Raw genomic sequence first — 115,343 nt, forward strand, 5'->3', positions numbered from 1 at the left:
GTTCTCGTTTTTGCTTCAGCAGCCTGAAAACAATCTTTTCCCCATGTATGGTTACGAAAAAAGACACTCGAATATCAATACTGCCCTCATCGTACTCGAAAAGGATCCGCCCGCCCTGATGCCGGCGTTTTTCAGCTATGTCGGCTCCACACATAATTTTTGTTCGACTCGTCAAAGTCGGGATGATATCGGCAGGAAAATCTTTATAATGACGCAGAACACCATCTTCACGAAAACGGACCTGCAGACGATCTGATTGAGGCTCTATATGAATATCGCTGCAGTCCTCTTTGACTGCGGTAATAATCATGGAGTTAACGATGCCGACCACCGTTTTGGCGTCGACATTAACGGTTTTACCGGCAGCCAGGTTTGTCAGCAATTTAATCGTATCGCCCAGGGATTTTTTCTCGGCGATTGCGGGGCTCACCTTGCCTCCCAAAAATTTATTTGCGACATCGATACTTTTTTTGTCAAGTGGATCGGCAAAAGCCACAAAAAACAACACCGTCCGAGGTTTTAATTGGAACAAACTGGTACTCAATAATTGTTTTAATAGGGACTTTGTTGAAAAGAGGTTTGTCTACAAGCGATACATTTACATCTATCAGTGGAAATCCAAGCTGCATGGAAAGAATCCTGTTAAATATCTTTTCATCGATAAAATTGTATTTAACCAGAATTTCACCAATTTTGAGATCCGTCTCCCTCTCTTTTTGGATATTAAAGGCGGCGGTCAGGTCGTCTTCTGCCAGATGTCCCAGCTCAACAAGCAGTTCTCCAATGCGGATGGACATTCTGGTCTCCAGCATCGCTTTTCGCACCAGTTCATCGGTAACGAATCCCAGGTCTTTGAGGATATTGACCATTGAAATCGGAGTTGCCAGTTTCTGCCGTATTCGCGCAGCGTGCTTTACCTGTGTCTCACTCACTGTTCCAGATTTCAGAAGAAGTGAGACAAATTCCCCGTATTCATTTTTCATCAATTCCCACCAGGAAATAATCTATTGACTGAAAGGCTGTCTTAAACCGCCCAAGTTAAAACAATTTCACAATGTTTGTAAGTGATTTAACAAAATTTACTATGATAATAATTGGTTTTGAGCTTGCGGACTGTTTTTTCTAAAAGAGAAGTGGCTCACGAAAACAGGAAACCACTTCTCAAATAGCGCTCAGATATGGGCCAATAGTTAGGACAGAAAATGATTCGAATATAATTTTAAACCTACAAGATTTTTATTGGTAAGCCTCTTTATGGGAGCACACCTGTAGGGGAAAGACTATTCCTGAGCAGCATCAAAAAAACGATAGTCAGGGATGGTCTTCTATTTCCTGAGGTTGGAAAAAGGTGTAATTGTGCTTACCCATAACCTTGGCTGCGTACATTGCATTATCTGTGTTATTGATCAGGGCCTCGAGGTTGTTCCCGTGGATATGGCTACCGGCATCATTGCAGTCATCCTCGTTCGTATCGTCTACCGTGAACGAACACGCTTTGATAGCTTCTTAACCCATATCTGGTAGTTTGCGAATGTTCGCTACAAGAACAAGATTTCATGATTGACAAATTTATAGCTGCATTGCTTCCTTCGATTGAGCACTTTCATCTTCTTGGTCACTCGATAAAAGAGGCTTTAGAGCACAATAGCCATATGCAGCGGCTGATTCGCCGTTATCCCAGAAGTATTCGCTCCCTCGCCAATCGTGTCAATCGCTCACAGTTCAATGGTCTCCCTCTGACAGTTCTCTGCCTGGCATTTACCTACGTGTTGGCGTTATTTGCAGGAATAGTCGAGGACATTGTCACCTCCGACTCCATCGTATCAGTTGATCATGCTGCTGCTCAATTGATCGCCTCTTTTCGCGCTCCTTCAGTCCTTCCGCTATTGGTATGGATCACCAGCTTGGGAGAGCCACTGATAGTTGGAGCATTACTTCTCGTAATGAGCCTATTGCTTTGGCTTCTCAACCGTAAGTACGCAATTGTGGGATTGTTGGTATCATGTCTTGGGGCGTCTCTCTTTACCACGTTGGGGAAGTTGGCTTTTCAGCGCCCGCGACCGATTGAAGCAGTTTTGATTGAATCTTCCTACTCCTTTCCGAGTGGGCACGCTACTGGTTCCGTCGCCTTCTACGGCTTCATGGGCTATCTTTTAATCAGATCTACCGACAGATGGAAAACTCGAGTCAACGTTTTTTTCGCTGCCGGAGGACTCGTATTACTTATCGGACTGAGCCGTATCGTCCTCGGTGTGCACTATCTAAGCGATGTCTGGGCAGGCTATCTGGTTGGAGCGCTTTGGCTTATCATCGGCATCATTGTGACTGAATGGCTCAGCGCCAACGATCGGATAGATTGGAATACAGTGATCGAGCAGCGGCAGAAAGTGGCGGTGTTCTGTCTGCTGGCTATCGCGAGCATTGGGGTCACAGGCTATGCATCAACCCGCACTTTACCTGTCATAATTTCTCGCCCGGAAACAATCATCCAAATTAAAAAACAATTTGTCGCTTTACTGCACGGCGATAAGCTATCCAGGACAGCAACCCTCCTTGGGGAGCCGGAGCAACCACTCGCATTTGCTATCGTCGCGCAGAGCACTGATGCGCTCATTACCACTCTCAACCAAGCCGGATGGGTGGCTGCGGACAAACCGAATCCGCAAAACATACTACGACTTATCAAAGATGGTTTAGATTACGAGACAGCACCGATCGCCCCGGCTTTCTGGAACGACCAGATTAATGATCTGGCTTTCGAGAAGCCTGAACGGCACACCCGAGACACGGCACTGGCTACAGTTAGAATCTGGAAAACTTTATTCCGCATAGGTCAGGACAGTATCTTTGTCGGTGTGGCACGACAATACGATGGGATTCGATGGGGAATTATCCACACGGTATCGCCTGATGTTGACGCGGCTGCCGAACAGTTTGTCAAATCTCTAGGACTTTTTGGAAAACCATCGGCTGCTTGTCAGCAATCACTCATTTCACCAACGATAGGAACATTCCTTATGGGTGACCAATTCTTCACTCGAGGTCACCTGTGGCTGCTTGATTTGCGAGATACACCGAACATCACACCGCTATGCGAATCAGAGAGTGCAAAGCAATAAAAATCTTGCTTTGGTCGTGTGATAAATCAATAAAACATTTTCGCGCATCAATTTTCACATGGGCAGGCACAGGTGCCTGCCCTTCAAAAGGTCAACACCATATCGCTTTCTATTATTAGCTGGCACAAATCTTTCTGAGTATCTCTTTTATGGTAGCCTTCCTCTCTACCGTGGAGGTCCATTAATTTGCCTCAGGCTAATAGTTGTCCTTCAGAAAGCCCCTAACGTAATCGCTGAAGTTCTTCGCAAAAATAATCTTGGATTACCTCTATCTCTCAAAAAAAAGCTGACTAAAACGATGGGCTCGCAGTACCGGGAGGACATCACGCGTTTCATTGAAACCCATTCACCCGTCGCCTCGGCTTACACCCGTTCCATAAAAATTGATTTGCCTGGTATGGTTCTGCTGGTACAATGGGCTTGCCGACAAATGAAATGGCCGCACGTATCAACTGACTTCAAACCAAGCTTTCCTCTCTTGTAGAGAGGCCGACAACGAGGTTTACCTTCTTTGTGTTGTAATGCACCTGCCGCAATTACCTATTCACACCATTATTCCTGAGTTGAGGAATGCGCTCCGCAGCGGATCAGCCGTACTGGCGGCACCGCCTGGTTCCGGCAAGACCACTGTTGTCCCCCTGATGCTTCTTCGGGAACCATGGCTCAAGGATAAAAATATACTTATCCTCGAACCAAGACGGCTGGCAACCAGGGCTGCAGCTGCGAGGATGGCGGCTCTTTTAGGAGAACCGGTCGGCCGAACCATTGGCTACCAGATCCGCTTTGACCGGCAGGTATCCCCGGCTACCCGGATTGAAGTAGTTACCGAAGGGATACTGACCAGGCGAATCCAGGCGGATAATGAGCTGCACGACACCGGGCTGGTCATTTTTGATGAGTTCCACGAACGCTCTGTCCACGCAGACCTGGCCCTTGCGCTTTGCCTGGATCTTTGCCAACTCCGGGAAGATCTGCGGATTCTGGTCATGTCAGCCACCCTGGATACCGGACCCATTGCCGAGTTATTGGGCAAGGTACCGGTGGTCACGGGAGAAGGCAGGAGCCATCCGGTCAGTATTGACTATCTGCCGCAGCCGGCCACCGGCAGACCAGCCGACATAACAACTGCAGGCATACGGCGTATATTGCGAGAACAGCCAGGCGACATCCTCGCCTTTCTGCCCGGTGCAGGTGAAATTAAAGACGTCGCCAGGCAGCTGAAAAATGACCCGGCACTCGACAACGCCGTCATTGCACCGCTCTATGGTAGCCTTTCCCAACAAGAACAGGACCAGGCTATTTCTCCTGATCCTTCCGGCCGCAGACGTATCATCCTCTCTACTTCCATCGCTGAAACCAGTCTTACCATTGAAGGTATTCGTTGCGTCGTTGACAGTGGCTGGTCACGACGGCCTCAATTCCACCCGGGCAGCGGTCTGTCCCGGCTGAATACTGTTCGCGTTGCCAAAGCTGTGGCAGAACAACGTGCCGGCAGGGCAGGGCGGCTGGGCCCTGGTCACTGCCTGCGACTCTGGACCAAAGAAGAGCACTGCTGTCTGGCACCCTTTCACCCGCCGGAGATAGTGGACACTGATCTCGCGCAACTGGCTCTTGAACTGGCTTTGTGGGGAGTCCGGGACCCAGGCGAGTTACTCTGGCTCACCCGGCCTCGGCAGGGGGGGTACCAACAGGCAAGGCAACTCCTCTGTTCGCTGGATGCTGTAACCAGCGCCGGCAGGATAACGGCAACCGGCAGACAACTGGCTGACCTTGGTGTACATCCCCGGCTTGGCCACATGCTGCTTAAGGGCAAAGAAAGAGGCCAGGCAGCACTGGCCTGTGACCTGGCAGCACTCCTCTCTGAACGGGATATCCAGACCCACGGCGCCGATGCTGCAACCGCTGATCTGCAGAACAGGCTGCACCTGCTCTTTCTGTGGCGCCAGAAAAAAACTGCTGCCGTGATGGAGAGGGGAGGTGATCCCGGAGCATGCAGCCGGGTCGACAGAAATGCCCGGATCTGGCTGCAGCGCATGCACGAACAGCGCAGACCCTGTGATCCGGACATGGCGGGCATCCTGTTGGCCTTTGCCTATCCTGACAGGGTTGCCCGCCGCCGTCAGGGCCAGCAGGCACATTACCTTATGGCATCCGGCCGTGGTGCGATGCTCCCTGAATTTGACCCACTCTCGACCAGTGAATACATTGTCGCCCCCCATCTGGACGCCGGCAGCAAGCAGGGAAGAATCTTTCTTGCCGCATCATTGTCGCTTGCAGAACTTCAAGAACAGCATAGCAGCCTGTTTACCAATACGACTACCGTGTACTGGGATGAGGATACGGCACGAGTCATTGCCGCGGATCGCCTCTGCCTGGGTGCCATTGTCGTCGCAGAACAACCGGCACAAGAGGTATCCCCGGACCAGGTCACCCAGGCCCTCTTGACCGGCATCAGCACCATGAGTATAGACTGCCTTCCCTGGGACCAGGAAACACGTCAACTCCAGGCCAGGATAAACTGTCTCCACAGGTGGCAGCCCGATGAATCGTGGCCCGATCTCAGCGACAGCCACCTGTCCGGTGATCTTTCCTGGCTTACCCCTTATCTGACTGGCATCAGCAAGGCAGAGCAGCTCAAACAGCTGAACCTGCTGGAAATATTTATGACCATGCTGGGATGGGCAAAGCAGCAGCAACTGGAACGCCTTGCCCCAACCACCCTGACTGTGGCCAGCGGTTCCAGAATACGGCTTTGCTATCAGCAGGATGAACCGCCCCTGCTTGCTGTTCGCATTCAGGAGATGTTTGGCACCCAGAACACACCGGCTATATGTGCCGGCAGGATCCCCGTCCTGCTGCACCTCCTCTCCCCCGCCCAGCGCCCCATCCAGGTGACTCATGATCTGGCCGGTTTCTGGCAGCGAACATACCCGGAAGTAAAAAAAGAACTGAAGGGAAGGTACCCCAAACATTTTTGGCCGGACGATCCCCTGACAGCCCTTGCCACCAGACAAACCAAAAAAACCATGAAACGATCGGAAAACTGATGAGAAAAATCGCCTTCGGCTACTCAACCCGCTGCAACATCCGCTGCTCCCACTGCGTTGCTGCAGGAGAGACCCCCGTTATCAGCAAAATGGAGCTTGCTCTCGCCAAAGACATTATCCGCGAGATGGCCATGGCAGAGGTAACAGGTATCAGTTTTACCGCAGGAGAGCCCTTTATCTACCTGGAAGACCTCCTGGAACTGATCGATCTCTGTTCAGAAAAAAAGATATATAGTCGGGTGGTAACCAACAGCTACTGGGCCAAAACACCCGAACAGGCCAGAGAAAAACTGCGCTTGCTCAAGCAATGCGGGCTGTGCCAGCTGCGCCTGAGCTACAGCAGGTGGCATCAGCAGCATGTGCCGAAACAGCAGGTGCTTTATGCGCTAAAAGCCTGTCAGGAAGCAGGGGTTGATTCCTTTATCTCTTTTGTGACTGATTTTTCAGAACTGGACGAACCTTATGAACAGTATCTGCGGGACAACAACGTCAAGTTTTTTCCAGAACCGGTTATCTACGCAGGACGGGCTGAGGACTTCATCCACCAACCTCTTTTCACCGATTACCAGGACAATTGCTGCCAGATGAACCCTTACCTGGCCCCGGACCTGACCATGTATGCCTGTTGTGATGCGGGCAGCCATTTCAGTTCCACCAACTTTTTCCGACTCGGCAGCCTGAACGACTGGTCGGTGGACCAGTTGCTGACCAAGAGTGAAAACAATAGTCTCTATAACTGTATCCGTACCATGGGTATCACTCCCATCGCCTCGTTTGCCGGGATGAAATCAAGGGATATTGTGACGTATCGTAAATGCAGCTTATGTAAAAAGTTATTCAACAACCCTGAAACCTTGAACACCTTACAAAAAGCTGCCGCAACCAATCTATTCCAGTGGCACAGATAAGGTGCTCCCTGGTAGTAATCAATCTCGAAGAAAAATGAGGGGTCACCTTGGTTACATGGGAAGAGGGATAGTAAAAGCAGAAGAGTGAAAAAAAACATCAACGAATCAAATTTCCATTGAACGTTTGGGCAACAAAAAATGGCGAAACAACAGGAAGCATCTCAAGCTAATGACAGGCTACATCTTAAAGAAATTTCGTCTGAAGAATCGTAACCTTCTCTTCGCCATAGATCAATTTACGGTTTTCACACTAAGGGAATATTTATAGGTGGGGTAATTCCTTCTCTTTCGCAAATCTTGTTCACTACACGGCGAACATCACCCAAACATCATTTACCCGATGGGTTTTTAGTTGCACACTCACAGGCCCCTGCCTTTTTTTCAGCCTTAATGCGCTCTTCAATGGTAGATTTTCTGTTTTTAAGAATATCTGTTTCAATGTCTGCTTCGGTGTAGTTAAAACAGTAGCAGATATGGTCTTTCGACATTCTGATGCACCTTCAAATTAATTTGATATCGTGGTAACCGGTAAGTCGTCAAATCTTAGCATATACCTGGGAAAGTTGCTATTTTACGAATCACCCCAACCCACAATTAAATCTGTTCGACAAACCATCTTTCAAAGATTACAAACCCAACTGGAAATATTTGATACTTGGTGCCAGTCGGACACCTTTCTTAAGGTTAAATACGTTGCCTCCCAACAGAAACTGCTTGCAACTCCCAACATTTACAGAATTGCCAAACCTAGAGGAAACCTGCCGGTACTGCATGTTTATGCGTATGAAAGGATAAAAAGTTGATTATCAGGAGTGAGAAACCATCAGACATTGAGGCGATTGCCGAAGTCACCAAGGCTGCTTTTGAGGGTCATCCTTTACGTCAGCAAACAGAGCCAGCTATCATTTATGATTTGCGTACTGATGCGGCACTAACCATCTCGCTTGTATGTGAAGTAGACGGTCGAGTTGTTGGCCATATTGCCTTTTCGTCAGTTACAATTTCAGATGGGACACCGAACTGGCATGGCCTTGGCCCGATATCTGTACTGCCTGAATATCAAGGAAACAGGATAGGCACAGCTCTGGTCACGAATGGGTTATCCTTACTGAAATCTATGAGTAGCAAAGGCTGTGTACTTGTTGGAACTTTGTCCTATTTCAATAGGTTTGGTTTTTGGAACCACTCTCAGCTCATCCATGAGGGAACACCACAAGAAGTTTTTTTGGCAAATTCGTTTGTTGAGAAGGTGCCAAACGGGACAGTTGCGTACCATCAGGCATTCAATCAGTTGTCAATGATTGAAAAAGATGCCATTGCCGATGTTATCATCGACTATGCTATTGCTGGTATAAAGGTAGATCTTGCTGACCCTGCGATTGAGAGTCTTCTTGAAAAGGAAATTTTGACTGAAATGCCTGATGGGAAGGTTATGATACGACCTTCTTTAATTGCTAAATATGACAGTTACTTAGCTCAGATTAGTCAGTTTAGAGCTACAGAAATGAGCCGTGTTCATAAAAATCCGATATTGGCGGCCATTAAGCATGGAAATGGATAAGTCATCGATTCAAGATTCGCCCTGGAGCATCTAATGACCACAGCCTGGCTCTTCTGAAGATGTTTCCTGCGAACCTCTGAGGCAGAAGGGGCTTGCCGGAGTATGATTTGGTGTGGGCACAGAGGTGGTTTGATTGCGGGTATCGGTGCATCAGATCTGGCCGCTCCACCGAAGTAGTTTGCCGGGCTGTTTAGGCAGAGGTTTCGTGTTTGGTCATGATCAGATTTATAACGGCAAGTGTCGAGGTGGAGACGATGAGCAGAAAGGATACGGCGTTGATAATCGGGGTGGAGCCGTCGCGCACCTGAAGATAGAGATTAACCGGCAGGGTTGTTTCGGAGCCGACCAGAAAAAGCGTGGTGTTAAAATTTTCAAAACTCATCAGAAAGGCCACCGCACCGCTGCCAATCAGAGCTGGTCTAAGAAACGGCAGGGTGATAAAGCGGATGACCTCAAACCTGGTTGCGCCGAGGTTGAGGGCGGCTTCTTCCAGAGAGTGGTCGAATTTTTTCAGCCTGGCTGAGACTACCAGCAGGACGAACGTAGCGATAAAAGAGAATTGACCGAAAACAACCAGCCAGAAACTCGGGCGGAGAAAGGGTATATCCAGGCCCAAAGTGTCCTCAAAAAAGATGCCGAGGCTATTGGCGGTCAGCAGCAGGGATATTCCCAGGATAACCCCGGGAATGACCAGTGGGGTGAGGGCCAGAAAATACAGCCCCTGCTTGCCCGGGAATTGTTCCTGCTCAAAGAGAAAGGCGGCCATCGTACCAACCACAACCGACAGGATTGATACCCACAGGGCCGTTTGAACACTGACCCAGATCGATCTCATATTGGAGCTGTCGTGCAGCAGACCGATGCGCTGAGGACCGTCGGCCAGAAACCAGTCCAGGGTGAACCCCTTCCAGGGAAGGGAGGGGAAGTTTGAGTCGTTGAAGGCCAGAATGCAGGTGATTACCAGCGGAGCAAATAAAAAGAGGTAAAACAGGATAATATAGATTCGGAAGGCGGTGGTATAGCCTCTTTGCCGGGGAAGGGTGCGGATCATGACAGGGCCTTGCCTAAGTGTTGTCTGCTTATTTTCAGACCGGACCAGATCAGTATCGAACTGAGGGCGAGCAGCAGGAAACCGAAGGCGGCACCCTGGTTCCAGTTAAAACTGGCAATGAATTCATTATAGATCTGCTCGGTAAACCAGAGTGAGTTCTTGCCCCCCATCAGTTTTGGCGTCAGGTAGTTGCCGAGTGCGAGCATAAACACGACGATTGCGCCGGAAGTTATGCCCGGTGCCGCATAAGGAATGATGATGCGCAGGAAAATTGTCGTCGGCGAAGCCCCTAAATCATGGGCTGCCTCGATCAGGCTGTCGTCCATCGACTCAAGAGAGGAGATCAATGGCACCACCATAAAGAGCATGGAGGTGTAGACCAGTCCCATCAGCATACTGATATCGTTATAGAGCATTTCCACCGGCACTTTGAGCAACCCTGTGCTGACGAGCAGATGGTTGATAACGCCGCTTTCCCGCAGCAGGATCATCCAGCCATAGACACGCACCAGCTCACTGACCCAGAACGGCATCAGCAGCAGGATAGTCAAAAAGCCGGTGAGACGGGGAGAGACCACCTTGGTAATGTAAAAGGCCACCGGAAAGGTTACCAGAAAAGTCAGAATCGTTACGATAATGGCATAGAGAGCGGTCCGGACAAAGGTATACCAGTAGATCTCTTCGGTGAAAAAATGGCGATAATTTGCCAGGGTCCAGACCATGTCCCCGGTATCGTTTTTGCCGTGCAATGACATGATCAACAGTTCGATATGCGGAACAATAATCAGCAACAGGAGCCACAGCAGCACTGGAGTGAGAAAAATAAAGAGCCCGAGGCGAAGGTGGTTCTTCATGCCTATCCCCTCGGGTAACAGCGGCAGCTGCCGGCATGGACACCGGCTTTGACGGTATCGCCTTTGCCGATATGGCTAAACTGCTGATTTTGCGGCAGGGCGACGGTGAGTTCAAAATCGCTGTGCTCCATGGTGGCCAGCAGCTTGGTGTTTGAGCCGTCAAAGAGAATAGAGCGCACCGTAAGGGAAAAGAGGTTGATATCGCCAATGGAGTCGGCAGGGTCAAGAATAATTGATTCCGGCCGGATAAAGAGGTCGAGCTGGTCGCCCTGTGGCTGGCTCACTGCGGTTCCATACAGTTCAAGACCGAAGGTCGTTTGCACCTTCAGCGGGGCACTGGAGGTGACACGCACCGGCAGGATATTCGTTTCCCCGACAAAACCGGCAACGAACCGGCTGGCCGGGTTGCTGTAAAGATTTCTTGGGGTATCGATCTGTTCGAATCGTCCGTGATTCATCACCGCGACCCTGTTCGACATAACCAGCGCTTCGGATTGATCGTGGGTAATATACATAAAAGTGGTGCCCACATCGGCCTGGAGCTTTTTCAGCTCTATTTTCATCTGTTCCCGCAGCTTGAGATCTAGGGCACCAAGCGGTTCATCAAGGAGCAGCAGGGATGGCTCAAGGACCAGAGAGCGGGCAATGGCAACCCGCTGTTTCTGCCCACCTGAAAGCTGCGCAATATCTTTATCCCCGTAGCCGGGGAGATGGACACGCTCGAGCATGCTATCGACCCGCCGGGCTATTTCCGCTGCCGCTATTTTTTGGCGCTTCAGGCCAAAGGCAATATTTTCCCGGACGTTCATCATCGGAAACAGCGCCAGATTCTGAAAGACCAGGTTAACCGGCCGGCGGTTGGGCGGCACCGCGTGCATATCCCGGCCGCGGATCAGCAGTTGTCCTTCGGTGGGGGTCTGAAATCCGGCAATCATCCTGAGCAGCGTGGTTTTGCCGCAGCCGGACGGGCCGAGGATAGAAAAAAAACAGCCATCCTCCACCTGGAAACTAAGGGTGTCGACAGCTATGAATTTGCCAAAACATTTTTTAAGATTCTGAATGTCGAGAACTGGGGCCATTGCATGAACCACGCAGGAAAAATAAGACCCGACCTGCACTGCTTCTTAAGAAGAGAAGCAGAACAGGCGGGTAGTCGAAATGACGGGTTTATTGCGCTGCCTTGACCATATCGAGGATTTTGCCTTCAAGCTGCTCGATCTCTGCCGAAACCGGCGGATACCATTTGATGTTGTCGATATCGGCTGCCGTGAATGAACGGCTGATATTATCGCGGACATCGGCATCCAGGTATTTTGCGGCATCTTTTGACGCGGTGGCGTATTTTTCCATATTGGAAAAGACGGCGGCATTTTCCGGACGCATGATGAAGTTGATCCACTTATAGGCTCCATCGACGTTCTTGGCCTTTGCCGGAATGGCAAAAGTGTCGATCCAGCCAAGCGCGCCGCTTTTGGGTGCAACAAAGTCGATATCCGGGTTTTCGGCATGCAGTTTCCAGCCGCCGTTGTCCCAGCCCATGGCCACGGTGACCTCGCCACTGCGGATCATTTCCAGCAGGGCGTCGCCGTTCGACCAGTAGTTTTTTACGTAGGGTTTGGCCGCAATCATCTTGGCGGCGACACCGTCCATCAGTTTCTTGTAGGCGGCAGGGTCGTCATATTTGGCAAAGGGGTTGTCGCCGCCGGCAAAAGCCAGAGCGATCAGGGTTGGCCGTTTCAGCCGGTAGCTGATCCGGCCGGCATAGGCTTTATCGAGAAGCGCCGAATAATCTTTGGCTTCAGGGGCCAGCTTGGTGTTGACAATCAGCCCTGAGGTACCATAACAGAAGGGAACACCATACGAGGCATCGCCCACCTTGGTGTTTTTTTGCACCGCCTCGAGCATCGAAGGAATGATCTGGGCGCTGTCGATTTTGCTGTAATCCATCGGTTGATAGATTTTGAATTCGGCCTGGACCGAGGAGATACGATCCTGGCTCGGTTGGGCCAGATCGAATCCGGCACCGCGGGTGGCCCGCAATTTGGCGATCATCTCTTCGTTGTTGGTCAGGGTCAACTCTACCTTTATCCCCGTCTCTTTCTCAAATTTATCGACCAGCTGCTGGGGGGCATACCCTTTCCAGGTGAGGATTTTCAGAGGCTCGGCAGCCTGGGCGGTTGTGACCAGCCACATCATTGTAATTGTCGCAAAGATAAGCAGTTTCTTCATGAAATTTCTCCTTTTAGTGGTGTGTTAGCAGCTTCCTGACATCGGGACAGCAATACTTTATTCGCTGGAACAGGACAGAGCAATCTCATTCGAACAAAGGAAGAGATCCTAACGTAAATTTAATGCTTGAGACTATTTCGTGATTTTCCGGAGGTCTTTGCGAAACAGCATCGATTTGCTCCGTAACCGTTCATCAGCACCCCATCTTCGTCCGATCAGGCCCCTTCTCCTAACCAATTATAGCTCAGGAGCCTGCCTCAGCGAACCTGGAGCACTGGATTAACGGTTACACATCCGGGGGTTATGCGGTCTTTTAAGGTGTTCCAGTGAACGTTTGCATTTGCTCCTGCAGGCATTTCCTTAAAAAAAATTGCTGAACTTTTGCAGCTTCCTCTGCGGCACGAAAACTACTGGTATGCCTGCTTAGTTATTACTCCGGATATATCAGTAAATCAAGGAAAACCTGGCAAATTCATGTTGCTTTAGTGCGTTCATTCCGGGTGGGCGGATTACAGGCAAAAAACGCCCTGGTCATAGAATCGAACTTGTATCTTCGCTGTTTGAACTTAGATTATTTCTTTGAGGAAGTTAGGACTTCCTAATCTGCCCGCCGCGTTGTATCGGAGTAATAATGGTGGTGGGTTTTCGCGAATATAACCACATAAATATAAGAGGTAAGACAATGAAAGGTGACTATGGCTCGATGGCCTGGGTAAATGATGAGAAAGGAAAAGAGTACGTCTGCACAGTTGATCCTCAGCACTTAAATGAAAAGAAACTGGAAAATCTCTCTGAGCAGGAAAAAAAGACATGTGAGGATGTCAACCAGATTATTGGAACAGAACGCTGGTAACCTGTTGACTTAGTCATAGTTTTCTTGTGGCTCTTCCAGGAAAACTTAGGTCGTGCAGAGATGCACCCGTCGAGTTTTTTGGGGGGGTGTACTATCTTCAGCGTTTGGCGCACGGTCCGGCCGACAGAAAAAGAGGCGGGCTTTCCGAGCGATGATTTTTTCAGGCTGTGTAATGAGTCTTTTGATCAGAGACTGCGCTGCACAGCCTTTCTTTTCGCCTGATGTCGACAGGGAACAGGATTCGATCTTGCCCCCTTTCATAATCTGTTTATTATCCATGATGGCGTCGTGAAACATCGTCATATACGAGGGAGAGGTCTTTTTCGTATTGATCCTGAACGTGGCAAATTAACGGGTGAATTTATCATTTCTCAACGGGGGTGCAAAGAGTAATGCGGTTTTTTAAGAAGAAAACACTTACCGGCTTGGCCAGGACCTGTGGCTGAGCGGCCAAAATCGGTCCGGCGGATCTGTCGGACGCACTCAAGGGCTTGGCTTTTCGGCGTGATGAAAATCTGCTGGTAGGTGTAGAGACGAGCGATGATGCTGCGGTATACCGTCTTTCCGACGACGTGGCCATGATCAACACTGTCGATTTTATCACACCTCCGGTCGATGATCCCTACTGGTTTGGGCAGATTTCGGCCGCGAACTCGATCTCCGATGTCTACTCCATGGGCGGCAAGCCCCTTACCGCCTTGAACCTGGTCATGTTTCCTACTGGTCATCTGGACATGGGGATTCTCAAGGATATCCTGCGGGGGGGCAACGACAAGGTTGTCGAGGCCGGGGCCTGTCTGGTGGGCGGTCATTCCGTTGACGATAATGAACCCAAATACGGTCTTTGTGTGAATGGAATTGTTCACCCTGACAGGATTATAACCAATGCCGGAGCAAAGCCCGGGGACGCACTGATTTTGACGAAACCACTTGGGTCAGGGGTGCTTTTTAACGCAGTCCGAGCTGGTAAATTCAGCGGCGCCGAGCTTGAGCAGTCGGTTTTGCCAATCGTCGCTTCTTTGAACGGCCCGGCTATGGAAAAGGCGCTCCAGTACGATTTGCATGCCTGTACCGATATCACCGGGTTTGGTATTCTCGGACATCTGGTGGAGCTTGCTGTTGGCAGTGGCGTCCATGCTTTTCTCGACTATAGTACGCTGCCCTTTTATTCGGGGGCCCAGGAGATGTACCGGAAAGGGCAGACAACCGGCAGCAATAAAGCCAACAGAGCTTTGGTGGCAAGATATCCCCTTGCCGTCGAATGTTCGATGCAGCCCTCGCAGGAAGAACTTCTTTACGATCCGCAAACTTCTGGTGGCTTGCTGCTTTCTCTGCCCGGGGAGCAGGCACAACGCCTCCTTTCAGACCTGCATGCTGCCGGCATGACTGTAGCTGTAAAAATCGGTGAGGTTGATGACAGCGGTGTCGGTATAACCGTTCAGTGACACAACAAGTGCTGATCAAAACACTGCGTTGCCTAACTGTTTTTCCGCCACCTCGGCTCTGTAGATCTGTGTAGCCTATTGCTGGTTTTTGAGGACGGCCAGTGATGCATCAACCGAAGGGTAAATGGTTATAAATGAGTCGAATCCGGAAATTTCAAAAACTTCCTGGACATGCTCCTGCATGGCACAGGTGCTGAAGAGGAACTGGCCCGATTTATAGGCTTTGGCGATGTTCAGGATAACCCGCAATCCAGCGCTGGAAATATAGTCGAGCTTGTTGCAGTCAAAAACCAGATGTGCACTCGGTGCGGTCATGAATTCGTGGAGTTCCTGTTCAAAGAGTGGTGCAGAATTGGAATCAAGGCGTCCATTGAGAGAAAAGATGACGGCGTTGTTCTCTTTGGTTATTGTTGTTTTCATAGTGTATGCTCCAGGTGCCGTGCGGTTACCCGCAGTCCTTGGGTAATGTTTTTTGTAAGATAAGAACGTTCTCGTTATTCGACCTGGAATAATGCCAGCAGTCGCAGAATTTCTTCGCCAGATAAATACCGAGACCACCGCACTGCCTCTGTTCAAGGGGGAGAGACGTGTCGGGCAGGGCATTGATGGTCGGGTCGAATGGCGGCCCTGCATCGACGACTTCTATTGTCAGCTCTCTGCCTGTTTTGGCAAGAGTAACCTCTATTGGATAGTTTTTTTTGTCGCCACCATGCTGGATGGCATTGGTAATCAATTCGTCAAGAATAAGATTGATTTCGGATAAGCATTTTTTAGGAAGAGACCATTTTTGCTGCAAAATCTGCAGCTGCTCAAGCAGGGTGTCCAGTTCCGCCAGGTCGTTATGTATCTGGAATGAAGTCTTCATGTCTTAGAGTGCGGTTACTCCGGTTTTTTCGAGGCAGCATTGTCCTGCCTCGTAGATGTTCTTTCTTTCCCACTCATACAGTTCTTTTAACAGGGCATTCAAAGAAAGGTTTGTCGTTTCGGGGAATTGTTCCAGGATTTTTGAAAAGTGTTTGCGGCTGATGATCAAGACAGTAGTCTTTGTTGCCGCCCGCAGAGTAAAGAGGGCGGGCATTGCTCCGAGAAGGGAGAGGAATCCGATGAAATCGCCTTTGGCATAGTGCTGGATGGTGATATTTTTTTTATCATGGTGTTTCAGCAGGGTCAGCTGCCCTTCGAGGATAAGGTAGGCCCGTCCGTAGTCGTCACCTTCCTCAAAAAGGATGTCGTTGGGAGAAATCAGGGCTCTTTCTGCAAGAAAAGCCAGGAGTTTCTGTGCCTTGGCGGGGAAATTAGCAAAGAAAGGAACTTCCTGCAGAAGTTCCAGATTCTGCTGCATCTCAGGGACTTGGTTGTTTTCGGCCGTAAATGAGCTCATGGAGTATTCCTTTCTGGTCAATGAGTTCGTTGTAGGTCCCGAACTCAACAAGTTTTCCCGCCTTCATCACTGCAACTTTGTCATAAGAGTCTATCGTGTCCAGTCGATGAACCGCGGCGATGACGGTCCGCTTGCGTTTCCATAGACTGGTCATCAGGCGCTGAATTCTGGCCTGGGATTTGTTGTCAAGAGCCGAAGTTGCTTCATCCATGAGAATGATCTTTGGCTGTTTTAAGAGGACTCTGGCGATAGCGAGTTTTTGTCTCTGTCCCCCCGAAAGTCGGTCGCCCATCGTTCCCACCTGAAATTGCAGGCCAAAGGCGGCAATTTTTTCGAGAAAATCTTCTTCCACCAGCAGGTGCATGATCGACTGGTTGATAATATCCTGGGCCTGGGACAGCCCCGGCCTGGTCCTGCCGAAAAATATATTGTTCAGAATTGACTCCCCGGGAATATAGCATGTCTCGCAGTATGAGGTAAAGAGGTCCGGGGCAATCGCCTGGTACCACTCCGGGAAGACCTTGCGGGCCGAGAGAATAGTCTCTTTGAGCGTATGCGGCAGGCGGCTCATGGTATGAATGGACGGAGTAAAGTTCAGGGCCAGAGACAGGATAAAGGTTTGATTTTGCGGTGACAGCGAAGAGAACGGATTCTTTTTTAAACGGGCCAGAATAGTTTCACATTCCTCAAGTCGGTCGGCAGGGACGGGACTTTTTTGAAAAAACAGATCAACGGCGCCGACACCGGCCAGGATATCGACTGCCTGTCCGGCGAGTTCAATGCCAAGAGAAAATAGTGGTTCGAGGAGGTCCACCTGCTGAAGAAAAGAGCGGAAACGGGGGTTTTCTGGCAACAGATTATAGTCAGCTGTTTTATTGGTAATGCTGCCGAAGATTATGTTTTCCGCAACGCTCGAGTTCATATGGTAGTTGTCCTGGTTGTAGAATTCGACATAATCGGCAAGTTTTTCGCCGAATTTTTCACGAAATCTCTGGCGGATAGCGATCAGCTTCTCGGCAATTTCTTCGTCGTCGGGGGCAATCAGACTGTCGAGTCCGAAGCGAATGACATCGACGAAAAGTCCGACCTGCTGGAGGACAAGAATCATCCGGTCGAGGTCAATTTTTATTTCATCGGCAGGAGGTGCCGCCACGGCCTCCATCGCCGCGATATAGGCATAGAGCAGGTTCTCTTCAATTGATCCGGTAAAGATGAATGGGGACTGGGAGATGTACCCGATGCTTCGAGTTATTTCTTTCTTGGGCAGGGTGGACAGTTCATGCCCGTCAATCTGGATATTGCCGGAGGTATAGTTAAACATCTTGCCGATGGCCTGGATGAGCGTGCTTTTCCCCCCCCCGGAATAACCGACGACAGCCAGGTGTTCCCCGGCAGCAAGAGCAAAGGAAATGCCATTTAACAGTCGATGCCCGTCCGGTGTGTCGTAGATGAGATTGTTTACCTCCAGGCGCCCAATCAGGGGTTCGCTTGCCGTTTCGACCGGTTCCAGCGAGAATTCCGGGAGCGCATCAAAATAACTCATGGTACGGGTGTAACCCACCGAAGCGTCTTGATAGGTTTGGTAGAAATCGATCAACTCCTTCCAGGGATCAAATAGCTTTTCCTGGGCGGATAAGAAGGCAACCATAGCTCCGAGGGCAAGTTGACCATGCATTACCAGATATCCACCGAAGATAAAAATTACAAAAGGACCAAGGCCGACAAAATAATTGTTTGTCGTTTTGATGCCAAAGCGGAAAAGCGACCAGCGGATTCTGATTTTCTGTAACTGTTCAGCGAGAAAATTAAATTTTCGCCCTTCCTGATTGTATGCCCCGTGTATTTGGATTTCGTTAATTGCCGATATGGATTCTGCGATCTGGTTGGAGGTTGTGCGAGAAAGATCGACCCTTTTTTTATTGGCTTCATTGGTTTTTTTCTGCAGGATGGGAATAACGAAAACGGCTATCGGGTAGATAATCAGGGTGGCTCCTGCGAGTTTGGGGTTCAACCAGAGCAGATATCCGGCAAAGGCCAGCAGGGTCAGGATATTGGTGACCGGCACAGCAAAGGCCATGCCGGCGAAGGTTCCGGCCGTACTCAGTTCGGTCATGAGCGAGGCGACCACCATACCCGGCTGCGTTGTGCGGAAAAAGCCAAGCGGCAGGGTGAGAATGTGCTGATACAGCTCCTTGCGCATGGTGGTGATGGCTCTTTCACCGATTACAGCCTGGAGATAGTTGATAGCCAGTTTCAGCCCGCTCGCCAGAGTGATGGCGATTATATAGATAGCACAATAGAGAAAAAGGCCTTTGATATTTTGTAATGCTATAGAATCATTTATGATTCTTTTCTGCATTTCGAGGGGAATAACTCGGGCAAAAACGACCACAATGATAATAACCAATAAAATTATCTGAAGCTTAAGGTTGTCCTTGAATACCCAGTAGAACAGGGATTTCTCGGTAATAGGGGAAGCTGCCTGGTCCTGCTTCATTGGTATTCCTTCGTGGCTGGGCGGTTAATGTGTGACATTTCAATATGGCTAAGATTGTAAAGCATTCCGGTCCCATGTCCAGTACAGAGTAACTTTTTCACTTGGGCAGCATCTCCCTTCATCCGGCCTGTCTTTATAGCGGTTGTTGCTTCTGCCATTAGCTGGTTTGACAATTTTTTCTATCATTTTCTCCTGGATCTTTTTTGCTATAAAGAATATGCTTAAATGCTTATAGACATATGCGAAAAATGGACATATGTAGTACCTGTAGGCCATTGAGGGCTTTTTGTGAGTCTTGTGTTTGTCAGGAAAGTCTTTTTTTGTTGTATTTTGTCGCTGTTTATTCCATTAATTGGTCGTTTTATAAGAATGGCGATTTGGTGGTGACAAACCCGGTTGCATTACCTGATGTAATTGTCGAGCAAAAATGATCGAGAGTTTATTGAGGTATATGGAAAAACAACCCTGGCTGTATATCGAGCATTGAGATTTGTTGAAATTTAAGAGGCTCCAGTTATGAAAATTGATGATTTAGAACAGATGGAAAGTGAAGATCTCAGTACCCTTTCTTCGGCTGAGCGCAGGAGGTTTCTGAAGATTGGTCTGGCCGTCACCGGCATGTATCTCGGAGGAAGTATCTTATCCCTGATCTCTGTTAAAAATGCTCATGCTGCAGGTGTTGTTCCAGAGGCTGGCACGTACCCGTACAATCCACATTACAGCATGGTCCTGAGAGAACACCTCTGTATCGACTGCGAGCGTTGCAAAGAGGCCTGTGTCAAGACTAATCATGTTCCGTCATACGGCTTCAGGACGACCATTCTTGAAAAACGCCGCTCTCTTGGCGAGGATAAGTCCGAGACGATTTTTGTACCAGTTCTCTGCAACCACTGTAATCGACCGCCGTGCGTACGGGTCTGTCCGACAACGGCAACGTGGAAAGATGAAAAAACCGGCATTGTTGTTATGGATCCGAGTCGTTGTATCGGCTGCAAAACCTGTATGGCTGCCTGTCCTTATAATGCCCGATATTTCAAGGAAGAAACAAGAGCTGTCGATAAATGTGATTTTTGTCTGCAGTCGCGATTATCGAAAGGGGAGACGAATCCAGCCTGTGTCGAAGCATGCCCGGCTGATGTACGAGTCTTCGGCAATTTAGCCGATCCGAAGAGCAGAGTTTTTCAGCTGGTGCATGCGCCGGATACCATGGTTTGGGTGCTTCGTCCGGAAACAGGCGCCGTTCCGAATGTATTTTATATAAATTCCTGAGCCGGAGTATATTCTCCGCTTTCCCGGTCCAGAGGACAGGGGAAGTGAAGATGCGATGGAGGAGAAAAAATGAAGAAAGTTTTTGTATTTGTCGTTGTTGGCGTAGTTCTGTTTTCCGGTGCCTTGCTCTTTGCTGCTGATAAAGCGGTGCCGGAGGATTATGACGAAGACACCTATGGCCCTAAAGACCCGATTGTGTGGGAGAAGCCTGTCAAAGCGGTCGTTTTTGATCATAAAGTGCATACCATGGAGGGTGGACTTGAATGCGACTCCTGCCATGATGAGCTGTTTCAGATGGAGGCGGGGGCAGCGCAGGAGAACGATGATTTCACCATGGCCACACTTTATGACGGCGGTTACTGCGGTGCCTGTCATGATGGTTCCACCGCCTTTGCTTCCAATACGCGTTGCACGGCCTGTCATATCGGCGTACGTGGATCTGACCGCCTGCAGGGTGATGCTGCAGCTGGCAAAAAAGCACACTGACCCGACCCACCCCGATAGGTTTGCACGATTCGGGATTCTTTATGGAACGACCTTTTACGTTGAAGGAGAAGAGCAATGAAAGGAAATAGTGCTGCCACAACATCTGCGCCATCAAACATGGCTGCGGCGAACAAACTGATGTGGTTGAGTCTTTTTTTTATTCTGATCGGTGTGTCGGGGGCGGTATATGCACAGATGGTCGGTCATCACCACGCCTTTGCCAATACCCGCGAGATGCCCTGGGGCATGCTTATCGGTGTCTATGCTTATTTTGCGATAATTTCGACGGGGCTGTGTGTGCTGGCCGCGTTTAGTCATGCCTTCGGGGGCAATCAGATGGCACCTCTGGCCAACAGGATGGTGTGGCTGTCCATCATCAGTCTGCTCGGTGCTTTCATGGTTATCGGCCTGGAAATCGAAAATCCATGGCGGATGCCGCTCGGGGTGATTTTATATCCTAATGTTACGTCCAATATCTGGTGGATGGGAACATTATACGGCATGGCCGTAGGCGTTATGTTCCTTGAACTTCTGCTGATACTTACCAAACGTTATAAACTGGCAATTTTTCTGGGGGTTATCGCGGCGATCACCGAAGCGCTGGCCAACAGTAATCTTGGGGCGGTTTTTGCATCTTTGCAGGCCAGGCCGTTCTGGTACGGGTCGCAACTGCCGGTATTTTTCCTGGCCTGTGCCGTCCTGTCCGGGGCTGCAGCCATCGTGATTTTTACGTATTTCAGTCATATCCTGCAAAAACGGCCCATGGATGAGCATACCTTTCGCGGCTTACAGACAGCCGGCAAGATAATGGTGCTCATGACTTTTCTCGTCACCCTGGCAACGCTGTGGAAATTCATCAATGCCTCAGTCAGTAACCAGGAGTTGGCCCTGGCCGCCGATTCGTTGCTGAAAGGCCCTCTGGCCATCAATTTCTGGGTTTTTGAAATTGGCATTGGCCTCATTCTGCCTGGTCTGCTTCTGGTTATAACTCGTCTAAAATCAATACATGTCCTCTCGGCTGCCGCTCTGATGATTCTTGTGGGACAATTCTTTTCCCGCTTTAACATGGTGGTCTCCGGTGAGATTGTCCCCTTTGACTATGAATACGTCGGCGTTCCGCAATATCTGTCCTACACCCCATCGATTGCCGAATATCTTCTCGTGATTGCCGGGCTCGGGGTTGTCGGCTTTGGCTTTGTTATTGGGGAACGTTTTTTTGATGAGACCTTTCACGCCGGATCGCATTGAGGATTCATCCCGGCGAAAGTCTTGCGGTATGGAGCAATAAAAAAACGGCCTCCCCCTTCTTTTCAGGGCAGGCCGTTTTTTATTGCCGACTCTTGTCGCTCTTGTGATTCATTCTTCCACGGGCACTTCGCTGATTATTTTTCGGTTGAACATAACCCGGGCCACATAGAGAAAGGGGGTGTCAACGACGGCGACAATGAGTTTAAGGACGTAGGTAGTGACGAGGATCTGGAGAAATTCGCTTTCAGGCAGCAGGCCCCAGAAGGCGATCGAGGTAAAAATAACCGAATCAAGCAACTGGCTGATTATGGTGCTGGCATTATTGCGCAGCCAGAGAAACCTGATTCCCGGAAAAAGCCTTTTCCATAAGTCATAGGCCCAGACGTCATGGAACTGGGAAATGGCGTAGGCGATCAGAGATGCCAGGGCAATCCTCGGCAGAATGGCAAAAATATTTTTCAGACTTTCCTGGATGAAATCGAACTCGTTAGGCTGAAACATCAGGGCAATCTGCATGATGAGTACGGTGGCTGCAAGGGAGAAAAATCCGATAAATACCGCCTTTTTTGCCGACTGTTTACCATAGTTCTCGGACAGAATATCGGTTACCAGAAAAGACGATGCATAGGTGATATTGCCAAGAGTTACGCCAATCGAGAGCAGATCGACCATTTTCAGGACCTGGATGTTGGCCAGAATGGTGGCAATGGGGATCCAGATGTACAGGCCCAGCTGACCGAAAAATCGGTAGGCAAGAAGAATTGCCGAGAAATTCGCCAGCAGCAGCAGGAGCCAGAGAGATTCGTTGGAAAGCGAATTCAAGAATAGAGAAAGCGTCGTCATACAAGAGCCTCAACCTCAATGTTTTTAACAGGACATACGGGAAATGCACAGATCGATGTGCACAATGCGGAGGCTAACTTGATGGGAACCAGACATGCTGCGTAAACATCGGTTTTGATAAGGCGGGTAGCCGAGACCGCCGTCGTATGCAGTCAGGAAAAATAGCAGATGCGGGAAAAGGGTGCAAGTTTGAAAAATGATGGCGTGGCACAATCTGCTCGGGGAAGATCGGATCAGGTCGTCGTCTCTACCATTTACACTGCTTTGATGACGACTAAGGTGATGTCGTCCTCCTGGGCCAGATCGCCTCTGAAAGTCGCCACTGCCGACACTATGGCATCACGAAGAGTTTGTGCAGAATCTTGTGCGTGGGCCAGGATAATTTTCTTGAGCCGCTGATGACCAAAAAGTTTTTCCTCCTTGTTGCGGGTCTCGTTAATGCCATCGGTGCCAATGAGAATGATATCACCTGCCTGGCATGGCGATGCCGTTTGACATGCAAAAACATAGTTCTCGTCCACGCCTAAAACAAGTCCCGGTCCATCAAGATGGGTAAACGTTTTCGATTGTGCCTGAAACACCATTGCCGGTTCATGTCCGGCACGGACCCATCGGAGTTCTTTTGTCCGGGGGGCGATCTCGAGAAAAAACATGGTCGTGAATCGGCCGGATTTTTCACAATCTCGCGCTATGTACCTATTCACTTCAAAAAGTAACTGCGCCGGATTCTGATAGTTTTTAACTGCCGAGGTAAGAAAGGCCCGAACCGAAACCATGAGCATCGCCGCCCCGACACCGTGACCGCAGGCATCGGCGACAGCAATGCCCAGCTTTTCATCCGGAAGCTGAAAATAATCATAGTAATCGCCTCCTGTCTGATCGCAGTAGATGGAGCTGCCGCTGATATCAAAACCGTTTAGATCGGGGCTGTGGCTGGGGAGGAGGTTCTGCTGCACCTCCTCGGCCAGTTTGAGCGAGTTGACCAGTTCGAAGCGGTGTCTCAGCCCGTCGATCATATGGTTGGTATGGCCGGCAATGATGCCGAATTCATCCTGGGTTGCAACGGGTACCTTGGTGGAAAGATCTCCCTGGCTGACTTGTTCCAGGACCCTGGTCTGATTGTTGAAAAGAAGTTTCAGGTTGCGGGAGTAGGCGAAGATGAGGTTGACAATCAAAACCATGAGCACCGCCATGATGAACAGCACCTCGGAGGTGACCGAGAGTTGTGCTGCACGGATCGATTCTTCGTCCTGCGCCGTTTGGGTCAGCCAATCGATATCTTGCGTAAAAACCAGGATGAGGACGAGCGAGACAAAGATAGATGCGGTAATTGCAACGAAGGTGAATCTGCGGGTAATGGGAAAAAGCCGTTTCGGCAGGGGGGAAATAGCCTCTTCCTGCGGTGTTTTGAGGATTATTTTCTGCTCCTGGGCCAGGGCGGAGTCGAGACCGATAAAAAAGCCGGCAATACTGCAGCCGATGAACATGGAAGCGACACTGGAAAGGGGGACTCTGTAGATAAAAAAGTCATAAATGTTTATGAGAATTCCAGCCGCAAAGCAGAGTGACAATTCGAGAATGAATATTCGCCTGGGTTGATCCATCTCCCCGGCGGCGGTGATGTAACGCCTGTGCAGTAAAGGCCTGAAGAAAAGTACGGCCAGAAAGCTCGACAGGATTATGATCCCCAATTGCCCGGGGGATAACGTCGCGAGAAACGGTCAGACTTGTCCACCGTAATAGGTCAGCGCGAGAATTGCAAACGTGTACTGGACAAGGATTCGCATATTTTCTTAGCCCGGAAAAAGTAACTCTGGGAGCTCCTCCTGCCGGGCAGGAGGAGCTGTTGTCCAGGTTTCCTGATTTTGTGGTGCAAGGATACCCTGTTCTGCGCGAGTGTCAACTCTTGTTAGGGTTGAAGTATTTGAATTTCTGCTCGTTGAGGATATTGTCGACAGAAAGCATATTGCCTTTCATGTAGAAGATATTCGGTTTGGTGTCATCCTCGGGACGAATGACCCAGACCTGTTCTTCAATCTGGTGCACCAGTTTATAGACTATATTTTCCGGATCGGTGAGGTTGCCAAATGTTCTCGCGCCGGTAGGACATGCGGATGAGCAGGCGGTCTCTTTTTCACCTTTCGACAGTCGCGTTTCCCAGCAGAAATCGCATTTGTCAACCGCCCGCCTTTCAACACTGAAATATCTCGCATCGTAGGGACAGGCGAGCATACAGGTTTTGCAGCCGATACATTTCTTGCTTTCCATACGGACAATGCCGGTAACCGGATCTTTATACGTAGCCCTTGTCGGGCAGGCGCGTACGCACGGGGCGTTGTTGCACTGGTTGCAGAGCACCGGAATAAACTCGACCTGTTTGTCGAGCGTGTCGGTGTATCTTTTAGAGAGTATCCGGGTTCGGTAGTTCTCCTCCGGGACATGGTTGGTCGTATTACAGGCCTCGACACAGAGCTCACAGTCGATACACAGTGACTGGCGAATAACCATGCTGTAGTGCGGATTATATGGGTATTTCTTAATAGAACCGACTCCATTGGCTGCGTGTGCCGTGCCGATCACCGAAGTAAGCGACAGTATTTTCCCTCCGGCGTATACCCCGACGACAGCGAGACCAAGCTTCAGGAATTTTCTTCTTTCCTTGACGGTGACCGAATCGGTACCTTCATTTTTTAAATTATCAAAGCCTATTTTGGGAAACTTCATGATATGTATCCTTTTTCCTGTTGGTTCAATGTGGTGTGTTCAATGATCTGTCCTGAGCCTTCTTTCTCTTCCCGGCTCACTTCTGCTTCGCCGGGAAGGGGGATAGTGTGACACGAGATAGGCTCAGTTCAGTTACCAGATTCTATGGTGACGTTTCATCGCATCTTCTTCGGTTTCGCCGGCTTCCATAAAGTGGATGGCGCCACAACCCGGGCAGATGTACCCGCCATCAGGAACAATCTCATGTTTTTCGAGCTGATGGCCGTTGAGCACTTTTTCTCCGGCAAAGTAGGCAAGCGCGATAAAGCCGATGCCAAAGAGTGATGCCATGATCTCGTGCAACGTCGGGGTGTAGGTAAGAAGATTCGCCGCCTCGACTACCCCGAGGGAGTGATAGACCGACTCCATCTGGCCCGGAATAACAATATCATAACGCATATAAAAGATGCCGATCAGCATCAAACCTGTTGCCCACAGAATCAGGTTGAAATTATTGCCCCTGGAACGAATCAGGAGATACAACGGCAGAAACATCCCCAGAAAAACTTCAAAGACCCAGAAATTGACGGCAAAATCACCGGTCAGCATGGACATGAGCACCAGCTGTTTTCCTTCCGAGACCATGCCCGTCAGTATTTTCCAGATGGTGAAGAAAATTATTACGGAAATCATGAAAATGGTCAGCTGCGTCACGGCTTTTACTGCCCGCTCCATCCGCTGATTCATTATTTCAGGATTAATTTTCCAGCCAAGCGCGGTGAAAAAAAGAATTGCGCAGCCGCCTGACATTGCCGCGGAAAAAATAAAATATATGGGCAGGTACGGGCCATACCAGAAGGGGCGGCCGTGCAGCATGCCAAAGACCGCACCAAGGTTACTATGGGCGGCCACACCGACCACCAGACCGAAAAAACCCATTAATCTCGACATGGAGTGATTCTGGTCAAGCAGGAAATAATACTCAATCATCATGAAGACCAGGTAGGCACCATACAGCGTACCCATCCACCACATGTTGGAAACGAGGTTTGGTGAAAAAACATTCCAGATCGCCATTCTGAAGGGGTTCTCAATATCAAAGAAGATGATGCAGAACCCGCCGAACATAAAGACAATCGACATAAAAACCGCCCTTTTGGCAATAGGCATAAATGCCTCGCCGCCAAAGACATGGCCGACAGATGAGACGATACAGAGCCCTGTAGACGTAACGACACAGAAGATATATGCGGCAATCAGCAGTCCCCAGGAAATCTCTCTGGTAACCCCGTAAACGTGGTGATATCCCACGTACAGTGCGTGCAATCCAAAGGCGAGTCCTGCCAGGGTCATCAGTAGAAAAAAGCCCATTATCATTTTATATCCGGGACTGGCTTCCTTCAGGGCAGTGATCCCATGGAATCCCCATTTTTTTGAAATATTAACAATTCTGCCGGTCATTTTTTCCTCTCTAAATTTTTGTTTATTGCCCGATACTATGCTTCGTTCCCTTGTTGTCTATGAGAACGAGCCTGTTCGCAGTTAACGGTTCTCAGGAATTCTTTTTTGCGTGTGTCTCTTTTTCGGCTGTGCCGTTCGCTTTTTGCTCTAAACCTTTTACCCCAATATGACAGACGGTGCACCGCGTCAGATAGCCAAAAGCCTGTGAGGAGTCATGGCATGTGCCGCAGTATTTTTTGTGAAGATCCACCAGATATTGCCTTTTTTCCGCTGGGTTCTCCGATTTAAAGGGCTGCACCGCTTCAATACCACCCTGTTTCATGGTAAAAACTTTTTTATGGCAGGACTCACAGGCAAGTTTAGCCTTGCCGGTATGAATCGAGTGATCGAAGACCACCGTTTTTACCGGTTGGGTGAAAACGATCTTCTCTGTTGGCGGGAAGTGGCAGGAGGCACACTGGGTTGAAGAGTCAAACGCGTCGTTGCCGTTATGACAGGCGCCGCAGAATTTACCTTGAGCCATCTCCTCCATGGTAAACGTTTCCCGTTTCGATTCTTCTTTTGATTCCATGGCGAACAGATCGTCATGGCATGCGGCACAGTCAAGGCCTGCATCCATGGTATGTATCTTATGGTCAAAAGTGGCTCTGGCGGGCTTTTCCCACACAATAGGCGCTTCAGGACCATAGGTGTCAGGATCGTAGGTCTCGTCAGCCAGCGCATTGCCGGTGATCAGGAGAAAGGCTGAAAGGAGGAACAAACATTTCTTCAGTAAAGGGGTGTGGGTCATTGCGGTGCTCCGGTAGAAATTAATCTGCAAGGTTTTCATAGTTTTTGGTCAGACCTCAATTAAATAAAAATGCACCGGGCTTAGCAAAATAAGCGGGGCATCTCATTAAATTTTTTTATTAAGTTGCGCTACACGCTCAGCGGCGTCAATGATATTTTGGAGAATTTTTGTTTCTTCCCTGCCTATTCCGACTTCCCGATAAGAATCGGCCAACAATTGAGCATAGTTAATGATTCCATTTGATAAGTTTGTACTTTCATTAAGAATAATTGCCAGCTCCTCGTTTCGAACCTGCTGTGTATCGACAACCGGTGGCTGGTTTGCGCCGGTTTTAAGGTGCGTATTGACCGCGTCTACAACCTGACCGATTTCGGCACAGGCGTCCTGAGAATAGGTGAATCCGTTATCAAGCACATGGGGGTCGTCAGTCTGTGCCGCAAGATGGAATAAGGGCACCATGGTCTTTTTATAGAGAAAGAGCAGGGAAAAGCTCAAAAGACAGATCACTGCCCCGAGAGCACCTATCATTACGGTTTGGAACTGCATAAGCTTGGCCCGCATCTGGCTGACAATGATCCGGTCGAAATGCATCAGGTATTCCGCCAGGATACGCATTTTATTCTGCAGGCTGAGGCTGTAGGCCGTCTTGTCACTGCTCGATGCAATTTCCTTGGAAGCTATGGCAAGGCCGGAAAGATCAAGCTCTTTTGCCATATCCAGCCGGTATTCGCCCGGGATAAGGCTGTTTTCCTGAATTCTTGCCAGGGCAGAATTGAGGTTTTTGAGCTGGTCGGCCGCACTGACAGTCTTCGCCCAGTCTTTTTCGATAAGAGAAGCCGTTATCTGTTCGCGGACAGTAGCGAACTGAAAGATCATTTCTTCACTCTGGATGATGATTGCGTTGTAACTTTCCGTTAGCTGATATTGCCGTATGCCGAGAATTATAACGAAAATCAGCAGGACAATCACCCCGGTAAAAGCTATATAGCCCGTTTTTTTTAAGGATTGCATGCACTAATCCTTTTTGCGCTTGGAGTGGAGACAGCTATCGGCTGCGGGACAGGTTTTGCATTGATGGGTTTCCTTAATTCCGGCCTGGATTTTATCGGTAAAATGACACGACATGATGATTTCAAAATCCTCCTCATCAAGCGTTTCAACGTCCAGAAGGATAGCCGCGAGCTGCTTTAACAGATAATATTTTTCCTTGAGGATGGTAACTGCATCTTCACTGCAGGTTTCAAGCAGATCGTTGATCTCCTGATCAACAGCCTCCGCAGTTTTATTGCTCATTTCCATTCGTCTTGCGGCACCGCCGAGAAAACCGCCATCATCGAGGATCAATGCCTGCGGTCCGATAACCTGGCTCATCCCCCATTTGCAAATCATATTGGTCGCAAGCTCCGTTGCCTGAACAATATCGCCCTGGGCTCCTGTTGTCCTCTGCTGAAAGGCGATCTCTTCGGCGGCTCTTCCGCCCATGAGGATGGTGATTCTGCTTCTCAGGTAATCGTAGGAATAACTGCTTCGATCGCTCACCGAGAGTTGCTGGGTCTGGCCGAGGGCACGGCCTCGCGGGATTATGGTTATTTTATGGATTGGGTCTGAGTTGGGCAGCAGCTTGGCAATAATAGCGTGGCCGGCCTCGTGGTAGGCCAGCGACATGCGGTCCTCTTCGGAGATGATTAATCCTTTGCGCTCAACCCCCATTAAGATACGATCCAGGGCATGTTCAAAATCAACATATTCGACGATATTCTTGCCATCTCTGGCGGCCATGAGAGCGGCCTCGTTAACTAAATTAGCGAGCTCCGCGCCGGTAAAACCGGGGACCATCCGGGCAATTCTGCCCATGTCAAAATCCGGAGCGAGAGCGACCTTGGCACCATGAACTTCAAGAATCTGTTTTCTTCCTTTGGTGTCTGGCGGTAAGATATTAACCTGTCGGTCGAACCGACCGGGGCGGCGTAAAGCCGGATCAAGAATATCGGGCCTGTTCGTTGCAGCAAGAACAACGATGGTATCGGAGGTGCTGAAGCCATCCATTTCAACAAGCAGAGCATTGAGCGTCTGGCTTCGTTCATCCTGACCACTGGCTGTTTCCCCGCCGGCGCGTCTGCCGCCGACGGCATCTATTTCATCGATAAAAATTATACAGGGTGACTTGGTTTTGGCTTCCCTGAAGATATCTCTGACCCGGGAGGCGCCGACGCCGACAAACATCTCAACGAAATCTGAGCCGCTGAAACTGTAGAATGGCACTTGGGCCTCTCCGGCTATTGCCCTGGCCAGCAGCGTCTTGCCGGTTCCAGGCGGACCCTGCAGCAGAATACCTTTGGGACTGACTGCACCTATCTGGCTGTACTGATTTGGATTTTTTAAAAAACTGACAATTTCCTGCAGGTCTTCCAGGGCTTCAGGCAACCCTGCGACATCATCGAAAGTTATCGGTTTGCGATCGCCATCAGGCAGGATGAGCTTGTCTGACGCGAATTTTTGAACATCCTCCTCACTCTTTTTTTTCCTGTTTAAGGAAATTATAACCGTGAGAGCGAGCAGGATGATATAGGCCAGGGCTACACCCTGAAAGATCTGGTCGGATCTGTCTTTTTCAAAACTAATCTGAATATTTTTTCCCTGCAGTTCGGAAATGAGTTTTTCGGCATTGGGTACTATGGTTTCATAGCGGTCTCCATCAACATGCTGCACGATAACCCTGTTGCCGATAAAGGTAATTTGGGAAATATCATGGTTGGCCAGACAATATCGAAACTCACTGTAGGTAACCGTTCGCAATTTATGTTCAATATTCCAGATGCCGTAGCTGAGAGCGAGCAGTACGGTAAACATAAAAAACAGTATGAGATTGCGAACTAAAATGGCCATCTGATTATTTGCGACTCCAGACTGTCTGCATATGTTCAGCTGATTGAAAAGCGACCCGGGTGTGTTTGGTGAGAAACGTAAAAAAACTCACGACAATAGTGAAATCGCCGTGAGTTGTTAGAATACTCTATAAAACCTAAAATTCACATACTTCCAGAGAGCGCACCGAACATACTTTTAATAAGGGCAATGGGACCACCGGTCGAAATCACCGCACTGGAGAGACAGATAATCCCCCAGATTCCAATTATTACTGCAAAAGCGCCGGTTATACCCATGCCTAATTTATACAGTTCGCTGCTGGTTTGTTGAATTTCATGCACAGTTGGGATTGCCGCTGTTTTTTCTCTGGCGATTGCTTTTGGTTCCATGTAAGACACCTTTTAGTATGCTATTTATTTCTCAGATGACCTGAGGGAGACGGAAAATTAATTGCTCAATGCTGTAAAGAGATTGCTTAAGAGTTGAAATGGCCCACCGCTGTTCATGATGCCGGCGATGAGACAGACAACCGCCCAGCAGCCAATGATGCCTGCAGCAGCAGCAATGGTATATATGCCTATCTTGGATATTTCTGTGGAAACATCAACTTTCTGATGGACACTGCTTTGGGTTTTTTCTGCAGAGAGTATCGATTTCATTGGGGGCCTCCGGGCTATTGTGAAATAAAATTTACCCGCTGATAGCGGTAATTAAATTTGACACGAGTCCGACCGGACCGCCGCTGCTGATAACACCTGAGACGAGACAGACAACCGCCCAGCAGCCAATCAGCAGGGAAGCCGTCCCGATTGCACCAACCGCCAGCTTGTCATTGCCAATGTTGGCAGTAGTCTGGGCAGCACTTTTTTCTTTGGTTAATGTAGTTGCTTTATTCATGGCTTCCTCCTGTTTAGGTGACTGGAATGCACGCTGTGTAGGGCTTCATTCTTTGTCTACCTATTCGCATGTTTCGTGCCACTTTTGTGGCAATTATGGTCTGAAGTCTAGGAGTTCGCTAAGGTGTTGATATTAAGTGAATATTTAGCTTAGTGCAGGCGAAGGGATTGGTTGGGCGCTAACAAGTGCGGGGCGGGGTGTTGTGTCGCAATAGTGTTGCGTTTGAAATACATGTGTTGCATATGTGTTTCGTGCAGCACATATGCAACACATGTATTTGTCGTTAATTGCTGTGTGGTGTGGCGGTGGGAGCGGCAGTTTCGTCAACAATTCCGAGTCGCCGTATTTTGCGATAAAGGGTGGAACGGTCAATGCCCAGCATACGGGACGCCTTTGCTTTATTACCATGGGCACGTTTGATTGCCTCGATAATTTCATCCTTTTCACTGACAAACGGCAACAGGGCAGCCCTTGGTTGCGTTGGCAACTGAAGGGTTGCCGGGTCATCGTCATAAGGCACTGGACGTTGAATTTCTTCGGGGAAATGGTCAAGAGAAATAGTTGTACCCGCGCATAAGACACAGGCTCTTTCAATAACATGTCGAAGTTCACGGACATTGCCCGGCCAGGAATATCGAACCAGTCCTGCCATTGCCTGATCAGAGATGCCGTAAATATTACGTTTAAGCTTATCGCGAAAGAGCGAGAGAAAGTGATGGGCCAGAATAGGAATGGAATCCTTGATAGTGCGCAGTGGTGGTAATTGTACCTCCACAACTTTCAGCCGATAATAGAGATCTTCGCGAAAACTGCCTTCTTTTATTTTCTGCCGTAGATCGACATTGGTTGCCGCGATGATCCGTACGTCAACTTCGACAGGAGTGTCCTGACCTACTGGAGTAAAAGTTTTTTCCTGCAGGAAGCGAAGCAGGCGTAATTGCATACGTGGCGAAATATCGCCGATTTCATCGAGGAAAAGAGTTCCTTTGTCGGCGAGTATAAGCCTTCCCTGACGATCGGAACTCGCCCCGGTGAAGGAACCTTTCTTATGGCCGAAAAGTTCACTTTCCAGTAATTCCTCGGAAATTGCAGCGCAATCCACTTTGATAAGCGGTCTGTCCCGCCGCATACTTTCGGCATGCAACGCTTCTGCCGCCAGTTCCTTGCCTGTGCCCGATTCTCCGGTGACGAGAACCGCGGTATCCACTTTACCGACATTTTCAATTAAGGTGTAGATGCCATGCAGGCTGGCACTGGAGCCGACATAGCCGTGGAAATAATTTCTGGAACCAGTATCAATGACGGGTGTCGGGAGAGTAATATCCCTGGCAACGATAACGACTCCGTCGAATTCGTCTGAACCGTCTTTCAATGGCGCCGCATTGAGACTGATAATTCGCAGATTGCCGTCGCGCTTTCGCGACTCAATCTGGTGTTCCCGAACAGCCTGGCCGCTGGCCAGGACCTGTTGTGCGTCCTGGAGACAGGCCCTGCCCATTTCGCTTTGATAGGATTGCAGATCTTTCTGCCGAAGAGAAGAAGAGTAGCGCAGCCATTGCTTGGCCGTTTCGTTGAGTTGGACTATCTGCAGGTCATTATCTATAGTAATAATGGCATCCCGCACCGAACTGAAAATCGTTTCGAGATAGCGTTTGAATTTATCGTTTTCCTGCTGCAGCTTTTTCTTTTCATTTTCAAGTTCCCAGTGCTTCAGGGCCTGCCGGACAAATTTAAGCAGCGTCTCCTTGTTCACCGGTTTGGAGATATAGTCAAATGCCCCGTATCGAACTGCCGCCGCCGCACTGTCAAGATTGGGAAAGCCGGTGATCATGACAACGGGACACTCGATACCGGATTCCCTGATGGCATGGAGCAGGTCGGTTCCTTTCTTTTCTTCGAGTACTATGTCGCTGATTATAAGATCGAACTTCTGCTTTTTGATGGCCGCAAGCGCTTCATCGAAGGTGGAGGCGGTCGTGATCGGGCCATAGCCGTCACGGGCAAGAAACATCTCAAAAGTAAGCCGGATACTCTGTTCATCGTCGACTATCAGGATGCGGCTGTCCTTTTCCTGGGGACTCTGGTCGTCCATGTCAGATCCCCGTTAGCGGAAGTTCAATCAGCATCCTGGTATACTGGTGCATAATTGAATCAACCTTGATTATGCCTCCGTGGTCCTGGACGATGCCATAACTAATGCTCAATCCCAGGCCGGTCCCTTTGCCTGACGGTTTGGTGGTAAAAAACGGATCAAACAGCCTTTTGAGGATTCCCTGGGGTATACCGGTACCGGTATCTTTAATGCAGATCTGAATAATCGGCTGGTTGTTTTCATCAACCATTGTCTGGCAGCTGATATCAATTTGCTTGTCGGGTGAGGTGTCGGGGTACCTCTCATTGAGGGCAAACCGGGCATTGCTGATGATATTCAGGATCACCTGCTGTAATTGGGTGAAATTGCCCAACACCTGACATGGGCCTTTCGGATACTGTTCCTTTATTTTGATGCCGTCTTTTTTACACTGATGCTGGACGAGAGAGATACTGTCTTTGATGACCTGAATGATGTCTATCGGTTCATTGCTGTTGCCGCTGTCCCGGGCAAAGGAGAGGAGGTTTTTGGTGATCAGGGCAATTCTTTCACCTTCATTGACTATCCTCTGTAAAAGTTCGGCCTGAAGCGAATTCTTTTCACTGTCATCAAGGAGCAGCTGGGCAAAATTAATGATGCCGGTGATGGGATTATTGACCTCGTGGGCGACTCCGGCGGCAAGTTCACCAATCGCGGCCATCTGGGCTGTTCTGAGTGAGTCGGCCTTGCGCATTTCATCGCCGGTGAGTTCCCGCGCGATCAGCAGGATTTTCTGAACGGTGCCATCCTTGTCCTTGACGGGGGATATTGTCAGAAGATACTCGCCACCAAAGCCGGGAAGCGTCGTTTCCTCAACCCGTGATGAACAGGTCGTGAGAAAATCCTCAAGTGGGCATTTAAGATGCGGCGAGCTCCCGCCATGAATAATTTTGCAGATCCCCTGGCCAAGAATTTCATAGGATTTTTTTTTGGCCGCATGCAGGGCAGCCTTGTTTGCATCAATAATAATGCCGTCAGGTGTGACAACCAGAACGGGGTCCTGGATAGCCTGAAAAAGCTCGTTCTCTACACCGGTGAGGCAAAGCATAGGCGGTGGCATATGATTCTGGGTAGAAATGGATGGTTATACTATGTCTTCTTTAAACACCCCTGTCACTGTAATGGGATCTGCATGGATTTGCAACCTTGATGGCGTCGGACAAAGCAATCAGAGGAGTCAGCCGGGGGTACTTCATTGGGTGGCGGCTGCTGTGCCTAAATATGCTTTCTGATCAAATCAAAAGAGATAGTAGCGGTGGTGACCGTGCTGCGACCGAAGATGATGAAGAAGACCATCCACAGCAGCTGCAGGCCGAGGATAATCGACGGTTGCCATAACCCGCGTAAACCGTCAAGAATTTCCGGGTTGGCATGTGGCGCAGCCTGGAGGAATGAGAGGACGCCGAGGATATACAGGACACCGAGCAGACCCATTTTCTGGTAGGCGGAAACATTGCCGAAGCCGCGGAAATCGGCCCGAAGCGTTTCGGAGAGAATTCGCCAGAGCTGGGTCAGGACAATGGTAAAAATGAGAGCCGGAGTAAACAGCCCGACCAAAAAGAGATAACCGCCGATAAGTGCCCCGAGGGTATACAACACACAGGTAACTGCCTGAATCGGTACCAGTTTCTCGCCGGCCAGCTGGCCTTCGTAGACTACTTTCTTGGTCGATCCGTAAAATATAAAATTGAGCCGGGCAAAGAGCCATTGCAGTACTTTATGGCAATCCTTGACCGGTTTGCCGTAACAGCAGCCATAGCTGATACATCCGAGTCTGCCGAGGCCTTCGCCCAGGGTATAGGCGATGGACATTGCGGCCAGGACCGGGATGAGCGGCAGCGGAGAGTTGTGCGCGGCAAGAAGCATGTTGCTCAGCTGAATGGCCCAGGGGGCGAGGACGATACCGACAAAAGAAGCCCCGCCGATAGTGAAAGTGTGCCTTTTTTTCTCGACCAGGATGGCAATCAGTCTGGCCGAAGGCACACAGCATGCCAGAACCAAGCTGATTGCCAGGATGGTCCCGCCAATCGACAGACCCATCGCCCCGAGCAGGACAAGCAGCAAAATCAGGGCGAGCAGTTGACTGGTTGCGATAAAAAAACCGTAGTAGGTTAAATTTGATCCCTGCCATTGCTCATCCTCTGCCTTTCTCATCGGCACTACCGCCAGCATCTGCCACCGCTCCCCGGGCAGGTGTTTGAATCCCCAACCGAGCAGATGCGCCAGAACAAAACCTAGACCGCATAGAAAAAGCAGATCATTCATACATATTCTCCTTTTTTAAAAATGTGGGTTGCCGCGGAATGGCTCCGCGATTGGTGAGCGGACAGCGATATCGGTTTCAACCAGCGGCCTGTTGTACCTGTTGGTAAACCTGCTGAGGACATCGTTTCGTCGTGAATTTTTGATCAGATCGTCGGCAAAATGTATCTTTCCCGGTTCGAAAATAAGGACGTCGGTCGAGCTCCCCGGTCGGAAAAGAGATTTAGGACAACCCCGTTTAATGAATTGTCCGGGACGGATATTCTGGGGATTCTTATAATGTTCTTCGCTGTAGCATTGAACGATATCGCCGATCATCAAGGCGACAATTTCGACCATCGCCACCAGCCCGATGGCCGTTCCTCCGGGGACATCCGTATCGATTATGGTCACTATTCTTCTGTTTTTTGAATAGAGGGAAGCTGTCGCGATAAGCGCCGATGGGTTGCAGGAATGATAGCGGCCATCGACATGATAAATGGCCACCACCCGGCCGTTTACCGGTACATGGTTGTAGTGGTATTTATCCGGGGTGAGCCGGAAAACGGCAAAATCGCCGCCTCGGAAACGTTGGTGCCAGCAACTGTCCGGGGCGAGCAATTCCCCGAGATCAAAAAATTTATCCTTGATAAAAAGCGACGACGACTCGGTAAAACTGCCGATCAGCACCCTCGCGTCGGCAGGGGAGACAATGGTTGCCGGGGCACGGTTCATTGGCCGCGTCTCCCAGTACCTGATCTGCCGCTCGAAGAATTTGCGATGCGAGTCATAGAATGAAAGTGGATTGACACATTCCTGCCAGTCTGCGCCAAATCGGTTGAACACGTCCCGGCCATCCTGTCGTTTTTTGTCGGGCATGTCATAATGGAGAAAGCCTAGCAAACTGGACATTCTGCCGGAGGTAAGGGCTTTGAACATGGTGGGCGCGCTTTCCCTCAGGGTGTTGTAAAGGAACTGGATGCTACGATCGCCGATTGGTTTTTCGGTAATAACCTCCAGCGAGTCTCTATCAATATACTGATGGGGAACGGTTGATAAATTCATGGCTTTTTATTTCAGTTGCTGTTTCGTTCATGATTGATAATAGCCAGACCGATCCGGAGCATGTGCAGCAGGGTTTCCGGCCCGGCGGTTTCGGCAATGATGGAATCTTGCTGGCCGCTTACAAAATCGGCGCCGGAGAGATTCGGCGCAATGCTCGACACGATCTGTCGGTAATGCGGGTCTCCCAGCTTCTCCAGGCGTTTGCAGTCGTCAATGCATACCTGTATGGATTCGGTGAGATGTGCCTGCTTGAGCCCGGTGCGGTAGTAACGTTCTGTGGCTGTATTGAAGTCCTCGGCGCTGCAATGCATCGGGCTTCGTTTTTTCGGCAGTTCATCCTGTACGGCCCGGATAATTTTACCGTAGGTCGAGGCGGTCGCATCGGTCAATCGTGTACGCAGCGATTGTATGCGCTGCCCAAGGCCCAGCTGTTCGACGAGATCACCACCGTCGCTTTCCAGGATCTGCAGGAGGGCCAGCTTGTAATCGTCGAGTTTTACCCTGACATAGCCGCTATAGCGCCGACTGTTGCGTTGGGATTGTACATGGCTGAGAATCTTGCGAAGCAGTCTGTTGCCGGTGTCGGTACGGACATAAAAGGTAGGGAGACCGACGGCGCCGGCAAAAAAGATCTGCCGACGTTCGCTTTCAGTCGACGGTTGATCCGGAATATCATGATGCTGAATTTTTCCTGCCTGAATGTATCGCCAGGCCAGCGCGGTCACCAGATTCTGCATGTCCACTGCTTCGGCCATATCTTCGTGGAAACTATGGAACAGGGAGTAGCTCCTGCCCTCAAATCCCGAGTAGCCGGACGTGCCGAAAAGACGCTGCCGATAGAGCAGGTACATGGACATTCGGGGGTCGAACACGCCCATCTCCGACAGTGCCTCTTTTAATCGTTCATGATTGCCGGGGACCCCGTTCAGGCCGGGACAGGTTTCGGTAGACAGCAGGGTGACCAGATAGTCTATAAGACGAAAGTCAGGGACCAGATCGCCACGGAGACGGAGCACATCGGCCAGCGTCCGGTCCAGCCATCGAGGACCGAAAGGCGTTATGGTTCTGCCTAAAAAACTGATGTCGGCTTTTTTCTTCCATCTCCGCCAGATCATACGCAGGTGGGTGTAATCAAGTTCGTGGGGGAGGAAACCGAGTACTTTCTCCGGATGGAAGTCGGCAAAATCGATCCGATACGGGGAGGCACTGTAGGTGTTGACGAATAACGGCAGAAAGTGTTCGACAACCTTGATGACCAGATCGCCAAAATATTTTTCCACTCCGGGAGTAAATGTCGAGTCACGATCGGCGGCCAGGGAGGTGAGGTATTTGCTGCCAAGCGATACATGGGTGCCGTTATTGGCCAGGCAGGTGTTCGACGTGTTCGGCAGGACGATGAGATTGTTGGTGATTATGCCGGCATCTTTGAGTTTGGCAATGGTGTTCAACTGGCTGCGCGACAGGGTTTTGTGGCAGATCTCCATGTAACGGTGTTTTTCTTCCCCTTTATTCCATCCGGACAGGCACGGACTCATGAAAAGATGCCGGTAAAAACCATCCGGTACCACATCGTTCAATTTTTTTTGTCTTGATGGGGCATGGGGGGCACAGTAGAGCAGGCATTTCTGGCCTGATTCCTCCAGACCGAAGGTTTTGTTGGCATACTGGATGAGCAGTTGACTGAAGAGCAGGGTTCTGGCTGTTTCCTTTGCCGCGAGATCGCCAATTCTGCCCCTGGCCGCGGTTGGTATGTTGAAACTGAGGATTTCCGGGGAAGTGTTGTCGCTCAGAAAATTGTCCAGGAGATTTTTGCCGGTTGCAAACAGGACCGGGGAAAGGGTGTCGTCGATACTGATGGCATTAGCCAGAGACAGCTTGAGCAGGTAGCTGATCGGCAGTCGGAGGTGGGCAATTCCCTTGTGAATGCAGCGAAATCTCTGTACATCGCTGCGCTGTTTGGACCGCAGAATGCTCTTGTCGGCGAGAAAATCCCGGGCGAGTATCTTTCTGGTCCATTGGGTCAGCCGGGATTCCGGAAAGCTGACCCAACTGTTTTCCCAGACATCGGACTCATTTTGGTACAGGAACTCTTTGAGCGAATTGAGGCATTTGTGCGGTAAATCGCCCCGAGCCGTACGTTTGACGATGTTTTTGAAATAGCCGGAGCTGCGAATCGAGGCCGCAAGGTCGACATCGCGATGGCTGCCCTCTACCGCCACCTGCAGTTCATATTCCATGCCGACGCTGGTATCCTCTCCGGCGAAAGGCAGGAATGCATTGTTAGTCATCGAACTCTGCAAGAGGCGGAAGTTCGTTGCCGCATCGGAACTATTGGTACTGGGATATTTTTTTATATTCATGTTGAGCATGATATCCCGGGTATATTAGCTCAATGCTAAAATAACATGAGCAATCGGTTAAACACGTATCTGCTTTTTTCCTCGCCCAACACAATAGATTAAAAGGTGGATTGTTTTTGACCACCTCATGAGAAGTACCGAGAGCTAATCTGTTTCTAATATACTCTTGACACGGCAGTCAGGCTGGTTTAGTTGTTCCACAGAATGGGCTGCTTGCGGTAGATGTTCAATTCGAAAATTGTTCAGAGTATATAATGACTTACAGTTACGCATGGAAAGAGGTGTTCAGTCCTGGTGATGCGAAAGACTTTTTCCAGGCTGCCGATCTGCACGCATTTGCGATAGATACGCCAGAGTTCAGCCGGGCGAATGCCTGGTGGCTGTCTGAGATTTCCCGACTGATGTATGTAAAGGGTGACAATGCGGGTGAGCTCGAACACCAGACTGATATCAGAAACGGTTTCCTGCATAAAATAGGTCTGCAGGAACAGTGGTTCTATAACGGGGAGCATGTCCAATGTGCCATTATCAGCACCTTGCCCTGTTACGAAAATAGTTTTTCAGTCTTGGTTTTTAGAGGGACGCAGGGAAAAGTGGCCAACTGGGTCTTCAATTTGGCCTCGGTGCTTTCGCCCTGGCCTTCGGGTGGCAGCGTGCATAGAGGGTTCAAGATGCTGCTGATGGAAGCGTGGGGTGCTATAGAACAACAGCTCAGAAACCTGTCCGGACCACTCTTCTATACTGGCCATAGTCTGGGGGGAGCACTGGCCGTCCTTGCGGCATCACTGAAAAAACCTGCCGCCGTCTACACCTTCGGCTCGCCGAGAATGGGCAATAGGGAATTCGTCAGTGCAGTACAACATATAGCGATATACCGGGTGGTTAACCCGAGGGACATTGTTGCCTGTGTTCCCCCGATTCCCGGCGTCATACATGCGGGTGAACCGCACTGTCTGGCCAGCACAAAGAGTGCGGATATGCAGCGCTGCTGGTTTGAAGCTCCCGGATTTCTGGCCGATCACTCCCCGTCGAACTATACTGTTCAGCTGTAAGTTGTGGTTACAATGGGCGGGGAGCAACCCCTACCCCCGGATGATTATTTGCTGCATTATCAGCCAAATCGGCCGGTGATATAATCCTCCGTCAACCGGTGCTTTGGATTGGTGAAAATCTTATCCGTGGCACCTACTTCGATGAGATCGCCCAGGTGGAAATAGGCGGTGCGCTGGGACACCCTGGCCGCCTGCTGCATTGCGTGGGTAACGATGACAATGGAAAACTGGGTGCGCAGTTCGGCAATCAGTTCCTCCACTCTTGCCGTAGCAATCGGGTCTAAAGCGGAACACGGTTCGTCCATGAGAATCACCTCGGGAGAAACAGCGATGGCCCTGGCAATGCACAGGCGCTGTTGCTGTCCGCCGGACAGGCCGGTCCCCGGTTCCAGCAACCGGTCTTTGACTTCCTCCCATAACCCGGCTTTGATGAGCGATGTTTCGACGATTTCGTCAAGCTCAACCTTGTTTTTCGTCAAGCCGTGAATCCGCGGGCCATAGGCGACGTTGTCGTAGATGGATTTAGGGAATGGGTTTGGCTTCTGAAAGACCATGCCGACCTGGGCCCGCAGCGGCACAACATCGACCGACGGGTGATAAATATCCGTTTCATCAAGACAGATGCTCCCGACAACCCGACAGGAGGGGACGGTATCGTTCATCCGGTTCAGGCAGCGCAGAAAAGTCGATTTGCCGCAGCCGGATGGTCCAATCATCGCCAGCACTTCGTTGCACCCGACATCGATACTGATTTTATTAATGGCACATTTCTCGCCATAATAAACCTCCACATCCCTGCAGGTCATGCGCGGCTTATCGACGAAAGGAGTGCCAACGGTCTTTCTGCCGGTTGTATAGGCCTGGCTGCGGGTCTGTTCGGATTCCTGATGTACAGCACCGCTCAACAAGGTCGGAAAGGCCGGGTGTGTCTGATTTGAGGTGAGTTCCATTATGTATTCCATGTTCTGTTGCAGTAGCTGCCGATAACGGCAACAGGGCTGATCCTCAGATCAATAGGGGCAGCCCTGCCTGTTTCTTCTGTGCTACTGTGGGATTACTTCATTTCCATAGTCTTGAGGGAGGAGATTACTTCGCCGTACTTCTTCCTCTCGTCCTGCGGCATAGGGATCATGCCCTTGTCGGCCAGGTATCCGTCCTGGCCCCAGGCTTTTTCACTGGCGAATTCGGCAAGATATCCTTTCATGCCCGGGATAACGTCAACGTGTGCTTTCTTGACGTAGAAAAAGAGCGGGCGGGAAACGGGATAGGTGCCTTTGGCGATTTCCTCAAAGGTAGGCTTTTCGCCTTCGATGATAGACCCCTGGATGACATCGGTGTTCTGGTCCAGAAAGGAAAAACCAAAAATACCGACAGCGTCGGGATTGGCCTGGAGTTTCTGGACAATCAGATTGTCATTTTCTCCGGCTTCGACGTATCCACCGTCCTCTCTGACGGTCTGGCAGACCGCCTTGAAGGCCTTTTCATCACTCTTTTTCATCGCCTTGATAGAAGGAAAAGTTTCGCAGCCGGCATCCATGACCAGTTCAACAAAGGCATCACGGGTTCCGGAAGTAGGGGGTGGACCGAGAACTTCAATTTTTGTCGCTGGTAAGGAGCTGTTCACCTCTTTCCAGGTCTTGTAGGGATTGGCGATTATCTTCTCGGGATTGGCCGGATCGGGAACATCTTTGGCAAGTGCCAGGAAGATGTCTTTACGGGTAAGCTGCAGTGGGGCGGCCGACTTGGCATTAGCCAGCACGATGCCGTCATAACCGATTTTTACTTCGATGATATCCTTGACGCCGTTTTCGGCACAGGTCTTCATCTCAGATGGTTTTATTGCTCTCGAGGCATTGGTGATATCCGGAAAGTTGACGCCAACACCGCCACAAAAAAGCTTAAACCCGCCACCCGATCCGGTTGACTCAATCTTAGGGGTTTTGGAACCGGTCGTTTTACCAAACTGTTCGGCAACGACAGTGGCAAAAGGATACACGGTGGATGAGCCGACTATGGAAATATAGTCACGGGCGGCCATTGCCGGGGCGGTTATTGCGAGGGTTAGTGCACCGGCTGCCAGAATACTTGTCACTTTCATTCTTTTCTCTCCTAGTTAAGTTATGTGTTGCAATTGAGTATCAGTGGAACGGATACCAAAGTACCCATTGAATATTAGGGTTGTGTTACCATTTGGTTTCAAATTTCTTACGCAGGTAGACAGCCAGGCTGTTCATGAAGACAAGAAATGTGAGCAGGATCATAATTGCCGCCGATGTTTTCTCGGTAAAGGCACGCTCCGGGCTGTCGGCCCAGAGGTAGATCTGCACCGGCAGTACTGCCGCGGGATCGGTGATGCTGCCGGGAATGTCGACAATAAAAGCAACCATGCCGATCATCAGCAGTGGTGCTGTTTCTCCCAGAGCCTGGGCCATGCCGATTATGGTCCCCGTCAACATTCCCGGCATGGCCAGCGGCAAAACATGATGGATGACCGTCTGCATTTTCGAGGCCCCTACGCCGAGGGCTGCTTCTCTTATGGAAGGCGGCACCGATTTAAGAGAGGCCCGCCCGGCAATAATGATGGTTGGCAGGGTCATCAGGCTGAGCACCAGACCGCCGACAATGGGAGTTGAGCGGGGCAGGCCCCAGAAATTGATAAAAATCGCCAGCCCCAGCAGTCCGAAGATAATCGAGGGCACCGCGGCGAGATTGTTGATATTGATTTCGATGAGATCCGTCCACTTGTTTTCCGGGGCAAATTCCTCGAGGTAGACGGCCGAAGCAACGCCAATTGGAAAGGAGAGTGTCAGGGTAATGAGCAGGGTAAGAAATGATCCCTTGACTGCTCCCCAGATTCCGGCCAGTTCCGGCTCCCGTGAATCACCGGCGGTGAAAAAGTTCCAGTTGAATTTCTGCTCCAGTTTTTTATCGCTGATAAGTCGGTCTATCCAGGCCAGCTGATTGTCTTTGAGCCTCCTGTTGCTCTGCTTCTCTTTTCGGTCAATTTTGCCTTTCAGCAGCATGTCGACGTCATCACCTGCCAACACCCATACCTTTTGGGTCGTGCCAATGATTTTCGGGTCTTCTTCGACCATATCCTGCAGTTTATATGCCGCAGAAGGGCTGACCAGGCTTTCGAGCTCCTTCTTGCCCCGCCTGGAGTCGACCTCAGGGAACATGCTGTGCATTGCTTTTTTTACCAGGCCGGGAAAATTTGCATGGGCAAGTTTTGCCTGGGTAAATTCTTCAGCGGCAAAATTGACATCCAACGCGATATAACTCTGTTTAAAAGCGGTGTATCCATCCGAGAAGATGCTGAAAAATAAAAATGCAATGAAGGCCAGGGACAGAACAATGGCCAAGAGTCCGAGGCGCTTAAACCATCTTTCCGCGCGGTATCGTTGTCTGAGTCTTTTGCTGGGGTGGAGCAGATTAGTGGTCGTTGCAGGAGTTTCCATGGTTGTATGCATATAAATGTATGGTTATAGGCGAATATACGTCTTGGTTTATGCTATTCGTATTGCTCGCGATATTTTCTGACGACCCTTAGCGCGATGAAATTGAGGAAAAGAGTGAAGACAAAGAGTAAAAGGCCGAGGGCAAAGGCGGCCAGGGTTTTCGGGCTGTCAAATTCCTGATCGCCGACCAGCAGGGTAACGATCTGCACCGTGACCGTCGTCACCGCCTTCAACGGATTAAAGGTGAGGTCGGCTGACAAACCTGCGGCCATGACGACGATCATGGTCTCGCCAATGGCCCTGGATACGGCCAGCAGGATGCTGCCGACGATGCCGGGCAGGGCGGCCGGGATGATGACCAGCCTGATAGTTTCAAAGCGGGTGGCTCCGAGGGCAAAAGATCCGTCCCGCATAGCCTGGGGGACGGCATGGATCACGTCATCGGACAGCGAGGAGACAAAAGGGATGATCATGATACCCATAACCAGCCCTGCCGCCAGGGCGCTTTCTGAAGCAACCTGCAGGCCTATGGCCTGACCGATGTCCCTGATCAGCGGGGCCACCGTCAAGGCCGCAAAAAATCCGTAGACGACGGTTGGTATGCCGGCAAGAATCTCAAGCATTGGTTTGGCCCAGGTGCGCATTCGGGAACCGGCGTATTCTGAGAGATAAATCGCGGCAAGCAGGCCAACCGGAATCGCCACGAGCATGGCGATTAAGGCAATGAGGATGGTTCCGGCAAATACCGGCACCGCCCCGAACGCGCCGGATGAACCAGCCTGGTCGACCCGCATTGCGGTTTGTGGACTCCATTGCAGGCCAAAGAGAAAGTCAAAAAAAGGAATGGCATGAAAAAAGCGCAGCGATTCGAACAGTACCGAAAAGACGATTCCGAGAGTGGTGAAAATGGCGACTGCGGAACAGCCGATGAGAATGACTTTGCCAATTCCCTCGACCAGGTTGCGGGCGCGAAGTTCTTTTCTGATGCTTCGGTAGGCAATGGCGCCGGGGATAAGACCGCCGAGCAGGGTGCTGACGGCAACTGCATTTTTAAGCCAGTTCATGGTTGAGAGATAGAGATCGGCGGCGGCCTGGATCGCTGGATCGGCGTTGTGGGAAGCAAAGCCGCTGAATACAATATTTCTAACCTCGTTTAACACGAGACTCAACCGGTTGGGTGACAGCTGCTGGAGTTCAATCGGTAGGCTTTTGGTGACCAGGGAGGTGACGATCGTGCCCTCAAAAATCCGCCACAATGCGAAGACCAGCAGTGCTGGGATTGCATAACTCAATGCGGTCAACATGCCATAATGACTGGGCAGGGAGTGGAGTGTCCGCATGCCTCCCGATGCCTCGGCGATAGTCTTGGCGCGGGCTTTTCCCCCAAAATAGGCACCCGTTGTAATGAGCAGAATGCAGAGGAGGAGATACGTATACATAATCAGTTTACACCGGGTTGAAGGGGCAGTTTATAAGGGGGAAGAATCATTTCTTGTTTAATTAAAACGGGTGATGGTGCCTTCAACGAAGTAGATGACCTCTTCGGCAATATTGACGGCACGATCACCGATTCGTTCGAGGTGGCGGGCCAGGAGATAGGTGTTGATATGGTAGCCCGGGTGATCCGGGTCTTTTCGTATTCTTTCCTTGATATCCTCATAACAGCGGTTTCGGCAGGCATCGACCACATCGTCATCGAGGAAAATCGATTTGGCGAGGGTGGCATCGCCGTTGACAAAGGAATCGATGCTTTTTTTCAGCATCGAGATAACTTTGTCGCTCATTTTTGAAAAATCGTACGAGACTGCCGCCTGGTGCTTGAATTTGGCGATATTGTCAACGCGTTTGGCGATGTTCACTGCAATGTCGGCGATCCTTTCCATCTCATTATTTATTTTGATGACGGCAATAATAAATCTGAGATCGCGGGCAACCGGCTGGTGCAGAGCAAGAATTTTCAAGCAATCCTCTTCGATATCGATCTCCATCTCATCCACTTCGTAATCTGAGACGATTATCGCCTGGATGGCGTCCATGTCTTTGGATTCAATCACTTCTGTTGCCCGGCGGACACGTTCCTCAACCGTAGCGCTTAACTTGAGGAGTTTTTTGTTGAGTTTGGTAAGTTCGTGATGAAAGGTGTAGTGGTGGTCCATCTTTATTATTTCCTCAAGTGAAGTATGGGGGGCGAAATCCTGCCGCAAGCCAGTTCCCGGCAAGATTGACAGCAATAATAGAGGGTGATTGTTTTCTCTTCATTAGGGGAATGTTAAGATATCATTAGAACTGGAGTCAGGGCTTGCGAAGGAGTTTAAAATGGTACAGGATAAGGACATGATCAGGGAAGGCTCTTGACGGGGTGCGGTCTGGCTGGACGCAATTCGCCGGATAGCGTATCTTATTTGTTTGAATATTAAAAATAACATATCATGGCTAAAGTAAATGTTCTCGTCGTTGAAGATGAAGCGGATATTCAGCAGCTGGTCAGCTACAATCTCATCAGGGCGGGCTTTCATGTTACCTGCGCTGATACAGGGGAAGAGGCGCTGGAGCGATTGCGGATGGAGCAGGTTGATTGTGTGTTGCTTGATCTGAATTTGCCGGGAATAAGCGGGCTGGAGGTTTGTGCAGCGATGCGAAAGGTGGGTCAGAGTATAGAACATTCCATGCCGATCATCATGTTGACCGCAAAAGGCGAAGAGGAAGATGTGGTGGCCGGTCTCGAGTGCGGTGCCGATGATTATATTACCAAGCCTTTTAGTCCGAAAGTATTGATTGCCAGAATAAAAGCGGTGATAAAAAGATCACTTGCCGATAAAAGCCAAACAGATGACACACGGAAATCCGTCATCGCAGTCGACGGACTCGAAATAGACAAGGGCCGGCATGAGGTGCGATTGAATGGGGTTGAGATTTTACTGACAACAACCGAATTCAGTATTTTGTCACTGCTTGCAGCCAAACCGGGCTGGGTGTTTACCCGGCAGCAGATTATCGATTTTGCCCGCGGCTATGATTTTCTGATTACGCCGCGGGCAATCGATGTGCAGATCTTTGGTTTGCGTAAAAAACTCAGTGAGTATGGCAAGATGATCGAGACAGTCAGGGGTATTGGCTATCGTTACAGATCCACGCCAGAGGATGGGGAGTAGGTCGATGATGCAACCCAAAAAAATAGTCTGGCAGATTTTTCCGGCCAGCGTCTTGACCATTCTGATTGCTGTTATTGCGGTAAGCTGGTACGGCACCACCGCTTTGCGGGAGTTTTATCTGCAGGATACGGAAGCCGACCTGGAAGCCCGGGCCAATCTCATCAGTTCCAGGGTTATTGATTTTTTGCAGAATGGACAGATTGCAGCGCTTCGGGGATACTGCGTTTTCGCCGGTCGAGAGTCGCGGACCAGGATTACCGTGGTCGGATTTGATGGCAGCGTGATTGCCGACTCAAATGAAGATCCCAGGGTGATGGACAATCATCGGCATCGGCAGGAAATTGAAAAGGCTTTTGCCGGTGCAGTCGGCACCTCCAGGAGATACAGCAAAACACTTGATGAAAACCTGATCTATGTGGCCGTTCCTTTGCACTTTGGCGGAATGGAGCCTTTGGATGACAATGCTTCCCCGGCTGTCGGTGCAGTGCTCAGGACTTCCGTCTCGGTGGCTTCGCTGGATAAAACCCTGGCAGGCATAAAGACCAGAATAGGCATCGGTGCAGTGGCGGTAATGCTCCTCGCCGGGGGCATTACCCTGTTGATTTCCCGTAACATAAGCAAACCACTGGAGCAGATGACCAAAAGTGCGGTACAGTTTTCCCATGGGGATTTCAGCGAGAGGATGCTGCCGCTGGCCAAAAAAACTGCTTCTCTTGAGGTGATAACTCTGGCGGAATCAATGGATCGAATGGCGGAACAGCTCGATGAAAAAATCCAGGCCATCGTCACCCATAGGAATCAGCTGGAAACGGTTTTCTCAAGCATGATTGAAGCGGTGATTGCCATTGACACCGATGAAAAAATCATCAGTATCAATGAAGCCGCCGCGCAGCTCTTCGATGTTGATAGAGAGGTTGCCAAGGGCAGGATTGTGCAGCAGGTAGTGCGCAATGTCAAGCTGCAGCAGCAGATTGGTCAAACCCTGTCCAGCCGTGAGAGTATTGAGGATGAAATAGTCCTGCACGACGTGAACGGGGACAGGTTCCTGCAGACGCATGTGGTCACTTTAAGTAACGGTGTTGGCGAAAATGTCGGCGTGCTGGTGGTCATGAACGATGTGACCAGACTGCGGCGGCTGGAAAATGTACGAAGGGATTTTGTTGCCAATGTCTCCCATGAGCTGCGCACTCCGATCACCTCGATACGTGGCTATGTCGAAACCCTGCTGGACGGTGCCCTCGACATTCGGGAGGATGCGGAGCGTTTCCTGCAGATTGTCCTGCGCCAGTCAGAGCGGCTTACCACTATTATTGACGATCTGCTGGTTTTGTCCAGAATTGAAGAGGAGGCAAAACAGGACCAGATCAAGCTGGAAAAGGGGCAGTTGCGGCCGGTGATCGAAGCTGCTTTGCAGACCTGTCAGCTAAAGGCCGATGAGGCTGGCATACAAATGGCCGTTGAATGCCCGGATGATATTGTTGTCAAAATGAATGCCGCTCTTCTGGAACAGGCACTGGTAAATCTGCTGATCAATGCGATAACCTACAGTAAAAAAGGGGATTGGGTAACGGTGCGGGGGGTTGTTGTTGACAACGAGCTGGCAAAAGAGGTGCGGGTCATCGTTCGCGATACCGGCTGCGGCATTGCCAGAAAACACCTGCCCCGGCTGTTTGAGCGTTTCTATCGAAGTGATAAGGCCAGAAGCCGTAAACAGGGCGGCACCGGGCTTGGCTTGGCAATTGTCAAGCATATAGCCCAGGCCCATAACGGCCGAATAGAGGTGGCGAGCGTGGAGGGGGAGGGATCGGAATTTACCCTGACGCTGGGTGGATACATACAGGGCTGAGGATGCCGCTTACTCTTCGTAACGATTGGATGAAAGAATGCGATGATCGGCATGGAGAAATGCGAAAATGCTTTGACAAAACCGTAACCTGCTTCTATATTAGCGACTAAAATAAGGCACACCAAGCGGGATTAACTCAGTGGTAGAGTGTTAGCTTCCCAAGCTGAAAGTCGCGCGTTCGAATCGCGTATCCCGCTCCAATGCATTAAGTATCCTGCAATTTGTTTTCTCGTTTTTTACAAGAAAACAAATAGTCCCCAGGGTACTTACCCGGATTTTCTCCCCTGTCTGCAGGGTTGTATTTACCACAGGCACTTATTGTTCTTCAGTAAGTGCCTTTTTTGGTTTTGGTACCGGTTGCCTGATTTCTCCGCTCCAGGCACAAGAATCCGAACACAAGTCCATGGCCTATCGTCCTGATTTACCGGCAATTGAAAGATCGTACCAGGAAGTACTCCGCCACTGGACGGCTATCGACAATCAACTCGATCAATTAAAGATTGGCAGAAAAGATACGCCTTTTGACCAGACTTTAATTACAAATATGTTGTCTGCCTGGGAGTATATCGATTATTTTATCAGCAAGAAGAAATATAGCCTGCTCTCCAAAGAAGGTGGCCCGGATATGCTGGAAATCAATCACCGGGTCCACTATGGCGTGGACTACGAGCAAAGAGAAGAATATCGCAAGGCTCTTGATGCAACCACGGAGAAATTCACCAGGCAGATAGTTCCCATAAGAAAATATTACAAGAGAGAGTGTGCTCTGAGGACTTCGATAAATAAAGTTGCCGCAGAAGTCTATATTGCCATCCTAGGCCAACCGCAACTCTTTATCGAAGGAAATCACCGAAGCGGTTCTGTTATTGCCAGCTGGATAAATCTGGCCTACAATAAACCTCCTTTTGTTTTAACCGTTGACAACGCGGTGCATTTTTTTCAACCTGCCCAGCAGATCAAGAAATTCAACAAACGATCTATGTGGCGGAGCCTGACCAAGCTGCCAAAATATAAAAAGGATTTTAAAATGTTCTGGGTAAAACACTGTTCAATGCAATTTGTTGCCAGATAAGCTGTGTTTACTAAAAACATTATCGCCTCGGAGTGCAGGTGTTCTTTTGCTGCATCAATTATTGCGGGCGGCAGCCGATAATGGCTGTCGGCAAAACAAAATACTTGCCAGAGGGAAAGACACCGGGTATTGCTTTCTATTAAAGTATGTGCTGTAATACTTATGGATATGATCCTGTGAAGAAAATGCAGGGCGAGTTTGATAATGAATCGTTCTTTGGGGATGCGATATATTTAAGGAATGCTGTGGAGAAGAGGGTAAGCTCGCTATTGCGCCGTCCCTTGTAGAACCTATCAGTTGAAGGAAGAGATACCGCCATGTCAATTATTACCATATCACGAGGCTCCTACAGCAGAGGCAAGGAAGTGGCCGAAAAGCTGGCCCGGGCCCTTAATTATCAGTGTCTCTCCCGGGAGATAATTCTCGAGGCTTCAGAACAGTTTAACATACCCGAACTCAAACTGATTCGCGCCATTCATGATGCACCAACTATTCTCGATCGGTTTACCTCGGGGAAAGAGCGCTTTATCGCTTTTTTTCGGGCGAGCCTCCTTACCCATCTGAAACAGGATAATGTCGTTTTTCATGGGTTGGGCAGCCATTTTTTTCTACAGCAGTTTCCCCATGTCCTCAAGATCAGAATCAGCGCCAATCTTGAGGATCGGGTCCGCGAAGAAATGATTCGTGAGAAGATTCCGGCTGATGAGGCCCGCATGATTCTGGTCAATGATGATGCGGAACGGAGACGGTGGGGACTGCAGATTTTTGGCCAGGATTCGTGGAATCCCCAACTCTATGATATGATCCTGCATATCGGCAATATGAACGTTGATCAGGCGGTCTCCATTATTCTGCACGCCTTGGCTCAACCCTGCTTTAAAAGTACTCCGGAAAGCTGCCGTATGCTTGCCGATGAGGCCCTGGCAGCCCAGGTTGAGGCCGCGCTGGTGAAGGCTTATCCCAAGGTGGTCGTTGATTCGGCGAACGGAGAGGTGTTTGTCAATGTTCGCGGTTCACGGGCCGATGAACATAACATCTGCAATAAGGTGCGACAGCTGGTGGCAAAGGTTGACGGGGTGGAAAAAATAGAGGTGAACGTCGTCCCCTTTGTGGTCGAAGACTGATTTCGTCTCCCGACGTATGATAAAATTGAAATGGCAAAGAGTGGCATATGACAAACAGGTATAAATTGAAGCCGCAGTACACCGGTTCCAGATCCTGGTGGCGCAGGTTGTTGCCGTTTCTGCGCTGGTGGAATTTTATCGGCTGGGATACCTTGAAAGCCGATTTGTTGGCCGGATTGACCGGGGCGGTCATTGTCCTTCCTCAGGGTGTGGCTTTTGCCATGATTGCCGGGCTGCCGCCACAATATGGCCTCTATACTGCTATCGTCACCCCTGTTGTCGCAGCCCTTTTCGGGTCATCTCTGCATCTGATCTCCGGGCCGACCACGGCTATCTCCATCGTGGTGTTCAGCTCAATCAGCTCTCTTGCCGAACCCGGTTCCGCCGAGTATATCCGGCTTGTTTTGACCTTGACTTTTATGGCCGGGATCTATCAGCTGGCGTTTGGTCTGGCCAGGCTGGGGACCCTGGTAAACTTTGTCTCGCATTCCGTGGTGATTGGTTTTACTTCAGGCGCTGCTATCCTCATTGCTACGAGTCAGTTGAAACATGTTCTCGGCCTCAAACTGCCGGGAAGCCATGACTTCATCGAAGTCTGGGGGCATATTTTGGGCATGCTCAATGCGGTCAATCTCTATGTCTTTGCGGTGGCCATGGTCACTCTTGTCAGTGCGGTTTTTTTCCGAGCCAAAATTCCGCGCTGGCCGGGCATGCTCTTTGCCATGATTATCGGCAGTGTCCTCTGTCTGCTTATCGACGGCAGGCAGCACGGTATTACCCTCGTCGGTCAGATGCCCGCCACTTTGCCTCCGCTGTCAATGCCCGATTTCTCGTTTGAGACTATCCGGGAACTGGCTCCCAAAGCTCTGGCCGTGGCACTTCTTGGCCTCATTGAGGCTTTGTCTATCGGCAGAGCAATCGCTGCCAAATCACATCAGCCCATTGACGGCAACCAGGAATTTATCGGCCAGGGGCTGTCCAACGTTGTCGGCAGTTTTTTTTCCAGCTATGCCGGTTCCGGATCCTTTACCCGTTCCGGGATCAATTATCAGGCAGGCGCTCTTACCCCGCTTTCTGCTGTTTTTTCGGCGATACTGCTGGCGCTGCTCCTGTTGCTGATTGCCCCGCTTACTGCCTATCTGCCTATCGCAGCCATGGGCGGGATCATTTTGATGGTGGCTTTCCATCTTATCGACTTTCATCATATCCATACCATAATCAAAACGAGCAGGGAGGAAACGGCAGTGCTGCTGGTTACCTTCCTGGCTACCCTGTTTCTTGATCTGGAGTTTGCCATTTATGCCGGCGTATTGTTGTCGCTGCTGCTCTATCTGAATCGTACCGCCCACCCGCGCATTGCCAATCTAATTCCAAATACCGACGTCATTGGCCCGCCACTCATCGAAACCGAATCAGAGTGCCCGTATCTGAAGGTTATTCGCATTGACGGCCCGCTGTTTTTCGGGGCGGTCAATCATGTCAGTGAATATCTGTACAACATCGACAAGAATCTGATGCGCAAACGTAACGTGCTGATTCTAGGCTGCGGCATTAATTTTATCGACGTAGCTGGTGCCGAACTGTTAGCGCAGGAAGCACGCCGCCGTCGCGGCCAGAGGGGAGGGCTGTATCTCTGTGAATTACAGCGCCAGTCTTATACCATTCTGGAGCGGGGCGGGTACCTGGATATTATCGGTAAAGAGCATATTTTTGCCACCCAGAAAGAAGCGATTGCCAAGATAATTCCTGAAGTCGATGAGATGATTTGCCGAAACTGTAAGAATCATGTCTTTAAAGAGTGTCCGACTCTTCCCGTGCCGTAATAGTAAGACCGGGAAGTTCGTGCCCCTCACTTTTTGCAGGACATGAATACCTTCGGTGCAAACTGTCAGGCCGCAGAAGGTATTCATGTGGACTTGCGCAGTATTTACGCAGCAGGGGCATCACAACTGTATCTTCCTGATTGTCAATGTCCCGGGAGCAGCAGTCACGCGACCCGCACTTTTAGCAGCCCTCGAGTGTTGCTTTCTTCTTGGTCGTTTTTACAGCGTCTTTACCCATTTCAACAGCCTTGTCCTTCGCTGCTGTGGCCGCTTCTTTCGTAGCGGTGGCGGCCTCACCGGTCATCTTTGCTGCTTTGTCTGCGGTTTCTGTGGCCGCTTCTTTTGTGGCAGTGGCGGCCTTACCAGCCATTGTCGTGGCTTTGTCTGCAGTTTCTGTGGCGGCTTGCTTGGTCGCAGTGGCAGCTTCCTTGGTGGCGGTGACAGCTGCATCTTTCGCCTCAATCACCACTTCCTTGGTTTTTTCTTCAGCCTTTTTGGCATCATCACTGCTGCAACCAAAGGTGACCAGTAACAGCAACCCAACAATTGCACATAAAATATTCTTCATCAATCGTCCTCCCTCTGTGTCATGAATGTGTATGTACATTGAGCCTATAGTCACCTCAGGTCTCTGTTATTCGCTGCTGAGAGAAAAAGAATGACAAATAGGCTGACCTAAAAAGATCCACGCATAAATTGACATTGCTTGAAACTTGTAACCATCTTGGATTTAAAGAGATAGTTTTAATTTCATTCAAACAATGAAAATTATTGTTTTCGATGCACCCGCCAGGACGAAACATATTCTTTTTGACATATGGAGATTCTGAGTATATGTTCTAAACCATAGTCTTAAATGCCTCCTGCGCAGCGGAGTTGAAATCAGACCCAGGTGCAGAGCCAGGGTCCATGCCCCAGAGCAGGAGTTGCAGAAGCTGAAAATGCAGGGGAAAGTAGATGGAGTCTGTAAGCTGGTCCCTTAACCTACAGGAGGAAACAAACATGGCGGAAGAAGCAGCTGTTGGATGTGCCAGGCCGACGGGAGGTCCGGTAGGAGAAGAAGTGTCGGAAAGCAAGGAGTCGTCTGAAATAATAAAGGAGGAGCGAACAATGATCATGGTTGGACAAAAAGCCCCTGATTTTACAGCACCGGGCTATCAACAGGGTAAATTTATCAATGTTAAGCTTTCCGATTACCTGGGGAAATGGGTTGTTCTGTGTTTTTACCCGGGGGATTTCACCTTTGTTTGAGCTACCGAAATTTCAGCGGTCGCTGAAAAATATCCTGAGTTCCAGAAATTAGGTGTCGAAGTGCTTTCGATGTCGATTGACTCAATGTTTGTCCATAAAATGTGGAATGACGATGAGCTGGCCAAGATGGTCGAGGGTGGGATACCGTATCCTATGCTGTCGGATGCAGGCGGCAAGGTGGGTAAAATCTATGGAGTTTTTGATGAGACCGCCGGGGTCGAGGCGCGCGGTCGGTTCCTGATAGATCCTGACGGGGTAATTCAGGGCTTTGAGGTTCTCACTCCTCCCGTCGGCAGAAATGTCAATGAAACTATCCGACAAATACAGGCATTTCAACTGATCCGCAAGACAGGAGGTGCCGAGGCAACTCCTTCAGGATGGCGGCCCGGCAAGAAAACCTTGAAGCCGGGTATTGATCTCGTCGGCAAGGTATGGCAGGAATGGAAAACCAGTATGGCCTTTGACTGATAGTTTTTCACCTGTACCGGCTGGGTAACATTCTCAGTCGGTACAGCTTTACTGGTCCTGTCAGCCAGTCTTCCCTGTTATAATTTCAAATCGTTTTTCGAATTCGTTCAAAATCTCCGCTTATCACTCTTCTTTGCGGCTCAACGACGAACAATGCGGGCAGCCTTCAGGGTTATGCAGGCTCATGTCCTTTTTGAGAAATGCAATAGCGTCATTGAATCGGCCCAATGTACCACCGAATCCTTTCTGGAAGCGCAGTGCCATTTCCTCATCATCAAAGGTCAGGATTGAAGGTTTGCAACAGTACGCAACGACGCCTTCCATGACATAGTAAGAATGCTGCGCCGAATGGAGCCTTCCGGAAAGGAAGTCGGCGGTCAGGGCTGTGACGACCTGGTCTCCCAGCATGAGATGAGCTGAAATACCGCAATGCGGACAGCAGGCAACTTTCTGCTCTCCATTTCTTAAGGTAATGGTATATAAAAGTTGCTGGCTTGGCGGGCGATTGCATATCAGGCATTTTAACAGTGAGAGCCTGTCGAAAGAATTGTCCGGTAGTTGACCGGATGGTCGTTCGATACAGGCGGCTCCGCCATGTATCCGCTTTAACGCCTTGTTTTGCACCAGCCAGTCTAGGTCGCGATGGATGGTCATTTTAGATACGCCAAAATAATCAACCATTTCACTGAGACTAAGAGTACCGACTTTCTCCAGCCAACTGACCAGTTTTTCTCTCCGCTCTGTCGATTTCATCCCGCCTTCCTTGTTGTCTACATAACATTGTTGAGATTTATTTATATTTCAGGTTTTTATTTAATTGCCAATGTGGTAGTTAATACTACAGTTAATGGCATGTGTCTCGGTTGGTCGATTATGACTGTATTGTTATTAAAGTAACATGCGGGTTGTGGTCGTCCTGGATATTTCCGATAAAAAACAGCTTTTTCGGCAGCTGCTCATGAATCGATTCCAGTTCCTTTCATTTCAAAAGCAACGTCTGGTGACTGTTCCGGACTGGCTGGGCAGTGTGTTGATTCACTTGTTAATCGCGGTGGTGGTTGTAGCGATTGGCTATCTTCCCTCGAGAAAAAAAGAAATTGTCTGGGTCAATCTCAGTGAAATCGCCCTGGAAATGCCGGATCCAGCTGTTGTCTCCGAGCCAAAAACCATTGCCCCGGAGCACGTGGTACCGCAAAATCAGCCAAAAACCATGGTCCCGGAGCAAATAGTGCCGCAAACGTCAATTCCAGTCGCCCCGATAGCAAATGAGGATCGAGCTGAACTGCAAGACAATCCCCCCATCCCTGAAGAACAATCCATTGCGCAAAACATTACCATAGAACCGAAGGCATCGCAGCCTAATCGACCAGCCCCTCGGAAAATCAGCAAAGCCGGCAAAGTAAAACAAAAGATGTCGAGATCGGCTGCCAGTCCGAAAATCACCTTGCCGTCCAGCCGGCCGGAAGTGCCGACGGCCGGGACTGCGCCGCCTGCTCCGGCCAGAACCGAGGCCGCACCAGTTGTGTCAGGAGAAACCTCGGCAGCCGCAGAAACCTCGGTCGCCGCAGAAACACGGTATCTGCAGGCAAATTTCACCGGGATTCGCCGCAAAGTCAGCAGTAAACTGCGCTATCCTTCCATGGCCCGGCGACAGGGATGGCAAGGGCAGGTTCAGGTACGATTCAGCATCCTTCTCTCAGGGGAGATCGACGACCTGCGGGTTCTGTCCAGTTCAGGATACTCGTTGCTCGATCGTCAGGCGCTCCAGGCCGTTCAGCTTGCCGCACCTTTTCCAGCACCATCGGTTGTGGCGAGCATCACTCTACCCGTAACATTTACGCTCAAATAGCATTGTGATTACCACTAAAGTTCAGCTATATGGGGATATGAGATGCCCTTTGCACGGGACGCCATAAACCCATCCCTGGGGGCTTGACCGCAGCCATCCAGGCTGCGGAACACCCGTACAAAGGGCACCTCATATCCCTCTGGATCTTCTAAGCTGAGGTTTAGTGGTAATCACAAATAGCATTGAAGAGGAATAATGCACTGTTAATTTTACCAGAGGAGAAAGTATATGCCATACGACCGTTTTTCACGATTTTCCCTGTTCGGTTTAATATTCCTGGCCCAGGCCGACCCGTCCTTAGGCGAATCGTTGATTCTTGATGAAATAACCGTGCGTGGTGAGCAACAGCAGACAATTGAGGAAAATCTTACCATTCGCGAAGTTCGTGAAAGCCCATCCCGTGATATCGGCGAAGCGCTGCAAAATCTTCCGGGACTCAGCAGTGTACGCAAAGGCGCAATTGCCAACGATGTGGTGTTGCGAGGTTTTCAACGGGATAACCTGAACATGTTTCTTGATGGGGTAAGGTTGCATGGCGGCTGTCCGTCGCGCATGGACCCGCCTTCGTTTCATTTTGATTTTGCCGAGGTCGAGTCAATCCAGGTCATCAAGGGACCTTATGATCTCACCAATCCGGGCGGTATTGGGGGAATGGTCAACGCAGTTTCCAAAACTCCCAAGCCTGGGCCTGCAGCAAACCTGAATTTGAGCTATGGCAGCTATAATTATCTGGATGGATCGGCAACGCTGTCCTACGGGGCGGACAGGCTTGATGGACTGCTCGGCTACGCTCATAAATCTTCTGATGTACCGGAATCGGGTGACGGCAAATTATTGACCGATATCTATCCAGTGACCAGTCCCAACCGGTATCGAGCAGGTAGTATCGATTCCAGCGCCTACGATACCGATACGTTCTGGATAAAAGGAGGGACGAAAATTGGCGAGGGCCGATCTGAACTGAGCTATAGTTATCAGGATGCCGATCATGTTCTCTATCCGGCCCTGCTGATGGACGCCGACTACGACCGGACGCATCGCCTTAACTGGATGACAACGCTTGAAAATCCAACCTCGGCAATCTCGAAATTGTTTTTTCAGGCCTGGTATAACCAGGTGGACCACCTCATGGATGATACCGAGCGGATGTCTTCCATGCCGAGTATGATGGTCAACCGCGATTATATGATGCAGACTGATGCCGAGACATTTACTTTCGGCAGCAAACTCAATGGTGAAATTCCCCTGGGGCCGGGGAGTCTGAAGACTGGTGTTGATTTTTATCAACGGAACTGGGATGCGACCAATGAATCGGCCATGTGGATGAGATATACCGCGCAACCGATGATCCCCGATGTCGATATGAATAATTTCGGCGCCTTTGCCGAGTATAACTGGCCGTTGGCACTTTCCGTGAGTTTAAAGGGAGGGGCACGATTTGATTATACCAAAGTGGTCGCCAATGATCTGTCTGATGCACGTCTGGCCAGCCTGTATCAACCCTATTTTAGTGCCGCGCTTGACAGTGAAACAGATTTCAAGGAACCGAGTGCCAACCTCCAGCTGAACTGGAAGGCAACCGATAGCCTGGAGGTTTTTACCGGTATCGCCTCGGCCAGCCGTCCACCAGATCAGCAGGAGCTGTTTATCGGTCTGCAACGGACAGGTATGGCGAAAAACTGGCTGGGTAATCCTTCTCTTGATGCCCCCCGCAACAACCAGGTGGATGTTGGTGCCAAATGGACCGGAAGTAAGATCTTTGCCAGTGCCGGCATTTTCTACAGTTCAGTAAATGATTATATCAACATCGCCGAAGCGGGGGATCCTGATGGCGGAGGAGAATTGATAATGGCGCGCACCTATGAAAACATCGATGCGGAAATCTGGGGTGCAGAGTTTGGCAGTCAAATTGCCCTGCCTTATGACCTGTTTGCCAAAGGCACACTGTCGTATGTGCATGGAGAAAACCGTGATACCGATCAGCCGCTGAGTGAAATTCCACCTCTTTCGGGCAGCTTGGCTTTACGGTATGATAATGGCGGCTACTTTATGGAGGTAACGGAACGTTTTGCTTCAAAACAGGATCGGGTCGACACCAGCCTCAGTGAAGAAGAAACAGCCGGTTGGGCTGTAACTGATCTTAAGGCCGGAGTCAACTGGCAGCGTTGGGATCTTGTCGGTGGAATCAATAATCTGTTTGACAAATATTATCTCACCCACCTGTCCTATCAGCGCGACCCTTTTCAGTCAGGGGTTAAGGTGCCGGAAATGGGAATCTTTTTTTATGTCAATCTGAGTTATCATTTCTAAGTGTAAGGGGCAGCAAATAATAACTGCTCGTCGTGGCAGAAAAACCTCATTTGGCGGGTAAGAATGGGGTTTTTCCCTTCTAAGAGACCACTCATCCAGGATCACAATGCGATGTTAAGCACTGGCGAGGCAGAATGCCCGGCTACATGACAATACCGTCAGTCCTTGATTTTCTTCAGCAGCCAGGCCATGTTTTCACCCAGTCGGCGCATGGTTTCCATACCTTCCGTGTCATCGACCACCTCACCCATTTCCGGTCCAATACCTATATTCCAATAGTTCGAACCGACAATAATCATCTGCCCGATCAGGAAAAAATGGTTCATGGTATCAAAGGCATGCATTGCGCCGGCCCTGCGTACTGCCACGACAGACGCGCCGATTTTGCGGCGCAAGAGATCTCCATTGGCTTTGCTGACCATGCCGCAGCGATCGATGAGGGCCTTCATCTCGCTTGATACATCGGCAAAATAGGTCGGCGACCCGAGAAGTATGGCATCGGCCGTAACCATTTTGGCAATGCAGTCGTTGACCATGTCTTTTTTGAGGACGCAGGTACCGTTTTTCTCCAGATAGCAGACATAGCAGGCCATGCACCCTCTGATTTCACTTCCCGCAAGTTCAACCAGTTCCGTCTCGGCTCCCGCCTCCGCCAGCGGCGCAAGCACTGCTTTCAGAAGCAGTGCTGTGTTGCCTTGCTTCCGTGCGCTTCCGCAAAATGCTACTACTTTCATCGATTTCTCCTGTAGTCTGATGTATCATTAAAGCAGTTCCGTTGCTCAAACCATCAATGGGAACCAGCGGACAATTCTAACAGAGGATAATCTTATGGGCAAAATAGCACTGCTTCCCTGCGATAGCCACAGCAGGGCAAGATATCTCGATAACAGGGAGCTCCCTTATAATTATATGGCCGACTTTACCCTGATGGGCTTTGTGGTTGGTCAATACCAACTCGCCGTCTCACTCCTTATTTCGGCTGGCTATCGTTTGGATGCGCAGGACGGCGGTACGGAGATTTACATCGATACTCCCGGTAATCTGCGGGAGATCAAAGCTCTGTTGACAGCAAACAACATCAGCTGCGACATCTCTGATATTGCCGACACTCTGTATCAGGCCTGATGATTCACATGCCGCCCGGGGGGCGGCTATTTTTCCATTGCGGCCACTCCGGTTCGGGCAATTTCGATTATATATTGCCGGCCGACTTCCTCGAGAAAACTGTCGATCTGGCGGGTTGCTCCGGCCAGCTGGATTATGAGGATATCCTCTTCTTTCTGGTCGAGCACCTCAAAATTATATCGACCGCGAAAGGACTCTAGATGGGCGGCGTCAACTTCCAGCTTGACGATGGCCACCTCCCGCCAGTAACTGTGGTCGGTATCGAGTTCTTTGGCGGAAATTACTTCGGTGAACTTTTCCAGCTGCCTGATTATCTGGTCCACTTTGGCCTGGTCATCCTCTCGCAAGGTAATGGTCATCCGGCTGATTCCTTCGACCCGCGAACTACACACGGTCAGGGTATCGACATTGTACATCTTTTTGCGAATCAACACCGACACCTTATTGAGTACTCCCGGACGATCAAGCATAAAAGCCAGGATGGCACGTCGTTTCATGATTTTCCTCCCTTGCTTTTTCTGGTGGCCGTTTTTTCCTGCCCAGGTCGGGAAACGATCATCTCGCCAAAGCCGCCGTCAGACGGGATCATCGGCAGGATGATCTCACTTGCATCGCAGACGAATTCAAGCAATATCGGACCATGGTGGTCAATTGCCTGCTGCAGGGCTGGAGTAACCTCGTCGAGTTTTTCAATTTTACGATACGGAATATCGTAGGCCTCGGCGATAAGACCGAACTTGGGACTTTGCATGGGTGTTCCGGCATACCGGCCATCAAAGAAAAGCGTCTGCCACTGGCGCACCATGCCCAGGTGGCCATTATTGAGAATAACGATCTTGATGTCGATCTGCTGTTCCATAATCGTGCCGAGTTCCTGAATGTTCATTTGAAAGCCGCCGTCGCCGCTGATCGACCAGACCCTCTCATCGGGTCGAGCCAGTTTGATGCCGATGGCCATTGGCAGCGATGCTCCCATAGTCCCGGCACCGCCGGAGGCGAACCAGCTGTTTTCCGTTTGGTAGTTGTAAAAGCGGGCGGCCATCATCTGGTGCATGCCGACATCGGGCACGATCAGATCTTTCCCTTCAGTCAACACCGACAGCTGATGGACTATCGATTTCATCAGCAGCCTGCCATCGTCACCAACGCCGCACTCGATTTCCCGGCGCAAATCGTCGGCCATCACCTGACGAAAGCTGTCTATTTTCTCAAACCAGCGCTTTCGAGGCTTGTACGTCAGCATCGGATCGCCTAGCATCACATGCAGAGTGCGATAGACGTCGGCATTGATTGCCACCGAGCAGGCCACATTCTTATCGATTTCCGAAGGGTCAATTTCCACATGGATTACATCGGCATTTCTGGCGTATTCGCTGAGCCTGCCGGTGACCCGGTCATCAAAGCGCATGCCGAAAGAGATCAATAAATCCGCCGCCATGATCGCCCGGTTGGCCTCGACGGTGCCGTGCATACCCATCATGCCCAGACTGAGAGGGTGATCGACGGGCAGGGCTGACAGTCCATGCAGGGTGAAGGCAATGGGGATGTTGACCTTTTCGGCAAACTGCTGCAGCAGTTTGCCGGCATTGCTGGTTATGACTCCGTGGCCGCAAAACAGAACCGGCCGCACACTGCGATTTATCAGTTCAATGGCCCGGCGCAGCGGTTCGCGTTCGGGGGTTGGGTGGTAGAAGAATCCGGGCAGGCTTGGCCGGAAGGTTTTCGCGTCAAAGCGGTAGGTTTCGGAAACGCTCTGGTTTTGTACGTCTTTGGGGATATCGATGACGATCGGGCCGCCCCGGCCGGTGGTGGCCACGTAAAAGGCTTCATGAACGGTGACTTCGACATCTTCTGCGGCAAGGAGCATATAGGTCTGCTTACAGATCGGCATCATTACGCCGATCACATCGCTTTCCTGAAAAGCATCAGTGGCGATGACTCCGGTGGTAACCTGTCCGGTTATCGCTATAATCGGTATCGAATCCATATGGGCATCGGCAATGCCTGTTGTCAGGTTCATTGCTCCGGGCCCGGATGTGGCCATGCAGACGCCGATCTGTGGCTTGTCGGTTGACAGGGAGCCCCGGGAAACACCCTGGGCCATGAATGCTGCGCCCTGTTCATGGCGCGACATAATGAAATGGAAATCACCCAGCTTGTCCATTTCGTCAAAGATCGGCATGATGGCCCCACCGGTATAGCCAAAAATATACCTGACTCCCTTTTCTTTCAGGGCTCGGAGCATCAGGTTTTTCCCGGTTATGATTTGTTTTTCTGTCATGATTACCTCTTTCTTCGACTTTTTTTGCAGGTGAAAAGATGTTCTTTTCCTGACAATCCTGACATACACGGAGGTCTTCGTCAAGGTTGCTTGTCGCCTACGTCCGCCGGATGCATATCTTCAGGCGTGGGTCCGTTTGGGGATCACGTTCGGCAGCATGGCAATGTTCTTGCCATTGTAGAGTACTCTATGGTATGCATACATGTCTATGCACATTCAATCGGACAGTCAATTCACCGAAGGTCTTTATGATGAGCGAAACAACCCTCCAACCTGCATCTTTGATCAGTTCGCTGATGCAGCCGGACGTATACGATCCGCCTGTTGAAAAATGTACCCTGATTGAAACGCACATCTCCTGGGTGATTCTGGCCGGCCCATATGCCTATAAAATTAAAAAATCGCTGAATCTCGGGTTTCTTGATTTTTCGACTCTTGAAAAACGTCTTTTTTACTGCCAGGAGGAACTGCGCCTGAATAAAAGACTGGCACCGGCGATTTACTTGTCAGTCGTTCCCATTATCGGCACCATTACTCAACCAAGGTGGGCAGTTGGCGGGGTGGAAGAGAGTGCAGCAATCGAGTATGCCATCAAGATGGTGGCTTTTCCGCAGCAGGCTCAGCTTGATCGTTTACTGGCCCACGGCGCCTTGCAACCCTGTCATATTGACATTCTGGCCGGCTACATCGCTGCTTTTCATCAGCATGCCGACAGTGCCGGTGCGGACAGCATCTATGGAAATCCGGAAATTATTTATCAGCCTATTGATGAAAATTTCAAACAGATACGCGAGCATGTAAAAAAAACTGAGGCGCTAAGCTCGCTTGCCGAGTTGGAAAGCTGGGGGATGGCAACCTTCAGTGCGCTGTACGGAATATTGAAGCAACGTAAATCGGCTGGTTTTATCCGAGAATGCCATGGCGACATGCACCTGCGTAATATTGCCTGGGTCGATGACGCGCCGCTGGTGTTCGATTGTATCGAATTTAGTCCCAGCCTGCGCTGGATCGACGTTATGAGCGATATTGCGTTTCTGGTCATGGATTTACAGGACAGAAAACAACCTGCGTTGGCTCAGCGCTTTCTTAACATGTATCTACAGCACACCGGGGATTACGCCGGAGTCCGTGTGCTGCGGTTCTACCAGGTGTACCGGGCGATGGTTCGCGCCAAAATCGATGCCATTCGTGCCCATCAGGCCGGTATAGATAAAAAAGAACAGACTGAAGCCGAGAATGATTTTTTCACGTATCTCAATCTGGCCCTAAGCTATGTCCAACCTGCCGAACCGTTACTCATCATTACCCGTGGCGTGTCGGCATCGGGCAAAAGTACCCTGAGCCAGTCATTACTGGAGCAGCTTGGCGCAATTCGTATTCGTTCGGATGTTGAACGCAAGCGTTTATTTGGCCTGACGCCGGAAGAGGAGGGGCGGGCAGCAATAGGCAAGGGTATCTATTGTCCGGAGGCCACCCGAAAAACCTACCGTAAGCTCACCGAGCTGGCGGCCCATATTCTCGATGCCGGATATTCAGTTATTGTCGATGCGGCATTCCTCCGCTATGAAGAACGACTGCCGTTCAGAAAACTGGCCGATAGCAAAAAAGTGCCTTTTATAATTATAGAATGCAGAGCAGATGTTGCAACACTGCGCAGACGTATAGTGCAGCGAAAAAACGATGTGTCGGATGCTGATCTCCACGTTCTGGAGATGCAGTTGTCGACCTGGCAGTCGCTGCGTGCAGAGGAGCAGCGCTGTGCTGTTCGTGTGGATACCGGGGCAGAGGTTGATATCAAGTCGCTTGTAACACAGATGAGAGAGAAATTTTTTCTCCTGACCGGTGAGATATCTTGACGGCATTGATCGAGCTGAGTATTCTCATTAATTTTTTTAGCAATCTCATTATTATTTTTTACCATGCAGACACAGAACGCGAATTGTAAACCTCCTCGGAAGACCGGTTTTCCGAGAATCCTGGCAGCCTTCTCCTATTCACTGGATGGATTACGTTCGACCTTTGCCACGGAAGCGGCCTTTCGGCAAGAAGGATGCCTGGTTGCTATCTGTCTGCTTGCCCTGATTTTTCTGCCTCTCTCCCATGAATGGAAAGGTCTGCTTTTTTTCGCAACCGCAACTGTTCTCGTCGTCGAGTTACTGAATTCGGCAATTGAATCAGTTGTCGATCTCTCTTCTCCTGATTACCATCTTCTCGCCAAACGGGCAAAAGACATCGGCAGCGCAGCGGTATTGGTCAGCATCGCACTTACGGTATTTTTATGGATTGCCGCACTTGCCTCCATTGTATTGAGTAAATCGTAGTGTTGAAGGGGGAGCATGTGAAAGGGCAGCCAACGGCGAAAGTCTCTCTGTTGAAACATTTACTGCTGCATCGTTTGTCCCTGACCAAACGCGGCGGCACATTATTCAGAGTTGTGGCTGAGACAGTTGCATCTTCCGTAGTCCTGGGACTGATCCTCTGGGCTATTTCCTGGTCTTTTGGTCTGGTCGGGGGGATCCGGGAATTCAGCAGTGCCATTCGTTTTGAATTGCCCTACCTGCTCGTAGCCTATGCCGCGTTGCTGCACCTGATGCGCCCGACCCCCTGGCGTGTTGTCATCGCAGCGCTGCCCATCATTGTTCTGTATCTGGCAATTGATCTGCACTATGTTCTCATGCATAGTGTTTTCAAGCTGGATGAACTCCTGCTTCTGCCGGAAGGACTTAACGTCTCACCTGCCTGGCTTCGGGTCGGGGCCTATGTTGCCTCAGCCGTCTGGTTGATCTTTTTCATGAAGAATTTTAAGCGCCGCCCTCGAGATCTGGCTTTGCCCCTGCTCCTTCTTGCTCTTGCCTCGGTGCCTCCTGTCACCGCGTATACCCTGCCGAAAGAGTTCCTGAAAGCGGCGGATGCGTCAGGGTTTGAAATCGTTCCATGGTCCGATCGTTTTACCTCTGCTGTCATAGGCAGGACAACGGCCCTTTTTCTTTTTGCCGCCACCAAGAATATGGCTCTGGAGGATCTTGCCCGGCATCCAGTCGTAGACGATCCCGATCGAAATCCGGGTCTTTTAAAAAACAGCCTGAAGAAGAGTCGTAATATCCATATCCTGATTCTTGAATCTTTTCTAGATCCAGAGCGATTCAAAGCCCTTAAGTTCCAGACCCCGCCTGCTCCATCTCGATTTGATGCTCTTAGAAAAAACATGCATCTATCCAGGTCGCCGGTTTTTGGCGGCGGCACTGCCCAGGTTGAATTTGAAGTCCTCTGCGGTGTTCCCGCTCTAGAGCTGTATAGTCCTGCGGAATTTAACATGTTTAAAGGCATGCCGACGCCATGTCTGCCCAATCTTCTCAGTGCCGCCGGCTATCGGACTGTCGCCACGCAATCGTATAAGCCGGAATTTTTTAATTCGGAACAGGCGTATCATTCCATGGGATTCCAGGAAACCAATTTTCCCTCAGTATATGCTGAAAAACGTAAAACCTACCTGCGATATAATGTTGCCAACAGCTATATATTTGACGGAGATCTGCTGTCGCAGAATCTTCTCTATGTTGAGAAACTGCTCGCCGAGGGCAAGCCATTTCTCAATTATGTGCTGGGGACCTATGGCCATCTGCCCCATATTACCGATACCGAGCGTTTTCCACCCAGGGTCGATGTTGTCGGAGTCAAGCCTGGTTCGCAGGCCTACCTGGCGATTCAGCAATTTTATTACCGAGCCGGCGCGGTTGCCGATTATGTGCAGCGCCTGCGCAGGATGGATCCGGAAAGCCTGATTGTCGTGACCAGTGATCACCTGCCCCCGCTTGACGCCGGGCCATTAACTTACGAAACCTTAGGTTACTCGCTGAAAGATGGTGGCGAATTCAGACAGAATATCTGGTTCTATTATGGGCCGAAACATAACAGTATCGCCTGGCCGGATCACGATTATGAATTTATGGACTTTGTTCTCGATGTCCTCACCGAAGAACGCATCTGCCAGAAGATGCTGTGCAAAAACCGTGAGGTGTGGACTCCGGAAAAGCTGACTGCCAGCTATAATCACATTATATCGCTGGGAGCCGGCATTGCCGGGGATTCTTCTCGCCGGTAGACGTTTTGCTGGAACCCCGAGCTCTTGTTGGTGGCGATGAGCTGAACACTTGACTTTCAAATGGCTGGTTTGTATTAGTGGTTGTTGAGACTGAGGCTGTATAAAATAACCAGTTTAAGGAGTAAGAAAACAATGCGCATCAGACGAATCATAGTACCGTCGGTAACTGTCTGCTTTTTGCTGACGAGTTTTTTTCTCTCGTTGGGCACCGTGATTTTTTCGGCAACTGCGGTTCTTGCTGACAGTCGTTACGTCATCCCCAGTGCGGAGGTTGTTTTAAAATCCGGTGCGGGACGGGAATATAGAGTGATCGGCGTGGTCAAGGATGGCGATTCAGTAGAATTTCTTGAAGAAGATGGTTCTTATGCAATGGTACGTCTGGCTAACGGCAAAGAAGGCTGGATGTTGAAAAGATACCTGAGCGTTCAGCCGCCACCTTCCACCATCGTTGCGTCTCTTCGTGCGGAAAATGAAAAACTGAAGCAGAAAGAACTCGAACTGAGCCAGCAATTCAGTGAGGTATCGGCCAATCTCGACAAAGCCAAAAATGACCTCAATTCTGTCCTGAGCGAAAAAAAGCAGGTTGCCACGGATTATCAGAATCTGCAGCAGGATACCGCAGATGTTATTAAAATCAAAGAAGATATGCTGAAAGCTACCCAGCAAAATGAAGTACTCACCCAGGAGATAACTGCACTAAAAGAAGAAAACGACAAATTGAATAAAGATAAAGCTATCAACTGGTTCATGGCTGGTGGCGGTGTGTTGCTGCTTGGCATGGTGCTCGGCAATTTGTCCAGTAAGTCGCGAAAAAGAAAATCTTCTCTCTTGTGAGATTACCCGAAAATTTCCGGAAAAAATCTCAGTTCTTTGACCGTAGTATGACTTTCTGTCCTTATGGCTGCATGATTTCGTATAGTGCTCCGGTCGCTGCATCGCCCGATTCGGGTGATCAATTCCGGTTATTGCGCCATTTTTCCAAAACCTGAAAAACAATATCCCTCTTAATCGGTTTGGCAATATAATCATTCATGCCTGCCTCAAGGCAGAGCTCCCGATCACCTTTCATGGCATTGGCTGTCATGGCAATGATGGGAATGGCCGCAAAGCCTTTTTGCCGGATATTGCGGCTTGCTTCGTAGCCGTCCATGTCCGGCATCTGGATATCCATGAGAATAATATCAAAGTCATCGGGGGTGCTGGTGAAGGTTTCCAGTGCCTGCCGACCATTCGATGCGACCGTCACCTGGTAGCCTGCTTTTCTGAGAATAGTGGATGCCAGTTTCTGGTTCACCGGATTGTCTTCGGCAAGAAGAATTCGCGTCGACTGTTTCAACTCCTCGCGTATCGAATATTGGGTGACGAGATTCTTCTTTGCCGGTTTATGCCCACTTTTTTTGCTGAAGAGAATCTCAGCCAGGGTGCTCAGGAGGATCGTGCGTCGGGCCGGCTTGGTAAGAAAGGCGGTGAATCCGGCTTGCTTGCATTTTTGCGCTACTCGTTCCGTTGATGAGGTGTACGCTAGAAGCGGTATGTCTCGACTCGTAAGACTGGCGCATCGAATCCGGCGTGCCAGCTCATTTCCTGAAATCAGGGGCATTTGCAGGTCGAGAATTGCGGCCTGGAAGGGCTTTCGTTCTTTCTCGGCGACCATGAGCGTTTCGATGGCCATAGTTTCGTCAAGAAGGGTGACAACTTCCATTCCCGCCTTGCCCAGGATATCTTGGAGAATTTCGTTGTTGGCCTTATTGTCATCCACAACCAGAATTTTGACGTCTTTCAGGTTCTTTTCAAAGCTTCTTGGACGGAGGGGATGGCTTGTGGTTGTTTTTTTCATTACCGCCAGAAAATAGAAAGTGGTGCCTTCTACCTTGCTGGATTTCGCCCAGACATTTCCCCCCATCAGGCCGGCAATCTTCCTGCATATAGACAGGCCGAGTCCCGTGCCGCCGTATTTCCGGGTGGTGGTACCGTCTGCCTGTTTAAAGGCTTCAAATATTGTTTCACATTTATCCTGTGGGATGCCAATTCCTGTATCTCTTATTTTGCTGAGAAGAGTAATGGTTTGTTCTGACTCTTCTTCTATCTCGAGACTGAGTTCCAACTCCCCCCGTTCGGTAAATTTGGCGGCGTTGCCGAGAAGATTAATGAGTACCTGCCGAAATTTGCCCGGATCACCCTGAATGAAGGTCGGCAGGTTGTCATCGATGCGACAGAGAACCTCAACAGGTTTTCCGGCCACCCGTGGTCGGATAAGATCGCAGACATCATGGGCGGTGATTTCAGGATCGAAATCGATACATTCAAGGGTCATCTTCCCGGCTTCGACCTTGGAGAAATCGAGGATATCATTGATCAGACCAAGGAGGGCTTCGGCGCTCCGTTTGATGGTCAAGGCACTGTCTCGCTGTTCCTCGTCCAGCTGCGTTGTCAGGAGGATGTCGGCGAAGCCGATAACTCCATTCATCGGCGTGCGAATTTCATGGCTCATGGAGGCGAGGAATTCGCTTTTAGCGCTGTTTGCCCTTTCGGCAGCCTGTATGGCTTTGCGAAGCTCCAGGGTTTGGGCCATGATTTCTGTTTGCAGGGTTTTGGAGTAGTTCTCCTGTTGCTCCTGAATAGTGCGATAACTCCGTTCCGTTTCTTCCAGCAGCTTTTGATGCTGGAGATCCATTACCTGAAATTTTCGGCCGAACTGGTTTTTGTGGATGGTTATTTTCTTTTCAAGCTGTTCGATTTTTTTGTGCGCAAAATGTTCTCGCATCCCTAGTTCGACAAGGCTGGCAATATCTTCCTGCCTGGAGTCTTCATGAACCGAGCGGAAGATCAGGGTCGCTTCGAGCGCGGGAAGGTACCGTGCCGAATATCCCGGGGGTAGAGCGGCAGGTAACAACGGGTCCGTCGCCTTCCGGGTTGCGGCAGCAATCATTTCCTGGACAATGATTTCGGGGAATGCAACGTTGCTGTTTGTTTGGAGTCGCTTTCCCTTCTCGGTGATGGCGATTACCGATACAGACGAAATCTTCTGCTCAAAAAAAAGCAGCAGATCTTTCAGCTGTTCTTCGGAAGAGTTTATTGTATTAAATAAATTGATCATGCAGGTTTTGTCTCGTTGCTCCGGCTTGCGTTAATGTTGCGAGGCTTAAGAGTAAATAGACTGGGCCTTGTCTAACTCATCAGGAAGGTCCTCCATCAGGACGGTGTATTCATCAAGGTTATCCCGAAGGTGAATGATCAGCGGCGGAGAGAGTTCCATTTCCAGATCCGGCAGCGTTGCCAGTTTCATTTGGCCGGTAATATATTCGGCAAGCTGAATTATTCCGGTCAGGCTCGATGGATCGATGTCAGCCGAGAGCAGATGATGGTCCCGGATGGCGTTTTGGATCTTTAATGGCATATTCCAGTCAAGTGTCAAGTGGTGCCCTATTTTACAGTGGTCTGTGGCAAATGTTCGTTGTTCCATGTCAAGCAGAGCACTGGTCGAGGTACAAGAGGAACAGATCTTATGAAAATCCTCCCGTCGGACCTGTTCCTCAACGAGCAGGCCAAAGTCGTGTAGAATCCCGCATAAAAAGGCATCGTCGCCGTTAACACCGAAAATTCTTTCAGCAATCATCTTGCTCAAAATGGAAACAGCCGCACAATGTTCCCATAATTTTTTTTTGGAAAAGACGGAATCGATTTCAGGTCTGATGAAGATGTTCTTCAGGGCGTCCGTTACCAAGAGATTGTGCAGGTTTTTCATACCCAGAAAGGCTACTGCACGGCTAATGGAATCAACCGTCTGCACCAGGCGGTAGTAAGGACTGTTGACAAGACGAAGAAGGCGGCTGACCAGGATGGGATCCATTTTGATAGCCTCTTCGAAATCCTTCATGGTCGATTCAGAGTCGTTGATGAGGCGGGTAACTGTGGTTACCACATGGGGCAGGGGATGTATATCGGTAAATTGTTCAATAAATTTCTGGGCAGTGGACATGCAATATCTCCAATTTCAGGATGGCAACTAGAGACTCAAATGAGCATTGTCTCGCAATGCACTCATCCTTTGCGATCGACGCGCAGATGAGTGCCTGGCTTTTAAAAACTACGGAGGGGTGATGGTTTTTCTATACTTTGACAGGTGTCATGAAGTTGTCAGTGAGAAAAGAGCTCTTTCTTGGTGACAGCCTCGGCCTTGATGCGATCGAGGAGTTCGGCCAGAACTGGTTTGATGTTTTCTCTGATATCACCTGCCACGATGATGTAGAGGAGGTCGTCGCCCGGTTGAAAAGTACCGGAATACGCCTCGACAATAATTTCAAAAATACCCGGTCGCTGGAGATATTCCTGTCTGAGAGCCTCTATTTTTACCGGATCCGGTGTGACCTGCAGGGCGGTTACCGCTGTTCTGTCTTTTCTTGACCAATTACGGACGACGCCGTTATGGATAAGGATCATTCCCACATTATCGGTAAATTCCGGCCTTTTCTTCAGTTCTTTGATTGTCTTGCTAATATCCATTGCAAACCTTTTTGTTGATAACACTCACATTACGGCTAGCCTTGTTCGGCGTTATCATCATTTAAATTTGTTGAATTATCGGAATGATAAGTTCTTGTTCCTGGTCCAGGCTAGCCAGGTTTATATTGTTGTTGTATCGCTTCAGGAGCCAGAGCGGCACGTCGAACTTATTGTAACAGATGTCCCACAATGTGTCACCGGAAATAACCTGATATATCTTCTGGCCGATTATCGTAAAGGCCGATAAAAAGGTCTTTTCTTTTTCCTGTAAGAAGGCGAGACGTTTTTTCTCAAAGAGCGCAGGCGTCAATCGGTCGAAGACCAGAAGGAGCTGCTGGCCCGGGGTGACAGCAGCCCCTGGTGCCAGTCCGTTGAGGGCCAGGAGGGATGCCTTGGTTTTTCCAAGCCAGTTTCCGTAGAGCTCAAACGATTCCTCGGGCTGTACAATTATATGGCCATGCGTTGTCCCATTTTTTTGATGAATGTTGGCAACACGGTAAAGGCTTGCATCCCTTTTCGGCAGAAAGTCATGACCACTGTCTTCAGCTAGTCGTTTTTTGTTCGCTTTAAGAACGGGTATGGCGGTGCTTTTCTGCAATGAAACCTTTTTGACTTCGGCTCGCGGAGATAATTTTATGACCTCGTTTTCCGTTTGAACAATTTTTCTGGCAGCTTTTGGGATAGTCAGTTTCTGTTGGAGTTTGACTGTCGCATATTTATCCAGATTATTCGCCTTTATGAGACTCTTGACAGAAATACCATGGAGTCGCGCGATACTCACGGCAGTGTCGCCTTTGCGGACGCGGTGAAAAACGCTTGGTTTTTGTTGTTTCTGGTAAAGAGTTGATGGTATTGAGGCGACGGCCCGGTTGGTTCCTTTGGTCGCGGGAAGTCTCAGCACATATCCCTTGGGGATGCGTTTCTCGCCATTGATCACGGATGACTGCAGGGCGGGATTAAGAGATTGTATGGTTCCCGCGGAAACGCCAAAATGTCTGCCCGCTTCCGATATGTGCACATACCCGGGAAGATTGAGATATCGAGTCGGCTGGGCACGGTCGATTTGTATACGTGGGTTTTGTTCAAGCTGTCTGGCCACTTTCAGTGCTGCCAGAAACTCCGAATAAAAATTCTTTGAAGCAAATTTGAAATAACCCTTGTTGTAATATTTGAATACATTCTCATAGTTACCCTGCTCATTTACAGCTCGCAGCATGCCTGATAACCCATAATTATACGAGGTGAGGGCAAGAGGCCAGTTGTTGAGAGCTTCATAGCTGTTTTTTAAATATTTTGCAGCGGCATGAGCGGCCAGAATCGGGTCGAGGCGTTCATCGACGACATGGTCTATTGTCAAGTATCCCTTGCCGGTTTCCCGCGTGAACTGCCAGATTCCGGCTGCGCCATATTTGGAATACGCATTAAAATTAAAAGAAGATTCCACATGAGGGAGGTAGGCCAGTTCTTCCGGAAGGTTGTAGGATCGAAAAAGCCGTTTAATTTCTTTAATATACCTGCCGGAATGGATTACTCCGGCAAGAAAGCGCTCTTTCTGACCCCTCTGGCTGCGTACATTTTCTGCTGCCTGGGCTAAATCCCGGGTTCGGTTTTTCCCGGAAAAGAGTGCGGCCACTCTGATCTCGCTGCGGGTTGTCGGTTTCTGGACGGCAATTTTTTTCAGTATTGCGCGGTATTTCTCTTTGGCGTGCTGCTGGAAAATATCGTTATATTTAGCCGCTCCCGGCACATCCTCTCCAAGCAGGGGAATAACTTCGTATATCTTGGCTAAATCCTCCGAGTCATGTATAACTGCCTCGGTAAGGGAGTAGTGCGAATATATTTTCTCCCAGAAGGCAACGTTTTTACCGATAGCTTTGTAGTGCGGAAATTTACGGTTGTCGGGGGCTGAAGCCTGACAGTAAAAAGATGTAAAGAGCAGCAGCAGAAAGACGCTGAGGCATGTGAACACGCTTCCTGCTGGATATGTTTGCACGGGTGCTGAGGCTTTCATAGTGGGACAGTCTGGTCTCTTGTGGGAAAATTATCGAAGTAAATTTACGGAAGTAAGTATAATAGTATCACAAGAAAAGGAGCAGCGGAATATGTATCTTCAATTAACTGCAAAAAAACCGGGGCTGCGATGTACACACCGATAGTTGCCACCCTGGGGTATATTATGTCTCCTGATCGCAAGCAGACATTGCTGGTGCATCGAAACAAGAGACTGGAAGACCAGCATCTGGGTAAATATAACGGTCTGGGCGGGAAGATGTTGCCGGAGGAAGATATCTATCAGTGCCTGGTCCGGGAAATACGGGAAGAAGCCAATATATCCTGTGATCAAGCGGTCTTGCGGGGAACGATTAACTGGACGGGGTTCGGGCCGCAGGGTGAAAACTGGTTTGGTTTTATCTTCCGAATTGATCGTTTCAGCGGTACGCCAATGATGTCAAATGACGAAGGTGATCTGGTCTGGGTTGATGTGGAAAAAATTCTTGAGCTCCCTATGTGGGAAGGGGACAGATTTTTTTTGCCAATGGTATTTGATAGTGATCCCAGAGTATTCCATGGCTTTATGCCATATAACAATGCCAGACCGATCGATTGGAGCTATTGCCGAATCTGATAGAGGTTGCAGTGTGCTGGGTGCATGGTATATTCCGATTGCAAGAGAAAAAACACATATTAATGGGCATTGCCAAAAATCACGAAGTCACAGTCAATCAAACATTCAATAAATGAAGATTCCTTGAGAAAACAAAGAGGAGAGGGGGATAAAATATGGATCGGGAAAGTGAGCTCCAGCGGCTGGAAAAATTTGTTGAGAAAATATTGACGCGATTTACGGCCTTAAAGGCGGAAAAATCACAACTGGAGCAGGATGTGTATGAGCGAGATCTGCTTATAGAAGAATTGAGGGAGACTATCGCGTCTAAGGTCACCGAGCGAAATGAGATAAGCGAAAGGGTCAATAAAATAGTTGATCAGATTGAAGATTGGGAGCTCAATCTCGAAGAAGGTGAGGTGGTAATTGTCGATGAATCTTTAGAGACTTCAGAAATGAGTGAACAAGACTTTCATGCAATAGAAGAGGAGTCTGCCGCTGGATTGGATGAAGAAGAAAGACGAATACAACATGACCTCTTTTCAATGACCGGCTCGAAAAAATAGCGAGAGGGACAAGCGTACAGATCAAGGCGCGTTGTACAGGAGAACCCCGGCAAACTGGAAATAAGCGGGACTCAGTATAGTACCCCTTGAGGGGTGTAAGTACTTTGAGACAGATTGTTTTCTGGCAAAAAAAGTTAGAGAATAATCCGGTAGGTACTACAATACAGGTGGATCTGGATTGATATGTCTGAAACGGAAAGGTTGGTAAGATTCGAACTCCTCGGTCAGGAGTATAAATTTTATACTGCTTCCTCAGAGGAAGAACTGAGAACCATTTTCTCCATGGTTCGCCAACTCGTTGAGACGAATTCACCACAAACCTCTGGAACCCTGCCTGTTGGCAAGGTGGCGATATTGGCGTGTCTGAACATCGCTTCCCGCCATGTGAAACTTATGCATGAGTTCGAAGGGTACAAAAGGGATTCTGAGGAAAGAATTATTCGACTAAACGAAGAGATCAGATCGAAATTGCTCTCGGAGTGATGCCTTGAAGGATAAATTGTTTTCGTTTGCCGGAAAGTCTGTTATAATTTCTTTAACAGTGAAATTGCTTGTATATGGAACATAAGATACTAATTTTTGTATAACTGAATACTATATAAACAAATTAAACAAATAAAATTTTCCCTGCACTGTTGGTGATCTTCAGTGTGTGTTGAGCCAACTCCCAAAAAAAGGGTAACTCCACTGTTACAAGAAGGAAAATCGCTTCGCGAATTTCCCGAAAGTATTATGAGGCTGCCCACCTATTATATAGGTTTAACTTTCCTGGAGACACGGCAGTGTGGGGAAGATGCCCATTCATGATGAATGGAATCAGGTATTTGCTATTTTTTCTATCCGGCCTGATATTTTCTGAAAAACTGTTTTTGGGAAAAGATGAAGCCGGTTAAACATATAAAAGAAGATTGACTTGAGCAGAAAAGTGCTGCTGGAACAAAATATTAAACAAGGGAAGCAGAAATGCTTTTTTAGATATTTCTCCGGGCTATTCGCTGAAACTGCGTTGTCCGGATTGACTTATTCTCGCATAACAATGTGAAATAACCCCTGAAAATGGGGCGGCGCACGGAGTTGAGTGTGCTGGTATTGCAATTATCTGAACGTAAAACGGATTGTTCAGTTTCAACCTGACAATGGTGATTGTGTTATGGCACGGCTTGTGTTGTTGTCAGGGAAAGAAAAAATGGTCAATGACCTTGGAACTATCTGCAGATTTGAGGAGAGGTCATCAACTGGTTGAATGTGTTTATTTGAAACGTTGTTGATTTCAGTTAAGTAACAGCAAGCGGCCGAGCAGTTAATGTGCTGTTATTTATACCACTTGTTCTGGTCTGATCGAAGTGGACCAGTTGCGAGCTGTCTCAAAACTCCCTCCAATTATTTTGTTTTCCTCTGCTTTTTTTCTTATATCCTGTCAGTCATCACCAGATAGGAATGATCAATGGATCCATTAAGTCATCCATATTTACTCGTATTCATCGGTCTCTTTGTCGGTACATTCCTGGGTATTTATTTCAGGAAACTGGTTATTGAGGGACACGAAAAAAACATAAAAATTCAAAGCAATCAGATTATTGAAAATGCCATAGTTGAGGCTGAGCAACTTAAAAAAGAAGCGCTCCTGCAGAGTAAAGAGGCTGCGTATCAAATTAAACAGGCTCTGGAGGCGGAGCTTAAGACCGAACGATCTGAATTTAAAGAGGAGCAGCAGCAACTTAAACGCAAAAGAGACAGCCTGAAGCGAGAGTGGGACAGTTTCGATCGGAAGCAGACGGAACTCTACAATAGCGAACGGCTGATAAAACAGCAGGAAGTTGAATGGCAGGAGAAGCATAAGGAAATAGATACCCTGATTAGTAAAAAGCGTTATGAACTGGCTCAGCTCGCTGGAATTAGTCAGGAAGAAGCCAAGAAAATGCTCGTCGATTCGATGGAAAGCGAAGCGAGAATGGAGGCCGCCAAAAAGCTCGTCAGGATAGAGAACGAGATGAAGATGGAGGCTGATCGTAAAGGCAAGAACATTCTGGCCTTGGCCATCTCCCGGTACGCAGGTGATTATGTGGCCGACAGAACCGTATCCATGGTTCCATTGCCAAGCGACGAAATGAAAGGACGAATCATCGGTCGGGAAGGGCGGAATATAAGGGCTATTGAGGCTGCTACCGGAATAGATATCATTATTGACGATACACCGGAGGCGGTGATCCTGTCTGGATTCAATCCGGTACGGCGTGAAGTTGCCCGATTATCGTTGCTGCAGCTTATCAGCGATGGCAGGATTCATCCCGGCCGCATAGAGGAAGTTGTCGAAAAAATGACTAAGGAACTGGAAGTCACCATGCGTGAGGCCGGCGAACAGGCCACTTTTGATGTCGGGGCGCATGGTGTGCACGTTGAACTGATAAATCTGCTTGGCCGGTTAAAATACCGGACCAGTTATGGGCAAAATGTCCTGCAGCATTCACTCGAAGTGGCCTTTCTTTGCGGTATCATGGCCTCCGAACTTGGAGTTGATGTGAAAATGGCCAAACGTGCCGGACTGCTGCATGATATAGGCAAAGCAGTTGACCATGAAGTAGAGGGATCCCATGCGATTATCGGTCGTGACCTTGCCAAAAAATACGGGGAACCTGAGCAGGTTGTGTACGCTATTGGTGCGCATCACGAGGAACAGCCGCCGACCAGTGTCATCGACATTCTGGTGCAGTCGGCCGATGCGCTTTCCGGGGCTCGTCCGGGGGCAAGGAAGGAGATGCTGCAGAGCTATGTGAAGCGCCTTGAGGACCTTGAGGCCATTGCCAACGGATTCAACGGGGTTGAAAAATCTTATGCGATCCAGGCTGGACGGGATTTGCGGATAATTGTTGATTCCGGCAAGGTAAAAGACGAAGACGCGGCCCTCCTAAGCCAGGATATTGCCCGGTCGATTGAGAGCAAATTAACCTATCCCGGGCAGATACGGGTGACAGTTATTCGTGAGACCAGGGCTGTTGAATACGCTAAATAATTTATCTGTAATGACCAAACACAAAGAAAAGGTTCGGGAAGAGATGGCATCGATTGAAGAGCAGCTGGAGTTGATAGAACGGGGGGTAGTAGACTGTATCTCCCGCGAGGAGCTTATCAAAAAGCTGAAGAAATCTGCGGAGACATGCATCCCTCTTAAGATAAAAGCCGGTTTTGATCCTACTGCCCCAGATCTCCATCTCGGTCATACCGTTCTACTGCAGAAACTTAAACATTTCCAGGATCTTGGGCATGACATTTATTTTCTGATCGGGGATTTTACCGGCATGATCGGTGATCCCACCGGAAAATCTGAGACCAGGAAAGCGCTGACGGTGGAGCAGGTGGCTGAAAATGCCGAATCGTATAAAGAACAGGTGTTCAAAATTCTCGATCCGGAAAAAACCCGGGTGGTTTTTAACAGTACCTGGCTTGGCAAGCTCACGTCCATTGATATGATAAAACTGGCATCTCAGTTGACTGTTGCCCGTATGCTTGAGCGGGATGATTTCCATAACAGATTTGAGTCGGGCAAACCCATTTCAATACACGAATTTCTGTATCCCCTTATTCAGGGGTACGATTCTGTAGCTATGCAGGCGGACGTTGAACTTGGCGGGACAGACCAGCTGTTCAACCTGCTGATGGGCAGGGATTTACAAAGAGCCCATGAGCAGGAACCGCAGGTTGTTATAACCATGCCGCTTCTTGAAGGATTGGATGGCGTCAATAAGATGAGTAAATCCCTGGGGAATTATATCGGTATTACTGAATCGGCTGATAATATTTATGGCAAAGTACTTTCCGTATCCGATGATTTAATGTTCAGGTATTTTGCCCTGCTCAGCGATTTAAGTAATCAACAAATTGAAGAGTTAAAGACTAAGGTCGAGGCAAATGTACTCCATCCGAAAGAAGTAAAAAAACAATTGGCTCGAGAGCTCACGGCACGTTTTCACGATACCGAGGCCGCCCAGACGGCAGAGAAAAATTTTGAAAATATATTCAAAAAAGGCGGCGTTCCGGATGATGTGCCTGAAGTGAAGCATAGTGCCAGGGTGCCGGTATCTTTGCCACAGCTCCTGGTTGATGCTGGTCTGGTTACATCAACCTCCGATGGAAGACGTATGATTAAACAGAGTGCCGTGTCTATTGATGGGGAAAAGATGACCGATGTTGATATGGCGGTTGAGCCGAGAGGGGAGATCCTTATCAAGGTAGGCAAACGCCGGTTCAGCAAGGTTGTTTTTACCTGAGCAGCGGTTCCTCTGCGGATGGCTAAAAAAAAGCGGGGCAACAGTGTAACTCACTGTTGCCCCGCTTTTTTTTGTACATGTGCGCACATTATGTAACCGGAGCCATTCCGGCGGCAAACTGTTAATTGATGTCAGTCTCCTGGTTTTTTCCCATGCAATCTGAGCATATCCCGCTGAATTCGATGTGATGCCCGAGTATCTTGTAGTTGCTTGCTTTTTCGGCCACCTGGTTTATCTGCTCCTGAACCGCAATATCAATATCATCAACCTTGCCGCAGGAAGAGCAGCGAACATGATAATGAGGCTCCACCGTTGCGTCGAAACGCTTCTGGGTGCCACCCACTTCGAGCTTAAGAATCACGCCGACGTCGGCCATAAGTTCAAGATTTCTATATACGGTTCCAAGGCCGATACGAGGCAGGCGCCTGCGAACCATGTCATATACTTCGTTGGCGGTTGGATGGGAGGTAACCTTGCTCAATTCTTCCAAGATGATCTGGCGTTGAGTGGTTAACCGCATATTTGGCAACTGTTCCATAATGTATTCCTTAAGGTAGGTATTGATAAACGTTATTAAACAGCATTATATCCCATCATAAAAAGAAAACCAAGGGGAAATAGCCATAACATTTCCTTTCTGTGGTTGGAGAAAGGCAGGTGCAGGTGCAAAACAGACTGGAATACAATCAATTGGAGTCGGAATCGGTGCTTTATGGAGTGTGCGTCTCGGCGTGAACCTGCGGATTGAAATAGCCAAAACGGAGTGTCGGAAACTCCTTCTGCAAGCTGTCAAGCCATTGGCGAATGCCCAAGGCTTCGGTGTTTTCAGGCAGAGCGAGGCTTTTTATATACCATTCAGGGTCCATGTTCAGATTGCGAAGCTGGATAAAATCGGGATGATGGTGGCGGATAAGTGAGCACAGTGCATCGTATTCCTGGACGGAATCGGTGAAACCAGGAAGGATGAAATAATTAAGCGACACAAAACGACCACTATCCTTCATGATATCAATTGATTGAGTGACGTCGGAAAAGCGGTAGTTTTTCGGCCGGTAATATCGATTGTAGTATATCTCCTGCGTCGAATTCAGGCTTACCCGCAGGCTGTCCAGTCCGGCCTGGGCGAGTCGTTTAACAGCCGCAGGAAGGCTGGAGTTTGAGTTGAGGTTGATGGTGCCCCTGGAGGTTTTGCTGCGAATACGCCTGATCGCCTCTTCAATGACAACCGCCTGCAGCAGTGGTTCTCCTTCGCAGCCCTGACCAAAACTGACAATCGGGTTTTCAGCGAACTGGAGGTGTGGGATGGCAATTTGACTAATTTCTCCTGCACTTGGCACAAAAGTAATGCGGTCCTGCGTGGAGGGGCAACACCCTGAGGCCTGCAGTGAAATGCACCCGAGGCAGCGGGCGTTGCAGTCAGGTGAGGTCGGCAGGGGAGCTTCCCAGCGATCAAGGAAATAATTTCGGGCGGCAGGGCAGCCATAGGTCAGACAACATTTGCCAAGGTGTTGTATCAGCCTGTTATCTCTATGTAAGCGAAGTTTTTTTTTGGTGTGCCGTTTGACATCCGCCTGCCGGTATTGGTCTGCATCCTGCCGTTTGTCCGGGTCACTGCGAAATCCGGTTACCCAGAATCTGCCCTCATGCCACCCGACAGCGGTATAGGCAAAAAGTGGCAGTGTCGGGGCCCCATCCTGCGTTTGATAACTGCTGGATAAGATAGCTGTGTGAGCAGGTGCCATGAACGCGGCAACAGCCTGGGCCGGTGTACCTTCGGCAAAGGGGTTTTCGGCGAGTAATGCAGGTTCTTCCGATCTGGGGTCCCAGCCAACGGGGAAGCGACCCGGCAGGGTGAAAATATCACTTCCTTCTGGCAAAGGTATCAAATCCTCGAGAGCCGGGCGGATGAAATGACCATTACTCATCCCGACCATATCCAGCTCGGTGAATTCTCTTATATTATCCTCCCCATCAGCAAAAAGAAGAGCGGGGAAGTCCGACGGGTGCTCCATCTACTGTCTGAGAACCCTGAAGACGGAATCCACCGCGCGATATATATCAAGATCATCGCCAAATATATCCTGAATAGCCGGATGTTCTATGAGGTCTTCAACTATATACTGGGTGAAATACAGGCTGACAACATTCGGATCCTGTGCGATGGTTCGAACAGGGGCAATTTTCATCTGCAGTTCGAACTCTTCGATATAGCCAAGCTTGTTGAGCTGATTTTCAAAGGCTTCCCGTAACGCCGAGACCGATGTTGTTTCAATAATTTCTCTGTCGATCAAACGTTGAACAAGTTTTGCAGCGAATTCCGGAGCGTGATCTTTTGCTTTCATAAACATTTTCCGGCGCTCTTGCTCCCGTTTTCGATCAATGGTCCGGATAGTTTTGTCTGTTGTTCTGTTTGGGCTGATATTTACTTTGGCCATTCAATTCTCCATATAGTTGTCATCTCCGCCAGGAAGATGGGACCGTAGATTTTTCGCTATGGTTACCATGGACGAACTTTCCAGCTGCAAGAGGCACTGGAAAGAGCATATCTCAGCATGTATTGTGAGATTGCCATATATCAAGGTAAGCACAGTTGCTTTATAATCCGAATATATAATAATCACTAGCGTAAATTTGCCTTCGGGACGCTAAAGTTACCAGGTGACAGCTGATCAGGTGAGAATGCCGTTGCTTAATGCCCGCCCGGTTTTATGCATTCTTCCGAGACAGTCGAATCTGCGGCTGGTTATTTTTTGTTAGATCCCCTCCTGGAATACAAAAAATCAGTTGATTTTCTTGTATATGTTTGTATGCTTGATCGCTTATTCAATGGAAGTGAGAGGGATCTCTCACGGCAATTGGTGTTGATGTTAACTGGAGTAGGGTTGTAAATTTAATTAAGGATCTTTTGGAGGTTCTTGCCATGGTAGGTAAAGTAAAAGTAATGTTGCCCGTGTTGTTGTGTGTTTCTGTTATGACCCTGTCCGGTTGCGGTTCGAAAAAACAGACCGATCAGGCGTTGCAGACAGAAAAAAAAGGTGATGCAATGGGTACCGAAGAATCGCTTGATTCAAAGTCTCTCGGAATTGGTGAGGGCCGCACGACTGAAGGAATGCTTCCGGTCTATTTTGATTTTGATTCTTCTGATATCCGTAAGGACCAGGTCGCCCGTATCCAGGTGAACGCTGAATTTATCAATACGAATCAGAAGGGCTACGAAGTTAGAATTGAAGGAAACACCGATCCTCGTGGTACCAATGAATACAATATGGCTCTTGGCGAACGACGTGCATTGAGCGCCAAAAAATACCTGATGAATTTAGGTGTGGATGAAGCCAAACTTACCACCGTAAGCTATGGTGAGGAGAGATTGTTGCTGCAAGGCAATGATGAAATGTCCTGGGCTCAGGACCGTCGTGATGATTTTGTTGTAGTTCAGTAGTTCTTTGACGTTTTTATTCAATATTTCGGAGACAATAATGGCATCTCAAAGAAACCTGTTGGCAGGTTTGATTTTTGTATTTGCTTTTTTTACTGCAAACAGTTGTTTTTCTGCCGATCTGAAGATAGGTATCATGAACGTTCAGAAAATCATTATTGAGTGTGATGCGGGAAAAGCTGCAAAGGGTCGCTTTGATACCAAAATGAAGCAGCTGCAATCCTCCTTCAAGGGTGAGGAAGAAGCGCTCAAAGCGCTACAGGCCGAGATAAAGAAAAAAAGCTCCGCCTGGAGTGAAGAGAAAAAAGCTGAAAAGGTTCGTGAGTTTCAGAAAAATGGCCGGGAACTTCAGGCCAAAACTGAAGATGCTCGTTTTGAAATGAAAAAATTGCAGGACAAGGAGCTTGAACCGATTCTTAAAGCTCTTGAGGAAGTCGTGAATAAGTTTGGTAAGGATAACGGCTACACTGCAATAATGGATGGAAAAAACGGTGTTGTTTATTTCGATCCTTCAGTTGATGTCAGTGATATTATTGTTAAAAAGTTGAATGCAGCGTTAGCAAAAAAATAGCTTCCTTGCTTATTTTATTGCGGTGATCGTTTACAAAACGATGTAGAGGGAATCCTTCTACATCGTTTTGTTGTTTATAGAGTCTGCATAAAGGGTAGAAAGAATGACGATAAAGAGTATGACCGGTTTTGGCCGGGGGGAGCTGGAAAAAAATGGCAGGGTCTGGACTGCCGAAATCCGGTGTGTCAATAACAGGTATCTTGATCTGAAAATGAAACTGCCCCGAGGCTACACCCCGCTGGAAGAAAAAATACGTAAAATGGTTGCGGAGACTCACCTGCGCGGCAGGGTCGACCTGATGCTGTCGGTGAGCGGTGATTTTTCGGATCTGCAGGAAGTTAAAGTAAATATGGCCCTGGCCGGTGGATATCGGGATGCATTGCAGGCCCTGTCGGCGGAATTTGGTCTGGTGAGTGAAATCACTCCGCAGATATTAGCCGCCTACCCTGAAGTATTGATACGAGAGCAACAGGACGAAGATTTAGCGATAGTCTGGGAGATGGTGGAAAAAGTTGTTGCAACGGCTTTGCAGAATTGCGATACGATGAGGTGCCAGGAAGGGAAGACACTGGCGGAAGATCTCACTGGGCGGTTGCAGTTTTTTGAAAAAACGATTGGGAGTATCGAAAAAAGCATCCCGGAATTACTGGAACAAAGACAGAAGAATCTCCAGGAGAGACTTGATAAATTGTTAGCGAATGTTCAACTCGATCCAGCTCGTCTTGCTCAGGAAGTAGCCGTTATGGCCGATAAAACAGATGTCACCGAAGAAATTGTGCGATTGCGCTGCCATATCAGTCAGTTTACTCTTTTTCTCACCGAGGAAAGCGGTATCGGCAGAAAGCTTGATTTTCTGATTCAGGAATTTCTGCGGGAGGTCAATACCCTCGCCTCGAAGATCAACGACGCGGCTGTGGCTCATCTCACCGTTGATTTAAAGAGTGAATTGGAAAAAATGCGCGAGCAGGTACAAAATATCGAATGAGCCGGAGACTGGTTTGGCGGTAAAAGAGTGGTTACAGATTGAGAGAGTACAATTCGAAAATCCAATAAAAACTCAAAACAGGTCAACCATTATCGCCAGGTAATAATAAATTGACTTTATGGTGCGTGATGCATTTACTCAACGTAGGGTTTGGTAATACAGTCATAGTGGAAAAGATTATCGCCGTTATTAATACCGGCTCTTCTCCCGCCCGTAAACTGAAAGAGGCTGCGAAAATGGATGGCAGGCTTATTGATGTGACTGAAGGGAGAAGGACGAGATCGATTCTGGTCATGGAATCAAACCATATTATTCTTTCTTCGGTCCAACCTGATACCATCAGCCAGAGAATGCTGGCCCTGCAGACGGGCCAGAATCTGGCCGAATATTTTGGACAGCACAAAACCTCAGCAGCAGTGGAGCAGATATGACCGTCGGAAGGCTGTTTGTAGTTTCCGCACCATCCGGTGCGGGGAAGACTACTTTACTCAAACGGGTAATGGCCGAAATTCCCGGCCTGGTATTTTCCATCTCTCACACTACCCGAAGCCCGAGACCCGGGGAGCAGGACGGCGTCGATTATCACTTTGTATCACGGGGAGAATTCCTCAGTATGATCGATCAGGGACTGTTTCTTGAATATGCTGATGTGCATGATAATCTCTATGGTACGAGCATTGGCGCCATCGGTGCACAGCTCGAAGAAGGGCTGGACGTTATCCTTGATATCGATGTGCAGGGAGCGGCAATCCTCCGCTGGAAAAAACAACTCGAGGCGACGCATATTTTTATCTCGCCGCCCAATCTCACCGAACTTGAAAGAAGACTGCGCGGTCGGGGGACAGAGAGCGAGGAGAAAATCCAGCTGCGCCTGAGAAATGGTGCAGTCGAGATGCGTGCTGCTTCGGAATACGAATATCTTATCATCAACGAAAATATTGACGAGGCCGCACATCTTCTGGCGTCAATTATCTTGGCAGAAAGGGCCAGAGCGCACCGGCTGCCATCCGGTAAACCCATCAGCAAGAGAGTATTCACATGAAAAGACAAGGCGGTGGGCAAAAGCAGGGTGCAGAGAAAAGTATTCGATTAAGTGAGGATCTCCTCTGGGGAGTTCATCCTGTTTTTGAAGGATTGGCCAAAGAACCGGACCGTTTCACGGAAATCATCCTGCAAAAAGACAAACGGGGCACAAAAATTGAAGAGATAATCGACCTTGCCCGGCAGCGGAATGTGAAGATCACCTTTGTTGAATCTTTACGTTTGACGGGTGAGGAGAGCGCCCAGGTTCGTCATCAGGGGATAGTTGCCCGAATGAGTCAGACCCCGCTCGTTGCTTTAGATGAGCTGGTGGTGAAGTTGAAAGGCCGTATCGATGCTGGCGAAAACCTGCGTCTGATGGTCTGTGATTCTCTCCAGGATCCGCATAATCTCGGGGCAATCATCCGTTCCGCCCTGGCCGCTGGAGCTGCCGGAGTTATCGTAACCCGGGAGCGTTCCGCCCCGCTTGGGGGGACCGCGGCAAAGTCGTCTGCCGGGGCCATGTCGCATATCGATATCTGTCAGGTAACCAACCTGGTGAATGCATTAAAGGTGCTGAAAAAGGCTGGTTTCTGGATATTTGGGGCAGTGAAGGATGCGGAAGCCCAATCTCTTTATCAAACGGACCTGTCCATGCCCGCCTGTCTGGTAGTAGGCAGTGAAGGCAAAGGTATCCGGCCACTGGTCAAAAAAGAGTGCGATGTACTCCTCTCAATTCCGATGGCGGGCACTCTTGACTCGCTCAACAGTTCTGCTGCCGCTGCCATCATTCTTTTTGAGGCCAGGCGACAGGATCTGTCGTCTGCTGCCGGGTAAGAGTACCACCCGATAGGATCGATCGGAAATCATCAATTGACGGTGTCTGGCCAGCTCGACGCCTGCATCATGATTCTGGCCCGGACAATCGGGCCTGTATTGCCCTTTTCAGGCAAGCCTATATGCTGTCCATGTGTTGTTCCCTGTACTCCCTGACTGTTTCCTGATTGACAAAGTTTCTTATCTGGCTGAGACAGTCTTCGTCCCTGCAGACTTTGGGCATTATTTCCGTCAGAACCTCTGTAATCAATCGTTTCTGTTCGGTCTCTCCGAGATTCAGTACCGCACTTTTCACTTGTTCAAAGGTCATCATTGTTTTTCTCCTTGGCACTTTGTGCCGGCTACTTTCCTGTTGTTACGCAAAGATAATTTTTTATGGTACTTGACCCATTTTGCTGGAGGCATGCAAAGAACGCCCGTAAAAATGGTAGAGGAGGTCTCCCGGCGCTTCACTCCTTGCCGTTGCGTACATCATGCCGGGATGTCATTGGCTAAACTATACGTATTGTGCTTGACCAGATCAATAGCACGGGGTAAAACGCTGATAATACGTTATTTTGTTTAGCTATTGGCGGTCGAGGGGGGGGCTTTGTCAACTCACATAAATATCTTGCTGGAAGAGAATGGCGAAGTTAGTATGTCAGGCAGAGGTGTCGGGTCGTCGGGGAAATAGAGAATGGTACGGGAACCTTTCAAGGAGGTGTATGGTGAAAAATCAGAGAGGAATACACTATGCAGGTTTTGCACTGGTCATACTGGGGACAGTGTTGCTGTCCGTCTCGGTGATGGCCGGTGACAAGAAGAAAGATGTCCATCCGGAACTGTCTGGACAGGAGATGCTGATCGCCTGTGCCGATTGCCATCGGGAGGCAACCCCTGAGATTGAAAAAGAATGGTATGGATCGGTGCATGGTATTGCAATGGTCAAATGTTATCAGTGTCACGGTACCTATGGCGATTTTATGATAACACCGGACCGGCAGACCTGTGCTACCTGTCATCTCGACATGCTGGAAAAATGCCCCAAGGACAAACCATGCTGGGAGTGTCATATTCCCCATTCATTTAAGGTGAAAAAGAAGGCAACCAGTTGAACCTACCGAGAAGGAGGAGATTGCAATGACACAAACAAGGCGTGATTTTATAAAAAAGGCGGCTGCGCTTTCGGCTGCGTCCTATGTGAGCATGAATCTGCCGATCGACAAAATCAATCTTGCCCGGGCCGACGAGGGGGTTGTCTGGCATCGCGGCAGTTGTCGTCTGTGCGGCGTTGGCTGCCGGGTTGAACTGGGCGTTAAAGACGGCGTACCGATGGGATTGCGCGGGGTGGCCGAGTCACGGACCAATTTCGGCTATGTCTGTATGAAAGGCACGTATTTCTGGAAATGCATGCGGCATCCGGACCGTTTGACCAAGCCGCTGTACCGCGCGAAAAAAAGTGATGCCTTCAAAGAAATATCCTGGGATAAGGCGCTGGATATAGCGGCCGACCAATTTGCCAGGGCGCATAAGGCTGGTGGGGGAGATGCCGTGGCCTATTATGGCTCCGGGCAGTCGTTGACTGAAGAGACCTATCTCTTCCAGAAGATTATGCGCGGCGGGTTACAGTCAAACAATGTTGAAGGTAACCCAAGACTTTGCATGGCCAGTGCCGCTGCGGGATATCTCAGCTCTTTTGGTGCCGATGAGCCTATCGGCGGCTATGCCGATTTTGAAAAAGCCCATTGTTTCTTTATAATCGGCTCCAATACCGCTGAGGCCCATCCGGTTCTCTTTCGGCGAATTATGCGCCGAAAACTCGATAATCCGAATACCGTCAAGGTCATAAACATCGATCCGAGAATTTCCCAGACATCGAGAATTGCCGATATGCATCTGCAGTTCATGCCGGGAACCGACCTTGCGCTGCTCAATGCCATGGCCAATGTCATCATGGAAGAAAAGCTCTACGATGCAGAGTTCGTCAAGAACTATGCGACGTTTCGCAAGGGAGAAGCTGAACAGACAACCCTGGAGGATTTCAAGGCGCAGGTCGCAAAATACACCCCGGAGATGGCCGCAAAGGTATGCGGCGGAACCTTCAAAGCCGATGATATCAGGACGATAGCCCGCTGGTTTGCCAAGTCCAAAGGAACCGTCAGTCTCTGGACAATGGGGCTTAATCAGCGCAAGCGTGGGGTCTGGGCCAATAATCTGGTGCATAACCTGCATATTATTACCGGGCAGTTGGTAAAAGACGGGGCCGACAGCCTGTCCCTCACCGGCCAACCCAATGCCTGCGGCGGTGTTCGCGAGGGAGGCGGGCTCTGTCATATTCTCCCCGGCCATCGGCCGGTGGAAAATGAGAAGCTGCGCCGGCAGGTTGAGGCGGCCTGGGGCGTTCCCGAAGGCCGTATCCCGGCCGCACCGGGGCTGCATACCATGGCCATGTTCAGCGCAATAAACGAAGGAAAGATCAAGGCCATCTGGATTAACTGTACCAGTCCTGCGCAGAGTCTGCCAAACTGTACTCTCTACAATAAAGGTATGGACAGAGACGATGTCTTTATTGTCTGCACCGATATTTTTCCAACCCTCACCACCCAGAAGGCCAACCTGGTGTTACCGGCCTCGTTTCATTTCGAGAAAACCGGGGTCTATGGCTGTACTGAACGGCGTTCTCAATTGACCAGAAAGGCCATCGACTCGCCGGGGGAAGCGAGAGCGGAAGTCTGGATCGTTCGGGAATGGGCACGCAGGCTGGCAGAGAAAATGAACGATCCGGTCATTGCCCAGTGTATTAAGCCGTTTGAAGGATTGACAGAAGGGTATGAACTTCCCAAAGCGATCTGGGATGAATACACCCAGAAATTGACGGCCGGCAGAGACAACGATCTGCGTGGAGCGACCTATGCCGTGCTTGAAAAAATGGCCGATGGTGTGCAATGGCCCGCGCCGACCGAGGAATTTGCCCTGACCGGCGGGACGGTGAAAAAATTCGTCAAAGGTCGGGATCCGATGGCCACCACCGAATCCAGGAATGATCTTCCCTATCAGTTTTATGGCGCAGCCCATCCTGATCGTACCCTGTGGATATGGTTGCGCGAGCAGGCTGATCCGGAAGAAATGCCGGATGCGGAATATCCTTTCTACCTTTCTACCGGTCGAATTATTGACCACTGGCACACCATGTCGATGACCGGCCGTATTCCTGAACTGCTTCGCGCCAACCCGTATGCCTATGTCGAGGTGAATCCGAAAGATGCCGATCGGCTGGGCATCAAGCCAGGGGATATGGTGGAGATAAAGTCACGACGCGGCGTCAATCTGCTGCCGGCCAAGGTCTATGCCGGTCCGGTTGAAGGCATGGTTTTTGTTTACTGGCATGACCAGCATCCTGATCGGATGATCAACAAGGTTACCAAGGATGGTATTGATCCGGGTTCGAAAGAGCCGGAGTTCAAAATATGTGCGGTTCAAGTGAAACGGGCCTCGGATCCGAAACCATTGGAGCCGTATATCGTCTGAGTAAGCCAGGTGCAGCAGGTGAAATATCGCCTGCTGTACCCCTGATGAATCCCCTGCCGAGGAGTAGTCATGCCGATTAGTGGAGTTGTCATCGCCAGCCTGCCAAGCGAAACAAACGACGTCTTACGATTTCTCGCCACCCTCAGCCAGGTTGAAGTTCACGGCGCGGACGAAAAAGGCAATATTGTCGCCGTACTGGAAACTGAATCCTCCGATGAGATGGAAAAAATTATCGATCGAATCAGCAGGGACCAAAACGTCCTCCATGTCGGACTGACCTATCTCAATGCCGAAGACGAGGCGGAACGCATTATCCAAGGCGAAGAACCAGCAAGACCGTTCGGATTTCGCAAGCCGTCAGGAACCACATAGTGCAGCGCCGCACGTTTCTCAAGCTGCTCGGGACTGGCCTCACCGGCCTGTCATTTTTACCGGGACCGGCTGGAGCAAAATTATTGCAGTCGCCGGTTGCAACCAACAGGCTGCGGCCACCGGGCGCTGTACCCGAAGAAATCTTTGCCGCCAGATGTATCCGCTGCGGGCGTTGTGTGGAGGTCTGTCCGTATCGGTCCATTATCATGCTTGATATCCGGGCCGGAATACATGCCGGAACTCCCCTCGTTGAAGTGGAAAAAATTCCCTGTTATCTCTGTATGAAGTGTGTTGAGGTCTGTCCGACCGGGAGTCTTGAGCGCATTCAGCAGCAGGATACCCGGATGGGCCTTGCGGTCATCAATCGATTCCATTGTGTTGCCTGGCTTGGTACGATACTCTGCCGCACCTGTTACGATAAGTGCCCTTATGCGGAAAAAGCTATTCGGCTTGATCAATTGCGGCCGGTAATCGATGCTTCCGCCTGCACAGGTTGTGGCATCTGCACCAGTGCCTGTCCTGTCGCCGCGGGAGATGATCGAAAGGCGATTAACATTGAACCGCTTTATGCCCGGCAAAAGGTGAGCGGATGAACACGTCGGCGGGGGGAAAGGATTTGATTGGCGAAGACCTCGGTAAAGGTCGAAAAATGGCCTATGGACGATGGCGGTTCCTCATGCTCAGCATTGCGTTCCTGCTTATTTTGCTTAATCCTTTCTTGAATTACTTTTGGCATGTTCATTTTATTCAGGGCTGGTACCAGTCTTTCGGGTTTGGCAGCCTGTGGTTTGTTTCCCCACTGGAAGGATTGGAGAGCCTGCTGCTTACCAAGTCACTGTATCTGCCGTCGCTGATCGGCATGGCGATCCCGGTTTTGATAGCACTTTTTCTCGGCAGGGTCTTTTGTTCCTGGATCTGTCCGGTGTCTTTTCTTCTTGAGCTTTTTGACCGGGTGAGGAGACTTATCGGACGAAAGAAATTTCTAAAAAACCGCCTTCTGGTCGCAAAGAGAGTCCTCTGGTTTACGTTACTTGCTGAGATTATTCTCAGCATGATACTCGGCGTGCCACTCTTTGTTTTCCTTTCTCCACCGGGGCTGATCGGTCGAGAAATAATGGTGGTGGTGTTTTTCCGAACGCTGGCCTTGGAGGGAGGCATACTTCTGCTGATTGTCTTACTGGATCTGCTGACCCGCCGTTTTTTCTGCCGCACCTTCTGTCCCCTCGGCGGGTTGCTCGCCTTCCTGGGCAGGAAAAGGAGCCTTCGGGTGCATGTCGATCAGGCGAATTGTACCCAGTGCGGTCTGTGTGCAAAGAGCTGTCCTATGGGACTTCTGCCAAATAGCGGTGAAGGAGCCTCCGCTTATTGCTGGAATTGTGGTGAGTGTCTGGATTCCTGCCGTCACGATGCGCTGCACTTTCAGTGGCAGCAGAACGGCTACACTGTCTCCGTAACCGACCAGCGCAGCTGACGTCCGGCCCCGAAAGGCTTGACTGTGCCGCAGAGCTCAGGGACGGTCCATGATTTTTTCTCCAGGGTCACGGTTTTTTGCGGTGGTTGTATACCGTAGCGTCTGCAGGCAATGTCGCTGGTGAAATGCTGGAGCAGATCCAGTCGGCCCGCCTCTTCGAAGAGTTCTGCCAGCATCGGCAGGGCGACGGGTGCTGAAAAGATTCCTGCCGCACAGCCGCAACATTCCTTTTTGTGCCGGGGATGGGGAGCGGAATCCGAGCCGAACATTATTCGCCCATGACCGGAGAAAACCGCTTCACGCAGGCGCAGGCGATCTTCGGGCCTTTTGGCAATCGGCTTGCAGAAGAGGTCGGGGTCCAGTAGGCCGCCGATCACATCGTCTAAGGTGATCAGCAGGTGGTGCAGGGTAACCGTGGCCGAGACGTTGGGGTACCGGTCAATAAAATCGACAGCTGCGGCGGTGGTAATATGTTCCATGACAATATGCAGCTTGGGAAAGGCTTCTGCCAATCGCTGATACATGCTGAGGAATTCCGTTTCCCGATCGAGCACAAATCCATTTGATTCGCCATGCACGAGAAGCGGAATCTCCATTTCTTCCATCAGGCTGAGGGTTTCGTCAATCTCGTCGAAGTTGGAAACGCCACTCTCGCTCCGGGTGGTAATGCCCGCCGGGTAAAGTTTTATGCCGATGATTTCTTTTTTTGCCTGAGCGAGCTCCTCTCTCGTGTATTTTCGGAAAAAGAGTGTCATATAGGCGGCAAAGGTGTCTGACTTTCCCGCTTTCATGATCTCGTCCTTGTAGCGTCGAAGCTTTTCCAGCGAATCGACGGGGGAGACGAGATTGGGCATGATCACTGCTCCGGCAAATGTGCGGCAGGTGTAGGGCGCAACAGTCTGCAGCATTGTGTTTTCCCGCAGATGCAGATGCATATCAAGAGGGGATTGCAAAACAATTTTCATGTAAGGTAACCTTCATTAGTTGAAAGACAGCAGGTGAATGACTCAGAATTATAGTCTGTGCCAAGTGGTGTGTCTATTCAAATATAATTTCCTCGCCGCCAACCAGCGCAAGCCCCTTATCTACTGAAAAACGTACCGCAAATCTTGCTTCATTGGCGCTGTATTCTTTTCCTGCCAGAAGTCTCTTGGAGAGCGAGGCAATTAACTCAGGATCTGTCGATTCGTCTATCATTGTTAAGCCCAGCCGCACTCCTTTATAACCTGCTCCCGATTCAATGAACAGATAATTGGCCGAACCGTTTTTTAATAGATTTTGTCTGGAAAGCCTGTCCCGCATGATAAAGGCGACGGTTTTGTTGTCAAAGACGTGAGGCCGCGCGTAGATAGCCGTGTTTACTTTGCCGTCATCGGCTGCTGTCGCCAGAACTCCGGTTCCTGTATGCTCCTGGAAATATTTGCTGAGATCCATTATGTGATTCCTCCCGGGATAAAATCGTTTTTGTAAAAACTCAATGGTCCTGTATGGCATTCATTATTCATGACAATACGTATATCTTTAGTCCTTTTCACTTCACAGAGTAGTTACTATTGGTATTGACACAAGAGGGGATAATCAATACTACAGTAATAGTAAAAACTACCAGAGAAAAGGAGGCAGGGAATGGTGGACAATAATCTGTATAAAGTGGTTATCGACTCGATGTCAGCCCATGTAGCGATATTGGATGAACAGGGGAAGATCATCGAAACCAACCGGGCCTGGCAGGAATACGGTCGACAAAACGGGATGCGCGAGTCCTTTGAAAGTATCGGAATCAACTATCTGGCAATCTGTGAAACGGCTACCGAGCATCCCGAAGACGATGCCGATCGGGTTGCCCGAGGTATCCGCAATGTTATGGCCGGGGAACTGGATGAATTTCTGACCCAGTATCCATGTCATTCCCGGGATCAGAAGCGGTGGTATGCGGTGCGCGTGGTTCCTTATCGCGACCATAATGTGCACCGGGTTATTGTCACCCACGAAAACATTACCCCCATTATGGAGGTGCAGGAGGCCTTGCAGGCAAAAGAGGCTGAACTGATACGGCAAAGTGAGCGTCTGGAGGAAACCAATATTGCCCTGCGGGTTCTGCTGCGTCAGCGGGAAGAAGATAAAACCCGGATTGAAGAGACGATTTATGCCAATGTCGATCGCCTGGTTCTCCCGTATCTGGAGAAGTTGCTCCAGGGGCATTTGACGGAAAAACAGCGGACGCTGCTTGAGGTGGTCGATACCAATTTGCGGGACATTGTCTCCCCATTTCTACACAGTCTGGCCGCGTTGAATATGTCGCTTACGCCGCAGGAGATAGAGGTGGCCAATATGGTTCGCAGTGGTAAATCAAGCAAGGAGATAGCCGATGTGTTGAATTTGTCGGTGAGCGGGGTCGACTTCCATCGCAAGCGTCTGCGCAGCAAGCTCGATCTGACCCATACCTCGAAAAACCTCCGGTCTTATCTGCTCTCTCTGGCATAAGTCGAGTACTGCTTCAAGCCATTACTCTGTAACGGTAATAAAGGCTTCCCGGTAGAGTTTTTGGTACCCCGTTATACTGCTCGGATCAAGCCATCGCTCATAGGCGGCGCGATAGCTTTCGGTTGGACGCTGCTCACGGAGGACGGCATTGATATCGTTTATCGTTTTTTTACCCCATTCGTTCTTAGAACAGGCCACGTAGGTGAGTGATGCATCGTTATTCACCTGGTTCTCGGTGATGTTCAGCGTCATGATCCGGTCTCGGATGCCCATTGTTTCGGCCAGATACATAGCCTCCTCCGGCAGTCCCGACAGGGCGTCGATCCGTCCGGCCAACAGCATTTTAAAGAGATTCAGGGTAAGTTCCGGACCTTCGTAGACAAAAATATTCCTGCTGTCGCCGTATGTATTTAGGGTCGTATCGAATTCGATGCCATATGACCGGTTTTTGGATCGGCCAACAATATATTTATGGCTTTTAAGAATATCGGTGAGACTTACGGTTTTGCTCCCCCCGAAAATGTTGAATTTCTCTTTATTGATGATCAGGACGGTAGGCAGAGTGATGACGCTCGGTATGGAGAAATAGGCAAATTCCATCCGTTCCGGCGTTTTGTACATTGCCAGGGCACAGGCCTTTTCTCCTTGTTTCCATTGCTGGTAATGTCTGGAGATATTTGCGATCACATGGGTATGCTCATATGCCGGCAAATTTTTTATCAGGATGTCGGTTATCAGATCTTCGTAGCCCTGGCCTTTAAATTTTCCCTCGTGAATAAAGAAGGGCGGGGCCACCGCTTCCATCCAGCTGATAGAGTCTTTTGTCCATGCCCCCGTCGGAACGAGTGCAGTAAGCAGGAGGATCAGGATACATGAAAGACGCGTTTTTTTTAGTGCCATGGAAACCTCAAGGTGCAAAAGGATATGAATTAAGACATGATAAAATTAACAATAAAGAATCTGATTCCCCCTAATGTTCAGCTCCTGAGCCAGGGGGTGAGCTGTTCGTTTCCCGGGACGCCGTAAACCCATCCCTGGGGGCTTCGCTGCAGCCGTCCATGGCTGCAGAGACCCGAAAAACGAACAGCTCACACCCTTTCATTCCGGCAGGCTGAGTTTGCGGGGCAATCAGAATAAAGAATGTGGTGGATAATCGAGCCAATCTGGTCCAGGGTATAAGGCTTCTGGACAAATGCTTTTGCACCCATTGCCAGAGTGGCTTTTACATCATCGTCGTCGGCAAAACCGCTGGCGATAATTGCTTTCTGCTGAGGGTGTATTTTCAGGATCTGTTCGAAGGTCATCCGCCCGTTTTGTCCGGGTGGCATGAGCATATCGAGGACCAGCAGGTCGGGAGCATGATGTCTGGCATATTCGATTGCCTCTTCGCCTGATGCGACAGTCTGTACCGTATAATTTAAAGATTTCAGCAGCTGCCCGGCAATCTCGCGTTGACGTGGTTCGTCGTCCACGACCAGGATAGTTTCTTCACGGCCCTGATAGTTTTTCCAGTTTTTTCTGTCCGGCTGTGGCGCAAGATCGGCCTCTATGCTCGGAAACAGGAGTTCGAATGTCGTCCCTTGTTCATCGCTGACGACGTTGACGGTGCCGCCATGGTCATGCATAGTGTTCCAGACAACGGCCAGGCCGAGTCCGGTGCCGCTTCTGCCCATAACCTTTTTGGTGTAGAAGGGTTCGAAAATACGCCCAATGTCCTCAGGAGCGATTCCCGATCCGGTATCATGGATGCGTATTCTGGAGAAATGTTCTGTTGATACCTTGTGGCGGTTTTTTGCCAATGGAAACGGAATGGTATAATTGTCGGTGGTAATCGAGACGGTTCCTGACCCGTGTATGGCTTCCGCACCGTTGGTGATGAGATTCATCAGGCATTTTCGGACATGAATAGGCGAGCAGGAGATATTGCGCAAATCGGAAGACAGCGAGGTGTTTACGGCGATATACGGATATCTGCGCTGGAGTTGCCGGAAATCAGCGGAATTGAGATAGGCTTGAATCAGTATATTGGGAGCGATGATTTCTTTGTTGGCGGCGATGCCTCTGGCGACGGTGAGCAAATCGGAAACAACGTATGAAGCATCAAGTCCGGACTGACGGATTGCCTCAAGAGGCTGTCGCAGACTGCTCTGCTGGCCCAGATCAAGGAGCAGCAGTTCTGGATAGGTGATGATACCGGAAAGAATATTGTTCAGATCATGGGCGACCCCGCCGGCCATGAGGCCGATGGCTTTCATCTTCTGATCCCGGTGCAGCTGTTCTTCCATCTGGCGCCGTTCAGTAATATCGATAACGATCATCCGGACACCGGAAACCTTGACCCCGTTGTCGATTGGTGTCGAACGAATGAGGATGGGAAATGTTCTGTTATTTCCATCAACTGCCGTGAGCTCAGTTAGTCTGGATGGTTCGCCCTGAAGGGTCTTCTGGAAATTCTGCCGGGCAGCTTCTCGTTCGTTTTGCTGGATAAACTGGAAAAAGTTTGCACAACTGCTTCGTTTGCTTGTAAGTTGTAACTGCTTTTGGGCCACCTCGTTGGCGTAGGTAATATCTCCGGCCAGATTTGTTTCGACAACTATTTCCGGGAGCAGATTGACAAGATCATGGAAGCGCCGTTCGCTTTCCCGCAGATGTCTCGTCCGTTCCCTGATCTCCTGCTCGAGGAATTTTCTATTGGCAAAGAGATGGCTGATGAAAGCTGCCGTCAGGAGCAGCAGCAGAAGGAAAATAAGGATATTAATAAGGGGAAAAATAACCCGTACGTACTTCTCCCCCTTGAGAATGCCGATAACCTGGTCGCCGTGTATGATCTCTGCTGAGAGCTTTTTTACCCCGATCAGCCTTATCTTATAGAGAAAGAGTGAGAGACCTGATAATGGAGGGCAGGTAGCCGAAATGAAAGTTTCGGTGCCGGGGATGGATACGGAGAGGGATTTGTAATAATCGGCCTTGACGGCAAGCTGCAGGTAGGCGTCGGCGCCATTTTGGTTGAGTGCCCATATGTCGTTGGCCAGAATAGCGGCATGAGTCTTGAAGAATTTATGGTCGAGGGCATCTTCTCTTTGAATATAGAAATAAGCGATGGCCGCAAAGACCATCAGAAAGACAACGGCTGCATAGATAAAACGACTTCTTCTTTTGTAGAGAGAAATCATTATAATGACTTATTTATATTCATTTCTGCCGTCTGCCTCATCAAAAAATAGAACCAAGCAAATGTATGGGGCCAATTCCAATTTTGTAATATTGCTGAGTGCAGGATGGATGTCAAGTTCCTTTGTTTAATTGTGCACATTTAAAAATTAAATGGAAGACATAAAAGGGAGAGAGAGATGGATGACAAGATACGACTTGGAGTGAGTTCCTGCCTGCTTGGCAATAATGTCAGATATGACGGCGGCCATCAGCATGACCGATTCCTGACTGACACTCTGGGGCGATATGTGGAATATATACCTGTCTGTCCTGAGGTTGAATGCGGTCTCACCGTTCCCCGGGAGGCCATGCGACTTGTCGGCAATCCTGCAGACCCAAGATTGGTAACTCGAAAAAGTAACATAGATTATACCGATCAGATGAAGAAATGGGCTTCTGTCCGGCTGGATGAGCTTGCCCGGGAAAAACTTGACGGTTTTGTTTTCAAACGCATGTCACCAAGCAGCGGCATGGCAAGGGTGAAGGTATATTCCGAATCGGGGATGGCCAATACTAACGGTATTGGCATCTTTGCCAGGTTGTTTATGGAATATTTCCCCCATCTGCCGGTTGAAGAGGACGGGCGGCTTAACGACCCGGTTCTGCGCGAAAATTTTATCCAGCGTATTTTCGTACACAGAAGATGGCGGGAACTTGTCGCTACGGCCAAAAAGAGAGGTGGGTTGGTCGATTTTCATACGACCCATAAACTGCTGCTTCTCTCCCATAGTGAAAAAGAATATCGAGAAATGGGCCGTCTGGTGGCAAAAGCCAAAGATCTCTCTATCGAGGAGTTATTTAGCCGGTATGAAGCACTGTTGATGAGCGCTCTCGCCAAAAAGAGCACCAACAGGAAGCATACCAATGTGTTGACGCATGTTTTCGGTTATTTTAAAAACGACCTGTCTCCTCTGGAAAAGCAGGAGGTGCTTGACGTAATAGATCAATACCATCAGGGAATGATCCCATTGATAGTTCCCCTGACACTTATGAAGTTTTTCACCAAAAAATTCAAGCAGGAGTACCTGGCCAACCAGCATTATCTCGATCCGCACCCATTAGAGCTAAAGCTCCTTAATCATGCATGAAGCTTTTTACTTTACCATTGCCAAATTTAGGTTTTTGGAGATGAAGAAAACCGTGGTATGCGATTGACAGGCGCCAAACGAAATGACGAGCTGGCGCCTGTCATAAAAAGATTATTTCTTTTTCTCGGCCATTTTTGCTTTGAGCAGGGCGCCTAAGCTGCCCATTTCGGCTGCAGGTCTGGCCTTTTTTTCCTTGGTCTTAAAGGATTTGTATTCGTCTCGCTCCTTGTCCTGTTCCGCCTCAGGTGAGACATAGTCAGCCGGTACCAGGCTGATTCTTTTTTCCGCGAGGTCTATTCCGTCAATTGTCACATCGATATTCTGTCCTTCTTCCAGCACTTCACGGGGGTGATTGATTCGTCGGCCGCCGCCAAGCTTCGAGATATGAATCAGGCCGTCGATGCCTGGGGCGAGCGTCACAAAGGCCCCGAATTGAGCAAGCCTGGCGACCGTTCCCATATGGGTTGTGCCTTCCGGAAAAAGAGTCGTCACTTCGTTCCATGGATCGGCCTGGGTCTCCTTGTAGCTGAGAGAAATTCTCTCCTTGTCCCAGTCGAGTTTTTTGATCACGGTCTGGACTTTCTGGCCGACGGTAAAATATTCCTCGACCTTATCGACTCGGCTCCAGCCGATTTCCGAGATGGGAATAAGGCCATCTACGCCGCCGATATCGACAAAGGCTCCGAACTCTCGGATAGAGCTGACCACCCCTTCGACTGTCTGCCCTTCCTGCAGCGTCTGCTGTAATTTTTCACGCAGTTCTGCCCGTTCCGCTTCCTGAATCGCCCGCGCTGAGAGGACGATATTGCGGCCATTTTCCTCAAACCGGGTAATCTGGAATTTCATATGGGTCTCCAGATATTCTTTGGCCGCATCTTCAACCCGCCGCAGACCCATCTGGGAAAAGGGACAGAAACCTCGCACATTGCCCCCGAGGGTGATTTCGAAGCCGCCTTTGATCTCCGCTTTCACGAATCCTTCTACGGGGATACCGCTGCGAAAGGCTTCCTCAAGGTGGGCAGCGGAGGAACCGGAACCGATGGAGGTGGTGAAAAGCTGCTCGGACGATTTCGTCTGCAGAAAATACACATCCAGTTTGTCACCGAGCTGATACTTGAAATTACCTTCGTTGTCTCTGAGCTCGGAGCTGTTGAGCACGCCTTCGCTCTTGCCGCCGACATCGAGAAAGGTCGTCTCGTCGTTTATGCCGACGATGGTCGCCTGGATTTTTTGTCCCGGCGTTAAGTGTCTTATTTTGGTGGTTTTTTCGGCCTTGAAGAGTTCTTCAAAACTTTCATTGTCTGTTTCTGTCATGTCTACCCATTATAGAAAAAGAAAAAATACGGTTTACGGTTTTGGTCAGTTACATAACTGATGCCTGAGAGTTGATACATTCCTGGAAATTCCAATTTCAGATGGCACGCCAGCGTAGAATCGGAACAGATTATAGCATAGCTGGACAGCTTGACAAGTCCTCGTCGCTGTTCCGGAGCAGGCATCATGGCGAATTTTATCTCCGGCCGTCGCCGGTATTTCGCACTGCCAGTGACAGAGCGTGGCCGTTTTCTTGAAACATAAGACGTTTATCGCACATTTCATCAATAAAATTTCGTAGGATCCGCTCATGGATTTGGGGGAATTCCGCCAGAATCCTAGTTATTTCAATCGGTTGTTCGCAACAGAGATAAATCCTTCTTGATGTCCCTCGCAGGCGGTGCAACAGCGGGGTGTCTGACAGCCGTTCCTGACGGATAATGAGAAATGTCCCGCCATCACGGTAACTGAGAGGGTGCGGCCGGCTTTTCGATCTGCGCTTATGAAAATTCTGCCAGGCCTGGATCTTCTGTTTTACCGGCTGCCACTGTCTGTGCTGGAGTTTTTTGTCGCCTCGATAGCTGTTGATCAGCATGGTCATTGAGCGGAGATATGCTTCAGGGAAGAGGCTGCGGTTTTTCGCATGCGGGATGATTTTTTGGATGGAGAATGCATTGGCGGAACTGCAGCTGCGGTGCATGGGCGAGCCATAGCCGAGAAAAAAGGAGGCTGTCTGCAGGGGAGGAAAAGGCATGACAAATTCGAGATTATGGAGCGTTTCGGCAATTTCCTCTTCCGTTGTGCCGGGAAAGTCGGTGATCAGGTTGCCCTCCAGCCGGATTGCCGATGTACTGCACATTTTCATGATGGAAATGTTGTCGAGGGTCGTCGTTCCCTTGGCCATTTTTGCCAGCAGAGATGTCGATAAGGCTTCGATTCCCACCTGGACGGTTTTAAGACCGGTCTGACTGTACAGGTTCAGTTTTTTTGGTTCGGAAATTGGGCGAATCTCGGCAAAAAAGTCAAAATCCAGTTTTTTTGGCGCGAGTTTTCGGAAAAAAAGATCTGCTTGCCTTGGCGGCAGGGCATTGTCGGTGAAAGTGAAATGCAGGCATGCATGGGTTTCGGCGAGGTGCAGTGTTTCCGCCAGCATCCTGTCGCTTGTTTTGTTGCGATATTTCTGCCACTGGAGATTGAGGTTGCAAAAAGTACATTTGTTCCACCAGCAGCCCCGTGAAAATTCTATCGGTAACAGGGGGATAAATGGCTGGTCGGAAAAATGTTGGTGCATCTCCTTAAAGTAATGGCTGTAATCCGGAAAAGGAAGATCGTCCATTTCCATAGGTTGCACAGGATTGTCTTTTTCAGTTGTAGAATCAGGGCGCCGGCGGCGGATTTTTCCGGGCAGGCTGTCACTGTGTCCGCTGACGAAATGACAGAGGTCGAGGAGTTGCCGTTCTCCTTCCCCATCGACCAGGTAGTCTATTTGCGGGAAATGGTCGACCAGGGACTTGCCGATATCACCGGAACAGGATGAACCACCGAAAACAATGGGTACTTCCGGCCATTTCTCTTTCATTTTTTCAGCCATGTAGAGCGAGGCAAACAGTTGACTGAAACAGAGGGAAAAACCGATAAGATCATATTGGTGCCAGGGGATGGTTGTCAGCAGTCTGGTGCAGCTCTCTTCAACAGCTGTTACCAGCTCGTCAAAATCGGGCAGGGGTTTAATTTTTCCGGTCAGGCACCGGCGGAACAGTTTTCGGGCATCAGGTCTTTTTTCGAGAAACAGCAGTGGGGCAAAAAGGGCTTCTCCGGCCCAGCCGGAGAGGGCGATCTGGCTATAGATGTCCGGGGAGATAGTTTGCGCGAGATCCAGATAAGGGTGATAATTGTCCAGTCGATACGACGATTCGCGCTCCAGGTAAGCCTTCAGGGCGCCAAGTTGAATGGACGGTCGGTTGAATATCGACCACGGCATGGCAATAAGTGCGAGCCTGAATGGAGAAGAGGTGTCTGGTCCCACTTTATTGCCTGATAATTTCTGTTCCTTCAGGGGGAGTGAAGGAAAAAAATGACAGCAGTTCTTTTGGAGGCTTGCCAACCAGGCTGTCAACAGTGATATCAGTAAAGTTCAAAACAGTTACGGTGCCGAACTGATCGCGGATATTTATCCGGCGGATCAGTGAGTCGGGTGTCACCCACAGATGGATGTCCTGAACCTGGGACTGGGGTGTTTTCGGGATGAGTTTAATCACCTTGATTACCGCACTGTTTTCCGACTGGAATTCTTCCTCGGCCGGGCGAATATAAAAGTCCCTCTTCAGGACGCCTTTCCCGGTAAAAAAAGAATAGGTGAGATCTGCATCGAGGGTATTGGCCGGGGAGACGATCATCTGGTGCAGCTTGGCAAAGTACATGGAGAACGTTTCGCCGTCATTGGTCAACACCTGTTTATCCGGACTGGTATAATCCCAGCGCATATAACTTTTACCACCCAGTTTGACAAACGCGGCCTTGCCCGAACCCCGGCGCGGTCGGCCGGTCATCTCGCCGCTGGTGTTCTGAATGAAATTGAAAGAGAGGCTGGCAATCTTGTCGTACCGCGCCTGTAAACGCTCGGCGATATCTTCCGGATATTCGGTGCCGCATGCGCCCCTGTGTGCGTTTATAACCGGCAGCAGCAGGCAGGAGGCGATCAGGAGTATTTTAGATAGATTTTTCATCAATCGTATGAATAATTGAATTAAATGGGAAGGAGTTGAATCGTCCGGCCAAATATTTTACTTGCAATCTGCGCTGCGGTTTCCGTCAAATCGGTGACGAAAAACCTGTTTTGGCTGGGATCATGGTTTCCTGGAGTTTCGAACGCTTTGTCGCGATCTATATAGCTTTTAAGAAAAAGGGCGGTTGCTGCCGAGGAATCGATGAGCGTGACCTTCTTGCCGATTCGGGCCTGTATCAGGTCTTTAAGAAGCGGATAATGGGTACAGCCGAGTATCAAGGTATCGATCTGTTGATTTTTCAAGTCATGCAGATACCGGCGGAGAATCATTTTGGTCTCCCGCTTACCTGTCCAGCCCTCCTCAACCAAGGGGACGAGCAGCGGGCAGGCCTTGGAAAAAACCTTATAACCTGGATGTTGCTGGCGGATTTTGTCCTCATACACGCCGCTTCGGATAGTGGCCCGTGTGCCGATAATGCCGATCCTGCCGGTCCGACTTGTAGACAGTGCCTGCTCAATGGCAGGGGTAATGACCTCAATGATAGGAATGTTGAACTCCCGGCGAAGTCGATCGGTTGCCACACTGGATGCTGAGTTGCAGGCTATGACAATAACCTTTGCCCCTTGTTGTATAAGAAATCGGGTGTTCTCAACTGAGTAGTCAATAATTGTTCGTGCACTTTTGGTGCCGTAGGGCGTGCGGGCAATATCCCCCAGATAGAGCAGGGGGGAGTCGGGCAGGAGCTGTTCAACCGCCTGGGCAACAGTCATTCCGCCGACGCCTGAATCAAAAATACCAATCATAAAAAGTGAATGTATATCGAAAAAACCAAAATTGGTCGGACATCAACTTATCCCGGAAAATAGCTGATATGCCGGGATTTTTTTAGTGCCATTTTGAGGCGGGAAATATTTCACCACAGATTTTTCCCAGCAAAAAACAGGAAAACAATCTGTAAGATACTAACACGACATGTATACCAGAAAACAGGGGGAACAACAAGCAGACATCGGTGCAGATTGGATTGTCGATTTTTCTGAACTCGAGCCATGGAACATGTTGACAGAAAGTGGACTGGGAATTATTTTTGCCCTGACTCAAAAAACAGTTCGATAAAGAAACCGAGTTGTATCATTGTTTCTTTCTATAATTAAGAGCAGGGAATTTACCTGCAATGTTTTGCAATGTAATAGGTGGAAAAGAAATGCCAGTTTACGAGTATGAATGCAAGGAGTGCGACAACGTCTTTGAAGTACAACAGAAAATTGCTGATGATCCGCTGAGTGAATGCCCCACATGTCACGGACCGGTGAAAAAACTCATGTCGATGAGTTCTTTCCAGTTAAAAGGCGGCGGTTGGTATGCCGACGGCTATGCGAGTACCGCCAATGGTTCGAAAAAAACTGATTCTGCCGTCAAACCGGCGGAAACCACGGCACCCTGCAAAACCGGTGGCAGCTGCGCTGCATGCCCGGCTGCCACGTCTGCTTAGGTAGTTCTGGCTGTCAAAGGCTATATTGCCGATGGTTTGGTAATAACAGCCATTGCGTCCCCGTAGGAAAAGAAACGATACTGCTCCTTGACTGCTATGCCATAGCAGTCAAGGAGGGTTTTTCTGCCGCAGAGGGCGGAAACCAGAAACATCAGGGAAGAATCCGGCAGGTGAAAGTTGGTGATTAAATTATCGATCACCTTGAACTGAAAGCCTGGATAGATGTAGAGGTCGCACCAGTCTTCGATTGCTTGAAGACGGCCCGTTCTTATTGCACCAAATTCCAGGGCCCGGACGGTAGTGGTGCCAACGGCCCATATCCTGCCGCCTCGCTTTTTTGTTGCCGTGATTGTATCGACTGTCTCCTGCGGGATGGTAAGGTATTCCCGATGGATCTGATGGCGGGTGATGTCAGTTTCCCGTACCGGCGCAAAAGTGCCATAGCCTACATGCAGGGTGATCTGGCCAATCGAAGTGCCTTGTTTGCTGATCTTCGCAAGCAATGAGTCGGTGAAATGCAGGCCGGCAGTCGGGGCGGCAACCGCTCCCGGCCGGCTGGCGTATACCGTCTGGTAGCGAGTGACATCTTCTGCGGTGCAGCCGTTTTTCCTGGAAATATATGGCGGCAGGGGCACCTGGCCGCTGCGTTGTAAGGTCTCTGCCAGGCCGAGAGACGGGTCGAAGTGTAGTCTCAGTCTCAGCTTACCACCCTCAAGGTCCTCTTCTACCGTGCAGGACAGCCTCTCGTTCATTGTGATCATCGACCCTTTTTTCGGTCGTTTGGAAGATTTTATCAGGCCGTTGGCCAACGCAGTGGTGTGGTTTTGGGGATCTATGGTCGGAAATTCGAGCAGGAAAACCTCGGCCTTGCCGCCGGTCTCTTTGGCGCCAAGGAGTCTTGCCGGGAAAACCCTGGTATTATTGACCACCAGCATATCCTCTTTGCCGATAAACCTGGCAATATCGCTGAAACGACAATGTTCTGGCTCCCTAGGTGCGGCATTGACGACCATCAGGCGGGAGTCGTCCCGTTTTTCTGCGGGATGCTGGGCTATGAGATGTTCGGGAAGGTGATAGTTGTAGGCGTGTAAGCTAAGATCGTCTTGCATGATACTCTGCGGTATGGAAAAAAAGATGTCGATTGTCTGTGTATTGCGGACAATGCATTAAGTTATGTTATACGGTAAGGTTAAATACGAATTTTTTTACTGAGCCATCGCGGAATCGGACTTCTTACAAGTTTTAATGTTTGCTTTTACTTTAGCGTCGAGGAGCTGTCGTAGATACCATGATTTTAGCAGTTGCTGCAACTGAAATTGAAATGGTCCCGTTTCTGGCTGCATTGCCGCCTGGATCGGCTGCTGTCTGCCGGACGCTGGTGAGCGGGGTCGGCCCCGTTGAAACAGCCCTTCGATTGACCAGATTCCTTTGCCAAAGTGCAGAACAGTTTGGTGCTGTCCTGCATTTTGGTGTGGGAGGAGCGTATCTTCAGCCGGATGAGAGCAGTCAGCGACAGCCCGATCTCCTCGATATCTGCCTTGCCGAAAAGGAAATTGCCGGTGATTTTGGCATCTGTCTGGGCGAGGCAATGGAATATCTGAAAAACTCACTCACCGGAAAAATCGCGTATGACATGGACGCGCCGCTCCGGCAGCGTTGTGAGACTGTTTTTGCGAGGCTAGGCATCAAGTATACTGCCGGGGTCTTTATCACGGTAAACGGTATAACCGGCACCAGCGCTCGTGGCAAAATGCTGCAGTCCCGGTGGAACGGACTCTGTGAGAACATGGAAGGTGCGGCCGTTGCCAGGGTCTGCCGGGAATTTAATCTGCCCTGTGCTGAGCTGCGCTGTATCTCAAATTATGTCGTGGATCGCAATCCAGCGACCTGGCGTTTGCAGGACGCCTGCCTGAAAGCGGCTCATACGGCGGCACGGCTTATGAAGGAATTGACCATATGACGAACGAACTTTCTCTCGGCTTTTCCCCCTGTCCCAATGATACTTTCATCTTCTATGGACTGGTTCATGGCATGATCGAGATGCCGGATGCAGCATTTGCCCCACCGGTTTTAGCCGATGTGGAGCAGCTGAATATGTGGGCGCTGGACGGAAAGCTTGATGTCACCAAGCTTTCTTTTCATGCTCTGGGACATGTGCTTGATGAATATTGTCTGCTCTCTGCGGGGAGTGCGCTCGGCAGGGGCTGCGGGCCGCTTCTGATTGCCGCCGCCAGGACACCGCTTGAAGATGTCGCGGCAATGACCATCGCTATCCCCGGGAAACTGACCACTGCCGCCCTGTTGCTGCAGATGTTTCTGCCGGACTGCCACCGCCTGGTGGAGATGCGTTTTGACCATATCATGGGAGCGGTAAAAAGCGGTGCAGTCGATGCAGGGGTGATAATCCACGAATCCCGTTTTACCTACGGCGAACAGGGGCTGTTCTGTCTGCAGGACCTTGGCCTGTGGTGGGAAGAAAGCACCGGACTGCCGATTCCGCTTGGCTGTATCGCCGCCAGAAGAAGTCTCGGCAGCGAGAGGATCATGGCTATCGATCAGGCCATCAGGGCCAGCGTTGACTATAGTTTCGCCCATCCCGATGCCTCCTTGCCATATATCAGGAGCAACAGCCAGGAGCTTGCGCCGGATATCGTCCGCAGTCATATTGAGCTGTATGTAAACGACTTTTCAAAAAATCTGGGCCAGGAAGGGGAGGCTGCCGTCCAGGCTTTTCTGCAGCGGGGACGCCGGGCCGGTGTTCTTCCGGACAGCATGGACAGTAATCCACCATTAACGATATGATCATACAGCTCTCTTTCCCGGCCACAGGCTTTGCTGATATTCCCGTATTGTCCGTTGCTGCAGATTCCGGGGAAGCACGAAGGAGAGGTCTCCAATACATCAGGCGTGCGCTGGAGTTGCGCTCCCTGTCCAGTATCTGTATCAAGCAAAAAGAAATGCGGCCGCAGAATCGATACGGTGTGCATTTGTTGGTACAACAGTACGATCTGGTAATAATGGAGGCAGACAGCGATGCTGTGGCACCTCCGCGTAAGCCCGGCGCCCCCGCCGAATCATTGCCGGGTGTCCAGCTATTGCCCGGAAACGATGACGGGGCAATGGAGCAATTCGTCGAGCGACTGGTAATGCGGATGAACGCACTCGTGCAGCAGACACCTGTGTGGGGGTGTATCCTGATCGGTGGTAAAAGTTCCCGGATGGGGCAACCAAAGCATCTCATAGAGGATGGGCAGAAAATCACCTGGCTGGAACGAACGACTGAAATTCTTGCTCCTCTGGTTGACGGAATTGTCGTCTCGGGAAACGGCAGGCTGCCGGAAAGGCTTGCCGACACCATTCGTCTGGCGGATGTCCCGGGCGTGGCCGGTCCTCTGACGGGAATAGTCGCTGCCTGTCGGTGGCAACCGATGGTCTCATGGCTGCTCGTCGCCTGCGATATGCCGCATATAACGACAGAGGCCATCCAGTGGCTGCTCTCCGACCGTCATGCCGGCTGCTGGGGACGGGTGCCTAAACTTGCAGCGGACAAGAGAGCGGAACCGCTTTTGGCCTGGTATGATTTTCGGGCCGGCCAAATTTTTGAAGAGCTGGTGTCTGCAGGGAATTTACGCATCGGTGATGCTGCCGTTCATCCCAAAATTGATACCCCCCTCATTCCGGAAGCCCTGCGCCACAGCTGGCAAAATATCAATAGCCCGGACCAATTGCCGGCATCGCCTGCTTGAACAGGGGCGTCTGTGGAAAGTAAATAGCTTGGCTGAGATGGAGGGCGCGGCATGATTTCACCTGAATTCCGTTGATGCATCCCCATTTGCCAGCAGATGTCTGCCCTGCCTGAAATCTTGCTGCCACACAGAATCGGGGACCATGCTCCCGCCTGTTGCCCAAATCAGGTGTGTGGCCTGCTGTTGCCGGGCTGGAGTGAGATGCAGCTCTTCCCATGCTTTGGTAAGTCTGGCAAAACCGGCAAAACCAATGACCCCAGATGGTTCGAGGCGGATATCTTCACTGTCGGCCAACAGCGCCAGCAGGCGATACATTTCTCTATCTTCAGCGGTAAAGATTCCCGAAAGCATATGGCGCATTACCCGGCAGACCAATTGAGAAGGCCGGCTGACCGCCAGGCCGTCGGCGATGGTTTTATTTTTAATGCCCAGTTGCAGAGCGGAGATTTCATGGTCGAGTCCGGTGGCAAGTCCTACCAGCATGGCAGGAGACTGGGTCGGCTCGCCAAAAAAACAGTGGACATTGTCGCCAAAGGCCAGCTTCAGGCCAAAGCTTACCCCGCCGGGCCCTCCGCCAACGCCACAGGGAAGATAGACGAGGAGTGGATGGTCCGCATCGACCTGAATCGAGTGTTCGTCGAACTGTGCCTGTAATCTTTTTGCCGCAACCGCGTAGCCTAAAAAGAGATCTCGCGAATTTTCATCATCGACAAAATAACTGAAAGGATCAGCCTTTGCCTGCTCACGGCCTTTAGCAACGGCGATGCTGTAATCGGCGTCATGTTCAACAATGCTGACCCCCCTTGCGCGCAGCATTTCTTTTTTCCAATGTTTGGCATCGGCCGACATATGAACAATGACGCGAAAACCTAATTCTGCCCCAATTATACCGATGCTCAGACCCAGATTTCCCGTTGAACCGACGATAATCGAATAGCGATGGAAAAGGTCATGACATCGCGCCGAGGCCAGCAAGGCATAATTATCGGTTATTTTCAGCAGCCCGCTGGCAATTGCCGTTGCTTCGGCAAATTTGGCAATCGCATAGATACCGCCACGGGCCTTTATGGAGCCGGAGATGGGCAGGTGGCTGTCCAGCTTCACCAGCATCCTGCCCGGGATTTCAATACCGTAATAATCTTCAATTGCCGCATGCATCGCCGGGATGTGCCGCAAAGGGGATTCGATCAGTCCACCGGCGGGTGCCGTTTCCGGAAATGTCCGGGCAAAATAAGGGCGAAAACGATCCAGTCGATCTGCAGCATCCTGCTGGTCCGTATGATCGAAATCAATAAAAGCTTGAGCCTCAGAGCAGGATTTCCTCTCCGGATTCAACCAAAATACAGGTCGTGTGGCGATGATATCGGCTAAAACAGGACATTGGTCGAGCCAGTCCCGCATCGGTTTGCCATGAAAAAGTTTTTCCACTTATTTCCCCTTGTCATTACAGAGGGTTCTTTTTAATTGCCGGAGGCAATCCAGGACATGTTATACTTTCCTATGGGTTCTTTCCCTTAAGATATGTATTTTATAACAAGAAACTATCCAATATTCCTGTTGAATATCATTTGCAAATAAGAGAGCGCAAGGCAATGGCTGGAAAACCAAGCTACGAAGAACTGAGACAACGAATATATATTCTGGAACAAGAAGCAGCTGTGCGAGAACGTACTGAAAAACTCAACGGCGCCCTGTTAAAAATATCCAATGCTGTGCATGTATCGACGACCCTTGACGAATTTTTCAAAACTGTTCATTTCGCCTTGATGCCTGTCATTAACACGACCAATTTTTTTATTGCTTTGTATGATGCGGCAAGCGACAGCATAACATTTCCATACTTTGTCGACGCTGTCGATACCTGGTTCCCTCCGGTTCTTGAAATCAGTAAAACAGCATCATTAACGGCAGAAGTCATTCGTACCGGACGCCCTCTTTTGATAACGAAAGAAAAAGCTCTGGATCGAATGGCCAGTAGTCTCCTGACAATCCCACCCTGTACGCCGGCAGAAATCTGGCTGGGTGTACCCTTGCAGATTAAAGGGAAAATGATCGGGGTGATGACGGTGCAGAGTTATTCTGATGCTGCCTGTTATGATCAGATCGACCTGAATCTTATGGTCTCCGTTGCTGAGCTGGTCGCTCTTGCGATCGACAATATGACTGCGGAGGAATCGTTGCAGGCAAGTGAAGGACGGTTTCGGGCCATTGTCGATCTTGCCGTGGGTGGCGTCGTTCTTGGCTCGCAGGCGGGCGACATTATTGAGGTGAACGAGTACTTCTGTTCTTTGACGGGCAGAACAAGAGAGGAGCTTCTTGGCAAGCATATCAGCTGCCTGAATTTTAGCCAGGAGAGTATGGAAAATTTCCCCTTTCGCTTTGACCTCCTACGAAAAGGAGAAAAGGTGGCGACTGAACGGGTACTGCTTCGTCCGGACGGTTCGGAAATTTCTATTGAAATGCGGACCAAAATGATGCCTGACGGCACTTTTCAGTCCATTTTCTTTGACGTCACTGAACGTAAACTCCGCGAGAAAGCCCTTGATGAGGCAAAAGAACGTTTTCGACTGGCTTTTCTGACCAGCCCGGATGCTATCAATATCAATAAAATGGACGGAACCTATGTGGATATTAACCTTGGTTTCACTGAAATTACCGGCTATAGCCCCGAGGACGTGATCGGCCGGTCTTCTCTTGATATCGCCATTTGGGATGATGCCGGGGATCGTCATCGTTTCATACAGATATTGCAGCGGGACGGCTATGTCAGAAATCTGGAGTTCTGTTTTAGAATGAGAGATGGCTCGAAAAAGACAGGACTGATGTCTGCCAATGTTATTGAGGTAGATGGAGAACAGCACATCCTGTCAATCACCAAAGATATATCGCTGCTTAAAAAAACCGAAAAAGAGAAATACGAACTTGAAGTCAAGTATATGCAGTCGCAGAAGATGGAGGCAATCGGCATCATGGCCGGCGGCATAGCGCATGATTTTAACAATATGCTGGCAATCATCATTGGCAATGCGGAGATGGCCAGGCTCACTCTGCCAAAAGAGAGCCCGGAAAGCTATTGTGTAAACCAGATCATTGTAGCGTCGCAACGGGTAAAAGAACTGGTCAAACAGATTCTCACCTTCAGTCGTCAGACCGATCAGGAATTGATTCCCCTGGATCTGTGCCAGGTCGTCCGGGAATCGTTGCAGTTCCTTCGCTCGACTATTCCGACGACAGTCGAGATCGTGCAGGATTTTGGGGAAAACTGTGGCCTGATACTTGCCGATGCGACCCAGATTCATCAGCTGCTGATGAATCTGTGCGCCAATGCGGTGCATGCCATGGATGAGAAAGGAACGCTGAAAGTGTCCGGTATGCTGGTGGAACTGACAGGAGATGATGTTGTCCACCAGCCTGATCTGTATCCCGGACGCTATCTCAAGTTCAGTGTAACCGATACCGGTATCGGCATTGCCAGAGAAATCCAGGGCAAGATATTTGATCCTTTTTTTACAACCAAGGGAGTTCATGAAGGAACCGGGATGGGCTTGTCAATAGTGCTTGGAATTGTCAAAAGCCATGATGGGGTGCTGCGGGTGAACAGTGCGCCAGGTGAAGGGGCAACCTTCACCATCTATTTTCCGGTACTGCAAAAGGAACCGTTGGCTGAAAAAGAGCAAATCCCGGTCCAGCTCAAACGGGGTAAGGAAAGGATTTTGTTTGTCGATGATGAAGAATTACTGGCGACAATGGGGGGGCGTATACTTGAAAACCTCGGTTACACGGTTACTGTTGTAGTGAGGAGCCATGATGCGCTGGATACGTTTCGGGCCAATCCTCAAGCATTCGACGTGGTCATAACCGATCAGAGCATGCCGGAGATGTCCGGGGTGGAGTTGTCGATGCAGCTCTTAAGAATCAGACCAGATCTTCCCATTATTTTATGCACTGGCTACAGCAAAAAGATTACCGAGGAAGAAGCGATACGGATGGGAATTAAAAAATACTTGACAAAACCCTTTAATATGAAGACTTTAGCGCAATGCGTCAGAGACGTTCTGTCATGATATATTGCAGCTGAACACCTGGGCTTCGGCTCTTTTTACTCTCTGCATTCGGGGCATGGTTATGCTTGAAAAAAAATTTACAGAGCTGTCCCACAAGACATCCCGCCGCATTGCCCTGCCTGCGTTTTTCACCCTCGTCCTCTTTGTGACCGCTATTTTTTTCGTTCTCATGCCGCAGCTTGAGGAAAGCTTTCTGGCCAGGAAAAAAGAAATGATCCGGGAGTTGACCGAGACCACCTGGAGTCTGCTCGGTACCTATTATGAGCGGGAGCAGAACGGCGAATTAACCCGGGCCGAGGCCCAGAAACGTGCGGTCCTGCGTATTCATAATCTGCGTTACGGCCCGGAGAAGAAAGATTACTTCTGGATCAACGATATGGTTCCGCGGGTGATCATGCACCCCTACCGACCGGATCTGGACGGCAAGGATGTCACCAATTTTACGGATGCGAACGGCAAGCACCTTTTTGTCGACTTTGTCAAGATAGTCCAACAACAAGGGGCCGGGTATGTGGACTATCTGTGGCAGTGGAAGGATGAGCCTGCCAGAATATCGCCGAAAATGTCCTATGTGAAAGGTTTTAAGCCTTGGGGGTGGATCATCGGCACCGGCATGTATACCAATGATGTCTATGCGGAGATTGCTGAAATCCGCAATAAACTGACGGTCATCTCCCTGGGGATCCTGCTGGTCGTCTCGCTGCTTTCGGTGTACTCCATCCGCCAGACCATTCTGGCCGATCGGGAGCGATTGGGCATCTTTAAGGAGCGCGAAACTCTGATGAAATCCCTGGAGCAGAGCAAGGAACGCTACCGCAACCTGATTGAGACCACCAGCGACTGGATCTGGGAATCCGACAGTTCCGGGCGATATACGTATTCAAGCCCCAGGGTGCGGGATCTGCTCGGTTATCTGCCGGAAGAGATACTCAATAAAACGCTGCTGGATATCGTCTCTCCCCAGCAGGCAAGAACATTTATCAGCACCTTTAATGACTTGATTCTTGCCCAGAAAGCTATTAACGGTCTGGAGAATATCTGTCTTGGCAAAAGTGGTCAGATCGTGGTGCTGGAAAACAATGCGGTACCGATTTTTGACGACCAGGGTGCCTTTCTCGGTTATCGGGGGATTGCCCGGGATATAACCGAACGAAAGGTAGCCATGGAAGAGCTGAAGAAAAGTCGCGATGAACTGCATGCAAGCCTCGAAGAAACAGTCTCTTCACTCTCTTCCACCGCCGAAAAAAGGGATCCCTATACTGCCGGTCACCAACTGCGTGTTGATCTTTTAGCCTGCGCTATCGGTAAGGAACTTGGTCTCTCGGCCCACCAGCTCGAGGGGCTGCATATTGCCGCCCTGCTGCACGATATCGGCAAAATAACGCTGCCTTCCGATTATCTGGCCAAACCATCCAGATTAAGCAAAGAAGAGAAAGCCATCGTCCGATGCCACTCGGAGGTGGGGTATGAAATTTTGAAAAATATCCATTTCCCATGGCCAGTGGCGGAAATTGTCTATCAGCACCACGAGCATCTGGATGGCTCGGGTTACCCTCGGGGGCTCACCGCCAAGGAAATGCTCCTGGAAGCAAAGATTATTGTCGTGGCCGATGTGGTGGAAGCCATGTCCTCCCATCGCCCATATCGCGCATCGCTTGGCATAGACAATGCACTTGATGCAATCCGATCAGGCCGGGGAACCCTCTATCACGCTGAGAGCGTCGATGCCTGTGTGCGCCTGATAAAAGAGGGGAAGGTCGATATTTGCTCCAAAGATGTGTGTCCGGTTTTTCTCTAATTGAGCCATTATATATCAATATGCACTGGTGTGAAAGGATAGGATCTCTATGAAAGACAACGGTAACCTGGTGTGGATCGATCTGGAAATGACCGGGCTGAACACCTTTACAGACAAGGTTCTGGAGTTGGCAACGATCGTCACCAACTCGCACTTGGATATCCTCGCCGAGGGCCCGGATATAGCTATTCATCATCCGGAAGAGGTGCTGGCGGCAATGGATGCCTGGAATACCCAGCATCATGGAGAATCCGGCTTGATTGAGCGATCCAGCAAGAGCACGTATACCTGCCGGCAGGCAGAATTGGAGACCCTGGACTTTATTCGTCAGTGGGTTGACCACGGGGTTTCGCCGATGTGCGGCAACTCGGTCTGGCATGATCGTCGTTTTCTGGCCCGGTTTATGCCTGAACTGGAGCAATACTTTCATTATCGCAATATCGATGTCAGCACGATCAAGGAGCTGGCTAAGCGCTGGGCCCCGGATCTGGCACATTTCAAAAAAGAGAGCAGGCATCGCGCCTACGACGATATCAGGGAATCAATTGCTGAGCTGAAATATTACGGGGACTGCTTTCTCAGGAAAAGCTGATCAGGGCAACGTTCTCCGGGGATAATTCCCGGGGGCAGATTGAGCTGACATTGACTGCCGCTTGTTTGGGGGAGAGCTTGCCGTTATCTGATAATTCTTTGCATTACCGAGCATTTTCTGCAGCTTTCCATCTTTTTCTGCCAGGTCGCATGGGGCGTATTGTTGCAGAGAGTTCCACCGATGAACCAGCATAAATTGCCGGCGCTGAACTCCCAGGCCGGGCACTGCTTTATTTTTTCTTCTGGACAATGCCGAATATCCCAGCAGTTCGCGGTTTCTTCCGAGGGTGTAACTTTTTGGCTCAGCAGAAAAATCAGCTGACGTTCCACATGGCCTGGTATCGTGCGCCAGCCCTGTTCATAGCTGCAGACTGCTTTGAGGGAGATCCCCATTATACCGGCAAGCTGCTTCTGGGTTTTGTCCAGTTTTTTCCTGATGTTGACAAATTCCTGGCTGTCCATAGTGTTTTTTCACCGGCGGTGAGATTGATATTTTCGATCGATGCCATTATCCTGTCAGGTAATGAGTTGCTTAGAAATAATTTTCTCATGCTTTTCATGATAAAATTATTTCGTGACGCAACTTATCCCCGCACAGCACGGGGATTGAACTGAGCACCAGCCAAGGGCATTGAAAATCTTTCCATCATGCACGCAGGGAGCGACAAGGGGTTCACGCAGCCAAACTGTTCATGATTTTATCTCTTCGTGATTGTGTCACACAGTAACATACAACCTGTTCCTTATGCAAACACGGAAATGAAACCGGAAGCTCGGCTATGCATTTAAAAACAGATACAGCGAGGTCTTTTCTTTATTTTTTCCTGCTGGTCCTCCTGCTGCTCGGATGTGACCAGGAGGAAAAAAACAAACCGCTGCAACTCGGCGACACGGCCCCCGATTTTGCAGTCAAGGATTTAAGGGGCAATGTCATTGTTTTATCCACTCTGCAGGGCCGTCCGGTTATCCTGCGTTTTTTCGAAACCAACTGCCGGTTTTGCAGGGCTGATACGCCTGCGTTTACTCAGTTTTATGCTGCCCATAAAGACAAGGGGCTGCAGATTATATATATCGGCAGTTTTTATGAAAAAGAGCACGATCTGCAGGCTTTTGCCAAGGAACTCGGCCTGGTGTTTCCGGTTGTTCAGGATCAGCAGGCGCAACTTGCCGATCTGTATGGTATCCGTGCTTATCCGCAGACCGTCTTTATAGGTCCGGACCGCAGGATACTGGCCGCTCTTCTTGGCGGCGTCGGTGCGGCGGAACTGCGGGAAATTTTTGGGTATTGATCGAGTTAAAATACCGCATCTCATCCGACCACTTTACCAATGAGGTATATAATGAAAAATTCACTTATATTAATAACCGTTCTGTTCTTCGTTGCTACCGCAGGAGTCAGTAATAGTGCAGGTCTTCAGGCAGGCGAATCGGTAAATAAAGAGAGCCGGTGTCCGGTCTGCGGCATGTTTGTGGCGAAGTATCCGCAGTGGCTGACACAAATCACTATGTCCGATGGCAGTACCGAGATCTTTGATGGAGTAAAGGACCTGATGGCCTATTACTTTGCCCCACAACAGTTTGGCGCTGCTGCGGGGAACACGGTAGACGAAGTTTTTGTGAAAGACTATTACAGCCAGAAATGGATTGACGGAAAAAAAGCAATTTTTGTACAGGGCAGCGATGTGTACGGTCCCATGGGGCATGAGCTCATTCCTTTTGACAGTCAGGCCGGCGCTGAGAGTTTCTTCAAGGATCATCACGGCAAGAAGATCTACAGCTTTGCCGAGATAACCCCGGATGTCATAGAATCACTACGAAAAGGTCATACGATGAAAGGTCATAAAATGAAAGAACATTCAATGTCCGGGCATACGATGCAGGACACTCCCATGCCGAAAACAAATTGAATATGCGTCCTTCCACCGGTTTGCTGATGACATTGATGATATTGTCAATGCTGGGTGGTGCGGTTGCCCACACGGTGCTCATCAAAAGGGGTGAGCAGGCGGAGAATCTTCAAATCCTCCAGGGGGTGGTCGCAAGCCTTGGTCTGTCCGATTTAGCCCTGTCCACCGAGGCGCGCTATACCCGTCACCCGGCAGTCAGCGATCCGGTAGTGGTGTCGATGGATCATCCCGGTGCAATCGACCATTTTCCCTCGACTTTTTTCTGGGCCCCGGTCGCTCGCCCATGACTGGAAATAGGTTGGGCCGACTGCTGAATATTCTTGATTACGCCCTCTCTTCTCTCGGGCGAAAATCCCTCAAGAATGGAGGCGTCTTTATCATCTTTACCCTGGTTGTTTTTCTTTTTGCCTCTTTTCAGCTGGTGAGCAGGGCCTTGACCGAAGCGGCGCAGACGGTCCTTGCGACGGCTCCGGACATTACCGTGCAACAGATGTCGGCAGGCAGGCAGGTGTCCATTGCCTCTTCGGCGAAGATTCCGCTGGCACCAATCTTTGGTATCAAG

The 115,343-nt window shown here is 49.8% G+C and carries 109 protein-coding genes, 1 tRNA gene, 1 other RNA gene and 1 pseudogene (1 of these 112 running past the window's edge); 55 read left to right on the plus strand and 57 right to left on the minus strand.

Annotation, left to right across the window (positions count from 1 at the left end):
- On the minus strand, positions 1-430 hold a 430-nt coding region (locus FCL47_RS19325; RefSeq protein ID WP_167496576.1), incomplete at its 3' end, for an ATPase, T2SS/T4P/T4SS family.
- 43 nt (positions 431-473) lie between these two features.
- Positions 474-983 (minus strand): hypothetical protein, encoded by a 510-nt coding sequence (locus tag FCL47_RS19330; RefSeq protein WP_136815362.1) that lies wholly within the window; start codon positions 981-983, stop codon positions 474-476.
- A 373-nt stretch (positions 984-1,356) separates the two neighbouring features.
- On the opposite strand from FCL47_RS19330, the gene FCL47_RS24465 reads away from it, so the two are divergent.
- The 4 genes from FCL47_RS24465 to FCL47_RS19345 all read left to right on the plus strand — a co-directional run bounded on the left by FCL47_RS24465 (position 1,357) and on the right by FCL47_RS19345 (position 7,074).
- Positions 1,357-1,524 (plus strand): hypothetical protein, encoded by a 168-nt coding sequence (locus FCL47_RS24465; RefSeq protein WP_153306383.1) that lies wholly within the window; start codon positions 1,357-1,359, stop codon positions 1,522-1,524.
- A gap of 32 nt (positions 1,525-1,556) precedes the next feature.
- On the plus strand, positions 1,557-3,119 hold the full coding sequence (locus FCL47_RS19335) for an LssY C-terminal domain-containing protein (RefSeq protein ID WP_136815363.1): 1,563 nt from the start codon (positions 1,557-1,559) through the stop codon (positions 3,117-3,119).
- 521 nt (positions 3,120-3,640) lie between these two features.
- Positions 3,641-6,166, plus strand: coding sequence for an ATP-dependent helicase HrpB (hrpB, locus tag FCL47_RS19340; RefSeq protein ID WP_205747377.1), 2,526 nt, complete (start codon positions 3,641-3,643; stop codon positions 6,164-6,166).
- Positions 6,166-7,074: a radical SAM protein gene (locus FCL47_RS19345; protein ID WP_136815364.1), complete on the plus strand. Its 909-nt coding sequence runs from the start codon at positions 6,166-6,168 to the stop codon at positions 7,072-7,074. Before hrpB ends, FCL47_RS19345 begins: the two co-directional genes overlap by 1 nt.
- Before the next feature lie 329 nt (positions 7,075-7,403).
- Here FCL47_RS19345 and FCL47_RS19350 read toward each other — a convergent pair whose 3' ends face one another.
- The gene (locus tag FCL47_RS19350; protein WP_136815365.1) at positions 7,404-7,562 is read right to left on the minus strand and encodes a BFD-like (2Fe-2S) protein; all 159 of its coding nucleotides are present in this window, start codon (positions 7,560-7,562) and stop codon (positions 7,404-7,406) included.
- Between the two features lie 311 nt (positions 7,563-7,873).
- Here FCL47_RS19350 and FCL47_RS19355 point away from each other — a divergent pair, with 311 nt between their 5' ends.
- A complete protein-coding gene (locus FCL47_RS19355; RefSeq protein ID WP_136815366.1) occupies positions 7,874-8,635 on the plus strand; it encodes a GNAT family N-acetyltransferase in 762 nt (253 codons plus the stop codon).
- Positions 8,636-8,825: 190 nt separating this feature from the next.
- Here FCL47_RS19355 and FCL47_RS19360 read toward each other — a convergent pair whose 3' ends face one another.
- The 4 genes from FCL47_RS19360 to FCL47_RS19375 all read right to left on the minus strand — a co-directional run bounded on the left by FCL47_RS19360 (position 8,826) and on the right by FCL47_RS19375 (position 12,769).
- On the minus strand, positions 8,826-9,686 hold the full coding sequence (locus tag FCL47_RS19360; protein ID WP_136815367.1) for an ABC transporter permease: 861 nt from the start codon (positions 9,684-9,686) through the stop codon (positions 8,826-8,828).
- Positions 9,683-10,540 carry an ABC transporter permease gene (locus FCL47_RS19365; protein ID WP_136815368.1) on the minus strand — a complete coding sequence of 286 codons (858 nt, stop codon included), beginning with the start codon at positions 10,538-10,540 and terminating at the stop codon, positions 9,683-9,685. The genes FCL47_RS19360 and FCL47_RS19365 overlap by 4 nt, the downstream gene beginning before the upstream one ends.
- Before the next feature lie 2 nt (positions 10,541-10,542).
- On the minus strand, positions 10,543-11,619 hold the full coding sequence (locus FCL47_RS19370) for an ABC transporter ATP-binding protein (protein WP_136815369.1): 1,077 nt from the start codon (positions 11,617-11,619) through the stop codon (positions 10,543-10,545).
- A gap of 88 nt (positions 11,620-11,707) precedes the next feature.
- Entirely contained in the window at positions 11,708-12,769 is a 1,062-nt protein-coding gene (locus FCL47_RS19375) for an extracellular solute-binding protein (RefSeq protein ID WP_136815370.1), read from the minus strand.
- 682 nt (positions 12,770-13,451) lie between these two features.
- Between FCL47_RS19375 and FCL47_RS24615 the strand changes: the two genes are divergently transcribed.
- Positions 13,452-13,622: a hypothetical protein gene (locus FCL47_RS24615; protein ID WP_167496577.1), complete on the plus strand. Its 171-nt coding sequence runs from the start codon at positions 13,452-13,454 to the stop codon at positions 13,620-13,622.
- A 45-nt stretch (positions 13,623-13,667) separates the two neighbouring features.
- Here the strand turns inward: FCL47_RS24615 and FCL47_RS19380 are convergent, their stop codons facing one another.
- Positions 13,668-13,901, minus strand: a complete 234-nt coding sequence (locus FCL47_RS19380; protein WP_136815371.1) for a hypothetical protein — start codon at positions 13,899-13,901, stop codon at positions 13,668-13,670.
- Between the two features lie 113 nt (positions 13,902-14,014).
- Here FCL47_RS19380 and selD point away from each other — a divergent pair, with 113 nt between their 5' ends.
- Complete coding sequence (selD, locus tag FCL47_RS19385) at positions 14,015-15,067, plus strand: selenide, water dikinase SelD (RefSeq protein ID WP_255580780.1); 1,053 nt, start codon at positions 14,015-14,017, stop codon at positions 15,065-15,067.
- Between the two features lie 75 nt (positions 15,068-15,142).
- On the opposite strand, the gene FCL47_RS19390 is transcribed toward selD, so the two are convergent.
- The 4 genes from FCL47_RS19390 to FCL47_RS19405 are packed head-to-tail and all read right to left on the minus strand — an operon-like array spanning position 15,143 to position 18,945.
- On the minus strand, positions 15,143-15,487 hold the full coding sequence (locus FCL47_RS19390; RefSeq protein ID WP_136815373.1) for an STAS domain-containing protein: 345 nt from the start codon (positions 15,485-15,487) through the stop codon (positions 15,143-15,145).
- Positions 15,488-15,512: 25 nt separating this feature from the next.
- A complete protein-coding gene (locus FCL47_RS19395) occupies positions 15,513-15,932 on the minus strand; it encodes an ATP-binding protein (protein ID WP_136815374.1) in 420 nt (139 codons plus the stop codon).
- Positions 15,933-15,935: 3 nt separating this feature from the next.
- Entirely contained in the window at positions 15,936-16,448 is a 513-nt protein-coding gene (locus FCL47_RS19400) for a cyclic nucleotide-binding domain-containing protein (protein ID WP_136815375.1), read from the minus strand.
- Positions 16,411-18,945, minus strand: a complete 2,535-nt coding sequence (locus FCL47_RS19405) for an ABC transporter ATP-binding protein/permease (RefSeq protein WP_136815376.1) — start codon at positions 18,943-18,945, stop codon at positions 16,411-16,413. Before FCL47_RS19405 ends, FCL47_RS19400 begins: the two co-directional genes overlap by 38 nt.
- A 516-nt stretch (positions 18,946-19,461) precedes the next feature.
- Here FCL47_RS19405 and FCL47_RS19410 point away from each other — a divergent pair.
- The 3 genes from FCL47_RS19410 to nrfD (FCL47_RS19420) all read left to right on the plus strand — a co-directional run bounded on the left by FCL47_RS19410 (position 19,462) and on the right by nrfD (FCL47_RS19420) (position 21,948).
- Positions 19,462-20,214, plus strand: coding sequence for a 4Fe-4S dicluster domain-containing protein (locus tag FCL47_RS19410; RefSeq protein WP_136815377.1), 753 nt, complete (start codon positions 19,462-19,464; stop codon positions 20,212-20,214).
- A gap of 69 nt (positions 20,215-20,283) precedes the next feature.
- Positions 20,284-20,700 carry a cytochrome c3 family protein gene (locus tag FCL47_RS19415; RefSeq protein WP_136815378.1) on the plus strand — a complete coding sequence of 139 codons (417 nt, stop codon included), beginning with the start codon at positions 20,284-20,286 and terminating at the stop codon, positions 20,698-20,700.
- Between the two features lie 75 nt (positions 20,701-20,775).
- A complete protein-coding gene (nrfD, locus tag FCL47_RS19420; RefSeq protein ID WP_136815379.1) occupies positions 20,776-21,948 on the plus strand; it encodes an NrfD/PsrC family molybdoenzyme membrane anchor subunit in 1,173 nt (390 codons plus the stop codon).
- Between the two features lie 108 nt (positions 21,949-22,056).
- Here the strand turns inward: nrfD (FCL47_RS19420) and FCL47_RS19425 are convergent, their stop codons facing one another.
- The 16 genes and pseudogenes from FCL47_RS19425 to FCL47_RS19495 form a co-directional block, all read right to left on the minus strand.
- Positions 22,057-22,791, minus strand: a complete 735-nt coding sequence (locus tag FCL47_RS19425) for a queuosine precursor transporter (RefSeq protein WP_136815380.1) — start codon at positions 22,789-22,791, stop codon at positions 22,057-22,059.
- A gap of 254 nt (positions 22,792-23,045) precedes the next feature.
- Complete coding sequence (locus FCL47_RS19430) at positions 23,046-23,984, minus strand: PP2C family protein-serine/threonine phosphatase (protein ID WP_370459583.1); 939 nt, start codon at positions 23,982-23,984, stop codon at positions 23,046-23,048.
- 15 nt (positions 23,985-23,999) lie between these two features.
- Positions 24,000-24,500, minus strand: a pseudogene (locus FCL47_RS25735) (hypothetical protein); the annotation flags it as partial.
- 190 nt (positions 24,501-24,690) lie between these two features.
- Entirely contained in the window at positions 24,691-25,515 is an 825-nt protein-coding gene (locus FCL47_RS19435; protein ID WP_136815382.1) for a 4Fe-4S dicluster domain-containing protein, read from the minus strand.
- Between the two features lie 132 nt (positions 25,516-25,647).
- Positions 25,648-26,955, minus strand: a complete 1,308-nt coding sequence (nrfD, locus tag FCL47_RS19440; protein ID WP_136815383.1) for an NrfD/PsrC family molybdoenzyme membrane anchor subunit — start codon at positions 26,953-26,955, stop codon at positions 25,648-25,650.
- A gap of 91 nt (positions 26,956-27,046) precedes the next feature.
- The gene (locus FCL47_RS19445; RefSeq protein WP_167496578.1) at positions 27,047-27,745 is read right to left on the minus strand and encodes a c(7)-type cytochrome triheme domain-containing protein; all 699 of its coding nucleotides are present in this window, start codon (positions 27,743-27,745) and stop codon (positions 27,047-27,049) included.
- Between the two features lie 105 nt (positions 27,746-27,850).
- The gene (locus FCL47_RS19450; RefSeq protein ID WP_136815385.1) at positions 27,851-28,756 is read right to left on the minus strand and encodes a hypothetical protein; all 906 of its coding nucleotides are present in this window, start codon (positions 28,754-28,756) and stop codon (positions 27,851-27,853) included.
- A 3-nt stretch (positions 28,757-28,759) separates the two neighbouring features.
- The gene (ftsH, locus tag FCL47_RS19455) at positions 28,760-30,631 is read right to left on the minus strand and encodes an ATP-dependent zinc metalloprotease FtsH (protein ID WP_136815386.1); all 1,872 of its coding nucleotides are present in this window, start codon (positions 30,629-30,631) and stop codon (positions 28,760-28,762) included.
- Positions 30,632-30,774: 143 nt separating this feature from the next.
- Complete coding sequence (locus FCL47_RS19460; RefSeq protein ID WP_136815387.1) at positions 30,775-31,002, minus strand: hypothetical protein; 228 nt, start codon at positions 31,000-31,002, stop codon at positions 30,775-30,777.
- Between the two features lie 57 nt (positions 31,003-31,059).
- A complete protein-coding gene (locus FCL47_RS19465; protein ID WP_136815388.1) occupies positions 31,060-31,272 on the minus strand; it encodes a hypothetical protein in 213 nt (70 codons plus the stop codon).
- A gap of 31 nt (positions 31,273-31,303) precedes the next feature.
- Positions 31,304-31,510 carry a hypothetical protein gene (locus tag FCL47_RS19470; protein WP_136815389.1) on the minus strand — a complete coding sequence of 69 codons (207 nt, stop codon included), beginning with the start codon at positions 31,508-31,510 and terminating at the stop codon, positions 31,304-31,306.
- A gap of 283 nt (positions 31,511-31,793) precedes the next feature.
- Complete coding sequence (locus FCL47_RS19475; RefSeq protein ID WP_136815390.1) at positions 31,794-33,602, minus strand: sigma 54-interacting transcriptional regulator; 1,809 nt, start codon at positions 33,600-33,602, stop codon at positions 31,794-31,796.
- A gap of 1 nt (position 33,603) precedes the next feature.
- Positions 33,604-34,701, minus strand: coding sequence for a PAS domain-containing sensor histidine kinase (locus tag FCL47_RS19480; protein WP_136815391.1), 1,098 nt, complete (start codon positions 34,699-34,701; stop codon positions 33,604-33,606).
- 155 nt (positions 34,702-34,856) lie between these two features.
- A complete protein-coding gene (locus FCL47_RS19485) occupies positions 34,857-35,906 on the minus strand; it encodes a prolipoprotein diacylglyceryl transferase family protein (protein WP_136815392.1) in 1,050 nt (349 codons plus the stop codon).
- A 15-nt stretch (positions 35,907-35,921) separates the two neighbouring features.
- On the minus strand, positions 35,922-36,947 hold the full coding sequence (locus FCL47_RS19490; RefSeq protein ID WP_136815393.1) for a phosphatidylserine decarboxylase: 1,026 nt from the start codon (positions 36,945-36,947) through the stop codon (positions 35,922-35,924).
- A gap of 11 nt (positions 36,948-36,958) precedes the next feature.
- Positions 36,959-39,235 carry a hypothetical protein gene (locus FCL47_RS19495; protein ID WP_136815394.1) on the minus strand — a complete coding sequence of 759 codons (2,277 nt, stop codon included), beginning with the start codon at positions 39,233-39,235 and terminating at the stop codon, positions 36,959-36,961.
- 326 nt (positions 39,236-39,561) lie between these two features.
- Between FCL47_RS19495 and FCL47_RS19500 the strand changes: the two genes are divergently transcribed.
- Entirely contained in the window at positions 39,562-40,359 is a 798-nt protein-coding gene (locus tag FCL47_RS19500) for a lipase family protein (protein ID WP_136815395.1), read from the plus strand.
- Positions 40,360-40,418: 59 nt separating this feature from the next.
- On the opposite strand, the gene pstB is transcribed toward FCL47_RS19500, so the two are convergent.
- From pstB to phoU, 5 genes are all read right to left on the minus strand, one after another.
- The gene (gene pstB, locus FCL47_RS19505; RefSeq protein WP_136815396.1) at positions 40,419-41,309 is read right to left on the minus strand and encodes a phosphate ABC transporter ATP-binding protein PstB; all 891 of its coding nucleotides are present in this window, start codon (positions 41,307-41,309) and stop codon (positions 40,419-40,421) included.
- 104 nt (positions 41,310-41,413) lie between these two features.
- A complete protein-coding gene (locus FCL47_RS19510) occupies positions 41,414-42,457 on the minus strand; it encodes a substrate-binding domain-containing protein (RefSeq protein ID WP_136815397.1) in 1,044 nt (347 codons plus the stop codon).
- Between the two features lie 85 nt (positions 42,458-42,542).
- Entirely contained in the window at positions 42,543-43,817 is a 1,275-nt protein-coding gene (gene pstA / locus FCL47_RS19515; RefSeq protein WP_136815398.1) for a phosphate ABC transporter permease PstA, read from the minus strand.
- Positions 43,818-43,870: 53 nt separating this feature from the next.
- Entirely contained in the window at positions 43,871-45,256 is a 1,386-nt protein-coding gene (gene pstC / locus FCL47_RS19520; RefSeq protein WP_136815399.1) for a phosphate ABC transporter permease subunit PstC, read from the minus strand.
- Between the two features lie 57 nt (positions 45,257-45,313).
- Positions 45,314-45,973 carry a phosphate signaling complex protein PhoU gene (gene phoU, locus FCL47_RS19525; protein ID WP_136815400.1) on the minus strand — a complete coding sequence of 220 codons (660 nt, stop codon included), beginning with the start codon at positions 45,971-45,973 and terminating at the stop codon, positions 45,314-45,316.
- Between the two features lie 273 nt (positions 45,974-46,246).
- On the opposite strand from phoU, the gene FCL47_RS19530 reads away from it, so the two are divergent.
- From FCL47_RS19530 to FCL47_RS19555, 6 genes are all read left to right on the plus strand, one after another.
- On the plus strand, positions 46,247-46,969 hold the full coding sequence (locus FCL47_RS19530) for a response regulator transcription factor (RefSeq protein WP_136815401.1): 723 nt from the start codon (positions 46,247-46,249) through the stop codon (positions 46,967-46,969).
- 4 nt (positions 46,970-46,973) lie between these two features.
- Positions 46,974-48,815, plus strand: a complete 1,842-nt coding sequence (locus FCL47_RS19535) for an ATP-binding protein (protein WP_167496579.1) — start codon at positions 46,974-46,976, stop codon at positions 48,813-48,815.
- A 125-nt stretch (positions 48,816-48,940) separates the two neighbouring features.
- A tRNA-Gly gene (locus FCL47_RS19540) sits at positions 48,941-49,015 on the plus strand.
- A 203-nt stretch (positions 49,016-49,218) separates the two neighbouring features.
- The gene (locus tag FCL47_RS19545) at positions 49,219-49,887 is read left to right on the plus strand and encodes a hypothetical protein (protein WP_136815403.1); all 669 of its coding nucleotides are present in this window, start codon (positions 49,219-49,221) and stop codon (positions 49,885-49,887) included.
- A 317-nt stretch (positions 49,888-50,204) separates the two neighbouring features.
- Positions 50,205-51,011: an AAA family ATPase gene (locus FCL47_RS19550; RefSeq protein ID WP_136815404.1), complete on the plus strand. Its 807-nt coding sequence runs from the start codon at positions 50,205-50,207 to the stop codon at positions 51,009-51,011.
- Positions 51,012-51,058: 47 nt separating this feature from the next.
- The gene (locus FCL47_RS19555) at positions 51,059-52,834 is read left to right on the plus strand and encodes a SulP family inorganic anion transporter (RefSeq protein ID WP_136815405.1); all 1,776 of its coding nucleotides are present in this window, start codon (positions 51,059-51,061) and stop codon (positions 52,832-52,834) included.
- 181 nt (positions 52,835-53,015) lie between these two features.
- Here the strand turns inward: FCL47_RS19555 and FCL47_RS19560 are convergent, their stop codons facing one another.
- Positions 53,016-53,402: a hypothetical protein gene (locus FCL47_RS19560; RefSeq protein ID WP_136815406.1), complete on the minus strand. Its 387-nt coding sequence runs from the start codon at positions 53,400-53,402 to the stop codon at positions 53,016-53,018.
- A 434-nt stretch (positions 53,403-53,836) separates the two neighbouring features.
- On the opposite strand from FCL47_RS19560, the gene prxU reads away from it, so the two are divergent.
- Positions 53,837-54,553 (plus strand): thioredoxin-dependent peroxiredoxin, encoded by a 717-nt coding sequence (gene prxU, locus FCL47_RS25195; protein ID WP_240744311.1) that lies wholly within the window; start codon positions 53,837-53,839, stop codon positions 54,551-54,553.
- Positions 54,554-54,676: 123 nt separating this feature from the next.
- Here the strand turns inward: prxU and FCL47_RS19575 are convergent, their stop codons facing one another.
- The gene (locus FCL47_RS19575) at positions 54,677-55,306 is read right to left on the minus strand and encodes a DeoR family transcriptional regulator (protein WP_136815409.1); all 630 of its coding nucleotides are present in this window, start codon (positions 55,304-55,306) and stop codon (positions 54,677-54,679) included.
- Between the two features lie 145 nt (positions 55,307-55,451).
- On the opposite strand from FCL47_RS19575, the gene FCL47_RS19580 reads away from it, so the two are divergent.
- Together FCL47_RS19580 and FCL47_RS19585 are read left to right on the plus strand one after the other, a co-directional pair.
- Positions 55,452-56,402: an energy transducer TonB gene (locus FCL47_RS19580; RefSeq protein WP_136815410.1), complete on the plus strand. Its 951-nt coding sequence runs from the start codon at positions 55,452-55,454 to the stop codon at positions 56,400-56,402.
- A 228-nt stretch (positions 56,403-56,630) separates the two neighbouring features.
- The gene (locus tag FCL47_RS19585) at positions 56,631-58,712 is read left to right on the plus strand and encodes a TonB-dependent receptor (protein ID WP_136815411.1); all 2,082 of its coding nucleotides are present in this window, start codon (positions 56,631-56,633) and stop codon (positions 58,710-58,712) included.
- Positions 58,713-58,870: 158 nt separating this feature from the next.
- On the opposite strand, the gene FCL47_RS19590 is transcribed toward FCL47_RS19585, so the two are convergent.
- On the minus strand, positions 58,871-59,446 hold the full coding sequence (locus FCL47_RS19590) for a flavodoxin family protein (RefSeq protein WP_136815412.1): 576 nt from the start codon (positions 59,444-59,446) through the stop codon (positions 58,871-58,873).
- A 94-nt stretch (positions 59,447-59,540) separates the two neighbouring features.
- On the opposite strand from FCL47_RS19590, the gene FCL47_RS19595 reads away from it, so the two are divergent.
- Positions 59,541-59,837 (plus strand): hypothetical protein, encoded by a 297-nt coding sequence (locus FCL47_RS19595; RefSeq protein WP_136815413.1) that lies wholly within the window; start codon positions 59,541-59,543, stop codon positions 59,835-59,837.
- Positions 59,838-59,863: 26 nt separating this feature from the next.
- Here the strand turns inward: FCL47_RS19595 and ilvN are convergent, their stop codons facing one another.
- Together ilvN and ilvB are read right to left on the minus strand one after the other, a co-directional pair.
- Positions 59,864-60,334, minus strand: a complete 471-nt coding sequence (ilvN, locus tag FCL47_RS19600; RefSeq protein WP_136815414.1) for an acetolactate synthase small subunit — start codon at positions 60,332-60,334, stop codon at positions 59,864-59,866.
- On the minus strand, positions 60,331-62,118 hold the full coding sequence (ilvB, locus tag FCL47_RS19605; RefSeq protein ID WP_136815415.1) for a biosynthetic-type acetolactate synthase large subunit: 1,788 nt from the start codon (positions 62,116-62,118) through the stop codon (positions 60,331-60,333). The genes ilvN and ilvB overlap by 4 nt, the downstream gene beginning before the upstream one ends.
- A gap of 248 nt (positions 62,119-62,366) precedes the next feature.
- On the opposite strand from ilvB, the gene FCL47_RS19610 reads away from it, so the two are divergent.
- From FCL47_RS19610 to FCL47_RS19625, 4 genes are all read left to right on the plus strand, one after another.
- Positions 62,367-63,974, plus strand: coding sequence for a bifunctional aminoglycoside phosphotransferase/ATP-binding protein (locus FCL47_RS19610; RefSeq protein WP_205747378.1), 1,608 nt, complete (start codon positions 62,367-62,369; stop codon positions 63,972-63,974).
- 63 nt (positions 63,975-64,037) lie between these two features.
- Positions 64,038-64,439, plus strand: coding sequence for a diacylglycerol kinase (locus FCL47_RS19615; RefSeq protein ID WP_136815416.1), 402 nt, complete (start codon positions 64,038-64,040; stop codon positions 64,437-64,439).
- Between the two features lie 17 nt (positions 64,440-64,456).
- Positions 64,457-66,220 carry a sulfatase-like hydrolase/transferase gene (locus tag FCL47_RS19620; RefSeq protein ID WP_136815417.1) on the plus strand — a complete coding sequence of 588 codons (1,764 nt, stop codon included), beginning with the start codon at positions 64,457-64,459 and terminating at the stop codon, positions 66,218-66,220.
- Between the two features lie 132 nt (positions 66,221-66,352).
- Entirely contained in the window at positions 66,353-67,054 is a 702-nt protein-coding gene (locus FCL47_RS19625) for a TIGR04211 family SH3 domain-containing protein (protein WP_136815418.1), read from the plus strand.
- Positions 67,055-67,172: 118 nt separating this feature from the next.
- Here FCL47_RS19625 and FCL47_RS19630 read toward each other — a convergent pair whose 3' ends face one another.
- The 4 genes from FCL47_RS19630 to FCL47_RS19645 all read right to left on the minus strand — a co-directional run bounded on the left by FCL47_RS19630 (position 67,173) and on the right by FCL47_RS19645 (position 72,692).
- Positions 67,173-69,317 carry a response regulator gene (locus FCL47_RS19630; RefSeq protein WP_136815419.1) on the minus strand — a complete coding sequence of 715 codons (2,145 nt, stop codon included), beginning with the start codon at positions 69,315-69,317 and terminating at the stop codon, positions 67,173-67,175.
- A 45-nt stretch (positions 69,318-69,362) separates the two neighbouring features.
- Positions 69,363-70,199: an HDOD domain-containing protein gene (locus tag FCL47_RS19635; RefSeq protein WP_136815420.1), complete on the minus strand. Its 837-nt coding sequence runs from the start codon at positions 70,197-70,199 to the stop codon at positions 69,363-69,365.
- Between the two features lie 158 nt (positions 70,200-70,357).
- The gene (locus tag FCL47_RS19640) at positions 70,358-70,723 is read right to left on the minus strand and encodes a molybdenum cofactor biosynthesis protein MoaE (RefSeq protein ID WP_136815421.1); all 366 of its coding nucleotides are present in this window, start codon (positions 70,721-70,723) and stop codon (positions 70,358-70,360) included.
- 61 nt (positions 70,724-70,784) lie between these two features.
- Entirely contained in the window at positions 70,785-72,692 is a 1,908-nt protein-coding gene (locus FCL47_RS19645; protein WP_167496580.1) for a LysM peptidoglycan-binding domain-containing protein, read from the minus strand.
- Between the two features lie 171 nt (positions 72,693-72,863).
- On the opposite strand from FCL47_RS19645, the gene FCL47_RS19650 reads away from it, so the two are divergent.
- The 6 genes from FCL47_RS19650 to tyrS all read left to right on the plus strand — a co-directional run bounded on the left by FCL47_RS19650 (position 72,864) and on the right by tyrS (position 78,159).
- Positions 72,864-73,349 (plus strand): 8-oxo-dGTP diphosphatase, encoded by a 486-nt coding sequence (locus FCL47_RS19650; RefSeq protein ID WP_136815423.1) that lies wholly within the window; start codon positions 72,864-72,866, stop codon positions 73,347-73,349.
- A gap of 155 nt (positions 73,350-73,504) precedes the next feature.
- Positions 73,505-73,894 (plus strand): hypothetical protein, encoded by a 390-nt coding sequence (locus FCL47_RS19655; RefSeq protein ID WP_136815424.1) that lies wholly within the window; start codon positions 73,505-73,507, stop codon positions 73,892-73,894.
- A 183-nt stretch (positions 73,895-74,077) separates the two neighbouring features.
- Positions 74,078-74,377: a cell division protein ZapA gene (locus tag FCL47_RS19660; protein WP_136815425.1), complete on the plus strand. Its 300-nt coding sequence runs from the start codon at positions 74,078-74,080 to the stop codon at positions 74,375-74,377.
- 138 nt (positions 74,378-74,515) lie between these two features.
- A non-coding RNA gene (gene ssrS, locus FCL47_RS19665) (6S RNA) lies at positions 74,516-74,689 on the plus strand.
- A 649-nt stretch (positions 74,690-75,338) separates the two neighbouring features.
- On the plus strand, positions 75,339-76,904 hold the full coding sequence (rny, locus tag FCL47_RS19670; protein WP_136815426.1) for a ribonuclease Y: 1,566 nt from the start codon (positions 75,339-75,341) through the stop codon (positions 76,902-76,904).
- A gap of 43 nt (positions 76,905-76,947) precedes the next feature.
- Positions 76,948-78,159 (plus strand): tyrosine--tRNA ligase, encoded by a 1,212-nt coding sequence (gene tyrS, locus FCL47_RS19675; protein WP_136815480.1) that lies wholly within the window; start codon positions 76,948-76,950, stop codon positions 78,157-78,159.
- Positions 78,160-78,280: 121 nt separating this feature from the next.
- On the opposite strand, the gene FCL47_RS19680 is transcribed toward tyrS, so the two are convergent.
- The 3 genes from FCL47_RS19680 to FCL47_RS19690 all read right to left on the minus strand — a co-directional run bounded on the left by FCL47_RS19680 (position 78,281) and on the right by FCL47_RS19690 (position 80,594).
- The gene (locus FCL47_RS19680; protein WP_136815427.1) at positions 78,281-78,697 is read right to left on the minus strand and encodes a Fur family transcriptional regulator; all 417 of its coding nucleotides are present in this window, start codon (positions 78,695-78,697) and stop codon (positions 78,281-78,283) included.
- 172 nt (positions 78,698-78,869) lie between these two features.
- The gene (locus FCL47_RS19685) at positions 78,870-80,171 is read right to left on the minus strand and encodes a radical SAM protein (RefSeq protein WP_136815428.1); all 1,302 of its coding nucleotides are present in this window, start codon (positions 80,169-80,171) and stop codon (positions 78,870-78,872) included.
- Positions 80,172-80,594, minus strand: coding sequence for a hypothetical protein (locus tag FCL47_RS19690; protein WP_136815429.1), 423 nt, complete (start codon positions 80,592-80,594; stop codon positions 80,172-80,174).
- Positions 80,595-81,079: 485 nt separating this feature from the next.
- Here FCL47_RS19690 and FCL47_RS19695 point away from each other — a divergent pair, with 485 nt between their 5' ends.
- The 6 genes from FCL47_RS19695 (at position 81,080) to rlmB (ending at position 85,008) form a co-directional block, all read left to right on the plus strand.
- Complete coding sequence (locus FCL47_RS19695) at positions 81,080-81,598, plus strand: OmpA family protein (RefSeq protein WP_136815430.1); 519 nt, start codon at positions 81,080-81,082, stop codon at positions 81,596-81,598.
- Between the two features lie 37 nt (positions 81,599-81,635).
- On the plus strand, positions 81,636-82,166 hold the full coding sequence (locus FCL47_RS19700) for an OmpH family outer membrane protein (RefSeq protein WP_136815431.1): 531 nt from the start codon (positions 81,636-81,638) through the stop codon (positions 82,164-82,166).
- 103 nt (positions 82,167-82,269) lie between these two features.
- A complete protein-coding gene (locus tag FCL47_RS19705; RefSeq protein ID WP_136815432.1) occupies positions 82,270-83,151 on the plus strand; it encodes a YicC/YloC family endoribonuclease in 882 nt (293 codons plus the stop codon).
- Between the two features lie 128 nt (positions 83,152-83,279).
- Positions 83,280-83,582, plus strand: coding sequence for an extracellular matrix/biofilm biosynthesis regulator RemA family protein (locus FCL47_RS19710; RefSeq protein ID WP_136815433.1), 303 nt, complete (start codon positions 83,280-83,282; stop codon positions 83,580-83,582).
- A complete protein-coding gene (gmk, locus tag FCL47_RS19715) occupies positions 83,579-84,193 on the plus strand; it encodes a guanylate kinase (protein ID WP_136815434.1) in 615 nt (204 codons plus the stop codon). The genes FCL47_RS19710 and gmk overlap by 4 nt, the downstream gene beginning before the upstream one ends.
- Complete coding sequence (gene rlmB, locus FCL47_RS19720; protein WP_136815435.1) at positions 84,190-85,008, plus strand: 23S rRNA (guanosine(2251)-2'-O)-methyltransferase RlmB; 819 nt, start codon at positions 84,190-84,192, stop codon at positions 85,006-85,008. The genes gmk and rlmB overlap by 4 nt, the downstream gene beginning before the upstream one ends.
- Positions 85,009-85,126: 118 nt before the next feature.
- On the opposite strand, the gene FCL47_RS19725 is transcribed toward rlmB, so the two are convergent.
- On the minus strand, positions 85,127-85,321 hold the full coding sequence (locus FCL47_RS19725; RefSeq protein WP_136815436.1) for a hypothetical protein: 195 nt from the start codon (positions 85,319-85,321) through the stop codon (positions 85,127-85,129).
- 391 nt (positions 85,322-85,712) lie between these two features.
- Here FCL47_RS19725 and FCL47_RS19730 point away from each other — a divergent pair, with 391 nt between their 5' ends.
- From FCL47_RS19730 to FCL47_RS19750, 5 genes are all read left to right on the plus strand, one after another.
- Positions 85,713-86,102, plus strand: a complete 390-nt coding sequence (locus FCL47_RS19730; RefSeq protein ID WP_240744313.1) for a cytochrome c3 family protein — start codon at positions 85,713-85,715, stop codon at positions 86,100-86,102.
- A gap of 25 nt (positions 86,103-86,127) precedes the next feature.
- A complete protein-coding gene (locus FCL47_RS19735; RefSeq protein WP_136815437.1) occupies positions 86,128-88,515 on the plus strand; it encodes a molybdopterin oxidoreductase family protein in 2,388 nt (795 codons plus the stop codon).
- Positions 88,516-88,584: 69 nt separating this feature from the next.
- A complete protein-coding gene (locus FCL47_RS19740) occupies positions 88,585-88,887 on the plus strand; it encodes a chaperone NapD (protein WP_136815438.1) in 303 nt (100 codons plus the stop codon).
- Positions 88,887-89,480: a 4Fe-4S dicluster domain-containing protein gene (locus FCL47_RS19745; RefSeq protein ID WP_136815439.1), complete on the plus strand. Its 594-nt coding sequence runs from the start codon at positions 88,887-88,889 to the stop codon at positions 89,478-89,480. The genes FCL47_RS19740 and FCL47_RS19745 overlap by 1 nt, the downstream gene beginning before the upstream one ends.
- Positions 89,477-90,358 carry a 4Fe-4S binding protein gene (locus tag FCL47_RS19750; RefSeq protein WP_240744314.1) on the plus strand — a complete coding sequence of 294 codons (882 nt, stop codon included), beginning with the start codon at positions 89,477-89,479 and terminating at the stop codon, positions 90,356-90,358. The genes FCL47_RS19745 and FCL47_RS19750 overlap by 4 nt, the downstream gene beginning before the upstream one ends.
- Here the strand turns inward: FCL47_RS19750 and pyrC are convergent.
- Entirely contained in the window at positions 90,325-91,323 is a 999-nt protein-coding gene (gene pyrC, locus FCL47_RS19755) for a dihydroorotase (protein WP_136815440.1), read from the minus strand. The genes FCL47_RS19750 and pyrC overlap by 34 nt on opposite strands.
- 73 nt (positions 91,324-91,396) lie before the next feature.
- Positions 91,397-91,792 (minus strand): pyridoxamine 5'-phosphate oxidase family protein, encoded by a 396-nt coding sequence (locus tag FCL47_RS19760; RefSeq protein WP_136815441.1) that lies wholly within the window; start codon positions 91,790-91,792, stop codon positions 91,397-91,399.
- 192 nt (positions 91,793-91,984) lie between these two features.
- Between FCL47_RS19760 and FCL47_RS19765 the strand changes: the two genes are divergently transcribed.
- On the plus strand, positions 91,985-92,842 hold the full coding sequence (locus tag FCL47_RS19765) for a PAS and helix-turn-helix domain-containing protein (RefSeq protein WP_136815442.1): 858 nt from the start codon (positions 91,985-91,987) through the stop codon (positions 92,840-92,842).
- Between the two features lie 21 nt (positions 92,843-92,863).
- Here FCL47_RS19765 and FCL47_RS19770 read toward each other — a convergent pair whose 3' ends face one another.
- Positions 92,864-93,742 carry a TIGR02285 family protein gene (locus FCL47_RS19770; protein ID WP_136815443.1) on the minus strand — a complete coding sequence of 293 codons (879 nt, stop codon included), beginning with the start codon at positions 93,740-93,742 and terminating at the stop codon, positions 92,864-92,866.
- 188 nt (positions 93,743-93,930) lie between these two features.
- Entirely contained in the window at positions 93,931-96,015 is a 2,085-nt protein-coding gene (locus FCL47_RS19775) for a response regulator (RefSeq protein ID WP_136815444.1), read from the minus strand.
- A 177-nt stretch (positions 96,016-96,192) separates the two neighbouring features.
- Between FCL47_RS19775 and FCL47_RS19780 the strand changes: the two genes are divergently transcribed.
- Positions 96,193-97,143 (plus strand): DUF523 and DUF1722 domain-containing protein, encoded by a 951-nt coding sequence (locus tag FCL47_RS19780; protein WP_136815445.1) that lies wholly within the window; start codon positions 96,193-96,195, stop codon positions 97,141-97,143.
- A 111-nt stretch (positions 97,144-97,254) separates the two neighbouring features.
- Here the strand turns inward: FCL47_RS19780 and rpsA are convergent, their stop codons facing one another.
- The 4 genes from rpsA to murI all read right to left on the minus strand — a co-directional run bounded on the left by rpsA (position 97,255) and on the right by murI (position 101,986).
- Complete coding sequence (rpsA, locus tag FCL47_RS19785; protein ID WP_136815446.1) at positions 97,255-98,457, minus strand: 30S ribosomal protein S1; 1,203 nt, start codon at positions 98,455-98,457, stop codon at positions 97,255-97,257.
- Between the two features lie 196 nt (positions 98,458-98,653).
- The gene (locus tag FCL47_RS19790) at positions 98,654-100,483 is read right to left on the minus strand and encodes a RiPP maturation radical SAM C-methyltransferase (protein WP_136815447.1); all 1,830 of its coding nucleotides are present in this window, start codon (positions 100,481-100,483) and stop codon (positions 98,654-98,656) included.
- A gap of 1 nt (position 100,484) precedes the next feature.
- A complete protein-coding gene (locus FCL47_RS19795) occupies positions 100,485-101,183 on the minus strand; it encodes an outer membrane lipoprotein carrier protein LolA (RefSeq protein ID WP_136815448.1) in 699 nt (232 codons plus the stop codon).
- A 20-nt stretch (positions 101,184-101,203) separates the two neighbouring features.
- A complete protein-coding gene (murI, locus tag FCL47_RS19800; RefSeq protein ID WP_136815449.1) occupies positions 101,204-101,986 on the minus strand; it encodes a glutamate racemase in 783 nt (260 codons plus the stop codon).
- Between the two features lie 401 nt (positions 101,987-102,387).
- On the opposite strand from murI, the gene FCL47_RS19805 reads away from it, so the two are divergent.
- Positions 102,388-102,675 carry an FmdB family zinc ribbon protein gene (locus tag FCL47_RS19805; protein WP_136815450.1) on the plus strand — a complete coding sequence of 96 codons (288 nt, stop codon included), beginning with the start codon at positions 102,388-102,390 and terminating at the stop codon, positions 102,673-102,675.
- A 20-nt stretch (positions 102,676-102,695) separates the two neighbouring features.
- Here the strand turns inward: FCL47_RS19805 and queA are convergent, their stop codons facing one another.
- On the minus strand, positions 102,696-103,784 hold the full coding sequence (gene queA, locus FCL47_RS19810; RefSeq protein WP_136815451.1) for a tRNA preQ1(34) S-adenosylmethionine ribosyltransferase-isomerase QueA: 1,089 nt from the start codon (positions 103,782-103,784) through the stop codon (positions 102,696-102,698).
- A 179-nt stretch (positions 103,785-103,963) separates the two neighbouring features.
- Here queA and mqnB point away from each other — a divergent pair, with 179 nt between their 5' ends.
- From mqnB to FCL47_RS19825, 3 genes are read left to right on the plus strand one after another with little or no spacing between them, the layout of a single operon-like run.
- Entirely contained in the window at positions 103,964-104,635 is a 672-nt protein-coding gene (gene mqnB / locus FCL47_RS19815; protein WP_136815452.1) for a futalosine hydrolase, read from the plus strand.
- Complete coding sequence (locus FCL47_RS19820) at positions 104,632-105,477, plus strand: 1,4-dihydroxy-6-naphthoate synthase (protein ID WP_136815453.1); 846 nt, start codon at positions 104,632-104,634, stop codon at positions 105,475-105,477. Before mqnB ends, FCL47_RS19820 begins: the two co-directional genes overlap by 4 nt.
- Positions 105,474-106,421, plus strand: coding sequence for a molybdenum cofactor guanylyltransferase (locus tag FCL47_RS19825; RefSeq protein WP_136815454.1), 948 nt, complete (start codon positions 105,474-105,476; stop codon positions 106,419-106,421). Before FCL47_RS19820 ends, FCL47_RS19825 begins: the two co-directional genes overlap by 4 nt.
- Before the next feature lie 57 nt (positions 106,422-106,478).
- Here the strand turns inward: FCL47_RS19825 and FCL47_RS19830 are convergent, their stop codons facing one another.
- The gene (locus FCL47_RS19830; RefSeq protein ID WP_136815483.1) at positions 106,479-107,822 is read right to left on the minus strand and encodes a D-serine ammonia-lyase; all 1,344 of its coding nucleotides are present in this window, start codon (positions 107,820-107,822) and stop codon (positions 106,479-106,481) included.
- Positions 107,823-108,013: 191 nt separating this feature from the next.
- Between FCL47_RS19830 and FCL47_RS19835 the strand changes: the two genes are divergently transcribed.
- From FCL47_RS19835 to orn, 3 genes are all read left to right on the plus strand, one after another.
- A complete protein-coding gene (locus tag FCL47_RS19835) occupies positions 108,014-110,485 on the plus strand; it encodes a PAS domain S-box protein (RefSeq protein WP_136815455.1) in 2,472 nt (823 codons plus the stop codon).
- A 61-nt stretch (positions 110,486-110,546) separates the two neighbouring features.
- Positions 110,547-112,283, plus strand: a complete 1,737-nt coding sequence (locus FCL47_RS19840; RefSeq protein WP_136815456.1) for a cache domain-containing protein — start codon at positions 110,547-110,549, stop codon at positions 112,281-112,283.
- A 43-nt stretch (positions 112,284-112,326) separates the two neighbouring features.
- Positions 112,327-112,875, plus strand: coding sequence for an oligoribonuclease (gene orn / locus FCL47_RS19845; RefSeq protein WP_370459584.1), 549 nt, complete (start codon positions 112,327-112,329; stop codon positions 112,873-112,875).
- Between the two features lie 83 nt (positions 112,876-112,958).
- On the opposite strand, the gene FCL47_RS19850 is transcribed toward orn, so the two are convergent.
- On the minus strand, positions 112,959-113,336 hold the full coding sequence (locus FCL47_RS19850; RefSeq protein ID WP_136815458.1) for a DNA-binding transcriptional regulator: 378 nt from the start codon (positions 113,334-113,336) through the stop codon (positions 112,959-112,961).
- Between the two features lie 317 nt (positions 113,337-113,653).
- Between FCL47_RS19850 and FCL47_RS19855 the strand changes: the two genes are divergently transcribed.
- The 4 genes in view from FCL47_RS19855 to FCL47_RS19870 are tightly spaced (at most 51 nt apart) and all read left to right on the plus strand, a layout consistent with a single transcriptional unit that may run on beyond the window.
- Positions 113,654-114,163, plus strand: coding sequence for a peroxiredoxin (locus FCL47_RS19855; protein ID WP_136815459.1), 510 nt, complete (start codon positions 113,654-113,656; stop codon positions 114,161-114,163).
- Between the two features lie 51 nt (positions 114,164-114,214).
- Positions 114,215-114,781 (plus strand): nitrous oxide reductase accessory protein NosL, encoded by a 567-nt coding sequence (locus FCL47_RS19860; RefSeq protein ID WP_167496581.1) that lies wholly within the window; start codon positions 114,215-114,217, stop codon positions 114,779-114,781.
- 26 nt (positions 114,782-114,807) lie between these two features.
- Entirely contained in the window at positions 114,808-115,068 is a 261-nt protein-coding gene (locus tag FCL47_RS19865; protein ID WP_240744316.1) for a hypothetical protein, read from the plus strand.
- Positions 115,065-115,343: the 5' portion of an ABC transporter permease gene (locus FCL47_RS19870; RefSeq protein ID WP_136815462.1), read on the plus strand. Its footprint extends 912 nt past the window's final position; 279 of the gene's 1,191 nt are visible here — the first part of the coding sequence; its start codon is at positions 115,065-115,067; its stop codon lies off the right edge, out of view. Before FCL47_RS19865 ends, FCL47_RS19870 begins: the two co-directional genes overlap by 4 nt.

The sequence above is a fragment of the Desulfopila sp. IMCC35006 genome, from assembly GCF_005116645.1.
Classification (GTDB): domain Bacteria; phylum Desulfobacterota; class Desulfobulbia; order Desulfobulbales; family Desulfocapsaceae; genus Desulforhopalus_A.

Coding starts and splice junctions, on each gene's coding strand:
- FCL47_RS19820 (WP_136815453.1), top strand. CDS start 104,632: ATGACGAACGAACTTTCTCTCGGCTTTTCCCCCTGTCCCAATGATACT.
- FCL47_RS19835 (WP_136815455.1), top strand. CDS start 108,014: ATGGCTGGAAAACCAAGCTACGAAGAACTGAGACAACGAATATATATT.
- FCL47_RS19730 (WP_240744313.1), top strand. CDS start 85,713: ATGGTGAAAAATCAGAGAGGAATACACTATGCAGGTTTTGCACTGGTC.
- FCL47_RS19765 (WP_136815442.1), top strand. CDS start 91,985: ATGGTGGACAATAATCTGTATAAAGTGGTTATCGACTCGATGTCAGCC.
- pstB (WP_136815396.1), bottom strand. CDS start 41,309: ATGGAACTCACCTCAAATCAGACACACCCGGCCTTTCCGACCTTGTTG.
- ilvB (WP_136815415.1), bottom strand. CDS start 62,118: ATGACAGAAAAACAAATCATAACCGGGAAAAACCTGATGCTCCGAGCC.
- FCL47_RS19660 (WP_136815425.1), top strand. CDS start 74,078: ATGTCTGAAACGGAAAGGTTGGTAAGATTCGAACTCCTCGGTCAGGAG.
- FCL47_RS19680 (WP_136815427.1), bottom strand. CDS start 78,697: ATGGAACAGTTGCCAAATATGCGGTTAACCACTCAACGCCAGATCATC.
- FCL47_RS19560 (WP_136815406.1), bottom strand. CDS start 53,402: ATGAAGAATATTTTATGTGCAATTGTTGGGTTGCTGTTACTGGTCACC.
- nrfD (WP_136815383.1), bottom strand. CDS start 26,955: ATGACCGGCAGAATTGTTAATATTTCAAAAAAATGGGGATTCCATGGG.
- FCL47_RS19735 (WP_136815437.1), top strand. CDS start 86,128: ATGACACAAACAAGGCGTGATTTTATAAAAAAGGCGGCTGCGCTTTCG.
- rlmB (WP_136815435.1), top strand. CDS start 84,190: ATGAAAAGACAAGGCGGTGGGCAAAAGCAGGGTGCAGAGAAAAGTATT.
- FCL47_RS24615 (WP_167496577.1), top strand. CDS start 13,452: ATGAAAGGTGACTATGGCTCGATGGCCTGGGTAAATGATGAGAAAGGA.
- FCL47_RS19430 (WP_370459583.1), bottom strand. CDS start 23,984: ATGGCGGTGCTCATGGTTTTGATTGTCAACCTCATCTTCGCCTACTCC.
- FCL47_RS19365 (WP_136815368.1), bottom strand. CDS start 10,540: ATGAAGAACCACCTTCGCCTCGGGCTCTTTATTTTTCTCACTCCAGTG.
- FCL47_RS19855 (WP_136815459.1), top strand. CDS start 113,654: ATGCATTTAAAAACAGATACAGCGAGGTCTTTTCTTTATTTTTTCCTG.
- ilvN (WP_136815414.1), bottom strand. CDS start 60,334: ATGAAACGACGTGCCATCCTGGCTTTTATGCTTGATCGTCCGGGAGTA.
- FCL47_RS19475 (WP_136815390.1), bottom strand. CDS start 33,602: ATGGACGACCAGAGTCCCCAGGAAAAGGACAGCCGCATCCTGATAGTC.
- FCL47_RS19635 (WP_136815420.1), bottom strand. CDS start 70,199: ATGTCCACTGCCCAGAAATTTATTGAACAATTTACCGATATACATCCC.
- FCL47_RS19495 (WP_136815394.1), bottom strand. CDS start 39,235: ATGACTAACAATGCATTCCTGCCTTTCGCCGGAGAGGATACCAGCGTC.
- FCL47_RS19410 (WP_136815377.1), top strand. CDS start 19,462: ATGAAAATTGATGATTTAGAACAGATGGAAAGTGAAGATCTCAGTACC.
- rny (WP_136815426.1), top strand. CDS start 75,339: ATGGATCCATTAAGTCATCCATATTTACTCGTATTCATCGGTCTCTTT.
- FCL47_RS19500 (WP_136815395.1), top strand. CDS start 39,562: ATGACTTACAGTTACGCATGGAAAGAGGTGTTCAGTCCTGGTGATGCG.
- FCL47_RS19510 (WP_136815397.1), bottom strand. CDS start 42,457: ATGAAAGTGACAAGTATTCTGGCAGCCGGTGCACTAACCCTCGCAATA.
- FCL47_RS19760 (WP_136815441.1), bottom strand. CDS start 91,792: ATGGATCTCAGCAAATATTTCCAGGAGCATACAGGAACCGGAGTTCTG.
- pstC (WP_136815399.1), bottom strand. CDS start 45,256: ATGTATACGTATCTCCTCCTCTGCATTCTGCTCATTACAACGGGTGCC.
- hrpB (WP_205747377.1), top strand. CDS start 3,641: ATGCACCTGCCGCAATTACCTATTCACACCATTATTCCTGAGTTGAGG.
- FCL47_RS19850 (WP_136815458.1), bottom strand. CDS start 113,336: ATGGACAGCCAGGAATTTGTCAACATCAGGAAAAAACTGGACAAAACC.
- FCL47_RS19360 (WP_136815367.1), bottom strand. CDS start 9,686: ATGATCCGCACCCTTCCCCGGCAAAGAGGCTATACCACCGCCTTCCGA.
- FCL47_RS19795 (WP_136815448.1), bottom strand. CDS start 101,183: ATGAAAAATCTATCTAAAATACTCCTGATCGCCTCCTGCCTGCTGCTG.
- mqnB (WP_136815452.1), top strand. CDS start 103,964: ATGATTTTAGCAGTTGCTGCAACTGAAATTGAAATGGTCCCGTTTCTG.
- FCL47_RS19650 (WP_136815423.1), top strand. CDS start 72,864: ATGTACACACCGATAGTTGCCACCCTGGGGTATATTATGTCTCCTGAT.
- FCL47_RS19480 (WP_136815391.1), bottom strand. CDS start 34,701: ATGCCACCGCCTATGCTTTGCCTCACCGGTGTAGAGAACGAGCTTTTT.
- rpsA (WP_136815446.1), bottom strand. CDS start 98,457: ATGACAGAAACAGACAATGAAAGTTTTGAAGAACTCTTCAAGGCCGAA.
- FCL47_RS19395 (WP_136815374.1), bottom strand. CDS start 15,932: ATGAAGACTTCATTCCAGATACATAACGACCTGGCGGAACTGGACACC.
- FCL47_RS19425 (WP_136815380.1), bottom strand. CDS start 22,791: ATGACGACGCTTTCTCTATTCTTGAATTCGCTTTCCAACGAATCTCTC.
- FCL47_RS19545 (WP_136815403.1), top strand. CDS start 49,219: ATGGCCTATCGTCCTGATTTACCGGCAATTGAAAGATCGTACCAGGAA.
- FCL47_RS19865 (WP_240744316.1), top strand. CDS start 114,808: ATGACATTGATGATATTGTCAATGCTGGGTGGTGCGGTTGCCCACACG.
- FCL47_RS19470 (WP_136815389.1), bottom strand. CDS start 31,510: ATGAATAAAGCAACTACATTAACCAAAGAAAAAAGTGCTGCCCAGACT.
- FCL47_RS19405 (WP_136815376.1), bottom strand. CDS start 18,945: ATGAAGCAGGACCAGGCAGCTTCCCCTATTACCGAGAAATCCCTGTTC.
- FCL47_RS19550 (WP_136815404.1), top strand. CDS start 50,205: ATGTCAATTATTACCATATCACGAGGCTCCTACAGCAGAGGCAAGGAA.
- FCL47_RS19655 (WP_136815424.1), top strand. CDS start 73,505: ATGGATCGGGAAAGTGAGCTCCAGCGGCTGGAAAAATTTGTTGAGAAA.
- FCL47_RS19485 (WP_136815392.1), bottom strand. CDS start 35,906: ATGAATGATCTGCTTTTTCTATGCGGTCTAGGTTTTGTTCTGGCGCAT.
- FCL47_RS19585 (WP_136815411.1), top strand. CDS start 56,631: ATGCCATACGACCGTTTTTCACGATTTTCCCTGTTCGGTTTAATATTC.
- FCL47_RS19710 (WP_136815433.1), top strand. CDS start 83,280: ATGCATTTACTCAACGTAGGGTTTGGTAATACAGTCATAGTGGAAAAG.
- FCL47_RS19685 (WP_136815428.1), bottom strand. CDS start 80,171: ATGGAGCACCCGTCGGACTTCCCCGCTCTTCTTTTTGCTGATGGGGAG.
- FCL47_RS19445 (WP_167496578.1), bottom strand. CDS start 27,745: ATGACCCACACCCCTTTACTGAAGAAATGTTTGTTCCTCCTTTCAGCC.
- FCL47_RS19370 (WP_136815369.1), bottom strand. CDS start 11,619: ATGGCCCCAGTTCTCGACATTCAGAATCTTAAAAAATGTTTTGGCAAA.
- FCL47_RS19595 (WP_136815413.1), top strand. CDS start 59,541: ATGGGCAAAATAGCACTGCTTCCCTGCGATAGCCACAGCAGGGCAAGA.
- FCL47_RS19490 (WP_136815393.1), bottom strand. CDS start 36,947: ATGAATTTATCAACCGTTCCCCATCAGTATATTGATAGAGACTCGCTG.
- FCL47_RS19435 (WP_136815382.1), bottom strand. CDS start 25,515: ATGAAGTTTCCCAAAATAGGCTTTGATAATTTAAAAAATGAAGGTACC.
- FCL47_RS19350 (WP_136815365.1), bottom strand. CDS start 7,562: ATGTCGAAAGACCATATCTGCTACTGTTTTAACTACACCGAAGCAGAC.
- FCL47_RS19345 (WP_136815364.1), top strand. CDS start 6,166: ATGAGAAAAATCGCCTTCGGCTACTCAACCCGCTGCAACATCCGCTGC.
- FCL47_RS19460 (WP_136815387.1), bottom strand. CDS start 31,002: ATGGAACCAAAAGCAATCGCCAGAGAAAAAACAGCGGCAATCCCAACT.
- FCL47_RS19630 (WP_136815419.1), bottom strand. CDS start 69,317: ATGATCAATTTATTTAATACAATAAACTCTTCCGAAGAACAGCTGAAA.
- FCL47_RS19590 (WP_136815412.1), bottom strand. CDS start 59,446: ATGAAAGTAGTAGCATTTTGCGGAAGCGCACGGAAGCAAGGCAACACA.
- FCL47_RS19860 (WP_167496581.1), top strand. CDS start 114,215: ATGAAAAATTCACTTATATTAATAACCGTTCTGTTCTTCGTTGCTACC.
- queA (WP_136815451.1), bottom strand. CDS start 103,784: ATGCAAGACGATCTTAGCTTACACGCCTACAACTATCACCTTCCCGAA.
- pyrC (WP_136815440.1), bottom strand. CDS start 91,323: ATGAAAATTGTTTTGCAATCCCCTCTTGATATGCATCTGCATCTGCGG.
- nrfD (WP_136815379.1), top strand. CDS start 20,776: ATGAAAGGAAATAGTGCTGCCACAACATCTGCGCCATCAAACATGGCT.
- FCL47_RS19615 (WP_136815416.1), top strand. CDS start 64,038: ATGCAGACACAGAACGCGAATTGTAAACCTCCTCGGAAGACCGGTTTT.
- FCL47_RS19580 (WP_136815410.1), top strand. CDS start 55,452: ATGCGGGTTGTGGTCGTCCTGGATATTTCCGATAAAAAACAGCTTTTT.
- phoU (WP_136815400.1), bottom strand. CDS start 45,973: ATGGACCACCACTACACCTTTCATCACGAACTTACCAAACTCAACAAA.
- pstA (WP_136815398.1), bottom strand. CDS start 43,817: ATGGAAACTCCTGCAACGACCACTAATCTGCTCCACCCCAGCAAAAGA.
- FCL47_RS19695 (WP_136815430.1), top strand. CDS start 81,080: ATGGTAGGTAAAGTAAAAGTAATGTTGCCCGTGTTGTTGTGTGTTTCT.
- FCL47_RS19530 (WP_136815401.1), top strand. CDS start 46,247: ATGGCTAAAGTAAATGTTCTCGTCGTTGAAGATGAAGCGGATATTCAG.
- FCL47_RS19775 (WP_136815444.1), bottom strand. CDS start 96,015: ATGATTTCTCTCTACAAAAGAAGAAGTCGTTTTATCTATGCAGCCGTT.
- FCL47_RS19415 (WP_136815378.1), top strand. CDS start 20,284: ATGAAGAAAGTTTTTGTATTTGTCGTTGTTGGCGTAGTTCTGTTTTCC.
- FCL47_RS19450 (WP_136815385.1), bottom strand. CDS start 28,756: ATGCAATCCTTAAAAAAAACGGGCTATATAGCTTTTACCGGGGTGATT.
- FCL47_RS19750 (WP_240744314.1), top strand. CDS start 89,477: ATGAACACGTCGGCGGGGGGAAAGGATTTGATTGGCGAAGACCTCGGT.
- FCL47_RS19335 (WP_136815363.1), top strand. CDS start 1,557: ATGATTGACAAATTTATAGCTGCATTGCTTCCTTCGATTGAGCACTTT.
- FCL47_RS19700 (WP_136815431.1), top strand. CDS start 81,636: ATGGCATCTCAAAGAAACCTGTTGGCAGGTTTGATTTTTGTATTTGCT.
- FCL47_RS19400 (WP_136815375.1), bottom strand. CDS start 16,448: ATGAGCTCATTTACGGCCGAAAACAACCAAGTCCCTGAGATGCAGCAG.
- FCL47_RS19465 (WP_136815388.1), bottom strand. CDS start 31,272: ATGAAATCGATACTCTCTGCAGAAAAAACCCAAAGCAGTGTCCATCAG.
- FCL47_RS19535 (WP_167496579.1), top strand. CDS start 46,974: ATGATGCAACCCAAAAAAATAGTCTGGCAGATTTTTCCGGCCAGCGTC.
- FCL47_RS19805 (WP_136815450.1), top strand. CDS start 102,388: ATGCCAGTTTACGAGTATGAATGCAAGGAGTGCGACAACGTCTTTGAA.
- FCL47_RS19640 (WP_136815421.1), bottom strand. CDS start 70,723: ATGGATATTAGCAAGACAATCAAAGAACTGAAGAAAAGGCCGGAATTT.
- FCL47_RS19840 (WP_136815456.1), top strand. CDS start 110,547: ATGCTTGAAAAAAAATTTACAGAGCTGTCCCACAAGACATCCCGCCGC.
- FCL47_RS19725 (WP_136815436.1), bottom strand. CDS start 85,321: ATGATGACCTTTGAACAAGTGAAAAGTGCGGTACTGAATCTCGGAGAG.
- murI (WP_136815449.1), bottom strand. CDS start 101,986: ATGATTGGTATTTTTGATTCAGGCGTCGGCGGAATGACTGTTGCCCAG.
- FCL47_RS19555 (WP_136815405.1), top strand. CDS start 51,059: ATGACAAACAGGTATAAATTGAAGCCGCAGTACACCGGTTCCAGATCC.
- FCL47_RS19770 (WP_136815443.1), bottom strand. CDS start 93,742: ATGGCACTAAAAAAAACGCGTCTTTCATGTATCCTGATCCTCCTGCTT.
- FCL47_RS19625 (WP_136815418.1), top strand. CDS start 66,353: ATGCGCATCAGACGAATCATAGTACCGTCGGTAACTGTCTGCTTTTTG.
- FCL47_RS19610 (WP_205747378.1), top strand. CDS start 62,367: ATGATGAGCGAAACAACCCTCCAACCTGCATCTTTGATCAGTTCGCTG.
- FCL47_RS19575 (WP_136815409.1), bottom strand. CDS start 55,306: ATGAAATCGACAGAGCGGAGAGAAAAACTGGTCAGTTGGCTGGAGAAA.
- FCL47_RS19825 (WP_136815454.1), top strand. CDS start 105,474: ATGATCATACAGCTCTCTTTCCCGGCCACAGGCTTTGCTGATATTCCC.
- FCL47_RS19780 (WP_136815445.1), top strand. CDS start 96,193: ATGGATGACAAGATACGACTTGGAGTGAGTTCCTGCCTGCTTGGCAAT.
- tyrS (WP_136815480.1), top strand. CDS start 76,948: ATGGCATCGATTGAAGAGCAGCTGGAGTTGATAGAACGGGGGGTAGTA.
- FCL47_RS19390 (WP_136815373.1), bottom strand. CDS start 15,487: ATGAAAACAACAATAACCAAAGAGAACAACGCCGTCATCTTTTCTCTC.
- FCL47_RS19830 (WP_136815483.1), bottom strand. CDS start 107,822: ATGCGGGACTGGCTCGACCAATGTCCTGTTTTAGCCGATATCATCGCC.
- FCL47_RS19740 (WP_136815438.1), top strand. CDS start 88,585: ATGCCGATTAGTGGAGTTGTCATCGCCAGCCTGCCAAGCGAAACAAAC.
- FCL47_RS19375 (WP_136815370.1), bottom strand. CDS start 12,769: ATGAAGAAACTGCTTATCTTTGCGACAATTACAATGATGTGGCTGGTC.
- FCL47_RS19705 (WP_136815432.1), top strand. CDS start 82,270: ATGACGATAAAGAGTATGACCGGTTTTGGCCGGGGGGAGCTGGAAAAA.
- gmk (WP_136815434.1), top strand. CDS start 83,579: ATGACCGTCGGAAGGCTGTTTGTAGTTTCCGCACCATCCGGTGCGGGG.
- FCL47_RS19690 (WP_136815429.1), bottom strand. CDS start 80,594: ATGGCCAAAGTAAATATCAGCCCAAACAGAACAACAGACAAAACTATC.
- FCL47_RS19330 (WP_136815362.1), bottom strand. CDS start 983: ATGAAAAATGAATACGGGGAATTTGTCTCACTTCTTCTGAAATCTGGA.
- FCL47_RS19380 (WP_136815371.1), bottom strand. CDS start 13,901: ATGGATAATAAACAGATTATGAAAGGGGGCAAGATCGAATCCTGTTCC.
- ftsH (WP_136815386.1), bottom strand. CDS start 30,631: ATGGCCATTTTAGTTCGCAATCTCATACTGTTTTTTATGTTTACCGTA.